This is a genomic window from Rhodothermaceae bacterium (assembly GCA_009838195.1).
GTDB lineage: Bacteria > Bacteroidota > Rhodothermia > Rhodothermales > Bin80 > Bin80.
The window spans coordinates 115,344-214,208 of sequence record VXSC01000047.1; the positions used below are offsets into that span (position 1 = coordinate 115,344).

The following is a 98,865-nucleotide window of genomic DNA, read 5'->3' on the forward strand; positions in this document are numbered from 1 at the left end:
GACCAAGATCACCCTCTTCTATAAACCCGAGAGACCGAAATACATCCCAGAAATTCAGCCCGGATGCTTGCACCGCCACTCGGATTTCTTTGGGCTCCAAAGGTTCAGATGACAGCGTCTTGATTGACGGGCTGTCTAGGATACCACTTGGGTTGGGGACAAGTCCCCACGCCGAATCCTCAGGCAGGTGAAGCCGTCGTGTTTCCGCACTCGCTCTTACGAGACGCGCTGCTTGGCGGGATCCCCAACGATACGCGATATGATTTTCGATATCAGGAGATAGCAATTCCTGAGCCAATTCTGAGACAGGTACGCTCTCCCCAGAATCCAGATCAATCATTCGGGGCTGCATATGTGTCACTTCCCGGGATACGGCTTTCCCGAAGCCCCACAGTGGTGCACCGGCCAACTGCGCAGTACGTTCTCTTTCCAGCACTTGTACTCCCTGGGTGATAAACCAGATACCGTTTTTTACTGGCAGATTTGAATCGAGTACCGCCTGCGTCAGTGCCAGTGCGCTTGCCGTCACCCGCTGTACATCTTCTGCCATTTCACTTGTCGTGGCATCTGCGCCATGGCCATCAAGTGCGAGTAGATGAACCACGCCACAAAGCGGGACATCCTTGGGAATATTCTCCAGTAATGAGCACCACGACTCCCGCAGATCCATGTCCACCGTCCTCGAAATGATCCCCTCTTTGCTATCTCCAGAATCGGCATCCGCCTGTTCCGAATGGGCCAATATCACTGTCTGCTGGTGGTTGGCTAATTCTGTCGCCAATGACTCGGCCACTCCACCGTCATCGGCCGCTAGCATCCAGAAACCGGGAGGTTCTGCCACTTCCGCGGGACCCTGGACTACGATAACTCCCTTGTCCGGTATAGCCGTCTGATCGGATTCATCAAGACCCAGAATCTCAACTTCACCATATCCAGTGTCCGCCAGTGCACGCCGCCATACTGCTGGGCTTGCCAGAGCGTGGTGAGGACGATAGTCGTCGGCAAACCTCCACCACCCATCCAACTGCCCAAATGTCAGGTCCATCCAACCGAAACCGCTCATATTTTCCAGTGCGACCAGTTGCCCTGACGGTGCGAGAAGTTGCAGACAATGTGCCAGAGTTTCCTGCAGATACCGTGTGGCATGCAGTACATTGGAAGCAATCAACAGATCATATCCGTGTGGATCAAATCCCTGATCTATCGGATCTTTTTCAATATCCAGCGCACGATAGGTCATGGCCGCCTCTGCACTTTCGAATCTCGCCTTTGCTTCCGCAAAGAAGCCTGCCGAGATATCCGTGTACATATAGTCAAATCGTCCTTCCGGGAGTTCCGGGAGTATAGCCGCAGTGGCGGATCCCGTACCCGCTCCCACCTCAATAATCCGAAGATGCCTATCAGGAGGAAGCTCCGCTATGAGGGTCTGAATAGTCTCCTTCAGTATTCGGTTTGCCGCACGCGCTACGGGCGCCTTGAGATACAGATCTCCAGGAGTAGGATCTCCACTGCTAAACAAAAGCGTAAGTGGATCGGCCTTGCCGTGAAGGACATCCACCAGAGCACCGCTGCACCTGGAAAAAAGTCCAATCTCGGTGACTCCATGGGGATATTTCCTGGCCATTTCTGTGAGAAAGGCATCTATATCTTTCGACATTGCATCCGGTAGAGGATCTCCCGATGCGATCTTGACGACAAAGCGACCGTCCTTTTCCTGGAGAATTCCGGACTTAGCCAGCATTTCCAGTATCCGGCGAAAGAGGCGTGTGTGCTCCTCGATCACCCCTAATTGTTGCTGCAGATCTTCGGCTACGATCGTATCTCCCTTCTCACGTTCCCACCCGAGAGCATCCATTGTCAAAAGAGCTCTCAAGCGTGAGGAGTGCTCCAAGTCCCTGAGCAGAGTAGTCCGCTCTTTAGGTTCCACCCCTTCCTCTGCCAAATATGTTGAGAGTAGTCCCGATTGACTGGCTACCTCACCAGGGGAAGGCAGAAAATCAGCAGGGAGTACTCGCGGTGTGAGCGGTTTAGAGCGCCAGACGACCTCGTAAAGCAATTCGTCAATGCCTTCTATGGCGGCGAGCATGGCTGCCTGCGTTGCACGCTTGACCATGTATCCACTCAATTCCCCGAGTGGAACACCATCCATATCGTAGATTCGTATTGTGCTGCTGATGACTTCGGGGGATCCCTCCGTTTCCAATGATCCGCCACTGACCTGTACATGGCAGAGGATCTGCTCCGGAATCGGTCCGGCCAGAGACAACCGTTCCCATCCAAAGGGGAGATAAGTGATTTCACCCTCTTCTGCGGGATTGCGGGCAGCCGCCACCACCTGAAAACACCCATCCAACAACAGTGGGTGAATTTCATTTGGGTCTTGGGGGAGAGTAAGCGAGATTTCTCCCAGCGCCTCACCAGTGCGGGCCCAGAGTCGCCGAAGCGTACGGAAAGACGGTCCCAGATCAATTTTCGTTCGTGCCCTGGCTTGATAGTAGGATGCCACATCAATCGGTGACATATCTGCCCTGATATGTTCTGGGTCAATTCTCGCAAACGATTCGAGGGTGCGACCCGCCGCCCTCAGTGGAATATGACCTTGTACATGCAGCGTCCATTCCTCTTCATTTTCCCCCTTGCTGAATATTTGAATCTGACGTGAATCCAGGGATTCGGGAGGATCAATTATGATGTGCACTTTCCTCCCCTTCTCATCATCAGACTCGCTCGCAGAAAAAACGAGTGGACTATGAAATTGCACTCTTTCTATCACCGCAGTTCCATACTCTATTTGGGATGCCACAATTGCCATGGCTCCATAGAGAGCACCGGGGGCAATGACCCGACCGAATACTCGGTGATCACTCATCCAATCTGGATCCGACGCGAACAGCTCGGTTTCGAATGTAATTTCACCGCGAACAGATTCATGCCGAACCCCCAGTAGAGCATGGCCGGCAGCAGCACGGTGATGTTTGGCAGTTTCGATCCAGTATCGGTTCTTCTGGAACGGATAGTTCGGCAGTGGTATGCGATGGCGTGCTTCCGCGGTAAAGAGACCCGGGAAGTCAACGGGGAGCCCCATGCGATATACCTCTGCCACGGTTTGCATGATACCCCATCCAGGACTGTCATCTAGATGCAGGCTGGGGACGGCTTTCGGTGCTGCGACCGATGCCGGCCAAGCAGCCTGACACATATTTGTTAATACCGGCCGCGGACCAATCTCTATAATGGTGTCCACATCATGCTCCGCTACCGCTTTGATTCCTTCGGCGAAGTTCACGGCATGGCGGGCATGTTGTCTCCAATAACTACCATCCAATTTTTTGTCTGCTTCCACGGGCCGGCCGGTCAGGTTGCTCACCAGGGCCAGAGTGGGTGGATGGATGTCAATTTCCTTTAGCGACTCCTCTAGGGCATCCAGAGCCGGCTCGACTAGAGCACTGTGAAAGGCTTTACTCGTATTCAGTCGCACGGCCCGGATTCCTTCCGATGTAAAATATTCTGAGATCTGATCTACATCTTCAGCGGTCCCGCTCACTACTCGGTGCGTACCATTATCCCCCGAGATGCACAGTCCAGGACCTTCAGAAGTTTCATTTACACTTTGAATCGCGGACTCGATTTGGGGAGTCGGAGCAAAGATCGCCACCATGGCCCCCGGTGCAGTAGCGGAGAGTATATCGCCGCGGGCAATGGCGAATCGCATTCCATCTTCCAGACTGAACACTCCTGCTGCCTGTGCGGCAGCAATCTCTCCAACACTGTGACCGATCACAATATGGGGTGTGATTCCCAAGCTAGCCCAGAGTGCTGTCAGTGAACACTCCAGCGCATAGAGCGCAGGTTGCTCCCACGCGGTGTCACTCATGTCGCCTTCAACACGGCCGAACATCACATCCAGTAGAGATACTCCCCGGATTTTTTGGAAAACCTGCTCACACCGATCCAATACAGCTTTCGCCACCGGCTCGCATTCATACAGGGACTGCCCCATACCTGTCCATTGACTTCCCTGTCCGGTGTAAACAAACGCTATCCGCGTGGCAGCGGTAGGTTTTTCGATTGGATCTCTTTTTGACAGTTCACTAAGCTTCTCCCTTAGCATATCCAGATTCTGAAAGAGAACGACTTCTCGCCAGTCAAAGTGGGTTCGTCCAATGCTGGCGGTCCATGCCATGTCCGCGAGCGATCCATCATCCATCTCTGCGGCATATTCGTCAATCCAGCGAAGATATCGTGTCGCCAGATCCCTTAATGCGGGTTCCGATTTGGCGGACAATGGGAGCATGCGCACCGTACGGGAGCACTGTACCTGCTCTGGCACACTCAAATGCTGCAGTGGATCCGGCAGAGTGACACTCACGCTTGTCGGCGGCCCCGCCATCTTATTTTGATCTTCGGCGCGGTGTTCTTCGACGACGACATGAGCGTTCGTCCCAGAGATCCCAAAACAGTTCACACCTACACAGCGCAGCTGACTATCAATGGACGGGAACTCCATCATGGAGGATGTCACCTGCAGGGAATGCCGCTCCCAGTCAAGGCTGGGATTTGGGTTTTCAAAATGCAGGTGCTTCGGGATTGTGCCATGGCGCAACACCAGAGCTGCCTTGATCAATCCGGCAATTCCAGCGGCCGACTCGAGATGCCCCATGTTCGTCTTAACGGAGCCAATAAGCAGCGGATGTTCCGAAGGACGTCCCTCGCCGTAGACAGCTGTCACGGCATCGAGTTCAACGGGATCGCCCACCGCCGTTCCTGTACCGTGTGCTTCTATATACCCTACCGCCGAGGGATGAAGCCCACCTCGAACCAATGCCGTTTCCATTACACTTTCCAGAGCGGGCGTGTGCGGGACCGTCAGACCGACACCGGTTCCACCGTGGTTCACGGCCGAACCGCGAATGACAGCCCAGATGCGATCTCCGTCTCTTTTGGCATCACTCAACCGCTTAAGAATTACTACACCACACCCCTCTCCTCGCACATATCCATTTGCAGACGCATCAAACGTCTTGCATTTTCCGTCCGGAGAAAGCATCATTGCATCGGAGCGAAGCGCAAAGATTTGTCCATTCAGAATTGCCTGGACCCCTCCGACAATGGCCAGATCGGCATAACCATACTGCAAGTCCGATACTGCATCATGCACGGCGACTAAAGATGATGCACACGCAGCATCCACCGCCTTGGAAGGGCCTCTAAGGCCCAGGAAAAATGAGACGCGACCACTGGTGCCGTTCAGATTGGTACCGCTCAGAGAATAGAGGCAAGCGGCTGCTCCAGACGGTTTTTGAGAGCCCACCACGAGCATCCTGTATTCGTCATTGCTGATTCCCGTGTAGACTCCCGTGAGGCTCTTATCCAGAGAAAGTGGGTCAATTCCGGCATCCTCCAGTGCATGCCAGCTGGTTTCCAGTATCATACGATGTTGGGGATCCAACCACTCGGCCTCTACCGGTGAAATGCGGAAGAAAGTTGGATCAAACTGATCAATCTCATCCACATAAGCCCAAAATCGACAAGCATCTCCGGGATTCTGAACCTGAGAAAACAGCTCATCAACTCGCCGGACACCCGAGCCGGGCGATACCTCTTTGACGGCATTCTTGCCGGATACCAATAGATCCCAGAATGCTGGGATATTCGGTGCCTCGGGAAAGCGGCATGCCATACCGACAATTGCAATACCTGTCTGATCCATATCGGTCTTCGGGTTCGAATAGCTCATATTCGAGAATTCAAAAGTTAAATTGACGCACGGAAATTCTGCAATACCCTACCCCTCCAAATATAACGCCCCCAGAGGCAAAATGAAGCACTGGAGGATTAAGATAGAGCCGTGCAAAGGTGTGTGAATATCTTCTTACACAGCGTAGCCCGCATTGCCAGAGTTTCGACCATACATTCGATGATCCGCCTTACCTGCAATTGGATCACAACACGCTTGGGGCAGGCGGCCTTAACCATACCTCGAATCGGGTCTGCCATGTCAACCGTGTAACCGGACCGAGAGCAGGCGCTAGCATAACGGATGCTCTATCGTATACCACCCCTGCCGTTGTTACACGGTAACCGATTTCGCTTCCTCAAAATGTTGAACTGCTCTCTCAAACTTGTCACGGCAACCAGGATTACAAAACCCGACAACATGGCCATCAAATTCGGTGAGTGAATCGGCTTGTACCGGTTCGCCGGACCAAGGACATATCTCGTTAATGCAATCGGCCATATCAAGTGATTCCATTGTGCGTTTCCTTATTCTCGTGTCGCAACTCTGCCCGTGAGCTCCCTGTCCCGAATCTGTCATGTCGTTTTCCCTTGTACCGTTGTGTCCTGTGTTGGTCTATGTGCAGCACAGACGAATTTCCTGATACTCGATCCCATCTGGGATCCTTGCCAATATCTCGCAGATACTTACCACCTCAGCTCATGAGGTTGTGCGCTTTTAGAAACTCAACGACCGCCTCTGCACATTTTTCTGGCTGTTCGAGCTGGAGTAAATGTGTTGACTCAGGCAAAAAATCGTAATCTATTTTTACTACGTAACCCAGATCGAAGGTTGGCAAATAAGAGTAAGGTAATGTGGGATCAGCTCCTAGAACTTTCACCGGGCAACGGATGTGCTCAAAGTCCACGAGTACGGCAAAATTCCCCGAGAACTCCATGATCCGCGCCTCGTATTTGGGAGGACAACACAATTCATATCCCTTGTCATCCTTGGATTCACGCAACGTAGTTTCTGCCAGGAGTTCGTAAACCCCTGGAACAACCCGCTGAAAACTCGGAAGGTAAGGAAGAATCTCCGCCAAGCTGTCCTTGGTGGCGAATTTGTTTGTGCGCATCCGGGTCAACTCGGAAAGGCGATTTGCAGCTGCTTCAAACTCTGCATATCCCCTTCCGCCCTTGCACAATGGAGGATCGTAAAGGACGAGCGCCGAAAATAAATCCGGTTTGCAAAAGGGCTGTAACGCTGCAAGGGCCGAAACCGAATGAAAAATCCCCACACTCGGCTTGGTGCCATAGTGACGATCAATCGCGCTTATGATAGGATCAAAATCCTGCGCAAATGACGGCAGGGTATGGTTTTTAAAATCCCCAACAGGATTCCAGCCGTGATTCCTGAGATCAAATACGATGACATCAAAGTCATCAAGAAACAGCGACCAGAAGGGAAAATAGAGGTCAATCGCGAGACCATTCCCGTGGCTTAAAATCAAGCGCGGACCCTCTGGATTCCCGTGACGCCGAATCACCACTGAGGCACCGTCATGCATAGGTACCTCATTAACTGCGTTAGGCTTGGGCACTACCCAAACCTTGCTGTCGCCCGCACCTTTAGATCCCTGCTCCGACACCATTCCCGAAAAATGATCAAGAAACGTAGACGGAGGAGCGTATGCAGCTTCTATTACACGAGCCGCAAAACTCCTCCGCCAAAAATACAGCAACTACGTGACTGGGTGCGAACAGTGCACTACTCGCGCCTGTACCCAAACCAGCAAAACGAAAAACAGTCGCAGGCACGACCAAGCGATCCCGCGTACGCTCTAATGGTGGAATCTACACCAAACAAGGCGTAGCGGAACGACGCTCAAGGGTACCTACAGGGCGGCATCAATGAAATCAATAGCCGCCTGTAAACTCTTGAGATTTGCTACGTCTTCGGGCGTGATATCCACCCCGAATTCATTAATCACTGCCTTACAAAAGGCAAGTGCATCTACGGAGTTAACCCCAAGGTCCGAAAGCGTGGAATTTAATGCTCCGGGATCACTTATACGAAGCTGCTTCTCTAAAAGAGATCTGAAACGTTGTTCAACTGTAGCCATTTTTAATTCTATTTTGTTTATGGTTCACCCCTGTCACCGTTAACCGGGCAACCGAATATACAAAAAATTCTCTAATTGGAAAGAGTTCAATACACCTACATTTGCTCTCCCATAGATGGAGTGGGGACTGCGCAGAGAACAATTATCTTCTGGATCCGCAAGATCTACAATGAGACGGCTGATGCAAATCCTGTACAGGTAAGCTGTACCCGGGGTGGGACTCGAACCCACACAGCCGCAATGGCCAACGGATTTTGAGTCCGTCGCGTCTACCAATTCCGCCACCCGGGCATCCGTGGCTTCTACTGCCCCTCGCCTACACGGATCCTATTCTGAAGTATAATGGGTATGGAATCGCAGAATCGCGTCGATACCCTCTGCAAACCGGTCAAGCCCAAAATGCTCGTTCGGGGAATGGATCGCATCCGAATCCAACCCAAACCCCATCAGCACGCTGTCTAATCCCAATAGATGCTTGAAATCAGCCACAACCGGGATACTTCCTCCAATACGCGTGAAATAAGGTGCGCGGGCATATACCTCCTCAAGGGCCCGTGATGCAGCGGCCATCGCATCACTTTGCCGATCAATCAATACAGGCTGAGCGCCATGGACCATCCGAAACTCCAACTGGATGGATTCGGGAACTCTCTCCTGTAACCAAGCCTCCATCAACTCAGCAATCTCATTCGGATCCTGATCTGGCACCAACCGCATGGAAATCTTTGCACTGGCCCTTGAAGGAAGGACCGTTTTGGCACCATCTCCGATATAGCCACCCCAGATGCCATTGCAATCAAGGGTTGGACGCGAAGTAGAGGCCTCCAAAACGGAATAATCCGACTCCGTTCGTGATGTATGGACTCCGACTTCCTGGGCCCAGGCCAATGCATCAAATGGCAAAGCTGACATGGCACGACGCTCATCATCGGAAAGTGGCCGTACACGGTCATAAAACCCGTCGATCGTAATCCGGTGGCCTTCATCATGCATCCCTGCAATCAACGCAGCCAGTGCATGAATTGGATTGTGGATCGCCCCTCCGTACGTGCCCGAATGCAGATCGCGATCTGGACCTGTCAACGTAATCTCTACATAGGTCATTCCCCGAAGCCCGTACGTAATGGAGGGAATTCCCGGAGCAAACAAACTTGAATCTGAAATCACCACCACATCTGCCGACAATTCTTCCCTGTGCGATTCGATAAAGCCTGGGAGACTTGCGGAGCCGGATTCTTCTTCCCCTTCAAGAATGAACTTGAGGTTCACCGGAGGTGTACCCGCCGTTTGCATCCAGCACTCCAATGCCTTGAGATGCATAAACATTTGGCCCTTGTCGTCGCAGGCACCGCGCGCATACAAAACTCCTTCCTGAATGACGGGCTCAAAAGGAGGTGAGGTCCAAAGATCTAGCGGATCCGGCGGCTGAACATCGTAATGTCCATACACCAAAACAGTGGGACACGCCGGATCGACCGTAATGCTCCCAACCACAATCGGATGCCCGTTGGTCCGGATCGCCTCAGCATCCTCTACACCCAGACCCTTCAGATGATCTACCAACCAGTCAGCAGTCTGTGTGACCTGATCCGAATAGGCAGGATCCGTACTGATGGAAGGGATGCGAAGCAGGTCAATTAGTTCCGCTACAAAACGATTTTGATTGGCCTGTGAATATGCCAATGCTCTTGTTATCGAACTCATATCAATTAATTATAATTCACTCTCATCACGCCAACGAAGCAGACGCCAAGCCCGGGTTGTGTCTGCACGTGCAAGCAGAAAATTCACGTTACCGTCCCCTCGGAAGACGTCCCCGTTATTCAGGGCAACCGCTAAATTAAAACCTCGCACCGCAACCGCTCTCCTCCCTTCATCATATTCCTGTCTGGTAATAATTTGATTCCACTGTAACTGAACCTCCACGGTGCTTTCGAACAAGCGGCGGGTTGACTCCAGTTCCTGACCGAACCCCCACTCGCGCTCAATCCCCGTGTCAAAATCCGTATAAATGAATACGAAGGAAGAATCAATCAGGGGTTCGTAGAGCGACAGATCCCTCAGTTCATATGCATTGCGGAAGTTGGTGAAGTACCCTTCAATCGTTTTGGGATCACCAAAAAGATCCTCAAACGGATCTCCCTCTCCGATTGCCGGAGCAAACGGATTACAAGCACCAAATAAAAACGACAGCACAATAACTGCCAGAGCAGATATGTATGATTGGTCGGATGCCATGCAACTAGCTGGCGAACTCTGCCTTTAGGTCGCTCCAGGAATCCTCTGTTCCAATACTCTGATCACTCCATCTTGTGAGCATCCATAGTCCATCTGCCTTCTTGGTAATGACCCACACCAGCCTCCCCTGGAGAGTGTCTGCAATCTGCTGACTCCCATGCTTGATGAGCAGCAGATAATGGGCGTCCAGAATGTATTCTGTATCACTGAGCTCGGTCGTAGCGTCCTCCAGACGAAGGAGATTTCCCGAACTTCCCTTTGCAGCCTCTGCAACTGTGACAAAATAGCCATTCTCCTGTGCCTGATCCCAGTGAATCCATTGATCTGGATCGCGTGCATACGCGGCGGCTGTGGGAGTGAACATAAACTCCTCATCCAGCGAGCGGCGGTAATTGGCGGCATTCAACTCCGCAACTGCCGCACGTAAATTATCAACGACAAGGTCGGGAGCGACTGGCTGTAGCCACGTACCCGCTTCGCCAACCGGTGGCTCCGGTGTACGAGCACCAAACACATCACAGGATGCCAGAACCACCAGAGCCATCCATATGCTGCGTGCCATTTTTCTATTCAAGTGGCACAGGGACGGACTCGTATGGGGCCAGAGCCTCCTCAAACGATGCAGCACCTTCAAAAAATGCCACCACTTTGCGGATTACATCATCCACGAGCATGTCCGGACAAGACGCGCCCGAGGTGATCGCAATAGATACCGGCCGATAGGTTGGAAGCCAGTCAACCGTCGTACAGACCTCCATGACCGGATAGTTATAATGATGGATCCGCTTCGCCCCAATCTCGTCAGATCCCCGTATAAAGTAGGTTGGAACAACCGAGCTGCACAACGACACAATCTGGCTGGTATTTGAGGAGTTGTATCCCCCGACAACCAGCGCCAAATCAAGTGGTTGCTCTAGCATAACGCGGGCAGCCTCCTGGTTTTCATGCGTCGCATAACAGAGTGTATCACTGGTATCTACAAAATGTCCTTCTTCCTGATAACGCTCTTCAATGGCGATCCTTAAGATGTCGGTCACTGCCTGCGTCTCCGTCACCAACATTGTCGTCTGATTCACGACGCCAATACGCTCCAGGTCCCGGTCTGGATCAAACCCATCGCTGTAGCAGTCCGCAAATCGCTCATAGAAATACGTGCGATCTTTCTCACCCCGAATCACCTTCCCCAGATCTTCGGCATCGTTCGTATCCCGAATCACAATCACCGGCGCATGCTTGTTCGCATGAGAAAAGGATGCACGCGACTCCTCATGCAACCGCTTGCCGTGAATAATCACGGTATAATCTTTGTCCCCAATCTGAGCACTCCGACGCCAGACTTTTTCTACGAATGGGCAGGTGGTATCGTACGTGCGTACATCAATCCCGAGACTGGTGAGCTCCTCCTTGATCTCCAAAGTGGTTCCAAAGGCGGGAATGACAACAATATCATCTGGTGTCAACGTATCGAAGCTGATTAACTGTTCTCCCATACTTGAGCGCAAAAACTGCATCCCCCGGCGACGAAGATCATTATTCACTTGAGGGTTGTGGATCATCTCCGATAGCATAAAGAGTCGGCGGTCGGGATGGTCCGAGATTGCACGATACGCGATTTCCACGGCATTCTCCACCCCAAAACAAAACCCAAAATTCCGCGCAATCCACACCTTTACCGGCCCAAAGTCCAAGAGCGATGGAGAGAGATCCTTCTTGCGCGGATCTTCAGCCATGCGCGCCGTCTTGATCACCGAGATGACCGGGCTGCGATAAAACTTGGGTATATCAAAACTTCGTGGCATAATTTAACCCAATAATGGGGAGAGTACGCTCCGCCTTCCTTCATGGTTCAACCTACAGCCGCTGGCTAAGCTGCAGACTCATCTCCCGCCTGAAGCTAGGATAACGATTTTCTTCGATTGCCTGACGGGTACTGCGCATCAGCCATGCGTACAGCGCCAGGTTCTGCATCGCAGAAATCTGCAACCCCAGGATCTCATTACACTGAAATAAGTGCCGTACGTATGCCCGTGTAAATGCCTGACTGACATAGGTGTTCAGACCACGGTCCAGGGGAGTGTAATCATTAGCCCATTTACGATTTCGGATATTGATGACCCCCTGCGTTGTAAAGAGCATCCCGTTGCGCCCATTGCGCGTAGGCATGACGCAGTCGAACATATCAACGCCACGACCAATTGCTTCAAGCAGGTTTGCGGGGGTGCCGACCCCCATCAGGTATCTAGGTTTATCTGGTGGCAGAACTTCGCAGCACACACGCACCATTGCGTAGAGGGCCTCAGCTTCTTCCCCGACAGATAACCCTCCGATCGCGTAGCCAGGAAAATCCAACGCTACAAGCTCTTCTGCAGATTCGCGCCGCAAGTCCTCGAACGTGCTTCCCTGAACGATTGCAAAAAGCTGCTGCGGATATCCGTATCGAGACTCGGTATCCTGGAACCGTGTCCGACTCCGTTCAGCCCACGCAGCCGTTCGCCGATTTGCCTTCCGCGCATACGACCGGCTAATGCCCGACGGAGGACACTCATCCAGCACCATCATAATATCGGACCCTAGCGTCCGTTGAAAATCCACGACCGTTTCCGGCGTGAACAGGTGGCTGGATCCATCAATATGACTCTGGAACGTAGCCCCCTCATCCGTGATCTTACAGCGACTGGCCAATGAGTACACCTGGAACCCTCCTGAATCAGTGAGGATCGGCCGGTCCCATGCCATAAACTCATGTAATCCACCGGCTTCGGTGATCCGCTCTGGTCCCGGCCGCAGGTAAAGATGGTAGGTATTTCCAAGAATAATTTGTGCATCCAGATCTTGCTTCAGCTCCCGTGGAGATAAACCTTTCACCGCTCCCAGCGTCCCCACGGGCATGAATACCGGCGTGTGAATCGTGCCACGCTCGGTCACAAGTGTACCCGCACGCGCGTCCTCTGATGTGTGTGAAACTTCAAACTGCATTGACTTCCACGACTTCCGCAAGCCGATTTATTTCAACAAGCAGCCCTGAATGTGCATCTGGGGAAATCCCAATCGCAATGGATTTTCGCTCTCCAAGAATAAGAAGCACGTCCTTTGGAATATGTGCCATGTAGCTCTCTACGCGACAATTCCATTTTCGGTAATACTGCAATGCAGAGACGATCCTGCAATCGGTCAGAGTACTGAGGTCCAGCTCAACGGATCTGCGCCCCTGAGAGACGCTGAGCGATGATTCTGTTAGTGAAGCCCGAACCCTGGGACAGTATCCTAGGAATCCTCCGATGAAGACTAGACCCGCCACTCCCAACTGAATTCCCCAATACCACATGGAAATTCGGGAGCTGTTCTGAATCTCTTCATGCCAGAAACTCCAAGCCATAAACTGCATCACAATCGCCGCAACTACCACACTGGAGATCGTGATCAGATACCAAGCCTCCGCCTGCCTCTCATTCTTTATGCTACGTCGGAAGACATACCCCAAAAGAGAGCGACTCGCACACCACCGTGCTCGGCTGGAATAAACAAGAGGGGATATCACGTCTACTGATCAAGTTGCCGCTGTAACGAATCAAGCGTCGCTGCCCTCCGGTCAAGGCGCGCTTCCAGGGCCAGAAGTTCCTGCCTCCTTGTCTCAAGTGCGGCAAAGCTTTCCGCAATCGCCTGTTCTCGCACCTCAAACGGTGCCTGTTCCATAAACCCCCGCTCTTCAAAATAACGCTTGAAGAGCCAGTTGTGCTTCCCGGCCTCCATGAGTTCTGCAAATCGGAATGCTCCCAGTGACGCCCATTCCGCCATCGCTTCAGCACGTTTTGTCAGCGTGCCAATGCCAATGATGATCTCTTGAAGTGTATCTGCACTGGCCTGAACGGACTCATACAGGTCGGCCTCATTCAAGAGCTGGGCAAATGTGCCACTCCCCGTATCAAGCTTCCCCAAGATAGACTCCACACCCTCGGTTGCCTGTGTAGCAAGCATGACCAGCGCCTCCGCATCATTTCCAAGATTTTCCATGAGTCGCTCGGTTTCCTGTGCGGTGGCGACCATGCTGTTATACAACTCAGGATCGTAGATAAGCTTGCCCAAGGTGCCTTCTCCCGCCCGGATATCATCAACAATAATCTCGAAGGAGGTCGCGGACTGTTCAAACCGTTGTACCGACGCGAGGGCCTTGTCGGTGATTTCGAAGAGGTCGAAGGGGTCAATCCCCACAATCAGATCATTATTCTCCAACGGGGCGGGTTCACTCCCCGAGATGGGGGGATTTACCAGCACCACGATCATACTGCCGAGAAGTCCCTGAGTCTTGATCTGGGCCTGGGTATCCTGATGCAGAATTGAGCGGGCTCTCGTTCGGATTCCCATGGTCACTTCAATCATCCCCTCCGGTCCACTGGGGAGGGTGACGCTTTGAACTGCTCCGATACTCACTCCCTGGAACTGTACGTCTGCTCCCGGGCTGAGACCGGCTACGGAATTAAACTGTGACCGGACCAGAAACCGATCACTGAAGAGTAACGTCTGGCTACCGACAACAAAAAGAATGGCCACCAGAAGCCCTAAACAAATAACTACAACAAGACCGACACGGATTCTGGTGGACATCGCTAGACAGGTTGGCCTGATTGGAAAGCCAATTGGCCCTCAATGTTGCATTGAAGTGCACGACGAGAATGCCCATTGGAGCTGCAAAGCAGCACAGAATTATATCTGCAGCAACTCATGAATCCTGTATCCATCATCCGAAAAATTCACGCAATTGTGGGTGCTGGCTTGCACGCAATTCATCAAGTGTGCCTTCGGCCAGCGTTTTTCCCTGGTAGAGAAACGCAGCATGATCTGCAATGATTTCGGCGCACAAAAGATCATGGGTGATGGCAACAGTGGTAATGCCGCGTTCTGCTTTCAACCGCATGATCAGATTGGATACAGTTCGAACGCTCACAGGATCCAATCCAGTCGTAGGCTCATCACACAACAAGATATCGGGACTTAATATGATCGCACGGGCAAGTGCAATCCGCTTTTTTTGTCCACCTGACAGTTCGGCAGGATACTGCGTGGCTGCATGCGGAAGGTTGACCCACGCGATGGCCTCCTGGATCTGTTCGGTACGCTCCGAGACGGACATCGTACTATGCCGACGCAGTACAAAATCTAGGTTCTCTGCCACCGTCATCGAATCGAACAGTGCTCCTCCCTGGAATAAGTATCCGATCCGGAGCCGCAGTGCGTTGAGACTGGACTGGTCCAATTGATCCACCTGATGTCCCTGAACCCATACTTCTCCCGAATCTGGTTCCATCAACCCAACCATATGCTTTAGCAAGACACTCTTTCCCGTACCGGATCCTCCCATAACTGCGAATGTGCTGCCCCGCCGAATGCAAACCGACACGCCCCGCAAAATTTTGCGTTCTCCAAATGCCTTATGAAGATTCTTGATCTCGATCTCGTATCCGTCCGAAAATTTCGAGATGTTTCCAGATTGATCGACGGTATGCTTCATAGTCAGGTCCCTGGCCTATCAGCCTCCAAAAAGAATCAGTGAAAGACGGACCATCATGACATCCGCTAAAAGAACAAGCAGTGACCCGATTACGACTGCACGCATTGCAGCCTGCCCTACTTCGCGTGTCCCGCCTCGAACATGATATCCCGAATAACAACCAACGATGGAGACTAAAAACCCAAAGACACTAGTTTTCGCGGTTGAGAAAAGCACATCCGACATACGAAGACTCGAAAAAGCCTGATCAATAAACAGGCGATAATCCAGATCGCTTGACAAGAGCGACTCTGCATATCCACCTAAAAGCGCGACAATATCACAGGCAATGGTCAAAAGCGGAAACATCACCACACATGCAAGAACACGGGTAATGACAAGATATTTGAAGGGTTGTAAGGCAGAGACCTCCAACGCGTCAATCTGCTCCGTGACACGCATGGACCCCAGTTCTGCAGCGATTCCCGCCCCCAATCGCCCGGCCAGCACCAACGAGGTAATGACCGGACCAATCTCTTTGACCACCGACAGTGCCAACATACTCGGCAGTACCGCTTCCGCACCGAACCGTGCGAGGGTGCCGCGACTTTGCATGGACAACACAATCCCGATAGAGCAGCCTGTGACCAAAACGAGAACGAGGCTTTTCGATCCGGTCTCATCCATTTGCCGGATCAGCTCCCGTCCCTCAAACGGACGCTGAAACAGCTGCCGGAACACCATCCCGGAAAAGGTTGCAATTGCGCCCACTTCTGCAAGTATTTTCTTCACTTCACGCATCACCAGGTATACTGATACAACAAGCTAAGCCCCATCGCTCCCGCCTCCCCACGCATACGGGCGACAAGCCATGGGTATAGTGCATATTCAATTACCAATTCCCTGTTGGTTTCAACGGAGCTATTGGAGGCGGTCGGTTCCTCTGTGATCGGCCATTTGACAGAAGCAAACAGTTTGCGAGACACATACTTCCCGGCTGTGAGCGTCACTGCGCCTCCCGTTTCCGGGTTGATCTGCACCACATCCAATCCGAGCCCTGCTCCCGCTGCTCCCGCAATCAGACTGGATAACTGCTGAAGCGCGAGATCACTGCCACTCTGAAGTGCTCCCCCTCCACCCAGCTGAAATGCATCCGCCGCCGGTCGCCCCGTTGCCATGTAAGAGATCATATCTGCACGGTCAAGCTGCACCGGCTCGCTCCGCAACTCCAGCGCCAGCGACTCCGGCTCCTGTAAGAGTCCAGATGCATCCAGCAGGATCGTCACCGGCGTATCCTGCCCACTCCGGCTTGGAATATCCAGTGCTGCCTGAAGATCGAAGAATGGGTTGGTGGCAGCGCCTGCAAATGTCACCCGACCTTGCCGGATATCAAAGCGCCGCCCAAACTGTCGCAAATAACTGAGTTCAGGCACAATACTTACGGTTCCATGAAGCTCCTGATCCGCGTATGGCTCTTTACTCAAGGCGACCGACCCACTCAGTAATACAGTCATTTCGGGGTTCTGTAAACTGTGTAATCGCACGGTCCCGGGAATACCAACCGATAAATCCATTGCCAGTGCGTCTACGAGTGAATAGGTCGTGGTATCCCACGCACTCGCCCGGATGTTAAAATACTGCTCCAGCATTTGAAGATCCGTTTCGGTAAAATTAATCATCCCGCCTTCTAGTGTCACTGGCACATCCTGAGGCCGAATGACGGCGCTGGTCATCTCAATATGCCCCGTCAGATCCGGGCTCCGCACCGTTCTTCGCAACGCCACCGAGCCGCTGACATCCGCCACATAAGGAGCGGTATTCACTACCCGGAAGTCCTCCAGATTCATGGCTAAGTCCACCCCTCCCCGATTGGACACTCCCAGCGTCACATGCCCCCTTCCTTCCGCAGTACCGCGACCACTGAAGGCATACAGGTTTTCGACATATATAGTATCCTGTCGCAGCACTGCATCCAACTGAACCTCCGATGGAGAAATCCCGAGTTGTGGCAACCGGACAAACCCCTGCGTTAGATCAAGCTCCCCACGAAGATTGGGCGAACTCAATGAGCCTGTGACCCCAATTTCTGCCGTCAATTTTCCTCTCAGATTGCTGATTTCGTCCTGTGGCAAAAAGGGACTGACCCATGCAAGATTAAACTTGTCTGCCTGTAATGTCAGGGAGGCATCGGGAAAAGAAATTTCATCGTCCTTTTTTAACCTCAGATCAAGTGGCAGAAGGCCTGACACAGAGAGCGTACTCTCATCGACGTGAACAAATCCCGCTTCTATATCCAGTCCACTCTCCTGGTAGTCAATCCGGGCAGCTACGCTCCCAACCTGCTCAGTCTCTGACTCCACCATCAGATTCACCGAGCCTGTCAACTGCGGCGCGGTTGCAGGCCCATGAAAGAATAGGTCTGCATTTGCAATTCCTCCAAGACCTGGTAATCCCAGGATATCGGTAAACGGAGCGAGTTGAACATTATAGAGGTTCAGTCCCAATCGCTGCTCCCCGTCCGGATTCAGGATGCCATCCAGGGTAATCTCCTGGTCCTGACTTCCCAGGACGAAGTAGCGAACTCTGATCCCGTCATCAGCCAAAATTTCTGTCGGCACTCCAAGATGCCACTCCGCTTCATCCAGGTATAGATCTAGTTGGCGAAGCGTTCCCTGCCTGGCGGCTAGATCCGCCTCCCCTTCCAGGCGTAGAGATCGGCGATCATCAACTTCCAACCGTGCCTCATATTGAATCTTGCCCTGCTGCTCTTCAAGCCGCAGCCATGTCCGCCGGGCAGAGACTGTTGGGATGGACAGCCTCTCCAAAACCACTTCCGCTCTGCTGAGCCGAGGCTTCAAATCATCCAAGGTCCCTTCTGCGTAACCCGATGCCTGAAACAGACGCATTGTCCGCCAAGTCAGAGGATCGGTCGTGACCCCGGCCGCCCACCGCAGTGAGTCATCCCGGTAGGCCAACTCTCCCCACAAGGTATCCGTCCCGCCACCGGTAACCGGCTGCGCTCCGGTCCACGCTGAAAGTAACGCTGGATTCGTGATTGCTCCATCGAATCTCAGTGAATCAGACGATTCTCCAAAGAGAGAAATACCCCCCTGTGCACGGAGTTGGCCGGCATTGCTAGACAGATCGAACTCGCTTAACTGCAACACTCCATCGTCTAGAGTCCCTGCCACTCTGAACCGATCCAACTGCACGTCACCAATTCTCGTGCTGTCGGCTTCGACCTGTGCACGATGGACGGTCATGGTTCGGGGGTTTGTCCCTTTCATGTCCACATCAAGGGATCCAGTGAGCTGCATATCTGCGAAACCGAGATCACTCAGAGATAGATTTCGGAGGGATCCCCGGGCTCGAAGTTCGCGGTCCAGCCCAAAACGTACCTGCTCCATTCGCACATATCCCTGATCAAGTGTGGCAGCACCAGAGGCCACAACCGAATCACCATGTGCTTTTATGTGCAGCTGCGCATCCGTAATTTCCAGTGCATTGACAGCCGAGGAGTCCAGGGAGAGAGCAGCATACCCCCCTTCGCCCCACTGTAGACTGTCAACACGCCCCGTGAGCAGGGTGGAGAAGGAATCCAGGCCAGCAAGGGCCCCCACATCAACCTGCTGGAATGCACCTCGTGAAAGATTTACAGTCGGCTGAGTTGCAAATGGATCTACACTTGCCCGCGCCTGAAATCCTCCCGATCCGATCGTGAAACGACTATCAATGATTGCCTCCTGATCCGACATCTCCAGGGAAATCACCCCGTCACTGATCGTTTCATGATTCATTGTGGAAGGCACTACATGCAGCTGCCCGCTGGCATTTTGCAGCCCCCTGCCGGAAAGCTGCAACTGGGCATTGAGCTCTGTCTCAATACCGATCCCCAAATCCCGTAAATCCAGGCCCTCAATCTGTCCACGCTCCAGGACCCATTCGGGGGAACTGGCACCAAAATATGCCGCGCCCCCCAGTATGACACTACCTGATGGGAACGCAATACGCCCACGTACATCGAGATCCTGTCCCCACAGGAGCAGCTCTGCGTGAGCTTGTGTGACGGGAACCTGATTCCATGAAGACGGCTGTACCTCTATCTGGACCGTGATGCTGTCCGGGGGCCAGTTGGTGGTTGACTCCACGGTAAGGCTGATCTGGCTGCTCATATTTTGCCGATTCATCAGGGCACCAACATCCAATGCATCAACCTCAAGCCTTCCCGTGAGCCCGGACTCCTGACGACCCGCTTCCAATGCGATCCGGGTTGAGTCCCCTCGTAGGATTCCTGCAAGCTGGAGGATTTCATCCCCTGAATACAGACGCAACTCCCCGCCAGTTACCCCCAGCGTTCCCAACTGCCCCGGCAGTAATTCCATATATCCCTTCAGGGAATCTTCCCATGCCACCCTAAAATTGCCGCTGAGGGCACTTTTATGCTGTGGATCAAGCACCTGTGTATTGAGATCCCTGAACTGACCGGTAAGCTGTCCCGATCCCGAAGAAGGGCGGACCGTTGCCGCCAATCCCAGTGAGCCTCGAGCAAGCCTCGAATCCAGTTGAACCTGCATGATCCCCTCTTCCATGTCCCCGCTCATGCTCGCCGACTCGATGGGGATGCCTGCAAGAACTCCCGTTCCCAGATTGCCTTCAATTCTGCCGTTGAGCGAATCCCAGGACACCCCATCCACATGACCACGAAGGGATCCGGTCAATTCACCGGCCAGATCTGCAAACAGGTATCTCAGATTAAAATTCTCGAACCCCAACGTATCCAAATGCACCGATGGCGTACCAATCTGTGTACTCCCACGTACCTTCAGCGCAGCCCCATTCTCCGATTCTCCATTCAGTGCCAAATGCAGTGAATCCTCCTCACCTTCAAGCTCTAGTTCCACTACAAGATCCTCCTCTATGTTTGGCAGGAGGATGTCCAATACATCCGCAGAAAGTGGAGCAGCAACGACATCCAGGCTCGTTTGCCGTCCTATAGAACCATGGGCACGGATGATGGAGGTTGGACCGCGCAATAGCAGCGTGTCCAACTGGAACAGCCCCTGATTCAACTGTAATCTGGAGACGGCAGACAATTGCAAGACCGCCCGCTGCCAGGAAAGATCACCACACAGAGTATCGAGCCGGATTACTGCCGGGGATAGACTACCCCGAAGCTGAATTCCGGCAATCTCGAGCATCTGATCTGCAAAATGGAAGCTGCCTCCCTTTATGTGAAGAGACTCAATCCAGAGAAAATCAACCGGTTCAGAATTCCCCTCCTCCTCTGTGTCTGCGATCGGTTTGGATGGACGGCTACCTAAGTGGAATACGGGAGTCGTCAGCTCCATATGACGAAAATAGAGGCGGCCAGTAAGCAGATGCCCCGGTGAAAGTTTAACCTGTGCAGTGTCCACCTGCATCCAGTGACCTCCAACGCTCCCCTCAATGCCTCGCACTTCCAGTGAGTGCATCCAGAATCCATGCATTGACTCGAACGTGAATTCCGTCTCACTGGCATGCAATACCCAGCGCGCCAACAGGCTCAAACACCATGGGGTCTGTGCAAACCCAAGTGTTAGCACAACCCCAAGTATCACAAGCCAGCGATTCTTAAAATGCCTGCCCGATACTGAAGTGGACATTAAAACGGTACCATGTATTCCTGCTGTTATCCTGGGACCCACTGGCGGCTGCCAGCGCATCTTCAGAGGACTGCAGATCAAGCGGATCAGGGTTTAGTTTGACTGCAACATCCAGACGAACAAACCCGATCGGCGTATCATATCGTAACCCTAAACCCGCCCCCACTTTGAACTGGCGGAGTGTAATCCGCCCGGTATCCCTGAATCCGCACTGAACCGGGACGTTGCGTGTTTGGTTGGGATCTTCAAAAAACGGCCCCACACAATTCTCTGCATGCTCGGAAGAAACCGCCCCTGCATCTGCAAACGCTGCTCCATACCACGGCCCGCTCAACCGAAATCGAATCTCCGCACTGGCGACCAAACGAGCCAACCCTCCAATCGGCTCATATACACCACCCTCTAGGGAGGCCTCTCCACTACGGTCTTGTGTGCGGATTGCCTTGGGACCTGCCAGTCCTGTGCTCCATCCTCGCACATCATCCGCCCCGCCAATATAAAATCTCAGAGGATCAAAGCGATCTTCGGTGGGCTGCAAAAACTGTGTGTCAATGACCTGAGGCCCTTCGGAACCGTACAGTGTCCTGGACCTAGTCCCACCCGCCCAGACCCGCCCTGCCTTGAGTCGCCCGCTAAAATTGACATCTCTGGAGAGGGGCCAATAAGCGGCTACCTGTAATTGCATCTTCAGATAATTGACCCCAAATGGGCGGGCACCAAGCCATGATTCAATTCTTCCACCCTGCTCAATAAGGGGCTGAAAGATCACTCCACGAGTGGGACGCAGTAAGTTATCCGTCCAACCCAGCGTCCCACCGAGCCGCAGAACACTCTTGTCATATGCATCTGTTGAGGTATTGTCCGTGAAGTTTTTTGTACGGCTAAGGCTGTAGCGCAAACTCAGTACCCGGGTCTGCTCCAAGCCATAAATGAATGTCGTCGATGCTCCGACCTCGCGCCGATTAAAGCCAAAAACCTCCGATGATGCTTCGGCAAGCGGGTCCCGCTCATACTGAATGAACGGTTCCAAAATTCCCCGTAACTGACTGAATCCAAGGTGGGGCTGCGTCAACACAACCGCCCCGCGTGCGGATCGTCCTGCTAACGCACCAATCCCCGCACTGGCCAGTAGACCGGTCTGAATTTGAGCTGTAAGTGTCAACGTTCTTGCACCATCTAAAAAGTTGCGGTGCGTCCAGCGTCCTTCCCCGGTGACTCCCTGACGCTGGTGATATCCCGTTTCTGCAGATAAATGGCGGGGCCGTGCGCGCTCCAAGTTGATCCGCACCTCTACGGTGCTGTCCTGTACCTGGGGTGGGGTTTCCACCTGTACCACACTGAAAAGCCCTAGCGCAAAAAGTGCCCGCTGCCCCTCAATCAAATCCCGCTGAGAGAATACATCTCCCGGCTCAAAGGGCAGTGATCTCAAAATGACGCGTCGATCAACAGCAGGGGCTCCTTCAACCTCAATTTCGTCAATAAAGCCACGGGACCCGATATCCACCTGGAAACTGATATCTGCAGCATTGACTCTGGAATAAATATGGACGGACGAGGTCAGTGTAGCAAACGCATACCCTCCGTCCCTGAACCAGCTGAGCACTTTGTCCTCTATCTGTACCAGTTCAAAATGGGTAAACACATCCCCGACCTCAAAACTGGTACGATCCCGAAAATCAATCCACGCTTCGCGCAGTTCCGCATCCAGACTCGATGCCAAAAATCTCGACCCTGCATAAAACCCTACATCCTGAATGATCACGGGAGGTCCCTGCGTAATCTCAAAGCGGATTACGGCAGTGTTGGACGCTCGATCCAAGGTGGATTTAGCATAGCCTACATATGTATGAGGGTAGCCGGCCTCCTGGAATGCCTGACGAAGCCGAACCACATCTCTCTGCAACTCAATCGGGTTCAGAGTATAGTCCTCCTGCTTCGTTCTGCCCAGTAATCTCTGCAGCCGATACCGGCGGGGGATCGCACGAATCGCAGTCAATTGACGAAGTTCTGAAACGCTGAACCTTGGCGGATAGCGATCTGCATCCGTATAGCTGAACTCTATGCGCCGCACGGATGTGCTATCATTCACGCCCAAGAGGTCTGACTGTGCCAGGACCGTTGGCGCGGACATGATCCCAAGCAGGGCGAGTCCAAGCAGCCCCTTCATGCAACTCAGGCTGAAGCCTTGCGCTTTTCGTAAATCGGCGGTTTCCCCAATGAGATGGTCTCCTCCGTGATTGAACAGACCCCAACATCCTTTACACTATGGATCTCGAACATAATATCCAACATAGACTGTTCGAGTACGCTGCGCAGTCCCCTTGCACCGGTTCCCATTGCGCGTGCACGCTCCACAATACTGCGTAATGCAGACTCGTCAAAAACCAAATCTACCCCATCAAATGCAAACAGCTTCTGGTACTGCTGGATCACAGCGTTTTGGGGTTCGGTGAGGATCCGCATCATTTCGTCGTCCGAGAGTGGTTTCAGGGCAGCAGTTAGCGGCAAGCGCCCAATGAGCTCAGGGATCAATCCATAATGAACCAGATCTTCCGGCTCCACGAACTGCAATACCGTGGTATCCGAGTCGTCATGAAGTCGCTTAGGATTGGATGCAAACCCAATCTGATTTACATTGAGTCGGCGGGCAACGATTTCTGACAGCCCCTCGAATGCACCGCCGCAGATAAAGAGGATCCCACTCGTGTTGATATTCACCAGACTTTGTTCTGGATGCTTGCGCCCTCCTTTGGGAGGTACACCTGCGACGGTTCCCTCCAGTACCTTCAGTAACGCCTGTTGCACGCCTTCCCCCGATACATCTCGTGTGATGGAGGCGTTATGACTTTTGCGGGCGATTTTGTCAATCTCGTCAATAAATATGATCCCCCGCTCTGCATCCTCGACCTCAAATTCTGCCGCACATAACAGATTCGATAAAATCGTTTCCACATCTTCGCCAACATAGCCAGCTTCTGTCAGGGTTGTGGCATCACTGATCGAAAATGGCACGTCCAGGATCCGAGCAAGGGTACGTGCAAGCAGCGTCTTGCCGGTACCACTTGCTCCCAGAAGAAGGATGTTTGATTTTTCGATCTCGACATCTTTGAAATCAGTCACAAACTGCTCCGAGTCCACCCGTTTGTAGTGATTATACACGGCAACTGCCAGAGATTTTTTGGCATATTCCTGCCCAATCACGTACTTGTCCAGCTCCGCCTTGATCTGTTTCGGCAGTGGCAGGCTCCGGGGGCCCTTTTTCTTACGAGGGGAGGAGCGTTTCACTCTTGGCGTCGGCTTTTCTGTATCATTCAGAATGATCTGGGCATCTGCCACACATTGATCGCAAATAAATACATCCTGACCTGCGACAAGGGAATTCACTTCATCGCTCGTACGGTTGCAGAATGAGCATGTGAGTCGCTCGTTATTTCCTTTATCACTCATCAGTCTGTTCTCCGTTTAGGTTGTCTGGATTGGGGGTTGGCAGGCGTGCATTCACCTGATCCAACCATGTATCCAGCGATATAGAGAGTTCATTACGTATCTCTGGTTGATTAGACGCATGATTTTCCGATTCGGACACATCTGCAGCCAGATCATACAGTTCTTCCCTGTCATCTTCGTAGAATCGGATGAGCTTCCAGTTTCCACGTCGTACCGCGCTTGAGGGACTTCCCCCCTGGTTACCATAGTGTGGATAATGCCAATAGAGATCCCGCTCCGGTGCGCGCCTTTCAATCAGGAGTGGTAACAGGCTGACTCCATCGGTAAAGTCCGGCTCTGGCAACCTTGCGATCTGCAATAATGTCGGCATAAAGTCTGGACTGGTTACCGGCGTATCTTCCACCCGTCCCCCTTTCAGGAGTGCAGGCCAGCGCATGAGCAGTGGCTCCCGGATCCCTCCCTCATACATCCATCCTTTTCCGGCCCTCAGTGGCAGGTTGCTGGTTGGATGTCCTTCCGAGGTGGAGAGTCCTCCATTATCTGAAGTGAAAATTACCACGGTATTGCGCGCAAGATCCAATTCATCTAGTGCAGCAAGTACCATGCCGACAGCTTGATCCATCGCCTCGACCATTGCGGCGTACACCGCATGGTTTTGTGTCAGGCGTACTTGACGATCCCCCTCGGTGCCCCACATGGACGGCAGTGCGGGTTTCGCCTCGTATTTCTCCTGCAGATCTGGCCGTGCCATGAGCGGGGTATGAACCGAATAGAACGATAGAAACGCCATGAACGGCTGATCCTGGTTTTCCCCAATGAACCGGACCGTCTCTGCCGCCAGTCTGGCAGGCAGATGCTCTCCCTCGGGGCCATCCTCCAGTCGCGGATTATCATAGGGTACAAAATAATTTCCTCGCCCGTAGGGTCCGCCCGCCTCCCAGCCGCCACGGTTGACTTCAAATCCATGATCTTCAGGGTAAGAGCCTTCCCCGCCCAGATGCCATTTTCCTGCCCAGAATGTCCTGTATCCTGCAGCCGAGAGTGCTTCTGCAACCGTAACCTCATTATGCGGAAGCTGTGGTTCATACCTGGCGGGCAGCAATGGCTTATTGCGTGTCCAGTGTCTGGAGACTCCATCGGGTTGCGGAGCTCCAAAATAATCTGTCGTTGCCATCCGTGAGGGATACAGCCCGGTCATTATACTCGCACGGGTGGGACTGCAGACCGGAGCCGCCGCGTATCCTTGGGTAAATCGCACCCCCTCATCTGCCAGACGATCAATATTCGGGGTCTCATAAAACGTATCTGGATTGTAGGCACCGACATCCATGTATCCTAGATCGTCTGCCAGAATGAAAACGAAATTTACCGGCTCAGTTACGCGACAGCCGACGAAGATCGCAAGGAATGCAAGGGCTCCAAAGAATCTCATAGTCCCAATAAAGAGTTCAGCAAATCGCGGTTATACTTGTCTTGTAAACGACGCTCCCGATACAGATACCTGGCCATCTCACACACGCGCGTGGTATAATACGCATTGAATCCGCCCCCGGCAACGATCGCAGCCAATGGGATCACCTGCGCCAGTTTTAGTTTGATTAGACGCATCCCAAGCACCCGCGCTGTGCCGCGCAACGTAACCCCGACTGCAGTCTGCTCAATGGCAGTACGCGTATGCCGCTCAGCAAGTGCCTGTGCATGTCTACCTTCTTTTTCTTCCGCCTGCGTAGCCATAGTCAATACATTCAACGCGTACTCGCGTTCTTCCGGCAAACTGATATCGTATCCGCAGCATAATGCAATCTGCCCCGTGGCGCGGAGATTGAGCGCAACCAGAGCTACAATATCCGCCGCCAGCCCAGCTACTCCTGCAAGACCTGCAGCTGCGCCATGGGCCGCCGTTAAGCTCTGGTAGCGCAGATCCAGACCACTGAGTACGTCATCTACTGCTTTCAGATCCAGACCCCCAATATCCGAAAATTCGCGGATATTGTAGCCCTTTGCCTGAAATGCTGCCAGTGTAGCCGATTGTGAGGTAGTATCCTGAGCAATCTCATTGGTGCACGTGACAAGACCAGCCACCACATGTTCTAGCGTCCATTCGACACCTGGAATCCGGAGGGCCTGTTTTGACAGTGCTTTCAGCGGTCGATTGACCCATTGCACTTTCCGGCGCAGCCACGACGGCTCTTCATGCCGCCAGGCATGAATTTCCCGCAGTACACGTTCTTCGTACGGACTGGGTTTCATCGTAGCTTGACCCGATTACAATGCTTATACGGGATTACTACCGATTGTTGTTAATTCTTGATCGGCCAGTATACCCCGAAACGCAGCTGCCCTGCTGGCAGCGGATAATCTGCAACCAACTCATTCCCGGCCATCAACCCTGTTCCACTGGTCACATTCTCATAGAGTACATATACGGTTGCCGCGCGAATGCCTCCCTCCACCACCAGATCAAGGGTATAGGATGCTGGAATGGGGGAGCGTTCCTCGGACGGGATGACCAGTAGTCCGGTGGGAGCGTGTAGGGTGCGGCTCGTCATTGCACTCCATGACCGTCCGCGTAGAGAAACGTCTATTCGCAGATCCCCGGTAAAAAGAACCGCACGAAATCCCAGCTGTCCTGACAATGCCCAGTCCGGAAGGATGCGTTTTGCATTGTCACTGATTCGTCCGGTCTCGGTAAACCCAGCGTTCACGGCAGCATAGACTCCACGATCCGGCTGCGCTGCAAGATCCAGACGGATCCCGGCTCCGAGCGCCGTATACGTATCTTGGACGACCTGTACGGAATCAACAGTGATCTCCTTATAGTCCGGTATATCCTGGGCACCGGACACAAACCCATAGGGCATGAGGGTGAGCCGCCCTATACTTAAACCGATTCCCGTATGAGCCTGCAGTACACGCCCTGCTCCAGTCCCCTTATTGACCAGATAGTCCCCCCATCCGGGCATCACGGCAGGCCCCGCACTATAGCTGACCTCCACATAGGGATCAAGAACAGATATGGATGCGCCCCATTGCAGGCGACCCCGGGGGGACCAGTCTCCCGTTTGATTCCGCAGACCTGCCTGCGCGAGTAAATAGCCGGATTGCAGTTGAAGAGAATCCCCGAGTTGAAATTCAATCAACGAAGCCTGATGCCCCTCCGGCAGGGCACTCCCCGCAGGGATCCGCTGCGTAAATGCATCAACTCGCACACGCAACCGGTTCCGATCGAACTTGAAATCTCTCAGGAGGGATCCCCCAAACCGCCGGGCTGATGCCCCTACACCGGCATAGTGACCGGATTGGGTCGTCAGGTACATTGAGGCCGTTAGGATCTGCGTCTTGAATGTGGCCAGTACATCATTCCGCACAGTTCTCCTTGTCTGTCTTTCACCGATAACCCCGGCGATCAGACGATTATATCGTGTATCCTCTGCGCCCAATACACCGCTGTGAGCACCCAAGCGGCGCTGGTTATGCAGATACAGGAGTTCCAAGGACCATGCGATTTGTTGGTAACGCGTTCTGAGAAGAAGCTGTCGCTGCCGCTGCAAGCGACTTCCGGGATAATCTCCTGCATCCGAAGCACCTCCGTAAGCAAATAATCCTTGCAGGCGACCCGGCTGATCAAACAGGCGACTCCTCTGCTGTGCGTGCAGTGCAGTCACTCTCTGCAATTTATGGCTTCCCGCCTGATAGTGTAGCTGGGTATGCGGTTGGGACGTATCTACCGTTCGGAGTTCTGTTTGGATTCCTGTTATCCCGCCCGGTAAACCGGGACTTACTTCCGCCGATCTGAGGAGCGCTGTGGGGAGTAAATCATAGCGACTACGGCCTGTCAGCAGGTCATCAAAGGGAATCGCCCCGAAATAAAGCTGAACCGACTGTGGGCTGAGTCCGTGAATACTCCAGGCAGCCGGCCACGCAAATGTATTAAAGTCATACACAAAGCTACCTGGAATTTGTGTGAGTGAGGATGTGATGTCGTGATTCACCGTCAATATTGCACGGTTGAGCGAGTCCTCCGCGGCACGAAATGACATAAATGAACGTACGGTGTCCGCCTGAATCTGGGCGTGCACGACTGGTGCACTCAAGCCCACCAGGCAAAGCAGGACCGCACGAAACGAAAGCATCCTACAACCGGAGACGCAAGTATCCTAGATTCTCTTCGTTGAATGGGCGCTCAGTCACCTGGAATAGATTGTAGAAATGGGACGCGTCTCCAACGTTACCAGCAATGAGCATGGTGAGTTGATCTGGCGTGATCGGCAACATACTGCCGCCAAAGCGCATCCCGGTGCGCACAAACGACAGGGGTAATTTGATTTTTGGTTTCGGCTTCATCCCAAGTGCCCGGGTGATCACATCCAACAACTCAATATAGGTCAATCGGTTAGGCCCCACAAGCGGAATGGTCTGTCCGTGTGCCTCGGGGAGGGTCAAAGCCTGGACGGTTGCCTCTGCAACCTCTTCCACGGAAACAGGCTGCAGTTGATAAAGACCATTCCCGAATACCGGCAGAATGGGAAACGGCTTGATCAGAGTTCTCGAGAGCACTGTACAAAACTCCTCCCGCTCCATTCCCGGATCTCCAAAAATCAATCCAGGACGAAGAACACACCAGTGATCGAGGTCCGAGTTTCGCACAGTTTCTTCGGCGGCCCATTTCGTGGTGTGGTACTTCGTGGCTCCATCCTGTGAGGCCCCATTGGCACTCACGAAGACGAGTCTGGGCACGCAAGCTATTCTGGCGGCATTGGCGACATTTTGCGTTGCACGCGTATGAAGTGCTTCAAAGGTTATTTTTTGCGCTGGTACCTCTTCGATGATCCCAACCAGATGAACCACTCCATCCACATCGTCCATGAACTGCCCCAAAGTACCATTGATATCTCCGCGTACGACCTCTACCTGTTCCCCTTCAAACCCTTCTGGAGCGCCACCCCGTCGTACAAGAACACGAACCTGATAGCCCTTTGTCAATAACTCACGTAGTACGTGGCGGCCAACAAAACCAGTCCCACCTGTTAATAGTATGCGCATAGGATTTCAGATTTACCGTTACTACGCCTGCAATTCATGTATGATGCGTCCGCAAAATAATAGGAAGAGCCCATAATGCGTATCATTGCCGGCAGTCTGCGCGGCCGTAAATTGGCCCGACCAAAAGACCTGAAAACGCGCCCGACCACGGATCGGGTACGCGAGGCATTGTATGCTTTGATTGAGGCTAGAATTTCGTTAAGAGATGCCCGACTGCTTGACCTGTTTTCCGGCACGGGTGCTCTCGCACTGGAAGGACTCAGCCGTGGTGCGCACCATGCGATTCTCGTAGAATCGGACCGCAAAGCCGTCAATGCCTCACAGAAAAATGCTGAGCAGCTGAACTTAACCTCGAAATGTCATTTTTTATGTGCGGATGCCGTAATCTACCTGAAACAGTATCGCGGAACTCTATTGGATCTCATCCTTGCCGATCCCCCATATGAACTTGAAGCAATGAATGATCTCCCGGATCTTGCACTTCCTTGTTTGCGCTCTGGAGGACTATTTGTGGTTGAACACGATACACGAACCCGATTTACCGGGCATCCTTCTCTGAACACCAGCCGCGGCTACGGTCGCACGCATGTAAGCATATTCCAGGCGTAATCCTATGAAACTGGCTGTCTATCCCGGCACATTTGATCCCTTCACACTTGGTCATCTGGATATTGCAGAGCGTGCACTTCGTGTATTTGACCGACTTGTGATCACGGTCGCCATCCATGCAGAGAAGTCAACGCTCCTGCCCCCAGAAGTGCGTATTGATCTGATTCAGCGAGCTACCACTCATTTAGATGGCATCCAGGTCATGAGCTTCGACGGCCTGATTGCCAAGCACGCAAAAAATTTGGGGGCCTGTGCACTGGTTAGGGGGCTGCGTACTTCCCGGGACTTTGACTACGAGTCACAGATGGCGCACACAAATCGCAGGATGGTCCCGGAACTTGACACGGTATTTTTCCATACTTCTGCGGCCCATGCTCTGACGAGTTCCTCTCTGGTTCGCGATATCCTGCGATGGAATGGAGATATTCGCCCCTTTGTACCTGCGGTGATTGCAGAGGAACTCATGAAAAAATGACGTTCTCCTCGACTCCAATCTCTGGTAAGGAGCGGCTTTCCAACCCGACTTCTGCTTACAACACCTCCGTCCCTGTAACAATAAATAGATACAAACTGCGAGTCAATTGGCAATATTCATTCAAAGGTGCCTAAGTTGTTGAGTTGTTTGGCAACTATACATACCGTCTCGACCAGAACTCAATTTACAGCGACCACTATAATAGATGAGTCTTCATTCTATTTGTGGAAATTTGACCTTTATCCATCACTGTAGTGGTAAAACCAAAAAGATTAAACCATGAATTATCCCAATAAATCAGTTGCATTTTCGCTCTTGGTCGCCCTGCTGGCTACTGGGTGTAGTACGGAAACTCCTCGCTCCATCACGGCGGTGTCCTGGGGAGGCTCGTATGGACAAGCTGTCAATGAGGCAGTGAACATTCCCTTTGCCGAGGAGATGGGCATCAATGTTGAGGTCGAGGACTACAACGGAGGCCTAGCCCAAATCCGCGCACAGGTGGAAATTGGCAATATTCATTGGGATGTAGTGGATCTGGAATTCGCCGATGCGGTGCGCGGATGCGACGAAGGACTTCTGGAACCAATCGATATCGACATACTGCCGCCCGGCCCTGATGGAACACCGGCTATTGAGGATTTTGCGGCCGAAAGCCTGACCGAGTGTGGTGTAGGCAATCTCTATTGGTCAAGTGTGTATGCTTACAGTGAAGCGACCATTCCTGGTCCCAAGCCCACTACGATGGCTGATTTTTTTGACTTGGAGACCTTCCCCGGTCGTCGGGGAATGAGGCGAGTACCGCAGGTAAATCTTGAATGGGCGTTGATCGCAGACGGTGTACCCCTGGATCAGGTGTACGCCACGTTGGATACCCCCGAGGGAGTTGATCGTGCTTTTGCGAAACTCGAGACGATCAAGGACGAGGTGATCTGGTGGGAAGCAGGTGCCCAGCCGCCACAAATGTTGGCCGACGGGGAAGTGATCATGACCACAGCCTACAACGGCCGCATCTTCAACGCACAGGTGCTTGAAGATCAGCCATTTGTGATTGTATGGGACGGACAGATGCTTGATGTGGGACAGATCGGAATTGTCCGAGGCACTCCACGCCTCGAGGAGGCCCTGGAATATGTTGTCTTCGCAACCAGCGCAGAATCACTGTCGCGGATCGGGAGGCGGATCTCATATTCCCCCGTGCGGAAATCCGGGATGCCACTGGTGACTACTCATGTGGTGGCCGGCATCGAGATGGAACCACACATGCCGGCGAGTCCCACGAATACACAGCGTGCCCTACGTTATGATTCAGCTTGGTGGGTTGACCACCAGGACGAAATGAACGAGCGATTTAGTGCGTGGCTAGTCCGCTGAGACTATTTACGACTGAGGACACCCGTGCACAAGCGAGATCGTAGTTGACCTTCGGCACACCGAGTCCTTACGAATCGGCAATGAAGCCACCATAGATACAATTTACATTGACCGTATCCGGGACATGGCAGTTGACGCTCGGGGGCGCATGCGAAGTTCCGGACGGGGAGCATCAATATTTTGAGTCAAAACACCCCCAGAGAGGCCGATGTACGGATGGCCCAGTACATTGCACATCGTGGCATTCATGTGGACACGATTTTTGAAAATCTTTTCTTTACCGTGAATACTATGGTTCACGATATACACATACTCATCAATAGATTAAACCATGAATTGCCCAATTAAATCAGTTGTTTTTTCGCTCTTGGTCGCCCTGTTGGCGATTGGGTGTAGTACGGATGCTCCTCGCTCCATCACAGTGGTATCTTGGGGAGGCGCGTTTGCACAAGCCCTCACTGAAGGGGCCAATATTCCCTTCGTCGAGGAGACCGGCATCGACATTGAACTCGAAGACTACAATGGAGGTCTCGCCCAAATCCGCGCACAGGTGGAAGTAGGCAATATTCATTGGGATGTAGTAGACATGGAATTTGCCGATGCGGTGCGAGGATGCGACGAGGGACTTCTGGAACCAATCGACATCGACATGTTACCGCCTAGCCCTGACGGAACACCCGCAATTGACGATTTTGCAGCTGAAAGCCTGACTGAATGTGGTGTCGGCAGCATCTATTGGTCAAGTGTGTATGCATACAGTGAAGCGACCATTCCCGGCCCCAAGCCCACTACGATGGCTGATTTTTTCGACTTGGAGACCTTCCCCGGTCGCCGGGGAATGAGGCGAGTACCGCAGATTAATCTTGAATGGGCCTTGATCGCAGACGGGGTACCTCCAGATCAAGTGTATGCCACGCTGGATACCCCCGAGGGAATTGACCGCGCTTTTGCGAAACTCGAAACGATTAAGGACGAGGTGATCTGGTGGGAAGCAGGTGCCCAGCCACCACAAATGCTTGCTGACGGGGAAGTGATCATGACCACAGCTTATAATGGTCGCATCTTCAATGCACAGGTGCTTGAAAACCAGCCATTCGTGATTGTGTGGGATGGACAGATGCTCGATGTGGGACAATTCGGAATTGTCCGAGGTACTCCGCGCCTCAAGGAGGCCATGGAATATCTTGCCTTCGCAACCAGTGCAGAATCATTGTCGCGGATCGGGAGTCGGATCTCATATTCCCCAGCGCGGAAGTCTGGAAGGCCACTGGTGACTACTCATGTGGTGGCTGGTATAGACATGGCACCACACATGCCAGCGAACCCCGCCAACATTCAGAATGCCCTACGTTATGACTCCGCTTGGTGGGTTAACCATCAGGACGAAATGAACGAGCGATTTAGCGCGTGGCTAGTCCGCTAAGGCTGTCTCCGGTTGGGAATACTCGTGTACAGACGAAATCGTAATTGGGCTTCTGTCCGCCGAGGGCATTGCATTTTGGATCCGTTGGCTTGACCATCAATACAGACAGAACCCATGGCCTTGGAAATACCTGGGGTCCGCATGATCGACTTAGGGAGCACCACAACCTTTCGAACCTGTAGTCTGACAGAGATTCGGTTCAAGACCTTTCTTTAGTCTCGGATTAAATTTATATTTTACCCGACCAAATTTAGGCAGAAAATTTCACGGACAAGTTCCCGCCTAAGATCCAGGAATATGTGGTGCGGTACTGATCGTGGCGCATTGCTGATCAAGCAATAGGGATGCAATCTAATAATTCCAACTCATCGACGGGCATTCTCTACGAACCCGACAGTAAACTGTCCGTGTCTGTTTCCCTTGGGCTGGGACTACAACTGATGGTTGTGGGGCTCTCCGTGACAATTTTATTGTCCATGGTTGTCTTTCGGGCCGGTGGAGTGAGTGAAGCGTACCTGATCTGGGGTGTATTCGCTGCCATTGTAGTTACGGGCCTAACGACGGTTATGCAATCCATGCGAATAGGGCGCTTCGGGATGGGGCATATACTTCTGATGGGGACAAGTGGAACGTACATTGCCGTTTGCATTGACGCACTCAATAGCGGGGGAGGCAGCATGCTCGGCATCCTCGTTCTTGTCTCGGGCCTGATTCAACTTGCCATCTCCCAGAAACTCTCGCTATTCCGGAAAATTTTGACCCCGACCGTCTCGGGCACTGTACTTATGCTGATTCCGATTTCGGTCATGTCAGCTGTGTTCAACCTGCTTGAAGATGTCCCGGCGAATCAACACTCAATGGCAGCTCCTCTCGTTGCATTCGTAACGGCTGCTGTGATGTGCGGTGTGTACCTTGTGGCCCGGGGAATACTTCGTTTATGGGCATCCATCCTGGGGGTTGTTGCAGGAACACTCGTTGCTGGTGCGTATGGCCTTTACGACATCTCCCGGATCATGGAAGCTTCATGGGTTGGATTACCGGAGTTGGGATGGCCTGGACTCGATATTCACTTTGGGTCGGCTTTCTGGGTGCTCCTTCCAGGATTCATTCTCGCAGCCACCATCAGTTCTATCCGCACAATGAGCAGTGCGGTTGCCGTACACCGGGTTTCCTGGCGCAGGCCGCGAGCTGTAGATTATCGCTTGGTTCAGGGGGCCGTGGCCACCGATGGAATCAGTAATATGTTTTCGGGCCTTTTGGGAGCGGTCCCCAATACAGCTTACTCGCTGGGCGCCTCCCTATCCCAACTCACGGGAGTTGCATCCCGCCACGTTGGAATCGCCGCAGGTCTTTTATCGTTGGTGTTGGCCTTCCTCCCCAAAGTGATCGCCATGGTTTTGGCAATCCCGGGACCGGTTTTTGGAGCCTACCTGATCGTAATGATGGCGATGCTGTTCATGATTGGGGTTCAGATGATCGTTCAGGATGGGCTAGATTACCAAAAAAGCCTCATCGCTGGTGTCTCGTTCTGGCTTGGCTTAGGGTTCCAGAGTCGCTTAATTTTTCCAGATGTCGCGACTGAATTTGCAGGAGGCCTTCTCAACAATGGGATGACCGCGGGCGGGATTATAGCGATTCTCATGACCTTATTCATGAAGATGGCGGAATCCCGGCCAAAACGCCTCACGGTTGAACTGGACCTTTCAGCCCTTACACTACTCATGACATTCCTTGACGAATTTGCGACCCGGCAAAAATGGGGGCAACAGATGAAGGACCGTCTGAATGCGGTGGGAGAAGAAGTATTCGTCACCCTCCTTGATCAGTACGAGGCGGACAAGCAAACTGGAAAACGCAATCTCCTATTACTTGCACGCAAGGTGAGTGGTGGGGCTGTACTGGAATTCGTTTCTACGACGGGCAAAGGAAAGAATCTCCAAGATCAGGTCGCCCTGCTTAGTGAGCAGGCTGAAGAAGGTTTACTCGAAAAAGAAATCTCTCTGCGCCTGTTGCGCCATTTAGCAGCCTCGGTGCGCCACCAACAGTATCATGGAGCAGATATTATGACCGTTCGTGTGGATCTTCCCAAGCCGACTGCTCAGTATACCGTGTAGTCCAACATGGCTAGTTCCGATTGCCCCACTATGGGATCAATAGATCAATACCCGGCGATCCAAGAGCGGCGAAGCTGATCAATCCCAACCAATGACCATGCCCAATCAGTTTCCTGTGGGAACAGGATGACGGCAATCAAAGTAGACCGCCGCCTTGTTAGGATCAGATTTCGCGCGAAAAATGACACCGGCAGTATCTCTAAGACCAACCTCGAAGATCGGAAGTACGCTAAGCTCACTGCTGTTTTAGTATACCTTCCCTCTCATGACCAAACCTACCCCTGGCTGTACATTCCTTGATTGGTTAGGGTTCGCATTGCTTTGGTTGTTCACCGCTGCAGTCCTTGCTGGCTACGGCTCATTCGGGTTACATCCACAACTCTTGGCCCAGGCCCCCTCGGCTGCAAGTTTTTACGGAACTGCTTTCATCATTTTTTCACGCGGTCATGTGATCTTGGCCTTTCTGGTTCTCGCGGGATTGCTGACTCCTCGCATCGGCCTCAAATGGCTGCCCGCACTGGTAACTGCATGTGCGGTTTCGTTAGGAATGGAGTTAATGGGAACGTACACTGGATTCCCTTTCGGTGGGTACGAATATACAGGACTACTGGGGTATCGCGTCGCAAATCTAGTTCCACTGCTGATCCCCTTTAGCTGGTTCATGATGGCCTTCCCATCGTACGTCCTGGCAAGACGAATGGCCTCAGGAAAAATCATGGTCTGGGTCCTGGGTGCAGTCCTCTTAACCATCTGGGATTTAACGCTTGATCCTGCAATGAGCGACCTAACACCGTATTGGCGGTGGGACCAACCAGGTCCATACTATGGAATGCCCCTAGTAAACTTGTTGGGGTGGTTAGGAACCGGATTTCTGATTATGGTCGGTTTCCATGTGTTAAATGTTGAAAAGTTTGCAGACCGCATCCCGACGCCCATCATGGAGATCTACTATGTCACCGTGATCGTACTCTCACTGGGGATGACTCTCCTCGCAGGCTACTGGCTTGCCGGAATCCTGACCTTAGTCGCATTCGCAGGAATCCGAATTATGCTCTACCGAAGTAATACAAGACCAGGACTGACGAAATCTCCATGACGGCTGTTGAGCTTGTGCGAGATGGAATTCAGAAGGGGAGTATCCTGGCAGAGGAGTTGGGCATGACCGTGTCCCATCCTCGGGGAAAGCTGCTTCGTCCCCTGACTGCCCTTTGTTTCGTACCCCCAGAGCGACAAAAATCACTGACCAAGGAGTTTTGGCTTGGATGCCTCGCGATTCAAATGGTGCACGAAGCATCCCTTCATCACGATGACGTACTTGACGGTGGCCTAGAACGACGCGGTTCCGCAACGCTGCTCGCACGAAAAGGAATAGATGCCTCACTGCTATTAGGTGATCTATACCTGACGAGTGCGTACCGAATGGCTGCAATGACCGGAGTGAAGGAATTCCTGACCGAATTCATTGAGGCGGTTGAAGTCATGGTTCGAGGGGAAAGTATTCAAGACACGCCAAAAGGTACAGAAGACCACCAGGCTAGCTACGAAAGGATTATCCGCATGAAAAGCGGAGCCCTATTTGGAATTGCTGCTGCATTGCCCAGCTGGACCAATGATGCCAACTTCACACCGACAGAGTTACGTGAAATCGGGATTGAACTGGGAGCATTTTATCAGATGGTGGATGACTTCCTGGACTACTGCCCCGCAAGCGATACCGGCAAGCCCAAGCTTCAAGATTTTAATAACACGATCTGGACGTTTGTTTTAGGCCCCCGTGGAAACGAATGGTTTGATCAATCTCCCGAGGAAGCTCTAGAAGCATTTTTTAGCACCACCAATGGACAACCGTCCATGGCCGAAGAAGCTCTGAGACAAATTCAAGAACGCGGCTCTGCACTTCTGAAGCAAATTCGTGATTTAGGAGCACAGCCTCCCCTGACAGAAATTCTGTCTGAATGGATTAATAAATGCAGCGATGCTTTTGGAGATGGCAACCATGTAAGCCTGGAAGTACTCAAAAAAAACCCCGTTCCCTCTCCGCTGACACAAGTCGTCACCACAGCCCAAATTGCGATCCGCGCCCAACAGCTTGGAGATGTTTCGGATTGGCAACAATTCTTCGCCCGCAATAGCCGGAGTTTCTCCTTCGCTTCACGCTTCTTCCCCCCGCAAGAACGGTCCATGATCACCGAAATTTATGTTTTTTGTCGTTTTACGGACAACCTGGTGGATAAAGATGGCGATGTGAAAATCCAAGCCTATGAGACCTTGGAACTATGGGATCAGATCACTCACTCCGCTTACCATGGATGTATAACCGGGATCTCTGTAGCTGATGTCGTTATGTCGAAAATGTCCCAAATGCACATCCCCTATACGTTGATCTCCGAACTTATTCAAGGAATGCGCATGGATATTGAGCCGCAGACCTACCATTCAATGGCGGACTTGCGCGGATACACTTATCGGGTTGCTTCTGTTGTTGGTGACTGGATTACGCAAGCATTTGGGGTACGAGATCCCTGGGTGCTGGAGCGCGCCCACGACTTAGGACACGCGATGCAACTCACCAACATTATACGTGATGTAGGTGAAGATCTTGCCATGGGACGAATTTATCTCCCTGCCGATCTTATGACATCACATAACATTACTCCAGAGTTACTCCTGAATCTCAAAGTGCAAACTGGACAGAGTAACCGAATGCCCGGTGATTATGTCAAGCTCCTTGAGGAGATTATGGCAGAGGCTGACTCCGCTTATGATAGGGCGTATGAAGGTATACCCTTTCTTCCACACCGCCTGCGTCGTCCGATTGCAATCGCTGCACGGGTATATCGTGGAATCCATGATGAAGTGCGGGCCAACGGGTACAATAATCTCACTCGTCGAGCATTCACTTCGTTCCGGAGAAAGACCGTGCTGGCACGCAAGGGACTCAAACAACTCAGGCAAGTCTCTGAAACCCAAAATTAGTGATCCACAAACCCAACGTGCAAACTCAATCAAACACTCCCTCCCACGCGAAACGTCGTGCCGTGGTGATTGGAAGCGGTTTTGGAGGACTCGCGGCTGCCGTTCGATTACAAGCAGCAGGCATTGCAACCACCTTAATCGAGCAGCGTGCTCAAGTAGGAGGAAGGGCTGGCCAAATTATTGATTCCGGCTATACATTTGACACAGGGCCCAGCCTCATCACAGCACCGCCACTGCTGGAGGAAGTCTTTCAAGCCGCAGGACGAAGTCTGGAAGACTATGTGACTCTTGTACCTCTTGACCCGTTCTACCGGGTCTGGTTTCATGATGGGACCTTCTTAGATTACAGATCCGATCTCGCGCAAATGAAGGCCTCTATGGCCCGGTTTGATCCACATGATGCGGACCGGCTGGAAGATTTTTTCTCTAAACTTGAACCCATCTATGATTCTGTGATCACAGAAGGCCTGGGAGCACGCCCCTTTGACTCACTCGGCATGATGGCGGCATTTGCCCCACGTGTAATTCGTCTGGGTGCATGGCAACCCGTAGCGAGATTTGTCGGACAACATTTCCGAAACTGGCGACACCACTTCCTCTACTCGTTTCATCCACTTTTTCTTGGAGGCAGCCCATTTCGTGCTCCATCCATCTTTCTCATGATCCCCTATCTCGAAAAAGAAGGTGGCGTGTGGTATGCAAAAGGGGGGATGTACAGCCTTGTCAATGGATTCGCACAATTATTTCAAGATATTGGCGGTCAGGTCCGTCTCCAAACCGCTGTGCAGCGTATCGATGTCTCTGAAGGAAAAGGGACACGTCCCAAAGTCACGGGGATCCAGATACTTGACAAACAGAAAAATACCGAATTGTCACTCCCCACAGACATTGTAGTCAGCAATGCTGATGTGGAGCACACATACAGCAAGCTGCTGGATCATGTTACGTGTAGACGCTGGACAAACTCCCGACTGAAAAAAATTCATCAGTCAATGAGTAGCTTTTTGCTCTACCTCGGAGTGCGGCGAAAATATCCTCAACTGTCTCATCACACCATCATCCTTGGACCGCGCTACAAAGGCTTGGTGCAAGATATTTTCGACCGAAAAATCCTGTCCGATGATTTCAGTATGTACCTGCATGTACCAAGCCGAACTGAACCGGCCATGGCACCTCCAGAAGGTGAGAGCATCTATATCCTTGTCCCCGTGCCAAATCTCGCTTCGGGTTTAGACTGGGATCATACCACTGACCTGATGACTGATCGCGTAATTAGCGCCCTCGAGAAATGGGGCCTGGAGGATCTGCGAACTTCGATTGAAGTCCAGCACGTCTTTACCCCGAACGATTTTGAATCTCAGTATAATTCTGCTCTGGGAAATGCCTTCGGCATTGAGCCAAGAATCACACAAACTGCCTGGTTTCGACCCCACAACCGAAGTGAGGATGTGGAGGGCTTATATCTGGTAGGTGCGGGAACTCACCCGGGGGCAGGAGTACCGGGAGTTATTCTATCAGCTAGCGCAACAATGCACGCCATCCGAGAAGATTATGGTTTTTGATCTCTTTGAAGAATATGTGGATGTCTAATAAAACACCGGGCGCTATATTGCCTAACCGCTATACTCGTTCGTTAGGCCTAATCGGGAGATTACGAGGGTGGTTCGCAGTGAATCGAGGGTGTAGCTACCCTTGGGATTCCTGGGTCATGGAGGCCGTGGCGGGAAAGATTAAGATCGGGCAAGGCGGAACCGCGGTCTACAGACCTCGTTACCGAAATGGTTGGACTGGTAGCAAACAATGAGACATGTCATTGCATGCTTGATTCTCGGAGTGGCCCTGGCCTCGGGAGGATGCGCGCAGGTCGCACCGCCTCCAAAATACGAGACGCGAGGAGCGTGGATCGCGACCGTGATCAATTTGGACTGGCCTGCGCGGGGCGCATCCAGTCAAAGCCAGATAAACGCGCTGCGGACCATGTTGGTCAAGCTCAAGGCTGCGGGCATTAACATGGTGATGTTTCAGGTCCGGTCTGAAGCAGATGCGATGTACGATTCGCCGTACGAGCCGTGGTCATACTGGCTGACAGGGTCACAAGGGAGAGCACCGGATCCATTCTATGATCCATTGGAGCTAGCCATTGAAGAAGCACATGCTTTGGGCATGGAGTTGCATGCGTGGTTCAATCCGTACCGGGCCAACCGGGGCTCGAACTACACGACGCACGCCAGCCATGTGACAAATACGCACCCGGAGTGGATGATTCACGCGGGGCGGTATACCTTGCTCGATCCCGGCAGACAGGCGGTTCGGGACTACAACGTGTCCATCATCATGGACGTAGCCCGGCGCTATGATGTGGATGGGGTGCATATCGACGACTATTTCTACCCGTACCCGCCGGATAATATTTCGCGGACGAACGCTGACTCGGTGACATTCCGGGAGGAGAGTCGCGGCTTCACCAACATCGGCGACTGGCGGCGCGACAACGTCAACCTGTATATCCAGCAGGTAGCTGACAGTCTGCGGGCCTACGATCCCACTATCAAATGGGGCGTGAGTCCCTTTGGGATTTGGAGGAACGGAACGCCGTCGGGCATAGTCGGGCTTGACGCGTACAGCACCATCTATGCCGACGCGACCGCCTGGATTGACGATGCGTCGATCGATTACCTGGTCCCCCAGCTGTATTGGCGGTTCGGTGGCGGGCAAGATTATGCCAGACTGGCCGAATGGTGGATCAGCCAGATTGGCGACCTCCATCTGTATACTGGACACGGCCTGTATCGGGCTGACCGCAGCACATTCAGTGGCAGTGGACGGTTCAGTGCGGAGGAGGTGCCGAATCAGATTAACTTCAATCGAGACCACTGGGGGGCAATTTGGGGGAGCGTGTTTTTTCGTGCCGAAAACATCACTCGCTACTCCTCTGGGAATTTCGTAGAGCAGGTTCAGAACGACCAGTTCCGTTACCCGGCACTCACGCCGCCGATGCCGTGGAAGGATCAGACCATGCCGGAAGCTCCGACTCACCTGGACGTGTCTTGGGACGGCGATCAGGCTACATTGACTTGGGTAGCTGATCCGGATACGCCGCGCTTTGCAGTGTACCGTGTGCTAAGCGCTACGACGCCTGATCCGAGCGTGGTGGCGCGGGATGCACGCAATCTTCTGGGCGTGACCGGCAGAATGACATTCGTAGACCGGCCTGGCATTGCCCAGGATGATTGGTGGTATTTCGTGCGGGGCGTCAGCAAGAATTCGATTGAGAGTGCTCCCAGCCCTCTGATCAGCTTACAGGGCCGGGCCACCAGTGTCGAATCCCAGCCCATACCAGAAGGACCGGCGTTGTCCATCTATCCGACACCGTTTGCGGACCAAACCCGAATTGCTTTCACTCTGAACGAGGCCGCTACAGTCACCGTGCATATTATCGATGCCTTGGGCCGTAGCGTACAAAAACTGATACGGGACCGGTCGCTGGCCCCGGGTTCACACGAGGCAATCTGGACTGCTGGGGAACGGTTGGCTGACGGGGTGTATTTCGTGGTGCTAGACGTGGATGGGCGGCGGATTTCTTCGCCCGTATTACTCGCACACTAACCGGTCTGGATCAGGCCATTGGGCTGTGTAGTCGTTTCCCCATGGACCTGGTACGTCAGTTACTAACAAAATGTGGCCAGGCGCCACCGTACCTGTGCAGCCCCTACAAAGGTGTACGTTAAATATAGCTGCATGGGCGCGCCCGAGTATGCCCATTCCAGACAAGTAAGCAAAGCCGATCGGTCATAGCCCCGAATGGTACATAGCCCTCCAATACATTGCCACCAAAACTTTTGTAGTTCGTGGCTCAAAACCAATCGCTACTAGTTTGACACGGAAAATTCTTGTAGCCCAATGTCTGGATCATTTAATCCTCGTGTCGCGTCCATGCAACCCTCCGCTACGCTCGCCATGGCCGGGCGTGCAAAAAAACTCAAACGTGCGGGGGCCGATGTGATTGCCCTGAGTGCTGGAGAGCCCGATTTCAATACCCCGGAGCCGATTGCCGAAGCAGGTATCCAGGCAATTCGAGATGGCTTTACACGGTATACCCAAAATCCGGGGATGCCGGAGCTGCGAGAAGCCATCTGTGCAAAATTCGCACGTGAAAACAACCTGGAATACACACCAGACCAGATTCTCTGTTCTAATGGAGCAAAACAGTCGGTCGCTCTAGCTGTATCCGTGCTTGCCGCGGAAACAGACGAGGTCTTGATTCCTGCACCCTACTGGGTCAGCTACCCTGAAATGACCCGCTTTGCCGGTGCAAGCCCCGTCATTGCCCATACGACCGCAGAGACGCAATACCGCCTGACTCCGCAAGCCTTGGCAGATGCCATCACTGAGCGTACGCGTGTGCTGATCCTCTGCTCTCCCTCGAATCCTACGGGCTCAGTATATACCCTTGAGGAATTGAGTGCCCTCGCAGAAGTGCTGCACAAACATGAGAAGATTGTTGTTGTCTCAGATGAGATCTATGAGCATGTAATTTATGATGCGGTTCACATTCCAATCGCCAGCCTCCCTGGAATGCTAGAGCGCACGATCACGGTAAATGGTTTTTCCAAGTGCTTTGCCATGACCGGTTGGAGACTGGGTTATATGGCAGGGCCAGTAGAGATCGTGAAGCAGGCTGCCAAGCTGCAGGGGCAATTTACCTCTGCACCGAGCAGTATCTCCCAGCGGGCCGGAATCGCTGCACTCAATATGGATCAAGGACCCATTCGGGCGATGGTGCAGGCATTTCGCGAGCGTCGGGATTATTTGTTGGAACGATTACGTGCACTGCCCGGGGTGAACGTTCCCAAACCCGAAGGAGCATTCTACCTGTTCCCACAGGTCAGTGATTACTACGGCACAGTTGCTCCATCTGGCCGTGTCATCTATTCCAGTGACGACCTCTGCTTTTATCTACTTGAGGAGCATCTCGTGGCACTAGTTCCCGGTGCCGCCTTCGGGGATCCTGACGGGATCCGAATTTCCTATGCCTCCTCCATGGAAGATTTGCAAAAAGCATCCGATCGGATCGAAACAGGCCTAAAAGAACTGACCCGAAATTGAACACTATCGTGATACGCAGCATAAAACGCGGATAATTCCCTCATCCTCACTGCACTGCCGGCATCTCAATTGTTGACCCGTAACCGCTACCTGCTGCATGCCGGGCTATTTGTCGTAACGCTTCTCTCCACCGCCCTTACCGGCGCAGTGGTATTCATTGGTCGGAGCGTAGCCTGGGAAGCAGGAGATGCTGTGCTGAATATTGGCGGAATCCCATTTACTACGGCATTTCTGGCCGACGCATTTACGTTTGGTGGAGCACTGATCGCTTTTTTGACCATCCATGAATTTGGTCATTATATTGCCGGTCGGCTCCACCGTGTTAAAACCTCGCTCCCCTATTTTATCCCATCTCCCCTGATCGGGATTGGCACGCTTGGGGCTGTCATCAGTATCCGCGAACCGATCCCGAACCTGACAAAACTCTTTGATATTGGTGCTGCGGGGCCGATTGCCGGGTTTGTGATGGTCTTGATCCTTCTGGTCTGGGCAATGGCAACCTTGCCCTCCCCTGAGTATATGTTTGGCGTTGGAGGGCATGAACCGCTACTCGACTATATTCGAGCGACTGGAAAATTTCCAGAGACTCCAATTTCTGACGCTCCTTCAGGGGGGCGACTGACTCTGGGAGCAACCCCGCTGTACTGGGCACTTACACAGGTATTCCCAAATGTGCCTCCACTGTACGAAATGTACCACTATCCCCTCTTGTTTGCGGCTTGGCTGGGACTTTTTTTTACAGCACTTAACCTGATGCCCGTCGGCCAATTGGACGGAGGCCATATCGTCTATGCACTCTTCGGACCGAAATGGCATGCCCGAATCTCCCGTACATTCATTTTCATGATGCTCTCGTCCATGGCTGTGGGAGCTGCATTGGTGCTTCCCGGCATGCTCATTACCATGACTGGAAGTGAGCAGATCGGAAAAATCTTACTCTGGTTCATTCTCGGCGCATTTTTGGCGCTCTGTACACGTCGAGTATTCGGGGAACGGTGGTGGCTGATGACACTGACGATTCTCGTGCTTGCCTCCTTTGCATCGGCGGTGCCGGATGCGTTGAACTGGTTTGGGTACTTTGGCTGGTTCCCGTGGTGCCTGCTGTTGATCTTTGTGGTGAAGGTAGACCATCCGCCTGTTCCACTGTCCCATCCCCTCACAAACCGACGGCGGCTGATCGGCTATTTCACTCTGGCCATCTTTATTCTGTGTTTCAGTATCAAACCTCTTTACAGTGTATAAGCGTTACCTTGACACGCTCACATCAACTTATTTTTCTCCTGTTCATCGCCTACGTGGCTGCATGTGACTCTGTACCAGATTCACTCCTGGAGACTTCTGAGCGACTTCCACAGATCACAGGATTTTCGATCACACCCCAACGTGTTGATTTCGCCTTCCTGGATCAATCCACTATTGAGGGAGATAGCGTGCACATCTCGCTTGACATGATGGTTGAAGTCGTGTCGCCAGGAAGCCCGGTAGCGCAGGTTTCTTATGCAATCCTATCTACAGACACGACCGGGGTCCCGCTCCGCACCGGCAGCCTGTCTTCGAAAGGAGATGGCATTCATACTGGTCGCGCAAATATAACCTTGAGCGCACTGGATGTAGAGAGTTACCCTGTCCTTGTCTATGCTATCGATGCGAATAATCGCCTCGGTGGTGAAGCCAGAACCGCGTTAGAATATGTACGCACCTTTGAGCCTAGCTTTCCCCCGGTCATCGAAGAGCTGATCATTCCTGAACGAATTCAGCGGCCAGCTGCTGGTGAGCCTGCCCAAAGCCTGATCTTCATTGCAGAAGTCTCCGATCCAGACGGACTTAATAATGTGAGAACCGTGGAGTTTTGGAATGAGTCTGATCCTGGTACCCGATACCCGCTATGCGACGACGGGAATCTGAGCCCCTGTGGGTCAAGTATTGAAAGTGGGGATGCGGAGGCCGGAGATGGCCTATATACACGTACCGTTTTTATTCTGAGTTCAAATAGTCTTGGTTTTAACACTTTCATATTTGAAGCAATTGATCGCGCTGGGCTGCGTAGTCAACAGGTCAGTCATACAGTGGAGATCTACGAATGATATCTCGTGCACTTCTCGGGATTCTGGTGACCCTTGTTGCTCCGCTACAAGCGCAAGACTTGGTACTTTCCCCTGGAATTCTCTCTAACAATATTACGAACCTTGCCGCGGCAGGTCCCTCAATCTGGGTAGGACCCTATCTGAATGTATCGCATGACGGAGGAGAAACGTGGCAGGCTGTCAATGCCGAACCATTTCAAGATTTTTCAAACTCCGTCTATTCACTGGCGATCAGTGGCCAATCTATCTGGGCAGGTGTGGGGAATCAATACACACGAAGAGATGGTGAGGGGCGATTGCAGAGAATCAACGAAATCACTGGAATCCTGCATTCTCCCGATGGCGGAGATACATGGAATTACTGGCTTCCTGCACCACCGGTAGACGATGATCCGGTGACTACCGGACTACTTGATAACCCGGACGATTCACAGATCACCTACGGAACCGTTACGCTCACCACCTTGCCCATTACCGTTCCGGCACAGGTCGCGCCATGGGATTTAGATTTTGATCCTGGCACCGAGACTCTCTGGATCGCGGGACAACTCTCGGGACTTCGTCGCAGTCCCGATTTGGGACGAACCTGGGAGCGTGTTGTACTCCCTCCAGATACGACCTCCTACCTTGGACCGGAATTAGGATATGATTTCCCGTTCACGGTGCAACCGGTAGGAATTGCGGTTAGTATGTTTCATGGCCTCAACTTTCAGGCCTATGCTGTACTGGTTGACGAAACCGGTACGATCTGGGCAGGAACTGCCGGCGGTCTCAACCGCTCAGAAGACGGAGGCACGAGTTGGTACCACTACACGACAGACGACGGTATGCTCGGAAACTGGATTATTTCCATTGAAGAGCAGCCCCGCGGAACACAGCCTCCGGCGATCTGGATGACGAACTGGCCGGGGCGGGGAAGAGGCCAGGGCCACGGAATAGCTGTTACCCGTGACCAGGGTGCCACTTTCCAAACCGCTCTGCACGGCGAAGAGTGCTCCGACTTTGCGTTTGATGGCCCACGAGTCTACGTTGCCTGTGAACGAGGATTATACCAGTCCCGGGATGATGGAATCACGTTTTTCTTCAATAATGAATTCATTGACCGTGAAGATCCGGTACGGAGTATGCGCCCTGGTGCGCGAGTATATGCCGTTGAAGTAACGGACGATGCGGTTTGGGTTTCGTCACAGGACGGACTGTTTAAGAGTACGGATCAAGGAAATTCCTGGAGAATTTTTCGAACAGAAGTCCCACTCGACCCAACCAGTCTTCCAGCAATCATTCCAGAAGGTCGGGTGCCAAAGGTATCAACCTACGCTTATCCAAACCCGTTTTCACCGTCTACGGATCGCTTGGTCCGCCTGCGCTATGATTTGGATCAATCGCAGACGGTGACTATCCGGATCTTTGATTTCAGTATGACCCTTGTCCGAGAGATCTCCTCTGCAACCGGTTCTGCCGGAGCAAATGAAGTGGCCTGGGACGGTACAGATGATCAAGGGGTACGACTGGCGAATGGCCCCTATTTCTATGCCATTCAGGCACAGCAGGGTACGTTCTGGGGCAAAATCTTGATCGCCGAGTAGAGATGAGACACTCCTTGTACTTGTGTCTTCTACTGCTTTTGCCCGGCGTAGCCATGGCCCAGACTGCTGGACAGATTGGTCGCATGGGATTTGGGGGTCGGGGAATTGCCGTCGGGAATGCCCTGGCTGGAGACGCATCTGGTTTCGCCAGCCCATTTTATAACCCCGCACTTGCCCCCTATATCAAGAATCAGAGCCTTGGTCTCAGTGCAGCACTGATGACCCAGGATCGCCAACTGCAGTTCGTGGAACTCCAGACCCCTCTCAGGCCATTAGCGGGTATTGCTGCTGGACTCATCCATACGGGGGTCCAGGATATTGACCAACGCAACTCAAGTGGCTATCATATCAGTATGGTCTCAACAAATGAGTTTGCCTTTTTTGCTGCCTTCGGAGTGCGTGTGGGCAGCAAAGCATCAATCGGTGTGGGGTTACAACTATTTCGGAACGACTTACATAGTGACCTGCCAGCTGTCCAAACTTTTGGCCTCGATATTGGCATAGGGGTTCATGTTCTTCCTTCTTTACACATCGGTTTGGTCTTGGACGACCTCCTCGCAAAGTACAGTTGGGATACAATCAATCAGGATGGGGCTGGAGTGACTGATAAATTCCCGACGCGCCTGCGCGTCGGAGCATCCTGGGTCCTTCTGGAAGAGCGGCTGCAACTTCTTGCCGAGTACGAATCAAGCTTTTCTGTACGACAAATCCGGGAATCCAGTGTTATCTTCACGGGCAGGGCGCCAAGGGAAACCTTCGAGACGCGTGAGCTTACCCTTCATCAAAGCCATTTTCGCGTGGGTGCAGAATATACTCTGGTCCCCCAGTTCGTCATTCGCGCCGGGATGGGACGAATGGAAGAATTCTCAAGTGGTGGCCCACGCCCCAGTGCAGGATTTATGGTTGAGCAGCCCCTAGGGCTCCTGGTTACACAGGTTGCGTATACCGCTGTACTAGAGCCGTATGCCCTAGGCACAATGCATCTTATTACCCTGCGATTTTTTCTGTGAGCATGCGCATACTTGTAGTCCTAGGACTGACCTTACTGGCTGCTCCCGCTATGGGACAGGGGACTGGTCTGAGTTTTCTGCGGATCGGGGTCAATGCACATGCAGGTTCAATGGGCGATGCACAAGTATCAAATGTTCGTAATGCCTTCGCAACCTACTGGAATCCAGCTGGATTAGCAGGAGGGAGCAATTCCGCGGCTGGATCTCATCGCCTATGGATCGGGGACGTCAGGGTCTATGATGTTGCCGCCCAGCTTCCAATCGGCCCCAACAGTGCGTGGGGCTTGGCATTGACTGCTACAGATAGTGGTGATCTGGAGGCACGAACTCAACCAGGAGAACCAGATGGCCTCTTCGGTGCCCAGTTTATTAGTGCTGGAGTGAGCTATGCACGCGTCCTAAGTGGACTACGAGTAGGGATGACCGCCAAATATCTCCGTGAGCGGATATTTGATACGAGTGCGTCAGGGTATGCAGTAGATTTTGGGGTTCAGGCAGATGTTCTTGATGGACGCCTGAATTTCGGGGCAGGACTCCGTAATCTCGGCCGTATGAGCCCCCTGGAAACGAAACGGACCCCCCTCCCGCGTCTAGTACAAGGAGGCATTGCCCTGTCACCACTGCAAATCATCACCGCATTTGACGAGGCCCGCCTTCTGGACCTGATGATAAGTATTGAAGCTTCTCACCTATTCGATGATCGCCTAACACGATTACACCTTGGATGCGGAGTCACAATCATGGAGTTGGTTGACCTGCGTGGTGGCTATATCTCCAACGATGAACTGCGGAGCTACACTTTTGGGATTGGATTGTTCTTTGACAGCATTGACGCGGATTATGCGTACATTCCCTTTGAGGACGGATTTGATGGCCCTGGACATATGCTGAGCCTTTTGTACTACTGGTAAACAATGATCCGTTTGAACCCAGATGCCTTTAACTCCCGTACTACAGATTTCTTCATAAACATTTGAGATATCATGGGAATCTTTAGTTGGGCACTTTTTGGGCTTCTAGCCGGAGCACTAGCGAGATGGATCTATCCCGGAGAGCAGGGCTATGGGATATTCAAAACCATGTTCATCGGGATTATAGGCGGCCTTCTTGGTGGCTGGGCTGGCAGCATATTTTTTGATGTCGGTGCACTTGGCTTTGACTGGCGAAGCCTGCTCGTTGCCGTTCTTGGTGCAATGTTTGTAATCTGGGTTTGGGAGCGGATTCGCAAATAGAGCATTCAACAAGAAAATACACGGAAGCGTAAGTGACAAGTCCAAGTGTAAACTTCTCAAATTTCAAGCCCCAGAGAATTGTATACTTCCTATTGGGATTAATTGCGGCGTTTGTTGTCGGCGTTACACTGCTTGAGCTCCGCAGTGTCCTTGTGCCTTTTTCTGTGGCACTGCTTTTATCGTTCATATTTCAGCCCATTGTACTCTATCTCAAGGCACGCCGGATCCCCATGGTAATTGCCTTGGTCGTCGTTTTTGTGGTGCTTGCCGCAGCTGCGACGATCGTTGGATATATCGTGTATTCAAGTGCGCAGTCATTGGCAACTGCTGCGGATCGCTATCTGCCACGCATTCAAACGGTCATTGCAGATATTGAAGCACTCCTTCAGAGTGCTGCGGCAGTGATGGGATTAGAAGAAGGTCGGCTTGACCTGAGTCAGGTCATTGACCCATCTATCGTTTCTACATTACTTCAAAGCGGAATCGGTGAGGCGTTTACTTTTGCAGGAAATACATTTCTAGTCCTCCTGTTTATGCTGTTTATTCTGGCAGGAAGTGGCGAACTGGTGGTAAAAGTTCGGCGTGCATATCCCGAAAGTATTGCGGCTCGAATTGCCTCTGTGACTGACAATATCAGCCAACAGGTTCGCCAGTACCTCGTCGCAAAGACGTTGGTCAGCGTAGGTACAGGTCTGCTCATCTTTCTTGTCCTCTGGCTCTTGGGAGTTGACTATGCCATCTTCTGGGGATTTTTGGCATTCATCTTGAACTACATCCCCAACATCGGATCGTTCGTTGCCGTGATCCTTCCGTTCTGCTTCGCATTGCTGCAGTTTGATACGTTAACGATCCCGATCATAGCTGCGCTTTTGATGTGGCTCATTCAGATGGTCATGGGCAATGTTGTTGATCCAAGGCTCATGGCATTCAGCCTGAACCTCAGCCCCCTTCTGGTGATTGTATCTCTCATATTCTGGGGATGGCTCTGGGGCATAGCGGGTATGATTCTTGCCGTGCCATTGACAGCAACCATAAAAATCTTCTTCGAGAATATTGACAGCCTACGGCCCATTGCAGTTTTAATGGGCTCGGTGAATGGAGCCTCGGACTCTCCAGAAGAACCGTAGGGCTTGGAAGTATCTACTTGCCTTCACCTCTCATCCTAACTCTGACTACCTTTATCCACGTGTAGGTCAGAGTACTCTACGAACTGATCCCCGATGCTACAATTCACCTAGGGGAAGCAGGTCCTCGTCACCAATATTCACCCTTATATCGTGTCCGCAGGCGGAGCCTTCCAGATAGATCGGTGGAGCGGAGTCGTCTTCAGACAGCGAGTCAGCAGCAAACTCAAAGGCTGCGTCAATGGGACAATCCCCATTCCTGTCTCCGACTGCCCAGTCGAGCGCTCCCCTCAGGGAGCCATCAAGGGTTAGGGCTTCAAATAAACCAAATATCTCAAATTGTATGGTGTACTCAAGGTCGGGATCACCCACTACGACAAAGTCGGTTCCATTCGGGGCCCTAATCCCGCAGGACATCGGGACAGCACGAAGGACAGTGTTCGACCCGAAGCTGGGTGGAACTTCATTCTCGAAGTTAACAATCTTGCCGGCCATCTGAACTTCGCCTCCGTTTTCGCACGGCGTCGTCCATTCCAGCGACAATTCGAGTTCCAAGTCATCAAAACCAATCTCGACATCCTCAAGCGCGGTATCGTCGGCCATAACCTCGAGCATGCCGAGGACCAAGTTCTCGGATTCGCTCTCAGTCAGCGGCGGGCCACCGTTATCGGCTGAGGAGTCACACCCTACCAACAGGGCAAGTAGAGCGCTGCACAGCAGCGCGGAGCGGATCAAATAGGTTATGGCTTTTCTGCGTCGATTTTGATTGAGGTGTATCAAAAAGTACGGATTAATTCCATTATCAATATTGCACTGACGATGGCGCTCGAATCGACTGCCATAGTCAACTGGAGCTATGCGACACGTTGCTCATCTGTGGGAGTACCTGACAATTCCGGCACGGGCGCGGAAAATACCGATTATAGGCGATGCATACCGCTTGGCGGCGCTGATCTATTCCACTGGAAATTACGTGTGTGAACTGGATCAATCGGATTCCCAGCCAGCAACTTCACTCTTGAGTTGCTCTTGTGCAAGCTTGATCTCCCGCTCCACCTCTGTTGTTGCCGTTCCACCAAGGCTATTCCGCGCATTCACAACTGCATCTAACTCCAGATATTCCAACACATCGTCCCCAATCAATGGGCTCACCTTCCGCATCTTTTCAATCGGTAATGATTCCAGCGGGATTCCTTCCTCCAGGCAGATTGCAACTAAACGCCCCACCACGTTGTGTGCCTGTCGAAATGGCATCCCCTTACGTGCCAAATAATCTGCCAGATCTGTGGCATTGCTGAACGCAGAACCCGCAGCAACTCTCATACGCTCTGCGTGCACTTGAATTCCAGAAAGCATCGCGGAGTAAATCTTGAGGGACGCCTGGAGAGTATCTGCCGCATCAAAAACTCCCTCCTTATCCTCCTGCATGTCCTTGTTATACGTCAGAGGCAACCCCTTCATCGTCATAAGCAACGCCATGAGGCTACCACACACCCGGCCAGTCTTCCCTCGAATAAGTTCACACATGTCAGGATTCTTTTTCTGGGGCATGATACTGCTGCCCGTAGTGTGACTATCCGGCAACGTGATAAAGCCAAACTCCTGACTAGACCACAGAATGAGTTCTTCGCTCAATCTTGACAGGTGTACCATGACAATACTACTGAACGAGAGAAAATCCAGCACAAAATCCCGATCACTGACTGCATCCATAGAATTCAAGGCAAGTCCTTTGAATCCCAACTGCTCCGCGGTTGTACCTCGATCAATATCGAAACTTGTCCCCGCCAAGGCTCCAGCACCGAGGGGCGAATCATTCATCCGCTCCAATGTCTGAGAAAGGCGCTCCGAGTCCCGGCTGAACATTGCATAGTAGGCCATCAGATGATGCGCGAAAAGAACTGGTTGTGCGACCTGTAGGTGCGTATAGCCCGGCATGATCACATCCAGATGCGCTTCAGAAAGATGTACGAGTGTTGACCGAAATGCATGCAACTCTGCCCCAATCTGCTTACCCGCCGTTCGCAACCATAAACGTAAATCCGTAGCGACCTGGTCATTGCGGCTTCGTGCAGTATGTAATTTTCCGCCCACAGAACCAATTCGCCTAGTCAATTCGTGCTCAATGTTCATGTGGACATCTTCAAGCGCAGGGTCCCAGGTAAATTTCTCTGCAAGAATATCTCCCCGAATCTCTTCCAGTCCTGTACAAATCACTTTGCACTCCTCTTCGGAAAGAATCCCCTGAGACATCAGCATTGATGCGTGTGCGATGGAACCTTCTATATCTTCTATTGCCATTCGCTTGTCGACATCTATTGATGCACCGAAAACCTGGACCAGTCTATCTGTTTCTTCTACAAAGCGACCGCCCCACATGCGCTTTGGATCACCCGTGCTACGTTGCTTTTCCATTAGAGGACTGCATTTCCTGTTATCCGCAAATAAAATAGGATTCCCTACCGTAAATTGTCATGTCTAACTACTTACACGGCAGTGCGTCCCCTTTGCTTCTTACTCGTATCGCTGGTTCCCACTACGCTCGTGAGTGCCCAGTACTCGATGCCCGATTCAGAGCAGTCGTCTATACCCGTCGTGGCGGCAGCGTATACGGATGTAGCTCCCGTACTGGACGGCACCATCATTGGTGATCCTGCTTATGCGCAAGCAACACCCATCACCGAATTCTGGCAAACAACCCCACAAGAAGGACAGCCCTCAAGCGAGCGAACCGAGGTCCATTTAGTCTACACGGACCGCGCACTGTATGTGGGTGTGATCTGCTATGATCGTGAACCAGAGGAGATCATTGTCTCTGATACCCGCCGTGATGCTCCGCTTGATGAAACAGACAGCTTTCAGATGATCCTTGATACGTACCTGGATGGACAGAATGGCTTTGTCTTTGGTACGAACCCTGCTGGCATTGAATATGATGCGCAGGTGACCAACGAAGGTCAGGGAGGTTTCGGCGCACGGCAACAGGCGGGTAGTGGTGGAGGCTTCAATATCAACTGGGATGGATCTTGGGACGTGCAAACCCGCACTACCGAAGACGGATGGAGCGCAGAATTCGAGATCCCGTTCCGAACTATTCGCTTCCCTGCAACACGCGAACAGACATGGGGAGTAAATTTTCAGCGGAATATCCGCCGACACAATGAACGCTCTTTCTGGACCCGCATGCCCAGGCAATTTCAGCTTAGCAGAGTTTCCAGGGCTGGACATGTCTCCGGGCTGATCGTGCCTCAACCTCGTAACCTTCAGGTCGTCCCCTATACGCTTGGGAACGTCACTCGAACGTTTGAATCTGGAAATCCTCTAGTTGACCCGGATGTTGAGGTTGGTGTGGATCTCAAGTACAGCCTGACGCCAAGCCTGACGCTTGATGCCAGCTACAATACAGATTTTGCACAGGTTGAGGTCGATGAACAGCAAGTAAACCTGGATCGGTTCAATCTCTTCTTTCCAGAGAAGCGTCCTTTCTTTCTCGAGAATGCAGGGCTTTTCTCAGTGGGAGTCTCCGAGTTCAGTGGACAGGAAGTCGAACTCTTTTTCAGTCGACGCATCGGTATTGGACCGGCTGGAGAACCGATTCCCATACTCGGAGGAACCCGACTCTCGGGACAGGCTGCGGGCGTCAACGTGGGCCTGCTGACCATGCAGACCCGCGAGGTTGAAGGAACTGCCGCCGGGACAAACTTCTCGGTAGCACGCATCCGAAAAGATCTGTCAAACCGCTCGGCAGTCGGGATCATGGCAACCAGTCGACTTCATCTTGATGCCGGCGAATCCGTGCCTGTGGAAGAAAACAATCAGGCTTTGGCTGTAGACGGGCGATGGGGAATTGGTCAGTATACAACACTCTCCGGCTTCGCTGCACGAACGTTTTCACCACACTTGAGCGGAGCTGAGCATGCATTCAATATGAATGTATCCTATCTCTCCAATGTATGGCGCATCAATACGACCTTTACACAGGTTGCGGAGAACTTCAATCCAGCGATTGGATTCCTTAGAAGAAACAGCGAATACCGTAAACTTACCGGCTTGGTTCTTTATGCCTGGCGACCGGAAAACTTGCTTGGACTCTTGGAGTTGCGACCTCATGTGAGTTACCAGGGATACTGGGACTTCAAGGGATTCCAGGAAGGCGGACGCTGGCATATCGATAATCACTTTGAATGGAAGGGCGGATTTGAAGTCCATACCGGGATCAATCTCACCCGCGAAGGGGTTCAGGAGGAGTTCGAAATTTCAGGCAAGGTTCGTGTCCCCGCTGGCACCTATGACCACAGAGAGGCACAGCTCGTACTGATCACCAATCAAGGACGTAAAGTGAGTATCAGCAGCCGTGCGCTCTTGGGGGGCTTCTTTGGTGGAACGCGGAGAAACGTGTCAACTACCTTCCGACTCCGTGCCAATGAGGCATTGACCACTGAACTCAACTGGTCGTATAACGATGTTCACTTGCCAAATGGGGATTTTGTGATCAACTTAATCCGAACTCGACTTTCCTATTCATTTACACCCCGACTGTATATTCAGGGACTATTTCAGTACAGTGACAGCGCAGGGGATCTGTGGTCTGCCAATCTGAGACTTGGATGGCTACAGTCTGCAAATACGGGATTATTCATTGTCTTTAACGATGTGAGTGAATCCAGCCAGCCATTCCATAACAGCCTGGGGCGTACAGTCACCGTCAAATACAGCCGACTATTCAATGTACTCCGATAAAATGCTACTCTTCGCCTTATGCCTTATCCCCTTACTTGGGGTCGTGCTTTCTGTAAAAGCGCAAGCACAGGAGCGTGCGTCTCTTCATCAATCTCTGGATCTGCACGCTATGTCTGTTGAGTCAGATGTGATTGAATGGCGCCGGGATATACATGCGAATCCTGAGCTGAGTAACCGGGAGTTTCGGACCGCTGCACTCGTCGCTGATCACCTGCGTTCACTTGGCATGGAGGTCCAAACAGAAATTGCTCATACAGGAGTGGTCGGATTCCTGCAGGGAGGCAAGCCCGGACCGATTGTTGCCCTCCGTGCTGACATGGATGCACTGCCAGTCACTGAAATGGTAGATCTCCCTTTTGCGTCAAAAGTTCGAACTACGTACAATGGGATGGACGTTGGTGTGATGCATGCGTGTGGTCACGATACTCATACAGCCATTTTGATGGGGGTAGCCAGCGTTATGGCCGCCATGAAAGATGAATTACCGGGATCCATAAAATTCATTTTTCAGCCCGCAGAGGAGGGGGCACCCGCGGGCGAGGAAGGTGGAGCAGAGCTTATGCTTCGTGAAGGTGCCTTCGAAGATCCCACTCCGGAGGTGATTTTTGGATTGCATGTCTGGCCGGAACGGGTGGGACAAATCAGCTATTTGCCGGGTCCATTCATGGCCAGTGCAGATGAATTGCACATCACGATCAAAGGACGTCAAACTCACGGTGCGGTGCCGTGGGGGGGTGTTGATCCGATCGTTGTTGGCAGCCAGGTTGTGCTGGGATTGCAAACAATCGCCAGCCGACAACTTGACGTAACTGCAACGCCTTCCATTATTACAGTGGGCACCTTCCATGGTGGAGTACGCAGCAATATTATCCCGGATGAGGTGAAGCTCACGGGGACGATTCGTACATTTTTACCCGAAGTGCGTGAGGAAATCGAGGAACGGATCCGCCATACAGTTGAGCACATTGCCACGAGCGCCGGTGCAACCGCTGAGGTCCAAATTAACTATGGATACCCCGTTACGGTAAATGACCCAGACTTAACCCTGCAAATGATTCCCTCTCTGGAACGTGTCTCGGATTCTGTCAGTCAAGCCGCGAAAATTACGGGGGCAGAAGATTTTTCCTATTTCGCGAACGAAGTCCCAGGATTATTCATTTTCCTTGGCATCGCCCCTCCAGAGGCGGACCTTGAAACCGTCCCGAGAAATCACTCTCCCTATTTTTTCGTGGATGAATCAGCGCTAATAACTGGTGTACGGGCACTCTCAAGTCTGGCCGTTGATTATATGGTTGATCAGGGGAGTGAATAGCTAGGCGGGAAACTGCCTATTGAAATTGGCCGCCTTATCTGAGAAAAAGGAAGCCTATCTCTACCGCAATTCCTGCTGAATAGGATCGTCTGATTGTCCTTTACAAGCGACTTCCAAAAGGCTCTCCGGCCTGATTCCAGTAAGCCTCTAAACCACACCGCGCGGTTACGTTACAGGGGGTAACTGCTCAGCAACAGGGAGCTCCTCAGAGGGGGCTGGTTCCGGTTCACAGCAATGCAGTCCACTCAAGAATTTTTTCTGAAAAAGCAGAATGCCAATTACACCCCCTACGATCCCGATATCTGCCACATTGAAGATTGGGAAAAATGATAAATAGCTTCCGCCAATCAACGGAATCGATGAAGATACCTGCCCATGCCATATATCAAAATGAATGAAATCAACGACTCGCCCTTGAAAAAAAGGACCGTAGTCGAATATCATTCCGTAAAATAGGCGGTCAATAATATTCCCAATGGCTCCTCCTAGAATGCATGCTAAACTCGCTGTGTAGGGCAGATAGCCATCCCGAACGCGAAGCATGTAGACTACGATCAGGGTTGCTGCTATAATCGAAAACGCAGTGATCAGACCCGCGGGGCCGAAATTAATCCCGAACGCCATTCCAGGATTTTCGGTGTAGGTGAACTTGAGCCAGTCTCCCACAAGATCAATCGCACCAAAATGGCCTGGATCCATGTTGGTGCGCACGATCACTTTCGTCGTTTGATCAAGGATCAACACCCCAGCTACAATCCAAAACAGCCGCATGTGCGAACCTACCGCTTTTGCTTGAGCTTGGCCTCTATCGAAATCTCTGTATGAGGTACCGCCTCCAGCCGCTCCCGGGAAATGGGATTGCCTGTCACCTTGCAAACCCCATAGGTCCGGTTATCAATGCGTTCGAGGGCACGGTCTAAATAACCAATATATTTTTTCTGGCGAGCCAGCATCAGGTACAGCTTCTCCCGCTCCATCGCATCCGTCCCCGCATCAGCCATGTGAAAGCTGTACGCGGAGTCACTCTCTGATCGCTCGCGCGAGTCTTTGATCTGAGCCTGCATCTTCGTTATATCGTCGAGTGCACGCTTGCGCTTATCAAGAATCAACGAGCGGAAATGAGCCAGTAGTTCATCGTCAAATGGTGTCTTCGCAGGACCATTTACCGGAAGCCCAGAGGATACTTGGGCTGATTTTTGAGCTGCCATGATTTCACAATTATTCTGTCTTCATATGCTGAGGCTACTCTGAACGACTCACGCCAAGCGTGAGCGACTCCTCACCAATATCAAATCGTTCAATACGCTCTCCCTTTGGAGAATTGGCGAAGTTGAACGTGATGGCCAACGTTTCGTTTCTGACACGGTCAACATAGTGTTCAATGGCCGTGCGCAAAACTTCTGTTGCCTTGTAATCGACATGAATTCGATCCGTCACTGCAAATCCCGCTGACTTCCGCAGATTCTGAAGTCGGTTAATACTTTCCCGAGCGAGCCCCTCATGAAGTAACTCTTCCGTAATTACGGTATCCAAAGCAACCGTATATCCATCCTCTTGACCTACCAGCCACCCTTCAACCCCCTCGGTTGTAATCTCAACATCCCCTGGCTGCAATTCTAGTTCAAACCCCTCCCCCGTAAGCACAACCCGCTCACCTGCACCATAGGCCTCCAGTTGAGCTGGCTCCAAAGCCAAAATTGCCTCCTTGACCTTGGGCATATTACGCCCAGCTCTACGACCTAATTGACGGAAATTCGGACGGGCACTTCGCCGAACAATGGCATGTGAAGCATCAATGTATTCAATCGTTCGTGCATTTACCTCATCCAGAATGATGGGGGCGACCAGGGAAATCGTTTCCTCCCGACACTTTTCGTCTACCACTACCAGTATCCGGCCCACGGGCTGGCGAATATTCAAACTGGCCTTGTTGCGCAGCCCGAGAACAAGAGAGGAAATCACCTGTGCACTCTTCATCCGCGCCTCCAGTGCAGCATCCACCAGCGCCTGGTCTTTTTGGGGAAAGTATGTCAAATGAACCGACTCAGCTGCATCCCGGGTATCGACCATAAGATGCTGATATAACCACTCGCTGTAATAGGGCGCAATCGGTGCCATGAGACACGCCGTTGTTTCAAGGCACGTATGTACCGTTTCGTAGGCTGCCCATTTATCATCATCAGATTCGGAGGCCTGAGTCGCTTTTGCACTCCAAAAACGCCGACGAGATCTGCGGATATACCAATTTGAAAGATCTGTGACAAAACTTTCAACCGCACGAGCCGCCTTGGTCGGATGGTATCTTGCCAGTGCTGCATCTACCAGTTCCGCGGTGGAGTGCAACCGGCTGAGAATCCACCGATCCAGTTCTGGTCGCTCGATCACAGATGGGGCTTCTTCTTCACCCGTATAGCCATCTATGTTGGCATATGTGGCAAAGAAGCTATAACTATTCATTAACGTACCGAAGAATTTGCGCTCCACCTCCTTCACACCATTGACGTTAAACTTTAGATCTTCCCACGGAGGGGTGTTACTCATCATGTACCATCTCACCCGGTCCGCTCCGTGTTCTTTGATTAGATCAAACGGGTCCAAGGTATTCCCCTTGGTCTTAGACATCTTTTCTCCTTTCGCATCAAGGAGAAGTCCACCGACCACACAATTGCGAAACGAGACCTCATCCATCACCAGGGCCGCAATCGCGTGAAGCGTATAAAACCAGCCACGTGTCTGATCCACGCCTTCGGCGATGAAGTCTGCAGGAAAACTCCGCTGAAAGGCCTCCTGATTCTCAAATGGATAATGCCATTGTGCAAATGGCATGGCTCCTGAATCAAACCAGACATCAATGGTTTCCGGTACTCGCCGCATCGTCCCTCCATCCGGGGCAGGCCATGTTAGCTCATCTACAAAGGGGCGATGTAAATCGATGTCTTCATCTTTATCCGGCAGCTGCTCCCCGCAGCGTTCACGTAGTTCCTGAATAGAGCCAATCACCTCGATGACATCAGGGTCCTGATCAGATACCCAGACTGGAAGAGGAGTCCCCCAAAAACGCCGGCGACTGAGCGCCCAGTCCACATTATTGGACAGCCATTCTCCAAAGCGACCGGACCCAATGGATACCGGCTGCCACGCAATCTGATTATTAAGCTCTACGAGTCGATCGCGAATCGCCGTTGTGCGAATGAACCAGCTTTCCACCGGGTAACTCATGAGTGGCGTTCCTTTTCGCCAGTCATGAGGATAATTATGCACATAGCTGTCATCACGATGCAAAAGACCCCGTCCACGCAGATCTCGAATAATGGGCCGGTCAGCATCCTTGAACCAGAGCCCACCCACATGGGGTATATCTGGAGCAAAATAGCCCCGAGGATTAATTGGATTCAGGACAGGAAATCCTTCCGTTTGTCCCACCTCATAGTCATCTGCTCCGAATGCAGGAGCAATATGCACGATCCCCGTACCATCTTCGGTGGACACAAAATCAGCAGTTACTACCCGCCAGGCATTATGGCCCTGGTCCTTGAAAAAACTGAAAAGTGGCTCGTAATGCTCGCCCTCAAGCTCACTTCCGCGCATCGTACGGGTCACTTCATACTCCTCCTGGAGCATCTCTAATCGGGCCCGGGCAAGAATCAGATTGGACTCAGGCAGAGAGGAACAGCGGACAGATACGTACTCAATCTCTGGACCTACCGCCAACGCTGCATTGGAAATCAGCGTCCAGGGGGTCGTAGTCCAGGCCAAAAAATACGTGTCTGGCCGATCCAGTGATCGGAACCGGACAGTTACACTTGGATCCTGAACTTCTTTGTAGCCTAGGCTCACCTCATGGGAACTCAGGATGGTGCCGGATCCCGGGCTGTACCAGTGAATCTTATGGCCCTTATAAAGCAGACCCTTGTCATAAATCTGCTTGATCAACCACCATTCGGTTTCGATGTATTTCGTCTCGAAGGTCACGTAAGGATGATCAAGATCAACCCAGTACCCCATCTGACGTGTCAGTTCATCCCATTCTCCTTTATAGGCCAGAACGCTCTCACGGCACTGCTGATTAAATTTTGCCATGCCGTAGCGCAAAATATCTTCGTGACCATCAAGCCCGAGGCTTTTTTCAACCTCAATCTCAACGGGAAGCCCATGAGTATCCCACCCTGCTTTTCGCTCAACACGACATCCCTTCATGGTATGGTAGCGGCAGAACACATCTTTAATCGTGCGGGCCATCACATGGTGGACACCTGGATGCCCGTTTGCGGTTGGGGGACCCTCATAAAACGTATAGGTCGGTGCTCCCGCGCGTAGCTCAACGCTTTTCTGAAAGATGCCTTCAGACTCCCACCACTGGCGGATCTCCCGTTCAATTACATGAGCATCAACGCGCTGAATTTCTTCAAAGCCCTTCATCCCCTCTCCCATTGATTACCCTTGAGCAAGTTTTTCTACAACGCCGGACATAATCGCAGCCAGCTTTGGCTCTGCGATACCTGCTGCTTCAATGACATCCTCTAATGTCAGGGGCTGGAGTGTATCAGGAAAGCATTCATCGGTGATCACACTCACCGCCATCACGCGTAAATTCATGTGCCTGGCAACGGTAACCTCCGGGGTTGTCGACATCCCAACCACATCTGCACCAATCGCCCGCAAGAATTTGTACTCCGCCTTGGTTTCCAGGCAAGGCCCCAGCACAGAGACATACACCCCTTCATGAAGCTGGATTGAATGGGCTTTGGCAGCCTGCATTGCATACCGGCGGAGCTCAACGTCATAGGGCTCGCTCATATCAGGGAATCGCGGCCCCCAGGCATCCACGTTCGGGCCGACCAGTGGATTGACCCCTTGTAGATTAATATGATCTGAAAGCACCATCACATCTCCACGGCGATAATCGGGATTCATACAGCCACATGCATTCGAAACCAATAGACTCCCGATGCCAAGTTTTGCCATGACACGAACCGGAAACGTCACTTGGCGAGCACTGTATCCCTCGTATACATGTACACGCCCTTTCATGCACGCCACCGGAGCCCCCCGGAGCGTTCCCAGAACAATTTCTCCCCCATGGGACTCCACTGTTGAGACAGGACAATGCGGAATTGACTCATAGGGAATCCGATGCTCAACATCAATCTCCTGTGTCAACTGCCCCAATCCTGTGCCCAGGATCAACCCAACCTGGGGCTGAAATTGGGTGTGTTCACGGATTGAAGCTACCGCTTCTTCCACCTGTGCGACCTGTGTTCCGGGGTCGGGAATATTTTCCTCCATCTGATTAAGTCTTAATGATTGGTTTTCGTGGTCCAAACAGGGCGGAACCGACACGTATATGCGTGGCCCCTTCCTCAATCGCTATTTCATAATCTCCACTCATCCCCATGGATAATCCTGCACCTGTTAAATGTGAATATTTGGAACGTATACTTCGCAGCAGACGAAATTCCTCACGTACCTTTCGTAGATCTGGCGAGGCCAGCGTCATGAGCCCTATCGGCTGGAGTGACCCGTACCCGCCCAACCGCGTTGCAAGTTCAACGACTTGGGCAGTGTCCAGTCCAAATTTGGACGCTTCTCCAGATACATTCACCTGTATAAAACAGGGGAGTATGCGACCCGCCTCTTCGGCATGACGGTTTAATGCCCCGGCCAAGCGGATGCTGTCCAGGGCATGAAATTCTTTGGCATAAGCGACGACCTGGCGTGCCTTGTTGCGTTGCAGGTGTCCGATCATATGCCAGTTCTGAGCGGGAAAGAGGGGAGCTTTTGCAACCAATTCCTGTGCTTTGTTTTCCCCAAAATCTGTGAGTCCGGCCTGTGATGCCTCGGCAACCACCTCAGGAGGCCAAGTCTTCGTTACCGCGATGAGGGTAATCTCCTCTTCTCTGCGCCCTGCACGGCGACAGGCACCCGCAATTTTCTCCCGCACCTGATTTATTCGATCACTGATACGATTCGACATTCTAACGAATAGGACTACCCTTCTGCACGAAGTACGGCAAGTACCGATCGATCATAAATACTCCGATTGCTCAGAAAACCGATGATCAGGGTTAATCCGATCACTGCAGCAATCACCGTAAGAATGGACTGGCCTGTCACCGCCAACGGAAGTTGGAATACTGCCATTGACAGAATCCAACCCGCAATTAAAGATAAAATCAAACCCGTTGAACAGGACAAGAGTCCTAGGACCGAATACTCCGCCATTGCAATGATAAGAAGTTGCTTCTTGCTGGCTCCTAAAGTTTTCAGCAAACCGCTTTCTTCAATTCGCTGCAATCGGCCAATCAAAAGAGATCCGACCAAGACCAGAACTCCTGCGATGAAGCAGAAATACGCCATAAACTGGATCGCAAAGCGGATACGATCCATGACTTCACGGATGATTCGGATGATTGCCTCCAGACTGAGTACCGTGACGTTTGGGTAACTCGCGACCACCAGTGACTGCAAGGAATCTGGGGTGGTGTCCCCCTCCCTACGACTTGTAATCACATGCGTTTGTGGAGCCTCTTCCAATACATTGTTGGGGAACACAACATAAAAATTTGACCGCATCTGTTCCCAGTCAACCGTTCGGAAGCTGGTCACCACCGTAGGAACCAACCTCCCCTGCACATCAAAAACAAGCGTATCTCCCATATCCAGACCCAGCTCTGTCCGCGCAAAATTATCCTCTACCGAAATGGGGACGAAGGCGGAATCGGGTTGATAGATTCCAGTGAAGGTACCGCTGGTAAGCGATTCGGCATCCGTGAGCTCTGCCCGATATGTGGACCTGTACTCACGTGTCAGTGGCCATGTGACTCCTCGAGTAGAATCCTTGACAAGCTCTTCTACCGTCTGCCCCCCAATCGCATGTAGTCGCATATTCACGATCGGAGAACTGTCAATGATTGGCCAACTCTGCTCTTCGATCAGGCGTGTCACTCCGTCCAATTGGTCATTCTGGATATCAAAGAGAATCATGTCCGGTCGACCGTTGCCACCCACCGTGTCCATTTGTCTAATTATGGTACTCTCACTGATCAGCAGTACCATGACAATAAATGTGCCCAGTCCAAGGGCTAACATTACCAAGAGCGTCTGATTCCCGGGGCGATGCAAGTTCGCAAATCCTTGACGAAGTGGATAAAACGGAATTCGGTTCGTCAGCTTACGGGCGATCAGCATGAGGAGCTTTGACATGAGTATTAAAGCTCCAAAAGCAATGATGATTGCCACCGCATAGTAGACACTGGCAGTCCAGCTTCCTGACTGGGCTGCTGCGATCACAATCAGACCACCAACGATGATGATGTATGCTAGAAAACGGAAACGGGCCGGTGTCAGAGGCTCAATACTTGAGCGAAGTGCCCGCAAAGGGGACACCCCATGTACATCCATAAGAGGCAGGATTGCGAATATTAATGTTACAAACAACCCGACTCCATATCCCATCGCCATACTTGACCATGATATACGAAATGCAATTTCGAATGGCAGAAATGCACTGATGGCATAAGGGACGAATAATTGTGCCAACGCTCCCCCAAAACATCCAAACACACCAGCGATGCATCCCAGGGTAAATGCCTGAAAAAAGTAAATCGAAAAAACACTCCCACTCCCTGCCCCCATGCATTGCAGTACGGCAATGTTATCTAGGCAACGACGAACATGTGCACGGATGGCTCCCCCAACCCCCAATCCCCCCAACACGAGTGCACCAAAGCCCGCCAGACCAAGAAATTGATTGAAAAATTCCAATACCTCTTCCCAGTTATCCCGCTGCTCCGCCACCGTATCAATATTTGCGTTGAACCTATCCCCATCACTATACAATGAATCACGAATGGCTTCTGGATCTTCACCGGGAGCAAGCTTCACGTAGACCTCATAATTGGCCATGGCTCCAAATCCTAGGAGCATAGGATCCAATGTGTTGATGGGGACATACACCGAAGGCATGATGAGCATGCTGACTTCCGTTTCGCTGGGTGCACGCACGAGTGAGCCCGAGATTTCGTATCTGTGTCGACCAATCTGAACGGTATCCCCCTCGTGAACCCCCAGAGTCTGCATCAAGCCTTGATCCACCAGGGCTCCCGCCTTTTCTTTGAACCCGGTCTCGGCCTCTGCGGGGTTGGACTTCAGTGACCCATATAGTGGATACGCATCTTCCACTCCGTAGACGCTGACCAGACGAGACCGGTGCTGCACTGGAAAGTAGGCAACCGACAACGTAGTGACTCGTCGAGCTTTGGCAACCCCAATCGTATCAATAGCAGCCTGCGTGGAATCATCAAATGGGCGGTTGCTGGAGAACCGCATATCGGCCCCCAAGAGCTCGCGTGCATGCTGGTCAACGCTATACTGAAGGCTTTCTGACGTCGAAGACAATGCGACTAGCAGAGCAACCCCGACGATCATTGAAAAGAGAAAAATCAGCAACCGACGCCGGCTTCCCTGACTTTCCCACCACGCCATACGAAAAACCCAGGCACTTCTCATGCCACTGCACGCACTTCCTCTGCGGCTTGATAATCCCGGGCAACCCGGCCGGCTTGAAGTTCCAGAATACGATGGCATGACCGGGCAAAATTCAGGTCGTGCGTCACCACAACCAATGCCGTACCCGCGGTGCGGTTCAGGTCAAGGAGTAATTCTTCGATTCTGTTGCCCGTAGCCGTATCTAGGTTGCCCGTAGGCTCATCGGCAAAAAGAATGGCTGGGCGATTAATGAATGCTCTGGCAAGGCCAACCCGCTGCTGCTCTCCCCCACTCATCTGAACGGGATAGTGATGTGCACGCCCTTTGAGGCCAACCTCCGTGAGCAGCTCCAGTGCACGCTTACGAGCACTTCCTTTCCCACTGAGTTCCAGTGGGACCATCACATTCTGTAGCGCCGTCAGCGTGGGAATGAGTTTGAACGTCTGAAAGACGAATCCGACAAAATTGCGTCGAATTTCTGCCCGTTCTCCTTCGGAACAGTGCCCAAGGTCGTTACCCGCTAGCTTTACGACTCCTGAGGTCGGTGAATCCAGCCCTGCACATAACCCCAAAAGGGTCGTCTTTCCACTGCCGGAGGGCCCCACGACCGCACAAACCTCACCAGCACCGAGGGAAAACGTAATATTATCCAGAACGGTCAGTAAGCGGGACCCACTTTGATATGTTTTCGTAAGCTCTTTAACCTCAAGCATTCAATTTTAGAGTGTTGACCCGTTTTGCCCAAATTAGCATCGTCCTATACACGGTTATGTGCTTGTGTGTTCTATTACCTGTACGGCCAGCGGTTGCGCAAAACTCTGAGGGTACCCCCATCCGCGTACTTTTTTTGGGCAACAGTCTGACGGCTGGTTATGGGCTTTCCCCAGATGAGGCCTACCCTGCTCTCCTGCAGACACGTATTGATTCATTAAAATGGTCCGTAACCATCATCAATGCCGGTGTGAGTGGAGATACGTCTGCCGGAGGACTGACACGCCTCGCCTGGCAACTGGAAAACCCTCCCGACGTCCTGGTTGTTGCTCTAGGGGCAAATGATGGTCTGCGGGGGCTCCCGCCAACAATGACAAAAAGCAACTTAACACAGATCATTCGTCAAGCCAGAGAAGCCAATTCCAACGTGAGTATTCTGATTGCTGGAATGCAGGTCCCTCCCAACTTGGGTCCAATCTTTCAGGAGGAATTCAGAGATATTTACCCTTCTATAGCTGAGGAAATGGATACCGAACTGATCCCCTTTCTTCTGGAAGGAGTCGGCGGTGTCACCGAGCTGAACCAAGCCGATGGGATTCACCCCAATGCCGCTGGTCAGCGAAGATTGGCTGACACGGTCTGGGAAGCTCTGGCGCCTATACTTCAGGAACGCATTTCTCCTTAATCGGCACATCCATGGCGGGCTGCTGCCAGCCATAATGCTCCATTGGCGACCAGATTACGATAAAATTGAGATCCCAAATAAAAAACGGACCTCAAATGGCTCATGGATCTACGCGCCAACCCAGTTCCTGGGAGACATCTACACCCATACGAAATTCTTCTGGAAGACGGACCAATTTAATGGATGCTTCAGATCCGACGGTTCCGTCTGGCAAATAAATTTTTCCCTCCGCCTTGGCGAAGCGATCGCGCATGACCTCCCGCTTCGCAACAATATGTAGCGGCACTTCCACTGGGACCGGCTTTCGATACTTTACATCTAGCCGGACCGACATCATGAACGCATGGAAATCTTCGATCAACGATACGCGTCCAATGATCTCATCCAGAATCGCAGCCTGCACCCCTCCATGAACAATCCCCGGATATCCCTCAAAGGATCGGGGAACGGTGTAATGTGACTCCACCTCATCCTCTCCATTGTCATAGAAAGACATGTAGAGGCCGTGTGGATTGTTGCGACCACACACAAAACAATTATTACTGTTCGGCTGCTTGTTCACTCTCAAACGGCCTTGACCTCATTAATTAACTCTGTCACCGAATCCTTTGCATCCCCAAAAAGCATTCGGGTATTCGGCTCAAAGAAGAGCAGGTTGGGGACTCCAGAATACCCCGGTCGCATACTTCGCTTCAAAAATACGACGCTCTCGGCCTGATCAACATTCAGGATTGGCATCCCATAGATCGGACTTGACTTGTCATGACGAGCAGCAGGGTTCACGACATCATTGGCCCCAATCACAAGCGCTACATCGGTCGACTCAAATTCATGATTAATCTCATCCATCTCAAAGAGCGAGTCATAGGGCACATTGGCTTCCGCTAAGAGCACATTCATATGACCCGGCATTCGCCCGGCCACAGGATGAACAGCATATTTGACTTCCACGCCTTGTGCCTGCAGTACATCCGCCAATTCCCGTACCTGATGCTGAGCTTGTGCAACCGCTAATCCGTAACCGGGCACAATAATGACTTTCCGCGCATAACTGAGCATGATCGCTGTGTCATCCGGTGTCGTAGATGTAATGGTGCGCCCATCCGCCAATTTTCCCGCTCCTTCCTCATCAGAGTCGCCCCCAAAACCTCCAACCATGACTTGCCAGAATTTCCGGTTCATGGCAACACACATAGTATTGGTTAACATGATCCCCGAAGCCCCAACCAGCGCACCGCTGATGATCAGAACGGTGTTTGACAATACGAACCCAGTAGCTGCCGCAGCCAATCCAGAGAGCGCATTCAAAAATGCCACAATGACAGGCATATCCGCACCGCCAATGGGTAGGACAATCAGAATTCCGAAGATCAGGGATAAAGCGGCAAGAATCAAAAAACATAGAAGGATTTCTCCACCAAAAAATGTCCACACGATGGAGGCGATCATCAAAGCCAGAAAGGCCACCAGAACCACGTACCGGCCCGGAAACTCAATCGGGTTCCCCGTCATCTTGCCGCTGAGCTTCAAGAAAGCGATGACACTCCCGGAAAATGTAACCATCCCCACCAGTACACTCAAATACGGAAATACACCAGAGTCGATTTCTGCCGTCCCATCGTGCTCGAGGACCATAGGGATTATTTCTGCCGATGCCACAAGTGCCGACGCCAATCCACCAAACCCGTTAAACGCCGCCACCAATTCTGGCATTGCGGTCATTTGGACGCGCATTGCCAACACTGCACCAATAAATCCTCCAATCAACAGTCCGACTATCATCTCGACTGGTGTGAGAATTTCCTGGGAAAATAGCGTGACGATCACCGCAATTAGCATTCCCAGTGCCGCAACCCGGTTTCCTCTACGTGCCGTGACAGGAGACTGCAATCTTTTCAGCCCCACAATAAACAGGATCGCGGAGAAGAGATAGAGCCCATTAACGAGTCCTGAAGGCATTAGTCAGTAGGCTTCTTCTTGAACATCTGCAGCATCCGACCCGTCACCATGAAGCCGCCTACAACATTGATGGTCGCACAAATCAGGGCAGCAAAACCAATCCATTTTGCCCACACCCCTCCAACCATCCCTGCTGACACCAATGCACCAACGATAGTGATTCCGCTGATGGCATTGGAACCGGACATCAGGGGAGTATGCAAGGTCTGAGGGACCTTACTCAACACCTCTCGACCAATAAACATGGCCAATACAAAGAGCGAGTATGGAGCCATGGGCTTATGATTTGGTCATGCTGAGAACGCGCTCATGCACAATGTGTCCATTGTGGCAAACACAGGCGGCTTTGAAGATTTCATCTTCAAAATTCGGTTGAAAGACCCCATCCTGAACGAATTCATCGATCATTGCTGATACTGTACGCGCGTATAGAAAACTGGCATCTGCGGGCACAGTGGATGGGAGATTCGTATGGCCGATAATTTGAACACCATGATGAACCACTACTTCATCCGCCACCGTCAGGGTGCAATTTCCTCCGCTGGCCGCTGCCAGATCAACGATAATGCTACCGGGCGCCATGGCCTCGACTGCTTTCTGGCTCACTAAGGTCGGTGCAGTGCGTCCCGGAATCAAAGCAGTTGTGATTACTACATCTGACTTCGCCAGATGCGGGACTAGCAGCTCCACCTGCTGCTTCGCCTTGGCATCCATCAATGCCTTGGCATACCCGCCTTCATCCTGCATATCTTCAATTTCGAGGTCTAATTCAACAAACTGTGCCCCGAGGCTTTTGACTTCTTCCCGGGCCGCTTCGCGAATATCGTATCCCCATACGCGGGCCCCAAGCCTGCGGGCGGTTGCAATAGCCTGCAACCCGGCTACGCCAGCTCCCAGAATCGTTACATTTGCAGGGCGAACCGTTCCCGCCGCCGTCGTTAGCAAAGGAAAGAATCTAGAGAGATGATTGGCGGCGATCAGTGCCGCCTTGTAGCCCGCCAAAGAAGCCATTGCGCTGATTGCATCCATCCTCTGTGCCCGCGAGATCCTGGGAACAAGTTCCATCGCCAACGCGGTTACCCCCCGATCAGCTAACTGAGCCATCCGCTCGGGCGTATCAAGCGGCTGGAGGAATCCGATTACAACTGCCCCTGTCTTCAGCCGGCCCATTTCATCCTCGGAAGGCGGCCCTACCAATACAATGATATCCGACTTCCATGCTTCCTGCCCGGATACAATTCGCCCCCCTGCTTCACGAAATGCATCATCGGTGATCTGAGCCCCTTCACCGGCCTTGGACTCTACCAGAATCTCCAAACCCTTCTTGGACAGAGAGGACAAAACTTTGGGCACCAACGCCACTCGCCGTTCTGCCGGTGCTGAGGCGCGAACTATTCCTAGGGTCATGAATCGTATAATCCAAGGAGAATATACAACGATCAGTTAGAATTCCTAGAGATCCGTATCCCTGGACTCGGCCTATCCGTTTTTCTTCTCAAAATCCCCCATAAAGTCGACCAGCACTTCAACGGATTCCAATGGACATGCATTGTAAATAGAGGCACGGATTCCACCGACTGACCGATGTCCTTTGAGTGCGACCAATCCATGCCCTGCAGCCTGTTGGATAAAAACCGGCTCCAGTTCTTCTTTTGCCATTCGGAAAGTTACATTCATGCGGGAGCGAGACTCTTTCTCCGCAGTTCCCCGGTAAAATCCACTGGAGTCTATTGCATCGTACAAAAGTGCGGCTTTCTTTTGGTTCACCGCTTGGATCCCCGGAATCCCTCCCTGATCCTCCAACCAGCCCAGGACCTTTTCGACCATATAAACCGCATAAACCGGAGGTGTATTGAAGCATTTAGCAGCATGCGTACCGTAATTCAACATCGTTGGCAACCCTGCATTGCGAGTTTCCAGAAAACTGTCTCGAACCAACACAACCGTAACTCCGGCCGGACCGATATTTTTCTGTGCCCCTGCATAAATCAGCCCATAGCGATCCAACTCAAGTGGATAACTCAAAAAATCACTGGATGCATCGCAAACAAGTGGGCAGCTTACATCCGGCGTATCATGAAACTGAGTTCCGTAGACGGTATTGTTGGATGTATAATGCAGGTAGGAATCTCGGGAATCCAACTCCCATGATGTCGGATCTGGAATATAGTTAAAGGCTGACTCTGCGCTGGAAGCAGCAATCCGACCATGACCAATCTTGCATGCTTCTACATGCGCCTTCTTTGCCCAGGTCCCCGTAAGAAGGTATGCAGCCTGTCCATCTGGGGGTAAAAAATTTAGCGGCACTTGATGAAACTGCATTGACGCACCTCCTCCAAGAAATAGCACATGCCAATCATCCGTCAACCCCAGAAGATTCCCTATCCGCTCACGGGCAGAGGTCTCAATCTCAATGTATGCTGGGGATCGATGAGAGATTTCCATCACGGATGCTCCCGTATTCCTAAATACAGGCAGCTCTTCACGAGCGGCCTCAATAACCGAGAGAGGAAGCGTACCTGGTCCTGCCGAAAAATTGTGCAAACGCCTAGATTGGGTTAAGGTCATCCGTTCAAAGTTTAATTTCTGAAACAGCTAATACGTCTTGAATATTTTTGAGCAAGCTTGAGAGTTCTTCAGGAGGTTTACCAACGACGCGGATTCGTGCAACAGCGGCATTCATGGAACCAGCAAACACCTGATTTTCCATCTCTTGTACGTTCAGGTTGCACTTACGTATCCTATCCAGCACGCGGGCAAGCACACCAACCTTGTCCAGATGCCGAACCGTTATCAAATGTGTTGCCGCAGATTGAACTGCGATATTGACGCAATTTGGGACAACGCCAGTGTTCGCATACGTATCAATTACGCGTGCAGCCTCATCCCCGGTAGCTTCCTGCGCCTGGGCTGTTGATGCTCCGATGTGATGGGTCAGGTACACGGAAGGATGTTTGTGCAACTGTGTCGTTAGCGGACCCTCCTTGTAGGATGGTTCATCTGCAAACACATCCAGGGCAGCGCGAATTCCGTGCTCATCCAATGCTGTAAGCAAGGCGTTTTCATCCACTACACTACCCCGTGTAGTATTTATAAAAAGCGCCCCTGGCTTCATTGCAGCGAAAAACTCCCTGTTCGCCAGATGAAACGTTGACGGCGTTGCCGCTACATGCAGCGAAACAATGTCCGACTGAGCGGCAACCTGGATCGGGCTATCAACATAGTCCACTCCAAATGCTGCAGCGGATTCAGCGGTAAGTGAGCGACTCCATGCAACCACTTCAAGGCCGAGCCCCTGTGCCATGTGGGCAACAAGCTGGCCAATTTTTCCCATGCCGACGAGCCCGAGCACTCTACCTTTGAGTCCCCGCGCCTTGGCATACCTGCCCTTCTGCCATTTCCCTGCTCGGGCATCCGAGACATTGTCTGGAATCCAACGATCCAGCGAAACGATTAGGCCAATTGTCAACTCAGCAACTGCACTGGCATTTTTGCCAGGACAATTCGCAACGAAAACTCCGAACTCCGAAGCAGCTTCCAAATCAATGGAGTCATATCCGGCGCCGGCCCGCACGATCAGTTCAAGGGACGATGCGTGTTGAATCATACTGCGCGTCACCTTGGTGGATCGTACCACCAGTGACTCTATCCCGTGGGTGACCATTGCTTCCTGCAACTGATCTGCTGAACAAATTTCAACCACCACGGTGTGTCCGGCCTGCCTGAGGGCCTCAATACTTTTTTCGGGCAATTTGTCGGCAATCAGTACACGCATTATCCTGCAAAATGATGAATCAAAAGTCCACTCCGAAGCTTCGGCTCAAACCAGGTTGATTTTGGCGGCATGAGCTCGTGCGCATCCGAGACGGCCAGCAGCTGGTCCATACTGGTTGCGAACATTGAGAAGGCAACAGCGCTATGTTCGCTTTCCTCCACCCGTTTCACAAGCTCATCCGTGCCGCGGATTCCACCCACGAATGTAATGTTTGGATCTGTGCGCTGATCTGTAATCCCTAAAAAAGGCTCCAGGACAAATTCTCCCAAGCGAGCAACATCCAATTGATCTGCCACGCCGCTGCGCCTTGTTGGGGGTAGCGTAACCGTATGCCACGCCCCGTCCGCATACAGAGACACCTCCCCTCGAACCGATGGTGTAGCTTTCGCGGTAGACTTTTGAATCGCACCGATCCCGTCAATCTCCTGAATCAATTTTGCCGCATTCTGTACACGAATGACACGGTTGTACGGCAGAATCTGTGTACTGCCTGCCGGGAAGCATACAGCAGGGAAAAAATCGCTGCCAGACGCTCCCTCCTGATCCCATGCCTTCCAGGCCGCCTCACACCGATGATGTCCATCCGCGATATAGATTGGATCAACTCCTTCAAACGCCTCCACTAAACGCTCCGGATCTGCAAATCTCCACACCGTATGCTGGATCCCATCCTTCGCCGTAAAATCAAATAACGGCTCTGTTTTTGTGCACGCATCCATTAAGTCCATTACTGGTGCATGCTCCTTGAATACCAGATTTACCGGCTCCGCGTGGGCAGCCTGTGTGACGATATGACGGGTTCGATCAGCAACCTTTGGAGGCCGAATATTTTCGTGCTTGAGGATAGCTCCCCGCTTGTATTCTTCAACGGATACAAGCCCATAGATGCCAACCTGTTCGTGTTCATCCATTCGGATGCGGTAAGCATAGAGTGAAGGTTCTGTTTCCTGGTGGCTGTATTCGCCTGAGGCAAAGTGACGCAAATTTTTGGCTCCCTGCAAATAGACAGCCGTATCATATTCATCAATACTTGGATCCAGGTCAATTTCTGGACGGATGATATGAAGGAAGCTTTTTGGGTTCCCTCTCGCCAGTTCACGGGCCTCCGCTACACTGATGACATCATAAGGGACACAAGCGACACTTTCTGCTGCATCAGAAGTGGGCCGAAGGGCGGCGAATGCCTTGATTATTGCCATTGGATAAAGATCAGGTTACATTGAGTATGTGAAGAAATGAATCAATCCTCGAATCCCGCCTTCAACAAAGAATGTGCACGGCTGTGCCCATTTGGACGGGAACCTTTTTGAATGTAGAATTATACAAGGTGTTCTTTCGCGGGGTGGAGCAGTGGTAGCTCATCGGGCTCAGATCTCACCTTCGCTCGGTTGTAGAATACGCAGTTCTCTACCGGTTGTACGGCGATGGTGTTTGTGGGCTGCGTGCGAAAGGAAACTGGCACGTGAATTCTTGTCAAATTCGGGGAAGCCTGTTGCGTGGTAATCCCGAGCCAAGCCCGTTTAGGGAAGGTGTAGAGACTTAATGGCAAGCCCCTAACGGTTCGGCCGAGGGTGAAGAGAAAGTCCAGACCACAAACGGTCCAACTGGATCGGCGATGAAAATCGTAGAGGGTAAGCATAACCCGAAGGTCGCGGGTTCGAATCCCGCCCCCGCTACAAGCAAGACCGACCTTTCGCACTGCGAGAGGTCGGTTTTTCTTTTTCCCGTCAGGCCTAATTTGGGGCGACTGTATTTTTAGATGGCACCAAACATCTTCAACCTGTTGCTAGGCCAAACCGAAGCTTTCATGTGCTGGTGGTTAACGCAAGAGATTCTCGCCTGCTGTGGAACAGACATCCTACAGCACAAACGAAATGCTCCCGCCCACTTAAAAAGAAAGCGCCCCGATACCATTGGGTACCGGGGCGCTTTCTATGGGTTCTGAGTAGCTCGGCTACTCGAACCTACTATTTCACGAGTGTCATGATCCCCGTCTTTTCATACCGACTTTGCGATCCTATCGCAATCATCCGATACAGATAGGTCCCCGATGCTAGGTGAGCGGCATTCAATTCTATGGTGAGGTTCGCACCCGCCTCAAACTGCTGCACGGGTAACTCCGTCACCTTGCGTCCCAACACATCTATAACCTGCAGCGTTACCTTCGCCCTCTCAGGAAGATCAAATAGAATCCGCGTTGACGGATTGAACGGATTCGGGTAGTTCCCCTGGAGCACGAACTCCGAAGGGATTTCGCGAATCTCGTCCTCAACGGCCGTTGACGTACCAGGAAAGAATGAACCAGCCACAATGAGATCTGGATCGCCGGCGAATATTCCTGCCACTCTGATCACATTCGCATAAGTCGTTCTGAGCGATCCTTCCTCATCATCATTGGGATTGTCTGGATCATTCCAGTAATAATCCTCGAAACCACCACCGGCCTGGGCTGTTTTGATGATTCTCTGCACGAAAGTCGAATCTCCTCTAAGATCGGGGTTGCCGAGAACTTGGCGACCTTCCCGATAGGGATCCGTAGCGTGGAATATCACATTACCTTTTTCCGTAATCATATAGAGGTAAACCGTGCCATCTATGAAGTGCCCACCATCTTCGACTTTTATTCGGAGTTGACATCCCAACTGAATCGCAGCAATTAGCCCCTGCTGTTCATAAAAATTCCGCACCCATTCTGTAGCACCGTCCACAAACATTTTGAGAGTTTCGCGGCTCATCACTTCGGCAGCAGAAATCTCAGGGTACTCTAGGTCCTCACGGGGTGTGCACAGACTTTCTAAATTCTGGGAATATCCGCCTACAACCACCAACTCGTAGTTCAATGTGGGTGGTTTGTATCTCATCGCGAAACTCGTCATCCTCGTACAGTCCGAACGATTCATCGGATCATCGTACTTACAATACTCCACCTTTATTGCTTCCTCCTTCGTTGCCTTCAGCATCTCCTTGATCACCTCCGTCCCCTCCCCATCTGTTTCGTTTAGAACGAAGGTATTGTTTAACTGGGGAGACTTGCCATGAAACGTAATGAGTCCGTTGGGGCTGAGGCCCTCGCCTGCTGCAAGCAGAATCAGATAGATCTCGCCTGAATTGTAATCAGAACCTTCTCTGTACAAATCAGCCAAGGTTTCAAGCCCTGCGTCAAGATCTTCGATCTTCTCATACTCCGAGGTGGCCCAGGTGACAAAAGCTTTTAGCGAATCTTCATTCACTATTCCATCCTCACCCACGACTGCGCTGGCTGTCACCTTCGGCACCTGCGCCTGAAGTGAGATTGAGCTAGATAGTTGGACCCATGCTCCCAAAACGATTATTGAGGCCACGGTAACCTTGAATTTCCTACCGATTAACGACATTATTATTTACTCCTCATTTAGATGGATGATGAACAAGTCGACCGTAGCTAATATACGGTAAAATGGAGTAAAAACCTACTCTGGGGAGAGGTGGCCGGGGCAATTTCGTCCTGAGCAACTCCAGACCACACCCCTTAATAACGGACCATTCGAGGTGAGGCTCATGCAATATCTTCGCCTTCAGTAAGCGGCGAACTCTATGTTGGTGAAATCGCTCAGTTGGATTCCCTTTTAACCCAGTATCGGCTTCCCCCTCCGGTAAGGGCAACACGACTTCCCCTTATGCGAACGAAAACTTTGAGAGTACTACGATTCTACAAAAGCTGCGATGCTTCCCCTGAAAGATAGTAAAGGGCAAGCTTGAGTATTTACATAGCCAGGAGGCGACACATGTTCCAAAAGCAACACTGGAAGCAACAGCGCCCCTTGCTGTGCAATGAGGGGGATTTGGAGAGGGGAACCCGAATTTACCGCTTATGCACTGAAAACACCTTCATCATAGCGAACACGACCACAGTATATACATATACGCCAATCTATTCTGATTCCTCTATTTTGTCATCATCTGCAATATTTCCAGAGATTCAGGGAATACTCTCGTGACCTGATCTATGTCCTCAATTCTTCATCAACCCCTCCGTATCCTAGTGACAGGAGGTGCCGGCTTTATCGGTGCAAATTTTCTGCACCGGATTGTCCCGCAGCTCTCCGATACCGTAATCGTAAATCTCGACAAGTTGACCTACGCTGGCAACCTGCAGAGCTTGCAGGCAATTGAGAAGGCACCCAACTACAAATTTGTCCATGGGGACATCTGTGACCTGGATTTAGTGCAAAAATTGTTTGCCGAGTATCAATTCACAACCGTAATTCACTTTGCAGCTGAGAGCCATGTGGATCGGTCCATCCAGTCCCCCATAGATTTTGCACGGTCGAACGTCATCGGAACCGCCTCCATTTTACAAGCCGCCAAAGATTCCTGGATGCATGCCTCATCAGACATGCAGGAATTTCGATTTGTACATGTCTCCACAGATGAAGTGTTCGGAGCCTTGGGTCCTTCTGGTAAATTCTCGCCCGATACTCCCTATGCACCTCGTTCTCCCTATGCGGCTTCGAAAGCGTCTGCAGATCACTTCGTTCGTGCATATGCGGAGACTTATGGTCTTCCAGCGGTGATTTCGAATTGCTCCAACAATTACGGACCCTATCAATTTCCAGAAAAGCTGATTCCGTTGGCGATTGTTCGAGCCCTGGATATGGATCCCATCCCGGTGTATTCAAAAGGAGAAAATGTACGGGACTGGCTTCATGTCAATGATCATTGTGAAGCATTGATGTGCATGCTTCAGCATGGTTTAGCGGGAGAAACCTATTTGGTTGGTGGATCGGGAGAATGTTCAAACCTGGAATTGCTACGATTACTGCTAACTATTGTGGATGAAGAACTAGGACGTACCCCTGAAAGCAGTTGGAAACTCATCAAATTTGTTAAGGACCGGCCAGGGCACGACTTCCGTTACGCAATTGATGCGAGTAAACTTGTAACCGAGCTGGGGTGGGCCCCAAACCATACGCTCGAAGAAGGACTGCGTGCAACCGTTCGATGGTACTTGTCCAACCAGCCATGGCTACAGTCTGTTATGGACGAGAGCTACCGTACGTATCTAAAAACCCAGTATGAGGCAGTATGAAGCTACTGCTGTTTGATATTGACGGAACTCTAATCAAACCCATTCAGTCCAGCCGTGTACATATCGAATACGTACTTGGGGAGCTTTGCGGTCGATCCATTTCAACACAGGGAGTGTCATTTTCTGGACGCACAGACCCACAGATCTTTGAGGAAACTCTACACTTGGCTGGGTTCAGCCCAGAAGAAACGGAGGACCTCATACCGATTGCATTAAAACACTATACCGCCCACGCAACCTATGTTTCCGATGAGGTTGAATCCTCGGATGGTGTCGTAGAGCTTCTCGAATACCTGAAACCAAACAAATCTGTCCAACTGGCTCTCCTGACTGGGAATGTTCGTGTGACTGCATATCGAAAACTGGCTGCAGCCCGGCTGGATGACTTGTTCCCGTTCGGTGCATTTGGGTGCGACCATGCCGACCGGAACAAACTCCCTGCAATCGCCGCTTCACGTGCACTGAAGCACTGCGGAAGAACGTTTGTGAAAGATGACATTGTCATTATCGGCGACTCAGTACATGATATAACTTGTGGCCAGGGGATTGGAGCATTGAGCGTCGCCGTTGCAACTGGATATACAAGCTACCAGGACCTCAAATCAGCAGAACCCGATGTGCTGCTACAGGATTTGACGAATATTGATGACTTCTGTCATCAAGCGGGAATCAAGTCGGACGCTTGTTGAAGAACGCCTTTGGCCACTTTCACCTAGCTAGTCAACTCCAATAATCAATTGACCGGGTAACCCACAAAAAGCTATCCGGCCACTTGAACTTTCATGTCTTTCAGGAGCGCATCACATGCCTGACTCACAATCTGGTATACCTCCTCAAAGATGCCCGTATAGTACGGATCTGGCACCTCATCGTGCATAGATATTGGATCAAACGTTCGCAACAGTTTCACTTTATCGGCATAGCGGCCTTGCTCATCCAATGCCAATACATCTCTCAAATTGCTCCGGTCCATTACAAGGATGAGCTCACACTCTTCAAGATCCTGTTTTGTAATTTTTCGCCCTCGAATGTGTCTGAGCGTAAATCCATGCTTTTCTGCAACCTGACATACCCGTCGGTCAGGGAGTTCACCAAGATGCCAACCGCTTGTCCCCGAAGAGGCTACCTCAATCTCACCTTCCAGGTTGTGCTTTTTCAGTAAATATTGAAAATAGCCGTGCGCGAGTGGGCTTCTGCAATGATTACCTAGACATACAAACATGATACGTCTGGGCTTCTGGTAGGGAACCTTCATGCGCGTGCCTCTTTTTGGGTCGTTATGAGTTTGTGGAGAGTCTGCTTTAACTTTCTAAATCAGTCCGTGATCGAAGCTGATTACAAGAGACCGCCGGGTTCTCTATGGTCACAATAAATCTATGCAGCAGGTAGCAAAATGGGCAGTGGACAAGATGTGGTAATTTCTGTAGGAGAATATCTTTCCCGCTTACGCAAACACGTTCAGGATCATGGGCGTTACTGTGTTGAGGGAGAGCTTTCTGAGCATGCAGCCCGAAGAGGTCATTGGTACTTTACGATCGCAGATGAATCGAGCTCCCTCAAATGCGTGATGTGGCAAAGCCGGACACGGCTCGTAGACTTTACTCCCGAACCCGGACAGCTGTTGCGGGTCTATGGTGCACCTACTGTTTATCCCAAATACTGTAGGCTACAATTTGATGTCCTCAAAATCGAACGTCGCCACACTACGGGTGAGCTTCAACAACGCTTCCTGGAACTCAAGCAAAAACTTGCCCAGGAGGGCCTTTTTGATGAAAGCACAAAATTACCACTACCCCAAATCCCCCAACGTATCGGGATCGCAACGTCTGCGGAAGGGGCTGCCCTGCAGGATATGCTTCGTATTCTACGAGACCGATTCCCTATTTGTGAAGTGATCCTGGCCCCCGTTCGTGTTCAGGGCCCAGAGGCTGCACCTGAAATCGCAGCGGCAATCGATGATTTCTGCAGGCTTGACCAGAACAAACGTCCCGACCTCCTCATTATCGGGCGCGGTGGAGGCTCTCTTGAGGATCTGTGGGCCTTCAATGAAGAAGTGGTTGCACATGCAATCCACAACTCAATAATCCCGGTTATCAGTGCAGTAGGCCATGAAACTGATACAACCATTGCAGACCTTGTCGCAGATCTACGTGCCGCTACGCCCACCCATGCAGCACAAACCGCCGTGCCAGAACAGGCAGCGTTAATCCGAGAAATCCAGGAATATGAACGACAGATGTACCAGACCTTGGAAACTCGGACTGGCTCAATGCGAAGACGAATAGCACAAATTACCGAATCCTACACGTTCAATATGCCGATCAATCATGTCCGTGATGCACAGCAGACGCTTGCCAAACAAACAGATCTGCTGTATGAGGCATGTAATGCCCGTCTCTTGGCTCACAGGCATCGGGTTGAATTGCTCACGGAGCAGATTGCTGGACTAAACCCCCGTCGCGTTCTCATGCGCGGATATGCCCGTGTAGAACGGGATAGGGAAGTTGTGCGTTCTAGCCGGGAGCTGAATAAAGATGATCACCTGTCCATTCACTTTGCTGATGGGCATCGAGAGGCCATTGTCTGTGATTAGTTCTATCTTTAATCTGTATATTTTTTGATCCTTAAGGACTTGATTCCATTAGCAATAATAATTCTACCATAGCGGCCACCCTTGATCTTTCTCCCGGATCCCGTCTTGACATCAAAAATGTCTCTCCGACGCTGGCAGAAATTAACGGTTCTTCCTTTTCCTCTTTCGAAAAAGTTGCCCTCTGCTCGTTGCACACTACGGCAGGGTTCCTAGAACAATCCCTCGCCACCAAGCTTGGGAATAAACCGGAGGGGGTTGATCATCTGGTTCGCTCCGCCCATCGACTCTTTCCAGAAGGTGCACCTTATTGGCATGACCGTATGGAACTTCGCAATGAGTTGACCGCCGAACAACGAAAGTTTGAACCTCTGAACGCAGACTCGCATCTAGCTTTCATCTGCCTGGGGCTGTGCAGTTGTGCCCTCTACGAGTTTGATCCAGATGACCCAATCTATTTTATTGATCTTGACGGGGAATTTCAGGGAACGTTTCGGTCCCGAAAAACTCTCGCCGTGGGATACAACGAGACCCGCTGTGTGCACGAGGATGTTCTTTCGATACGAATGCCCCGTAAAGATCAGCATGCTTTGGACCTCAGCCAACATCTGAATGATCTTCAGGCACTTGTAAACAAGCACAATATTCATCGCGGTCTAGTTACCTTTGAATTGGACTCGAATGAAAAAAATGCCGGGATTACGGTCAATGAATACGAAACGCTACTGGTTGAACGAGATATTACGGACGTACTCAAGAACCCCCTGCGGTATATGCTTGACCACGCCTCCGAGTTAGTGCGGCATCCCTTTACTCTTCCCGGCAAAGCCAAGAAAGTGCTCACCTATGAGCTGCACCTCGCAATTCGGGATGGCCTTCGATTAGCCAGCCGTAGTGTTTCTGCTGTTGAATACATGGTCGAGCGCCTGGGTATGCGCTTACCCTTGCTAGAGTCTGTGATCGACCGGCTTGCGACCCCTCTCGAAACCCGCTGGATGAATTTGGGAACTACTGCCCGCTTCCTTATCAATGCAGGGAATGAAGAGCCGCATGGCCGGATCACAACGGGCACTTACCAGAGTCCAATCCTGATCCAGTGGAGAAGGCCTGACTCAGATATGCGTAATCTGCGTGTCCGCCTGTTGCAGTTTGTCTAGATTTTAGATCAGAGACCGTGACTGCCCCCCGTCAACATTCAGGCAGGCACCAGTAATCAGGCTTGCCCTGTCTGAGAGCAAAAATGCAGCAACATCGGCAATTTCTTCGGCCGTTCCAAACCGGCCAATTGGAAGATTCTCCGCAATAAAGGTTTTCATGCCTTCCGGATCACTCTTGACCCGCTTATCCCAGGATCCTCCCGGAAATCGTATTGAACCGGGGGCCAATGTATTGACTCGGATCCCATCGGAAGCCAACTCAAGTGCCATAATTTTTGCAGCACTCATCAGTGCTGACTTCGTCGTGTTATAGATGGAGAGTCCGGGGCCACCTGCTTCGCGACCAAATATGGATCCCACAAACAGAATTGCTCCGCCGCCACTATTTCGCATGTGAGGGATCGCTGCCCGACTGGCACGCAAATGCATCTTCAAATTCAATGTCAATATATCCTCCCAGTCCTGATCTGATAAATCGGCGAATTTCCCGCGACGATTCCCTCCAGCATTATTGACGAGAAGTTGAACGGTCCCATACTCGCTGACTGCCGCCTCAATCAATTCTTGCGGCTGCCCCGGAACTGTTAAATCCGTCGCCTTTGCCAGAACAGGTACATCATATAACTGGATGATCTCTTCCCGCGCTGAGGACAATACATCTTCCCCACGCGCGCAGATTACCAGCCGACATCCCTCTGCCGCGAGTTGCATCGCAATCGCTTTCCCTAAACCTCGACTTGCCCCCGTGACCACCGCAACCTTTCCCTTAAGTCCTAAATCCATCCTTATATTTAATTTGAGTGTATAACAATCTTGTGAACCTACTGCACGAGTCACTGGCATCATTCACCGATCTCTATGAAGAACGAACTCCCTGAAACCAACGACTCCCTTGATACGCTTATGAAGCGTCTTGAGTCTATTGCGAAAGCATTATCGGAGGGTTCCGGTACACTAGAATCCTCCCTTAAACAGTACGAGGAAGGGATTGAGCTTGCAAAGGAATGCTTGACACGACTCGATGCGGCTGAACAGCGTGTGACTGAGTTGCGCGAGGAGCTGGAGTCTGATCCAAATCACCCTGCCCCACTTACCGGCAAATCTTTCCCTATTGACTGATGCACTCGTCTCGTGAAACGATTCTACCTGACCGCTCAGATCAGGCCCGACTCTGGGTCATCCCCCTTGAGGGAACACAACCAGACCTGCAGAATCTCCTCGCCCAAGTCCAACTTTTTCTTGAAGAATGGACCTCGCACAACCGCGCTATCGAAAGTTCAGCGACACTGTATTCAAATCGGTTTTTGCTGATTGCCGGCGAAATTGCGGGTGGCACAATTAGTGGGTGTGGAATTGATGCCCTGATGAATGCCGTGGAAGAAATTTCTGAAAATCATCATTGCCGCATACTTTCCTCGATGTTCATCTACTACAGATCAGAGCACGGAAGGGTTGATTTTGCCTCCCGGAGTCAGTTCCGAAAAATGATGGCCCAAGACCTAGTCTCTCTAGAAACGAGTGTCTTTAATCCTGGAATTCACACCTTGAATGCACTGCGTGCGGGAGAATTTGAGCTCCCCCTCTGCAGTTCCGTCTATGCGCGGATTTTTCGGATTCCTGCCACTGCGTAACCCCCAGCTTCATGGCACCCGTATTAGATAGTCCGGGGAATTCGCATGAACAGTTGCCAAAGCGAGCCGAGGTTGTATACGCTGTCCTCTTCCTGGTTTTCTGGATGGTGGTTGGTACACTGGGCTATGCGTTCTTGGAAAACTGGAGCCTTTTGGATGGGCTCTACATGGCGTTCATTACGTTGACAACCATTGGGTACACCGAAGTTCATGATCTATCACATACGGGGCGAATCTTTACCATTGTTTTTGGACTCGTTGGAATAGGCGCGGCTGGTGTTGTATCATACAGGTCGGCAAGACTGCTCATTGCTGGAACTGTCATTCGGAAGCGGCGCCGAATGTATAAAATTAGACACATGAACGATCATTATATCATCTGTGGATACGGGCGTGTTGGACGGGATCTCACCAACGCTCTATTGCGAGCCAAGAAAACTCTTGTCGTGCTAGATAAAGACGAAAGTATCACCGAACACTTGAATGAAAACGGGATCTATGCCGTCGCTGGCGATGCAGCTCATGATAGCGCATTACTGGCGGCAGGAATCGAAAATGCAAAAGGTCTCATCACACTTCTTCCTGATGATGCCCAAAATGTATATGTGACCCTCGTTGCGCGCGAAAAGAATCCAGAGCTATTTATCCTGGCACGGGCATCTAATGCCGTGAATCGACAACGAATCCTACAGGCCGGAGCTTCGCAGGTCATCTCACCGGTGCAGGTTGGAGCCGAGCGAATGGCTCAGGTTATTCTACGCCCTCATGTTGACCAGTTTATGTCTCAGGTTCTACAGGCAGAGGACTTGGGACTGGGCATGGAACAGGTGGTCGTACAGGCAGGCTCAAAGCTTGCCGGAAAGACGCTCAGGCAGGTGGATTTTCGACAATCATGGGAAACGATTGTCATTGCAATTATCAAAAAGTCTGACCAGAAAATGCATTTCTACCCAAAGCCCGATGATCTGATTGAGCAAGAAGATATTCTAATCGTGCTGGGAAGCATCGGAATGATTGAACGGCTTGCAAACGAAGGTTGTAAACCCCAGGGCCAACTTTCACGTAAGAAAGGATAACGTTTATTTCAGCGACTCACATGCGCTTGCTTTGCTTACTTTGGATCTCGTTCTTGGCTCCTCTGGCATACGCCCAAGGTGGGGGCTACATTGATCAGGATGCCGTTGCAGACCTACTTGACCTGCGTTTTGAAAGCCTTGATCATGTTCCAGAAGTTTTTTACAAGTATCACGTCATGGAAAATGAGCGTGGTAACAGCGCCCTCGCTCGAAACGCATTCTATCGGATCATTGGCGATGGAGACACCCGACTAGGGAGCCACCGGTCCATGGTTGTCGAAATGATTAACCGCCGACTGATGCAAACCTACTCTGTTGGCGATACCATCATCTATCCCACAGAGTTCGAGTTGGACTTCAGGGCTTATTCCCCATTCCCACGCTATTACCCCGGGGGAAGAGAGTTCGATAAACTCTTCATCATGGACAAGACAATCCAGGCTTTTGCTGCGTATGAATATGGGCAATTGATGCGTTGGGGGATCATGAATACCGGCGATCCCCATGAAACCCCGACCCCTTACGGTCGCTACAATTTCAATTGGCGTGAAGAATATCGTGTATCGTCGGAAAGCCCCGAAGACGAGCCCTGGGAGATGTATTGGGTGATGAATTTTCATCAGTCCAAGGGCATGCATGTCCATCAATATGAAATGCCTACGGGTGGCCCACTAAGCCACGGGTGTGTCCGCCTGGTTGATGCCGATGCCAGATGGGTTTATCACTGGGGAGACACGTGGCAAACGACAAGCAAATCAGATGGGATCGCATCCGTGGGAGCGAAAATTCTGAAACAGGGAACCACGGTACTGGTCATTGGACAAGAGCCAGAAGGTAAGCCACAACTGTTTGACTTTGGCCGCCGCTATCCGGTCCTGAAGCGTGTCCAGCTGCCTGCACACCCGTACGACGTGCCACCTGGAACCCCGCAACAGGTTATGTTTGACAAAATTCGTAAATCCTAGCGCTTCCAAAAGCTACTGGATTGCACGAAACATTCTGTTGCCGCGGATCTGACCGATCAGGAATGGGCTCCCCTGGCTATTCCATGAGAAATAGACCGCGACCGCACGACCCACAACATGATCCATGGGGACGAATCCCCAGAAGCGGCTGTCCTCCGAATTGTCCCGGTTATCTCCCATGACGAAATAGTAATCTTGACTGAACGTGTAGGTATCCCGCACTTGGCCGTTAATGAGAATACGGTCTCCGTCCATGGACGCGGACTGCCCCTCATAATCGGTGATCACCGTTTGGTAGGCTGACCAATTTTCAGCGGTCAGATTCACCGTCATATCCTTTCCCGGAATAACCATTGGCGCAAAATTATCCGTGGAATTGTTTGCGTCCGCGGGATAGAGAGAAATACCCTGATTGGGACGCGCCCCCCGAATCACCGGGCGAACCTCCGTTACATAATCCCAATCAGCAACCGCTTCTGCTGCCGCATCCGTAGCCTGAATACGCTCTATTGTTGGATTCATCGTGGGGAATGCTTCCGAAATTCCTAATTCCCTCAACCGAGCACTGGGAAGCCGGACACGGGGATCCTCCTTGTAGACAAACCAGAGGTGCTGCATGGTATCTTTGAAAGGTTCTCTCGTCTCCTTAAAGAACAGGGTATCACTGTTTACATGCACGATCTTGTCAACGATTGAAAGTGTATCCCCCGGCATGCCAATGATCCGTTTTATGTAGTACGTCTTTCTGTCAATCGGCTTTCCCTCGTCGACCGGCCAGTTGAAGACAACGGTGTCAAAGCGCTTTGGAGAGGTGAACCCAGGGAACCTAGTCCAAGGAAGTTCAAGTCCACGCAGATAGATCGGCGTAAAGGGAATCCCCAGCGTTATGGGTGATCTCATACCGTAGTGAATCTTGGACACGACGATATAATCTCCAACCAATAGACTTTTTTCCATGGAAGGGGTGGGAATCCGGAACAGATCAAAGAAAACCGCCCTCAGAATGACCATAAAGATGATCGCGAATACGATGGCATCCAGCCACTCACGGATCGGTCCCTTTTTCTTCTTTTCCGCGGGCGCGCCGCGACGTTGAGCCCGCTCTGCTGCGCGTTGTTTCCGCCGCTGCTTCTTCTCAGATGATTCTGACATAAGCTATTTTTCTTTGATCATTGACCCTGCAATAAACGTTGATCCGGCCTCCCAGGTTTAAGGTCCGGCTCGGGAATTTCACGAGTAAAATACTCTGTACCGTTGAATCCCGTTAAATACCACTTCTCCACAAGTCGGTGATAATAGTAATCTACGTAGGGTATCGGTTCGCTTCGGCGTATCGCCGCACCCAGAAGCGAACGCCGCATACGATAGAGAAGCGAACGAAACCGATGATCTGTGGCCACAATGACTCCACGATCAAAGGGGCCCCCCACATCCATGACGATCATTGGAATTGAATCATTGACGACAAACCAATACTCAAACTGGCTGTAATCGTCCCTGGGGAAACGATCCTCCTGTTTTATTTCCACAACCGTTTGTGTTGGTGAGCCAAAATACGCCTCCAAATGAGCTCGTATTTCGGGGGTATCCACTGTATCCATCGGCGTAAAGAAATTGTTGCCCAGATAGGACCACTGCACATCTTCGAATTGCGCCAGCCCATGCGGTTGATCTGCCAGGGAAAGAACCTCCCACGTGTGAATTTCGCCTCTAAATACGGGCGGTGGCACTTTCTCCCGCAGTCCCATCGTTTCTGCAATCCAATCCAAAAGGGAATCACTGGCTACCTGGGATCGGGACAGACCAAGGGGGAGGACATACTCTCCATTCGACTCAATGTATGCCCGATAAAGCATCTGCGATCTTGCCTCAGCATAAACGAGACCCAACTGATCCCACGTAATCCGCCTACTTTGCGCATAGGCATGTGATACGTAGGCAAAGAGGATCAGTACGACGAAGATGCTGCGCCTCATTGCATCAATTTTCCATTGAGAGTACAGCCAGAAATGCTTCTTGCGGCACCTCAACACTGCCAACCTGCTTCATACGTTTTTTCCCTTCTTTCTGCTTTTCCAAAAGCTTGCGCTTTCTTGTTATATCGCCTCCGTAGCACTTGGCTGTTACGTCCTTGCGGACCGCTTTGACCGTTGTCCGTGCAATGATGCGGCTTCCAATGGCTGCCTGAATTGCAACCTCGAACATTTGACGCGGGATGAGATCCTTTAGTTTAGCGGTGAGCTTCCGGCCCATCTCGTAGGCTTTGCTCCGGTGAACAATTGCACTGAGTGCATCCACAGGATCCCCATTAATCAATACGTCAAGCTTTACCAGATCGCTGCGTTGATAGCCGGAAAATTCATAATCAAAAGATGCATATCCCCGGGAAATGCTCTTTAGCTTGTCATAGAAATCGAAGACAATTTCCGCTAAAGGCAATTGGTATTCCAGCGTAGCCCGCTCGGTCCCGAGATAGGTCTGATTGACAAACTCACCTCTTCGATCGGTGCAAAGATTCATAATATTTCCGATGTACTCTGTCGGGCAGATGATCTCCGCTTTTACAAACGGTTCTTTGATATAATCTAGTCTGCCTGCCGATGGCACCTTGTTGGGATTTTCAATGATTTCAATCTTTCCATCACTGGTTGCGATCTCATACTTCACATTTGGAAGGGTTGTAATAATATCCAGATTGAATTCCCTGTCCAGTCGTTCCTGTACAATTTCCATATGGAGCAGTCCCAAGAATCCGACTCGGAACCCGAATCCCAGTGCTGCCGAAGTCTCAGGTTCGTACTCAATGGCAGAGTCATTGAGTTGCAAGCGTTCCAGGGATGCACGAAGGTCTTCAAAATCTTCCGTGCTCGTGGGATACACACCCGAGAACACCATTGGCTTTACCTCCCTGAACCCCGCAATTGCATTGTCTGCAGGCTGGCGCGCATGGGTGATCGTATCCCCTACGCGTGTATGTCTGACATCCTTGATGGACCCAATTACGTATCCGACATCTCCAGCTCTCAATTCGTCAGTTGGCTGCATCCCTAGTCTGAGCACACCAATTTCTTCAGCAAGATATTCCTGATCGGTCGCCATAAATCTGATCGGCTCCCGTTTGCGGAGCATGCCCTGGAAGATGCGTACATAAGCGACTGCGCCACGATACTGATTGAAGATTGAATCAAAAATCAATGCCTGCAGCGGGCCATCTGATTCGCCTTCTGGAGCAGGAACGCGCTGAATCACGGTCTCCAAAAGCTCCGAAACTCCCTCGCCCGTCTTTGCACTGATACAGAGTATATCTTCCGCTGGCTCGCCGATCAGACTCTCAATTGACATTGCAACCACATCGGGCCGGGCCCCCGGCAAGTCCACTTTGTTGAGGACGGGAATGATTTCCAGATCATTATCCAGTGCTAGATATAGATTGCTGATGGTCTGCGCTTCAATCCCTTGTGCTGCATCCACGACCAAAATTGCACCTTCACAGGCTTTCAATGCACGGGATACCTCATAGGTAAAATCAACATGACCTGGCGTATCAATCAAGTTCAGGGTGTATTCCCGTCCGTCTCGGGCCTGGTACGTCATCTGGATCGCATGGCTTTTGATGGTAATGCCACGCTCGCGCTCCAAGTCCATGGAGTCCAGTACCTGGTCCTGCATGTCGCGCTTTTCAACCGTACCGGTAATCTCGAGCAACCGGTCGGCAAGCGTACTTTTGCCGTGATCAATATGCGCGATAATGCAAAAGTTGCGGATACAACTCTTATGTGAGGTCATCCAACTGATTCGCAACCCAGGGTCGCCACGTTGAGGATCAAGTAATTTGTGGCGTCAATGCTTGAAGCTTGTGCAATGATTCAGGCCTATGCAGGGTTACCCTGCCTTCTTTGTGAGTGCCCTGGAGAGGACTCGAACCTCCACGCCCGTATGGGCACAGCATCCTGAATGCTGCGCGTCTACCAGTTCCGCCACCAGGGCTAATGGGCGTGATACCATTTTGCAGGTCAAAGTTTCCCCCTGAGTCTTTGTGGATGGAACATGATATACCATAGGGTGGTTAGCGGGGCGTTTCCTCGGTAGCTCAATGGTAGAGCATGCGGCTGTTAACCGCAGGGTTGTAGGTTCGAGTCCTACCCGGGGAGCTTCCTTCTTGCCTACCCCGTTCGTTTTACCGGCGAAACATCCCTTGTCTTGACGGCATCTTTTTTGGTAGAACCGTATCAGAATGCTGCGATCCAATTCCCGTGCAGGCCTACTGGAAACGACGATCCCCATAAACTGCGAATTAGACATATCGGCTGATTGCCGAGCAGTAAATAGTGCAAGGTCACTTCTCTGACTCAGACTGGTCACACATGACTATGACAATTCGCTTTGCGGCATCGCTCGGATTGCACCAATGGACACGCCCCCATCAACCAGATAAGTCTGTCCTGTGATATAACGACTGGATTCAGACGCAAGAAAAACCACCATCCCGTCCAAATCATTTGGATGTCCCGGGCGTGCCATTGGGATCCGTTCTTTCAGCATCGAAAGCCATGTCTCATCCTCATAGAGCATCCTGCTCTGCTCCGTCTTGAACCAGCCCGGAGCTAGGCAATTAACCGTGATCCCATATTCGGCCCAGTCATGCGCCAAAGACATGGTCAGTTGCTTGACTCCGCCCCGACTCGCACAGTAAGGCCCCATTCCTGCATAGCCTGCGACACATGTAACGGAACCGATATTAATCACACGACCCGAATTCTGTGACTTCATGATCTGCGCGGCAGCCTGTGCCACGAAAAAAGCTCCTCGCAAGTTCGTGTTTACCACCATATCCCAATCTTCCTCCGTAACTTCCAAGGCCCTGCGACGGACATTACAACCGGCATTGTTTACGAGGATATCCAGCCGACCAAAATGTCTCTCAATTGCACCAGTTGCCGATCGAATACTGGACGTATCCAGCACATCCAGCTCAACTGGAAGAACTCGGCGCCCAATCGACAAGATCTCCTGCTGCGTTTCTGCAAGACGGTCTTTATTGCGACTAGTGATCGCGATATCTGCCCCAGCCCTCGCTAGTGCTCTCGCCATGTACTGCCCTAATCCACGGCTCGCACCCGTAACCAGAGCAACCTGCCCAGAAAGATCAAAAAGGTTTTGTGACATCAAGAAACAATCTATTTCGTGCTTCACCTGAAACGACCATGAACTGGCTTTGGTCATTGGCCAACGTACCAGTTATATTACCACAAAACAAGCTCCAGACTATCTTGCAGGTTATGTACTACAGCGAACGTGTTAGTCAACTGGAACGTGGAGGTCAGTGAGTGAAAGGAAAAATTTTCGACACGTTCTCCCTCTTGGGGCCATCTCCCGCAACAGCCAATTCCCAACCCGAGCAATCTCCACCTATACGGTTGATGGTACGATATTGCAAAACAACCCAACCTCCGACTTTATTTCCAACATGTGGGAGATCGTCTGCCATACCCGCCAACTCATGACTCTTTTGCCGGGTGACGTAGTTTCTACCGACACGTCTGCAGGTATCGGCCTCGGGCTTATACCACAAAGATTCCTGCAACTAGGCGATGTCATTGATTCCGGCATTGACGGTCTCGGGAAAATGCACCCGGTTGCACCTTCACTACATCCATAGCCCTGATGATTCCATTACTAATTCTTTTACTTGGCATTGTCATTGTCGTAGGCATGATCGTAGGCCTTCGAATCAATGCTTTTGTTGCGCTGATTACTGCAGCGATTGTAATCAGCATTCTTTCTCCGGGAGAGTGGTCCATCAAGATTGCACGCGTAGCCACCTCCTTTGGTGCGACTGCAGGCAGCATTGGAATTGTCATTGCTATGGCAGCTGTCATCGGTGTAACTATGATGAGCAGCGGTGCCGCTGACCGTGTAGTACAGGCATTTATCCGCTTTCTGGGGCAGGAACGTGGGAGCCCTGCATTGGCAGCCAGCGGCTTTGTGCTGTCCATACCTGTATTTTTTGACACTGTCTTCTATCTGCTGATCCCCCTCGCCCGCTCAATGTTTTCGCAGACCGGGCGAAATTACCTGAAATACGTGATCGCAATCGCCGCAGGCGCAGCTGCTACGCACGCCCTTGTCCCCCCTACACCAGGCCCCCTGGTCATTGCCGAAAACCTGAGCATTGACCTAGGGACTATGATTTTGGTTGGTGCATGCGTGGCCCTGCCAGCTACCATCCTGGGGTTATTCTATGCAGGTTGGCTCGATCGAAGGATGCCCGTTCCCATGCGTGATGTACCAGGAGTCGAGATAACCACACCTCAGCTGAGCCAGCTCCCGAATCTAGGGCTTTCGGTGTTACCAATCGCTCTTCCGATTCTCTTGATTGCCGGAAAGACGGTCTTTCTCCCTCTTCTGGGCAGTGATACAGTGCTCGCCCGATGGATTCTCGTACTTGGCGATGCAAACATGGCCCTGTTGTTAGCCGCCATTGCATCCACCGCACTCTACATCCATATGCGCCGACCTTCACGCATGGAACTCAGCACGGTGATTGAACAGTCATTGATGAGCGGGGGCTTGATTATTCTCATTACCTCTGCAGGTGGAACGTTCGGTGCCATGCTCAAAGAAGCGCAGATTGGCCCTGCAATCAGTGGGCTGTTTGCCGGAAGCTCTGGTACATCAGGAATAGGTATGCTGCTCCTTGGTTTTGGGATTGCCAGCCTGCTTAAGTTTGCCCAGGGATCATCAACGGTCGCAATGATCACGGCCTCTGCCATGTTGGCTGCGATCATCACGCCCGAAAGCTTGAATTTTAATGTCGTCTACCTAGGTACAGCGATCGGTGCAGGTTCACTGGTTGGGGCCTGGATGAACGACAGTGGGTTCTGGATCTACTCCAAAATGAGTGGCCTCACTGAGGTTGAAACCCTCAAGTCCTGGTCCGTATTACTGGTCATTCTTGGAGTCACTGCAGGTATAACTTCCCTGGTCTTGTCAATCTTTCTACCACTCACATAAAATAGAAGCATATGAATCGTTTCAGTAAACAGGTCACCCAAAATCCCCTTCAGGGCGGCGCACGTGCCATGCTGCACGCGATTGGCCTGTCCGAGGAAGATCTGAATAAAGCGCAAGTAGGGATTGTGAGCATGGGTTGGGAAGGAAACCCTTGTAACATGCACCTGAATGGCCTGGCCAATCAAATCAAGACCAGTGTTCAAACACAGGATTTGATCGGATTGATCTACCACACAATTGGAGTCAGTGACGGAATTTCTATGGGCTCTTCAGGCATGCGCTTTTCATTGCCCTCCAGAGACATTATTGCTGAATCAGTTGAGACCGTCGCATCAGCCCAGTGGTATGACGCTGTGATTGCAGTGGCAGGCTGCGATAAAAATATGCCTGGCTCCATCATGGGTTTAGCCAGGCTGAATCGCCCAGGCCTGATGGTGTACGGTGGTACTATCAAACCGGGATGCTGGAAAGACAAACCGATTGATATTGTATCTGCCTTTGAAGCAGCCGGTCAACGTGCGACCGGCACAATCAGTGACCAGGATTTTCGGGAGATTGCCCGTCACGCCTGCCCCGGAGCGGGAGCGTGTGGAGGAATGTACACGGCAAATACGATGGCATCCGCCATTGAAGCATTAGGGATGACGCTTCCATTTGACTCATCCTATCCCGCTGTCAGCCGAGAAAAACAGGAAGAAACCACTCAGGTCGGGGCCGCCATTTACCAACTTCTCGAAAAAGATCTCAAGCCCAAAGATATCCTTACCCGAGAAGCATTTGAGAACGCTCTGCGAATTGTGATCGTCCTGGGAGGATCCACAAATGCTGCATTGCATCTGATTGCGATGGCTAAAGCGGCAGAAGTCCCTCTGACACTGGATGACTTTCAGTCTATGAGTGATCGTACACCACTGTTGGCCGACCTCAAGCCCAGCGGGCGATTTGTTATGGAAGATCTCTATAACGTAGGCGGTGTACCCGCCGTCATGAAAATGCTTCTTGAAAACGATCTTCTGCATGGTGACTGCATGACCGTTACAGGACACAGCATTGAAGAAAACTTATCGGAGATCCCAGACCTGAAAACCGGACAAGAGGTGATCCATCCGCTGGATAACCCCATTAAGAGTACTGGGCATCTGCAAATTCTTTACGGTAATCTGGCCACCGGTGGCGCGGTCGCCAAAATTACTGGCAAAGAAGGGGAGCGCTTTGAGGGAACAGCACGTGTCTTTGACACCGAAGAAGAAGCGATGGATGCCATCCTTGGGGGAAAAGTCAGTGCCGGAGATGTACTGGTCATCCGATACTGCGGCCCCAAAGGTGGTCCTGGAATGCCGGAAATGCTCCGACCGACCGGTGCAATCATGGGAGCTGGCCTTGGAACGGACGTGGCACTCATTACCGATGGGCGCTTCTCTGGAGGCACACATGGGTTTGTCGTAGGACATATTACCCCAGAGGCGCAGATTGGTGGTGCACTTGCTCTTGTAAATGACGGAGATCCTATCACGATTGATGCTGCCAATCACACACTAACTCTTGGAGTCAGTGACACTGAACTTGAGAAGCGCCGTAGCAGCTGGACTGCGCCTCCTCTCAAAGCAAAGGCTGGCGTACTGTTAAGGTATGCCCACACGGTTTCCTCTGCCAGCGATGGCTGCGTCACGGATGCTTTTCCCGTAGACTGACACACGAACCTTCCAATGTCCTCCAGATGGGCAACCTCGATCTGAATATGCATCAGATAAATGGGAAAATGCATTTACCATGCGAGAGGCTTCACGGCCAACTCTGGCACATTTATGTCAGCCCCAAGGCATTCACTGGATGTGGATAAACTGGCCAGTCTGTGTTGTTGTACTTTCTGACGAAACTACTCGCACCCGATACAAATACATCCCCGACGGCAGGCCGTCTGCACTTACGTGAACCCCACGTTCCCAACCTGCCTCAAGTGTTTGGGTGGGAGTTCTCCGCACTCGCCGTCCTGTCACGTCTAACACATCCACAGATACCTCGGACTTCGTGGGCAAGTCAAACACGATTCGGGTAAAGCCTACAAAGGGATTCGGGTAATTACCTCGCAGAGAAAATGACGTAGGAAGAGATTCAGTCTGCACGTTCGTTGGGGAATAGACCAGAACGCTGAACTGCAATGAATCGGAGGACCCATTTACATCAGTGGCAACGTAATTGTATTGTATGTTGTCGGTGACTACCGTCGGTGTTCCGCTGATCGTATGTGTGGACTCCAAAAAAGAAAGACCTGGCGGAAGCTCGGGAGTGATTGTATAGGCCACAGGCGGCGCCCCTCCCGTTGCAGTCGGTAACCGGAGGGAATCAATTGGATTTGCACGCGGAAAGGCTTGATCCGCAATGGTGGAGTGGAAACGGACTTTCCGTGCAACCGAGATCTCAAAATTCATGCTGATAGATTTCGAATCAGCATCTGTGACTGTGTACGTGTAGACGGTAGTATCCGTTGGGACGGTCGGAGTGCCAGCAAGAGTCCTCGTGCTGGAATCAAAGACCAAGCCAGTTGGTGGGAGCGGATCCAGCGCATACGTCAGGGGAGCCTGACCTCCCGTTCCATCTGGGAACTGGACTGGCACGAGGGATACACCTTCAGTCAGGACCAAATCACTGATGCGACCACGGAAGGCCAATGCTTCGATATAAACCGAGAGATGGAACTGTAATGAATCAGAGGACCCATTCACATCAGTGGCAACGTAATTGTACTGTATGTTATCGGTGACTACTGTCGGTGTCCCGCTGATCGTATGTGTGGACTCCGTAAAAGAAAGACCCGGTGGAAGCTCTGGAGTGATTGTATAAACCACAGGTAGTGCCCCTCCCATGGCAGTCGGTAATCTGAGGGGATCAATGGGATGTGCCCGCGGAAAGGCTTGATCTGCAATGGTAGAGTGAAAACGGACTGCCTCTGCAACCGACATCTCAAAACTCAAGCTGAGAGATTTGGAATTGGCATCCGTGACTGTGTACGTGTAAGTGATAGTGTCCGTTGAGACGGTCGGAATGCCAGTAAGAGTCCGCGTGCCGGAATCAAAGACTAGACCAGTCGGCAAGGGCGGATCTATCGCGTACGTCAGGGGAACCAGACCTCCCGATGCCTCCGGAAGCTGTACTGGTGTGAGCGGCACACCTTCGGTCAGGGTCATATCACTAACAGGGTTACTGAAGGCGAGGGTTTCAATATCGCCAAGGGGAACCGTCCATATCCCGCGTCCATGTGTTCCCAAGATGACCTCGTTATCCCGAACCTTCATTCTCCATATAGCTACAGGTGGTAGCCCATCATCCACATAGTACCACTGTTGACCACGATTCGTAGATCGGAAGAGACCGATTTCGGTTCCCGCCCAAAGCGTATTGGGTGCATGGGGCATCACGATTAAATCGTACACGGCAACATCAGGAAAGCCGTTACTGCTTTCTCCAGAGCTTCCAAACCCGGACAGATCCGTCCAGGAATTGCCATAATCCCGGGTTTCCAGGATCTTGGGTCGGCCATGTTGTGAGAAGAGTGCGTAGGCCGTGGCTGGCTCAGTTGGATGAGTAGCGATGCCCGATGAATAACCTCCCTCAAAACCCGGCGTATTCGGAAATGAAACATCACTAAACGACCTGCCGCGATCTTGAGACAAATGATAGGAGGTTTCCTGACGGATAAAACCACAACCAGCCCAAATTACCGAAGGGTCTGCCTTGGAAACCCTTACCGTACTACTTCGGCCAGATCTTCCACAATTCCAAAGCTGATTTATAGGAGTACGAGTCCAGCTGTCTCCGAAATTCCGCGAAAAATAGACTCCGTCCTGCTTGGATGTGTAGACATCATCCGGCGCCATGTCACTGTTGGATAGAGTTGTGAAGAATTGGCCTCGCTCCACATCATAGCGCATGTCTGGTAAGTAACGCCAAGAATTACCACCATCTATACTTTTAGAAATCAAGGAGTATTGAATGGTTCCCAGCAAAAGATCTGGATTGATGGAGTGCCAAAGTGTTTCAAATCCGTCGCCGCTGAGCCGATGTTCCCATTGACTATTCGCCTCTGGCTCAGACATCGACTGCTGAGTACCATTGTCCTGTGTCCCTCCTATGTAGACGTGTGATCCTGGCCTCTTTGCGATGCCGTAGAACTGGGAAGTATTGTAACCCGATCCATTTTTATCCAACTCCTCAAAAAAGCGCCCATTATCTCTGGAAACCGCTACGCCGCCATCATTGGCGTTATAGACCCAAAACCTCTCATTTACGGAATCAACCACAACTGGCATTATGACATGATGGTCCACATGGGTCGAATAGTCTATGTCAATCTCGGAGTCGGTAGTTCGTGTGGGCATGTTGGAGCTGGTTATCCTATCCGAGATCAGAATACGATGCAGGCGAAAGCCGCCCACGAACACCGTGTTCGGCTGAAACGGGTGGACGGCAAGTGAATTGTGCCAATGCCCTCTACCCTCAGTCCAGTCTATCGCTTCGTCGTCTACAGTAAGAACCCAACTGATTCCGCCGTCAAGACTTTTGTAGAGATCTATGGTCCCAGAATCATAGGATGCTGCATAGGCAATATTCGGATCAGAGGGCGAATAGGCTAATTCGGTCTTCATTGAAGGGGGCACGGAGAAGGATGGATCCGTCGGCTGCCATGTAAGTCCCGCATCGAGGGAATAGAAAGTAGATCCAGTGTAGTAGCCTCTTGCGGCAATCTGTATATTGAAATTGCCCGGTTGTGCTTGCAAAGCCATAACGGGTAGTCCAGAACGAAGGTCGCCGCAACAGACTTTTTTCCAGGTTATGCCACCATCAGACGTACGAAATACACCAGATGTGGTGGCAGCCATGACTACATTGTAGTTCATTGGATCAACCAGTAAGCGGTACACAGAGCGGAATTCACCATTCCCTTGCGTTGACCTGAGATGCTCCCATGTTGCGCCTCGGTCACTGGACCGAAAGATTCCCATTCCGGTCACCGGCTCACGCCAAAGTCGTGCACCGGTGCCAAAGTAGATTATATCGTGATTACTCTCCGCCATCGCCAAACTGGTGACAGCCAAAGAGGGTAAATGATCGGTTTGGGGCTGCCATGAACGACCGCCGTCCGTGGTTTTCCATAAACCGCCAGATACAGAACCTGCCCAAATAGTTTCACGATTTGGGTCATCCGGGTCTACGATGAGTGCACGTGTACGACCTCCGACATTTCCAGGGCCACGTTCAATCCAATTGAGTGATTCAGTTGTCTTAGCGGCCATTAGTGCTTTATTAAATTCCGTCATTCGATACCCAACCGGGTACTCATTGGTACCATTTACAGTAGTCCGGATTAGGCGGTGATATTCGGCATATTCATCTGGGTAGCCCTCCTCAGCAGAGATTTGTGCCGCTTCGGGAAATGAGGTTCCATCGGAATTCCCCCCTACTACACCAGGACGATTCAATAAAGGACCGTAGAGAACGATGATTACTATGAGTAGCACAATTCCCGCAATCACGGAACTGGTCAGTAGGGAGAATCTCATTGAACTATCACGACATAGGTTAGAACCTGATGTTCTCAACCGATTGGAACGTGGATTTAAGTTGATGTTTTTCATTAGACCCCGTATGTGAAGAATTTCTAACGGGACAAGTTTGAATATTGAATTTAGGCGAATTCATTATCCGTGTATATGCCGTTCAGGAGGAGAAACGGAGAAAGATGCATACCGAATCCGCGTTTTCTTGGATCAAGTGGTGGAGATGGGTGGAATTGGGAGTGACTGTCCAACTCAGGATTTTGATAAGAGGGATTGCAGTCAATTAGGATGCTGTATTGCATTGAGAGGTTCAGCGGACGACTATGAAACGTCCTGTATGTGTGTCTTGAACACCCTCAGTCGAGACAATTTGCACCCTGTAAACATACATTCCCGATGGCAGATCGGCTCCGTTAAAGTCAACACCTTGGCTCCAGCCCGCCGGAATTGTCTGGGCGGGAATTCGTCGCATGAGTCTTCCGGCTACATCCAGTACTTCCACGGATATTTTGGCTTTGGAGGGTAGATCAAACATGATCCGGGTGGAGCGCTTGAAGGGATTGGGGTAATTACTTTTCAAAGCGAACGTAGTGGGTAGAGTCTCAGTTTGTATACTCACAGGAGAATAGATCATCAAGCTGAACTGCAATGTATCGGCAGACCCGTTCACATCGATGGCAAAGTACGTGTATTGTGTATTATCGGTGACGAAAAAAGGAGTCCCAGTGATGGTAAGTGTGGAATCAGCAAAAGAGAGGTCAGATGGAAGCTTGGGATGGAGATTATAGATCACTGGCGCGGTCCCTCCCGTTGCAGCGGGCAATATGATTGGAGAAATGGGAGTCGCGCGGGGAAACGAGTAATCTGTTACGGTGGACTGGAATTGGACCGCGCCTGCAACTGAGATTTCAAAGTCCAGATAGATGGGCCTGGAATCGGTATCCAAAGCTGTATATGTGTAGGTAGTCCTATCCATAGGAGTGGTCGGGGTACCGGAAAGGATCCGCGTGGTCGCATCAAAGCTTAAGCCTGCTGGCGGAGACGGATCCAGAGTGTACGTCATCGGAGGCTGTCCTCCGATTGCTTCTGGAAGCTGGATTGGAGTGAAGGGGACTCCGACAGTCAAGAATTGGGTGGCAACTTCAGATTCAAAACCTGCAACCGAGATTTCAAACTCCAGATGGATGGTCCTGGAGTAAGTATCCACAGCTGTATATGTGTAGGGAGTGATCTCCATAGGAGTGGTCGGGGTACCGGAAAGGATCCGCGTGGTCGCATCAAAGCTTAAGCCTGCTGGCGGAGACGGATCCAGAGTGTACGTCATCGGAGGCTGTCCT

General features: G+C 51.7%; 76 protein-coding genes, 3 tRNA genes and 1 pseudogene (2 of these 80 running past the window's edge). 32 read left to right on the top strand and 48 right to left on the bottom strand.

What is annotated here, in order from left to right:
- The 21 genes from F4Y64_10905 to F4Y64_11005 all read right to left on the bottom strand — a co-directional run.
- A protein-coding gene (locus F4Y64_10905) for an SDR family NAD(P)-dependent oxidoreductase (protein MXX98108.1) crosses the window boundary here: on the bottom strand, nt 1-5,737 show its 5' portion. The gene continues 4,499 nt to the left of window position 1, outside the view; the window shows 5,737 of its 10,236 coding nt (coding positions 1-5,737); it begins with the start codon at nt 5,735-5,737; its stop codon lies beyond the left edge, outside the window.
- Nucleotides 5,738-6,070: 333 nt separating this feature from the next.
- A complete protein-coding gene (locus F4Y64_10910) occupies nt 6,071-6,253 on the bottom strand; it encodes a glutathione S-transferase (GenBank protein ID MXX98109.1) in 183 nt (60 codons plus the stop codon).
- Between the two features lie 178 nt (nt 6,254-6,431).
- Nucleotides 6,432-7,457, bottom strand: coding sequence for an alpha/beta hydrolase (locus F4Y64_10915; GenBank protein ID MXX98110.1), 1,026 nt, complete (start codon nt 7,455-7,457; stop codon nt 6,432-6,434).
- A 153-nt stretch (nt 7,458-7,610) separates the two neighbouring features.
- Nucleotides 7,611-7,838 carry an acyl carrier protein gene (locus F4Y64_10920; protein MXX98111.1) on the bottom strand — a complete coding sequence of 76 codons (228 nt, stop codon included), beginning with the start codon at nt 7,836-7,838 and terminating at the stop codon, nt 7,611-7,613.
- A gap of 206 nt (nt 7,839-8,044) precedes the next feature.
- A tRNA-Leu gene (locus tag F4Y64_10925) sits at nt 8,045-8,129 on the bottom strand.
- Between the two features lie 36 nt (nt 8,130-8,165).
- Nucleotides 8,166-9,542, bottom strand: a complete 1,377-nt coding sequence (locus F4Y64_10930) for a dipeptidase (GenBank protein ID MXX98112.1) — start codon at nt 9,540-9,542, stop codon at nt 8,166-8,168.
- Between the two features lie 9 nt (nt 9,543-9,551).
- Nucleotides 9,552-10,055 carry a hypothetical protein gene (locus F4Y64_10935; protein MXX98113.1) on the bottom strand — a complete coding sequence of 168 codons (504 nt, stop codon included), beginning with the start codon at nt 10,053-10,055 and terminating at the stop codon, nt 9,552-9,554.
- A gap of 25 nt (nt 10,056-10,080) precedes the next feature.
- Nucleotides 10,081-10,638 (bottom strand): hypothetical protein, encoded by a 558-nt coding sequence (locus F4Y64_10940; GenBank protein ID MXX98114.1) that lies wholly within the window; start codon nt 10,636-10,638, stop codon nt 10,081-10,083.
- A 4-nt stretch (nt 10,639-10,642) separates the two neighbouring features.
- The gene (locus F4Y64_10945; GenBank protein MXX98115.1) at nt 10,643-11,875 is read right to left on the bottom strand and encodes a 4-hydroxy-3-methylbut-2-enyl diphosphate reductase; all 1,233 of its coding nucleotides are present in this window, start codon (nt 11,873-11,875) and stop codon (nt 10,643-10,645) included.
- Nucleotides 11,876-11,927: 52 nt separating this feature from the next.
- Nucleotides 11,928-13,052 (bottom strand): tRNA guanosine(34) transglycosylase Tgt, encoded by a 1,125-nt coding sequence (gene tgt / locus F4Y64_10950; protein ID MXX98116.1) that lies wholly within the window; start codon nt 13,050-13,052, stop codon nt 11,928-11,930.
- Nucleotides 13,042-13,614, bottom strand: a complete 573-nt coding sequence (locus F4Y64_10955) for a hypothetical protein (protein ID MXX98117.1) — start codon at nt 13,612-13,614, stop codon at nt 13,042-13,044. Before F4Y64_10955 ends, tgt begins: the two co-directional genes overlap by 11 nt.
- A 2-nt stretch (nt 13,615-13,616) precedes the next feature.
- The gene (locus tag F4Y64_10960; protein MXX98118.1) at nt 13,617-14,678 is read right to left on the bottom strand and encodes an MCE family protein; all 1,062 of its coding nucleotides are present in this window, start codon (nt 14,676-14,678) and stop codon (nt 13,617-13,619) included.
- 133 nt (nt 14,679-14,811) lie between these two features.
- Complete coding sequence (locus F4Y64_10965; GenBank protein ID MXX98119.1) at nt 14,812-15,582, bottom strand: ABC transporter ATP-binding protein; 771 nt, start codon at nt 15,580-15,582, stop codon at nt 14,812-14,814.
- An 18-nt stretch (nt 15,583-15,600) separates the two neighbouring features.
- Nucleotides 15,601-16,362 (bottom strand): ABC transporter permease, encoded by a 762-nt coding sequence (locus F4Y64_10970; GenBank protein ID MXX98120.1) that lies wholly within the window; start codon nt 16,360-16,362, stop codon nt 15,601-15,603.
- Nucleotides 16,362-21,263 carry a hypothetical protein gene (locus F4Y64_10975; protein MXX98121.1) on the bottom strand — a complete coding sequence of 1,634 codons (4,902 nt, stop codon included), beginning with the start codon at nt 21,261-21,263 and terminating at the stop codon, nt 16,362-16,364. Before F4Y64_10975 ends, F4Y64_10970 begins: the two co-directional genes overlap by 1 nt.
- On the bottom strand, nt 21,172-23,370 hold the full coding sequence (locus F4Y64_10980) for a BamA/TamA family outer membrane protein (GenBank protein ID MXX98122.1): 2,199 nt from the start codon (nt 23,368-23,370) through the stop codon (nt 21,172-21,174). The genes F4Y64_10975 and F4Y64_10980 overlap by 92 nt, the downstream gene beginning before the upstream one ends.
- A gap of 5 nt (nt 23,371-23,375) precedes the next feature.
- Nucleotides 23,376-24,650, bottom strand: coding sequence for an ATP-dependent Clp protease ATP-binding subunit ClpX (gene clpX / locus F4Y64_10985; GenBank protein ID MXX98123.1), 1,275 nt, complete (start codon nt 24,648-24,650; stop codon nt 23,376-23,378).
- Complete coding sequence (locus F4Y64_10990) at nt 24,643-26,082, bottom strand: sulfatase (GenBank protein MXX98124.1); 1,440 nt, start codon at nt 26,080-26,082, stop codon at nt 24,643-24,645. The genes clpX and F4Y64_10990 overlap by 8 nt, the downstream gene beginning before the upstream one ends.
- Nucleotides 26,079-26,900, bottom strand: coding sequence for a hypothetical protein (locus F4Y64_10995; protein MXX98125.1), 822 nt, complete (start codon nt 26,898-26,900; stop codon nt 26,079-26,081). The genes F4Y64_10990 and F4Y64_10995 overlap by 4 nt, the downstream gene beginning before the upstream one ends.
- Nucleotides 26,901-26,950: 50 nt before the next feature.
- Nucleotides 26,951-28,783, bottom strand: a complete 1,833-nt coding sequence (locus tag F4Y64_11000; protein MXX98126.1) for a hypothetical protein — start codon at nt 28,781-28,783, stop codon at nt 26,951-26,953.
- Between the two features lies 1 nt (nt 28,784).
- A complete protein-coding gene (locus F4Y64_11005; GenBank protein MXX98127.1) occupies nt 28,785-29,693 on the bottom strand; it encodes an NAD(P)H-binding protein in 909 nt (302 codons plus the stop codon).
- Between the two features lie 75 nt (nt 29,694-29,768).
- Here F4Y64_11005 and rsmD point away from each other — a divergent pair, with 75 nt between their 5' ends.
- From rsmD to F4Y64_11090, 17 genes are all read left to right on the top strand, one after another.
- Nucleotides 29,769-30,302 (top strand): 16S rRNA (guanine(966)-N(2))-methyltransferase RsmD, encoded by a 534-nt coding sequence (gene rsmD / locus F4Y64_11010; protein MXX98128.1) that lies wholly within the window; start codon nt 29,769-29,771, stop codon nt 30,300-30,302.
- A 4-nt stretch (nt 30,303-30,306) separates the two neighbouring features.
- Entirely contained in the window at nt 30,307-30,777 is a 471-nt protein-coding gene (coaD, locus tag F4Y64_11015) for a pantetheine-phosphate adenylyltransferase (protein MXX98129.1), read from the top strand.
- Nucleotides 30,778-31,056: 279 nt separating this feature from the next.
- The gene (locus F4Y64_11020; protein MXX98130.1) at nt 31,057-32,148 is read left to right on the top strand and encodes an ABC transporter substrate-binding protein; all 1,092 of its coding nucleotides are present in this window, start codon (nt 31,057-31,059) and stop codon (nt 32,146-32,148) included.
- A gap of 331 nt (nt 32,149-32,479) precedes the next feature.
- Complete coding sequence (locus F4Y64_11025; protein MXX98131.1) at nt 32,480-33,571, top strand: ABC transporter substrate-binding protein; 1,092 nt, start codon at nt 32,480-32,482, stop codon at nt 33,569-33,571.
- Between the two features lie 344 nt (nt 33,572-33,915).
- Nucleotides 33,916-35,685 (top strand): hypothetical protein, encoded by a 1,770-nt coding sequence (locus F4Y64_11030; GenBank protein ID MXX98132.1) that lies wholly within the window; start codon nt 33,916-33,918, stop codon nt 35,683-35,685.
- 265 nt (nt 35,686-35,950) lie between these two features.
- Entirely contained in the window at nt 35,951-36,781 is an 831-nt protein-coding gene (locus tag F4Y64_11035; GenBank protein ID MXX98133.1) for a carotenoid biosynthesis protein, read from the top strand.
- Entirely contained in the window at nt 36,778-38,661 is a 1,884-nt protein-coding gene (locus F4Y64_11040) for a hypothetical protein (protein MXX98134.1), read from the top strand. The genes F4Y64_11035 and F4Y64_11040 overlap by 4 nt, the downstream gene beginning before the upstream one ends.
- A complete protein-coding gene (gene crtI, locus F4Y64_11045; protein ID MXX98135.1) occupies nt 38,661-40,223 on the top strand; it encodes a phytoene desaturase in 1,563 nt (520 codons plus the stop codon). The genes F4Y64_11040 and crtI overlap by 1 nt, the downstream gene beginning before the upstream one ends.
- A gap of 238 nt (nt 40,224-40,461) precedes the next feature.
- Nucleotides 40,462-42,267 (top strand): family 10 glycosylhydrolase, encoded by a 1,806-nt coding sequence (locus F4Y64_11050; GenBank protein MXX98136.1) that lies wholly within the window; start codon nt 40,462-40,464, stop codon nt 42,265-42,267.
- Nucleotides 42,268-42,561: 294 nt separating this feature from the next.
- Nucleotides 42,562-43,767 carry a pyridoxal phosphate-dependent aminotransferase gene (locus tag F4Y64_11055; protein MXX98137.1) on the top strand — a complete coding sequence of 402 codons (1,206 nt, stop codon included), beginning with the start codon at nt 42,562-42,564 and terminating at the stop codon, nt 43,765-43,767.
- Nucleotides 43,768-43,809: 42 nt separating this feature from the next.
- Nucleotides 43,810-45,009 carry a site-2 protease family protein gene (locus F4Y64_11060; GenBank protein ID MXX98138.1) on the top strand — a complete coding sequence of 400 codons (1,200 nt, stop codon included), beginning with the start codon at nt 43,810-43,812 and terminating at the stop codon, nt 45,007-45,009.
- A gap of 8 nt (nt 45,010-45,017) precedes the next feature.
- Complete coding sequence (locus F4Y64_11065) at nt 45,018-45,851, top strand: hypothetical protein (GenBank protein ID MXX98139.1); 834 nt, start codon at nt 45,018-45,020, stop codon at nt 45,849-45,851.
- Nucleotides 45,848-47,437: a hypothetical protein gene (locus F4Y64_11070; protein ID MXX98140.1), complete on the top strand. Its 1,590-nt coding sequence runs from the start codon at nt 45,848-45,850 to the stop codon at nt 47,435-47,437. Before F4Y64_11065 ends, F4Y64_11070 begins: the two co-directional genes overlap by 4 nt.
- A 2-nt stretch (nt 47,438-47,439) precedes the next feature.
- Nucleotides 47,440-48,447, top strand: a complete 1,008-nt coding sequence (locus tag F4Y64_11075) for a hypothetical protein (GenBank protein MXX98141.1) — start codon at nt 47,440-47,442, stop codon at nt 48,445-48,447.
- Between the two features lie 2 nt (nt 48,448-48,449).
- A complete protein-coding gene (locus tag F4Y64_11080) occupies nt 48,450-49,358 on the top strand; it encodes a PorV/PorQ family protein (GenBank protein MXX98142.1) in 909 nt (302 codons plus the stop codon).
- A gap of 72 nt (nt 49,359-49,430) precedes the next feature.
- The gene (locus F4Y64_11085; protein ID MXX98143.1) at nt 49,431-49,679 is read left to right on the top strand and encodes a GlsB/YeaQ/YmgE family stress response membrane protein; all 249 of its coding nucleotides are present in this window, start codon (nt 49,431-49,433) and stop codon (nt 49,677-49,679) included.
- A 32-nt stretch (nt 49,680-49,711) separates the two neighbouring features.
- Nucleotides 49,712-50,806 carry an AI-2E family transporter gene (locus F4Y64_11090; GenBank protein ID MXX98144.1) on the top strand — a complete coding sequence of 365 codons (1,095 nt, stop codon included), beginning with the start codon at nt 49,712-49,714 and terminating at the stop codon, nt 50,804-50,806.
- Between the two features lie 96 nt (nt 50,807-50,902).
- On the opposite strand, the gene F4Y64_11095 is transcribed toward F4Y64_11090, so the two are convergent.
- Nucleotides 50,903-51,583 (bottom strand): hypothetical protein, encoded by a 681-nt coding sequence (locus tag F4Y64_11095; protein ID MXX98145.1) that lies wholly within the window; start codon nt 51,581-51,583, stop codon nt 50,903-50,905.
- A 207-nt stretch (nt 51,584-51,790) separates the two neighbouring features.
- Nucleotides 51,791-53,218 (bottom strand): argininosuccinate lyase, encoded by a 1,428-nt coding sequence (gene argH / locus F4Y64_11100; protein ID MXX98146.1) that lies wholly within the window; start codon nt 53,216-53,218, stop codon nt 51,791-51,793.
- Nucleotides 53,219-53,299: 81 nt separating this feature from the next.
- On the opposite strand from argH, the gene F4Y64_11105 reads away from it, so the two are divergent.
- Both F4Y64_11105 and F4Y64_11110 read left to right on the top strand, forming a co-directional pair.
- Nucleotides 53,300-55,543: a carbohydrate binding family 9 domain-containing protein gene (locus F4Y64_11105; protein MXX98147.1), complete on the top strand. Its 2,244-nt coding sequence runs from the start codon at nt 53,300-53,302 to the stop codon at nt 55,541-55,543.
- Nucleotides 55,530-56,855 carry an amidohydrolase gene (locus tag F4Y64_11110; protein ID MXX98148.1) on the top strand — a complete coding sequence of 442 codons (1,326 nt, stop codon included), beginning with the start codon at nt 55,530-55,532 and terminating at the stop codon, nt 56,853-56,855. The genes F4Y64_11105 and F4Y64_11110 overlap by 14 nt, the downstream gene beginning before the upstream one ends.
- A 165-nt stretch (nt 56,856-57,020) precedes the next feature.
- Here the strand turns inward: F4Y64_11110 and F4Y64_11115 are convergent, their stop codons facing one another.
- Genes F4Y64_11115 through F4Y64_11145 form a run of 7 tightly spaced genes read right to left on the bottom strand, consistent with a single transcriptional unit; the run spans nt 57,021 to nt 66,055 of the window.
- Nucleotides 57,021-57,626: a peptidase A8 gene (locus F4Y64_11115; protein MXX98149.1), complete on the bottom strand. Its 606-nt coding sequence runs from the start codon at nt 57,624-57,626 to the stop codon at nt 57,021-57,023.
- A gap of 8 nt (nt 57,627-57,634) precedes the next feature.
- Nucleotides 57,635-58,063, bottom strand: coding sequence for a molecular chaperone DnaK (locus F4Y64_11120; protein MXX98150.1), 429 nt, complete (start codon nt 58,061-58,063; stop codon nt 57,635-57,637).
- 34 nt (nt 58,064-58,097) lie between these two features.
- Entirely contained in the window at nt 58,098-61,274 is a 3,177-nt protein-coding gene (locus F4Y64_11125; GenBank protein MXX98151.1) for an isoleucine--tRNA ligase, read from the bottom strand.
- Between the two features lie 15 nt (nt 61,275-61,289).
- Nucleotides 61,290-62,141 (bottom strand): purine-nucleoside phosphorylase, encoded by an 852-nt coding sequence (locus F4Y64_11130; GenBank protein MXX98152.1) that lies wholly within the window; start codon nt 62,139-62,141, stop codon nt 61,290-61,292.
- A 4-nt stretch (nt 62,142-62,145) separates the two neighbouring features.
- A complete protein-coding gene (locus F4Y64_11135; GenBank protein MXX98153.1) occupies nt 62,146-62,829 on the bottom strand; it encodes a YggS family pyridoxal phosphate-dependent enzyme in 684 nt (227 codons plus the stop codon).
- Between the two features lie 14 nt (nt 62,830-62,843).
- On the bottom strand, nt 62,844-65,441 hold the full coding sequence (locus F4Y64_11140; protein MXX98154.1) for an FtsX-like permease family protein: 2,598 nt from the start codon (nt 65,439-65,441) through the stop codon (nt 62,844-62,846).
- On the bottom strand, nt 65,360-66,055 hold the full coding sequence (locus F4Y64_11145) for an ABC transporter ATP-binding protein (GenBank protein MXX98155.1): 696 nt from the start codon (nt 66,053-66,055) through the stop codon (nt 65,360-65,362). The genes F4Y64_11140 and F4Y64_11145 overlap by 82 nt, the downstream gene beginning before the upstream one ends.
- Before the next feature lie 56 nt (nt 66,056-66,111).
- Here F4Y64_11145 and F4Y64_11150 point away from each other — a divergent pair, with 56 nt between their 5' ends.
- Nucleotides 66,112-66,738, top strand: a complete 627-nt coding sequence (locus tag F4Y64_11150) for an arylesterase (GenBank protein MXX98156.1) — start codon at nt 66,112-66,114, stop codon at nt 66,736-66,738.
- Between the two features lie 100 nt (nt 66,739-66,838).
- Here the strand turns inward: F4Y64_11150 and F4Y64_11155 are convergent, their stop codons facing one another.
- The 8 genes from F4Y64_11155 to F4Y64_11190 all read right to left on the bottom strand — a co-directional run bounded on the left by F4Y64_11155 (nt 66,839) and on the right by F4Y64_11190 (nt 75,846).
- Nucleotides 66,839-67,234, bottom strand: coding sequence for a PaaI family thioesterase (locus F4Y64_11155; protein ID MXX98157.1), 396 nt, complete (start codon nt 67,232-67,234; stop codon nt 66,839-66,841).
- Nucleotides 67,235-67,302: 68 nt separating this feature from the next.
- A complete protein-coding gene (locus tag F4Y64_11160; protein MXX98158.1) occupies nt 67,303-68,697 on the bottom strand; it encodes an NAD(P)(+) transhydrogenase (Re/Si-specific) subunit beta in 1,395 nt (464 codons plus the stop codon).
- Nucleotides 68,697-68,972 carry an NAD(P) transhydrogenase subunit alpha gene (locus F4Y64_11165; GenBank protein ID MXX98159.1) on the bottom strand — a complete coding sequence of 92 codons (276 nt, stop codon included), beginning with the start codon at nt 68,970-68,972 and terminating at the stop codon, nt 68,697-68,699. Before F4Y64_11165 ends, F4Y64_11160 begins: the two co-directional genes overlap by 1 nt.
- Before the next feature lie 4 nt (nt 68,973-68,976).
- Nucleotides 68,977-70,104: a Re/Si-specific NAD(P)(+) transhydrogenase subunit alpha gene (locus tag F4Y64_11170; GenBank protein ID MXX98160.1), complete on the bottom strand. Its 1,128-nt coding sequence runs from the start codon at nt 70,102-70,104 to the stop codon at nt 68,977-68,979.
- 72 nt (nt 70,105-70,176) lie between these two features.
- Nucleotides 70,177-71,265 carry a 3-phosphoserine/phosphohydroxythreonine transaminase gene (gene serC, locus F4Y64_11175; GenBank protein ID MXX98161.1) on the bottom strand — a complete coding sequence of 363 codons (1,089 nt, stop codon included), beginning with the start codon at nt 71,263-71,265 and terminating at the stop codon, nt 70,177-70,179.
- A gap of 4 nt (nt 71,266-71,269) precedes the next feature.
- Nucleotides 71,270-72,472 carry a hydroxyacid dehydrogenase gene (locus F4Y64_11180; GenBank protein ID MXX98162.1) on the bottom strand — a complete coding sequence of 401 codons (1,203 nt, stop codon included), beginning with the start codon at nt 72,470-72,472 and terminating at the stop codon, nt 71,270-71,272.
- Complete coding sequence (locus F4Y64_11185) at nt 72,472-73,671, bottom strand: DUF1015 domain-containing protein (protein MXX98163.1); 1,200 nt, start codon at nt 73,669-73,671, stop codon at nt 72,472-72,474. The genes F4Y64_11180 and F4Y64_11185 overlap by 1 nt, the downstream gene beginning before the upstream one ends.
- 768 nt (nt 73,672-74,439) lie before the next feature.
- On the bottom strand, nt 74,440-75,846 hold the full coding sequence (locus F4Y64_11190) for a T9SS type A sorting domain-containing protein (GenBank protein MXX98164.1): 1,407 nt from the start codon (nt 75,844-75,846) through the stop codon (nt 74,440-74,442).
- A 611-nt stretch (nt 75,847-76,457) separates the two neighbouring features.
- Between F4Y64_11190 and rfbB the strand changes: the two genes are divergently transcribed.
- Complete coding sequence (gene rfbB, locus F4Y64_11195; GenBank protein MXX98165.1) at nt 76,458-77,540, top strand: dTDP-glucose 4,6-dehydratase; 1,083 nt, start codon at nt 76,458-76,460, stop codon at nt 77,538-77,540.
- Nucleotides 77,537-78,229 carry an HAD hydrolase-like protein gene (locus F4Y64_11200; protein MXX98166.1) on the top strand — a complete coding sequence of 231 codons (693 nt, stop codon included), beginning with the start codon at nt 77,537-77,539 and terminating at the stop codon, nt 78,227-78,229. Before rfbB ends, F4Y64_11200 begins: the two co-directional genes overlap by 4 nt.
- A gap of 71 nt (nt 78,230-78,300) precedes the next feature.
- Here the strand turns inward: F4Y64_11200 and F4Y64_11205 are convergent, their stop codons facing one another.
- The gene (locus tag F4Y64_11205; protein MXX98167.1) at nt 78,301-78,795 is read right to left on the bottom strand and encodes a low molecular weight phosphotyrosine protein phosphatase; all 495 of its coding nucleotides are present in this window, start codon (nt 78,793-78,795) and stop codon (nt 78,301-78,303) included.
- Between the two features lie 138 nt (nt 78,796-78,933).
- Between F4Y64_11205 and xseA the strand changes: the two genes are divergently transcribed.
- Nucleotides 78,934-80,133, top strand: a complete 1,200-nt coding sequence (gene xseA / locus F4Y64_11210) for an exodeoxyribonuclease VII large subunit (GenBank protein MXX98168.1) — start codon at nt 78,934-78,936, stop codon at nt 80,131-80,133.
- Nucleotides 80,134-80,321: 188 nt separating this feature from the next.
- Nucleotides 80,322-81,287, top strand: coding sequence for a hypothetical protein (locus F4Y64_11215; GenBank protein ID MXX98169.1), 966 nt, complete (start codon nt 80,322-80,324; stop codon nt 81,285-81,287).
- A 3-nt stretch (nt 81,288-81,290) separates the two neighbouring features.
- Here the strand turns inward: F4Y64_11215 and F4Y64_11220 are convergent, their stop codons facing one another.
- Complete coding sequence (locus F4Y64_11220; GenBank protein MXX98170.1) at nt 81,291-82,070, bottom strand: SDR family oxidoreductase; 780 nt, start codon at nt 82,068-82,070, stop codon at nt 81,291-81,293.
- Nucleotides 82,071-82,190: 120 nt separating this feature from the next.
- Between F4Y64_11220 and xseB the strand changes: the two genes are divergently transcribed.
- The 4 genes from xseB to F4Y64_11240 are packed head-to-tail and all read left to right on the top strand — an operon-like array spanning nt 82,191 to nt 84,959.
- Nucleotides 82,191-82,406 carry an exodeoxyribonuclease VII small subunit gene (gene xseB / locus F4Y64_11225; GenBank protein MXX98171.1) on the top strand — a complete coding sequence of 72 codons (216 nt, stop codon included), beginning with the start codon at nt 82,191-82,193 and terminating at the stop codon, nt 82,404-82,406.
- Complete coding sequence (locus tag F4Y64_11230) at nt 82,406-82,918, top strand: hypothetical protein (protein MXX98172.1); 513 nt, start codon at nt 82,406-82,408, stop codon at nt 82,916-82,918. Before xseB ends, F4Y64_11230 begins: the two co-directional genes overlap by 1 nt.
- 11 nt (nt 82,919-82,929) lie before the next feature.
- Nucleotides 82,930-83,994 (top strand): potassium channel protein, encoded by a 1,065-nt coding sequence (locus F4Y64_11235; protein MXX98173.1) that lies wholly within the window; start codon nt 82,930-82,932, stop codon nt 83,992-83,994.
- Nucleotides 83,995-84,014: 20 nt separating this feature from the next.
- Complete coding sequence (locus tag F4Y64_11240) at nt 84,015-84,959, top strand: L,D-transpeptidase (GenBank protein ID MXX98174.1); 945 nt, start codon at nt 84,015-84,017, stop codon at nt 84,957-84,959.
- A 12-nt stretch (nt 84,960-84,971) separates the two neighbouring features.
- Here F4Y64_11240 and lepB read toward each other — a convergent pair whose 3' ends face one another.
- The 4 genes from lepB to F4Y64_11260 all read right to left on the bottom strand — a co-directional run bounded on the left by lepB (nt 84,972) and on the right by F4Y64_11260 (nt 88,946).
- Nucleotides 84,972-86,111 (bottom strand): signal peptidase I, encoded by a 1,140-nt coding sequence (lepB, locus tag F4Y64_11245; GenBank protein ID MXX98175.1) that lies wholly within the window; start codon nt 86,109-86,111, stop codon nt 84,972-84,974.
- A 17-nt stretch (nt 86,112-86,128) separates the two neighbouring features.
- Nucleotides 86,129-86,935 (bottom strand): hypothetical protein, encoded by an 807-nt coding sequence (locus F4Y64_11250; GenBank protein MXX98176.1) that lies wholly within the window; start codon nt 86,933-86,935, stop codon nt 86,129-86,131.
- A gap of 4 nt (nt 86,936-86,939) precedes the next feature.
- Nucleotides 86,940-88,745 carry an elongation factor 4 gene (gene lepA / locus F4Y64_11255; GenBank protein ID MXX98177.1) on the bottom strand — a complete coding sequence of 602 codons (1,806 nt, stop codon included), beginning with the start codon at nt 88,743-88,745 and terminating at the stop codon, nt 86,940-86,942.
- Nucleotides 88,746-88,862: 117 nt separating this feature from the next.
- Nucleotides 88,863-88,946 (bottom strand) — tRNA-Leu (locus F4Y64_11260).
- A gap of 92 nt (nt 88,947-89,038) precedes the next feature.
- Between F4Y64_11260 and F4Y64_11265 the strand changes: the two genes are divergently transcribed.
- Nucleotides 89,039-89,110, top strand: a tRNA-Asn gene (locus F4Y64_11265).
- 217 nt (nt 89,111-89,327) lie between these two features.
- Here the strand turns inward: F4Y64_11265 and F4Y64_11270 are convergent.
- Complete coding sequence (locus F4Y64_11270; GenBank protein MXX98178.1) at nt 89,328-90,125, bottom strand: glucose 1-dehydrogenase; 798 nt, start codon at nt 90,123-90,125, stop codon at nt 89,328-89,330.
- Nucleotides 90,126-90,282: 157 nt separating this feature from the next.
- On the opposite strand from F4Y64_11270, the gene F4Y64_11275 reads away from it, so the two are divergent.
- Genes F4Y64_11275 through ilvD form a run of 3 tightly spaced genes read left to right on the top strand, consistent with a single transcriptional unit; the run spans nt 90,283 to nt 93,664 of the window.
- Nucleotides 90,283-90,618, top strand: a complete 336-nt coding sequence (locus F4Y64_11275; GenBank protein MXX98179.1) for a fumarylacetoacetate hydrolase family protein — start codon at nt 90,283-90,285, stop codon at nt 90,616-90,618.
- A gap of 5 nt (nt 90,619-90,623) precedes the next feature.
- Entirely contained in the window at nt 90,624-91,973 is a 1,350-nt protein-coding gene (locus F4Y64_11280; protein ID MXX98180.1) for a gluconate permease, read from the top strand.
- A gap of 11 nt (nt 91,974-91,984) precedes the next feature.
- Complete coding sequence (gene ilvD, locus F4Y64_11285) at nt 91,985-93,664, top strand: dihydroxy-acid dehydratase (GenBank protein MXX98181.1); 1,680 nt, start codon at nt 91,985-91,987, stop codon at nt 93,662-93,664.
- A gap of 132 nt (nt 93,665-93,796) precedes the next feature.
- Here the strand turns inward: ilvD and F4Y64_11290 are convergent, their stop codons facing one another.
- From F4Y64_11290 to F4Y64_11300, 3 genes and pseudogenes are all read right to left on the bottom strand, one after another.
- Nucleotides 93,797-97,606, bottom strand: coding sequence for a T9SS type A sorting domain-containing protein (locus F4Y64_11290; GenBank protein ID MXX98182.1), 3,810 nt, complete (start codon nt 97,604-97,606; stop codon nt 93,797-93,799).
- A gap of 232 nt (nt 97,607-97,838) precedes the next feature.
- On the bottom strand, nt 97,839-98,852 hold the full coding sequence (locus F4Y64_11295) for a T9SS type A sorting domain-containing protein (GenBank protein MXX98183.1): 1,014 nt from the start codon (nt 98,850-98,852) through the stop codon (nt 97,839-97,841).
- Nucleotides 98,849-98,865 (bottom strand): annotated as a pseudogene (locus tag F4Y64_11300) (hypothetical protein); it runs 565 nt beyond the window's last position. The gene F4Y64_11295 and the pseudogene F4Y64_11300 overlap by 4 nt, the downstream one beginning before the upstream one ends.

Coding starts and splice junctions, on each gene's coding strand:
- F4Y64_10910 (MXX98109.1), bottom strand. CDS start 6,253: ATGGAATCACTTGATATGGCCGATTGCATTAACGAGATATGTCCTTGG.
- F4Y64_10920 (MXX98111.1), bottom strand. CDS start 7,838: ATGGCTACAGTTGAACAACGTTTCAGATCTCTTTTAGAGAAGCAGCTT.
- F4Y64_10930 (MXX98112.1), bottom strand. CDS start 9,542: ATGAGTTCGATAACAAGAGCATTGGCATATTCACAGGCCAATCAAAAT.
- F4Y64_10940 (MXX98114.1), bottom strand. CDS start 10,638: ATGGCACGCAGCATATGGATGGCTCTGGTGGTTCTGGCATCCTGTGAT.
- F4Y64_10945 (MXX98115.1), bottom strand. CDS start 11,875: ATGCCACGAAGTTTTGATATACCCAAGTTTTATCGCAGCCCGGTCATC.
- tgt (MXX98116.1), bottom strand. CDS start 13,052: ATGCAGTTTGAAGTTTCACACACATCAGAGGACGCGCGTGCGGGTACA.
- F4Y64_10960 (MXX98118.1), bottom strand. CDS start 14,678: ATGTCCACCAGAATCCGTGTCGGTCTTGTTGTAGTTATTTGTTTAGGG.
- F4Y64_10965 (MXX98119.1), bottom strand. CDS start 15,582: ATGAAGCATACCGTCGATCAATCTGGAAACATCTCGAAATTTTCGGAC.
- F4Y64_10970 (MXX98120.1), bottom strand. CDS start 16,362: ATGCGTGAAGTGAAGAAAATACTTGCAGAAGTGGGCGCAATTGCAACC.
- F4Y64_10975 (MXX98121.1), bottom strand. CDS start 21,263: ATGCGCTGGCAGCCGCCAGTGGGTCCCAGGATAACAGCAGGAATACAT.
- F4Y64_10980 (MXX98122.1), bottom strand. CDS start 23,370: ATGAAGGGGCTGCTTGGACTCGCCCTGCTTGGGATCATGTCCGCGCCA.
- clpX (MXX98123.1), bottom strand. CDS start 24,650: ATGAGTGATAAAGGAAATAACGAGCGACTCACATGCTCATTCTGCAAC.
- F4Y64_10990 (MXX98124.1), bottom strand. CDS start 26,082: ATGAGATTCTTTGGAGCCCTTGCATTCCTTGCGATCTTCGTCGGCTGT.
- F4Y64_10995 (MXX98125.1), bottom strand. CDS start 26,900: ATGAAACCCAGTCCGTACGAAGAACGTGTACTGCGGGAAATTCATGCC.
- F4Y64_11000 (MXX98126.1), bottom strand. CDS start 28,783: ATGCTTTCGTTTCGTGCGGTCCTGCTTTGCCTGGTGGGCTTGAGTGCA.
- F4Y64_11005 (MXX98127.1), bottom strand. CDS start 29,693: ATGCGCATACTATTAACAGGTGGGACTGGTTTTGTTGGCCGCCACGTA.
- rsmD (MXX98128.1), top strand. CDS start 29,769: ATGCGTATCATTGCCGGCAGTCTGCGCGGCCGTAAATTGGCCCGACCA.
- coaD (MXX98129.1), top strand. CDS start 30,307: ATGAAACTGGCTGTCTATCCCGGCACATTTGATCCCTTCACACTTGGT.
- F4Y64_11020 (MXX98130.1), top strand. CDS start 31,057: ATGAATTATCCCAATAAATCAGTTGCATTTTCGCTCTTGGTCGCCCTG.
- F4Y64_11025 (MXX98131.1), top strand. CDS start 32,480: ATGAATTGCCCAATTAAATCAGTTGTTTTTTCGCTCTTGGTCGCCCTG.
- F4Y64_11030 (MXX98132.1), top strand. CDS start 33,916: ATGCAATCTAATAATTCCAACTCATCGACGGGCATTCTCTACGAACCC.
- F4Y64_11035 (MXX98133.1), top strand. CDS start 35,951: ATGACCAAACCTACCCCTGGCTGTACATTCCTTGATTGGTTAGGGTTC.
- F4Y64_11040 (MXX98134.1), top strand. CDS start 36,778: ATGACGGCTGTTGAGCTTGTGCGAGATGGAATTCAGAAGGGGAGTATC.
- F4Y64_11050 (MXX98136.1), top strand. CDS start 40,462: ATGAGACATGTCATTGCATGCTTGATTCTCGGAGTGGCCCTGGCCTCG.
- F4Y64_11055 (MXX98137.1), top strand. CDS start 42,562: ATGTCTGGATCATTTAATCCTCGTGTCGCGTCCATGCAACCCTCCGCT.
- F4Y64_11070 (MXX98140.1), top strand. CDS start 45,848: ATGATATCTCGTGCACTTCTCGGGATTCTGGTGACCCTTGTTGCTCCG.
- F4Y64_11075 (MXX98141.1), top strand. CDS start 47,440: ATGAGACACTCCTTGTACTTGTGTCTTCTACTGCTTTTGCCCGGCGTA.
- F4Y64_11080 (MXX98142.1), top strand. CDS start 48,450: ATGCGCATACTTGTAGTCCTAGGACTGACCTTACTGGCTGCTCCCGCT.
- F4Y64_11085 (MXX98143.1), top strand. CDS start 49,431: ATGGGAATCTTTAGTTGGGCACTTTTTGGGCTTCTAGCCGGAGCACTA.
- argH (MXX98146.1), bottom strand. CDS start 53,218: ATGGAAAAGCAACGTAGCACGGGTGATCCAAAGCGCATGTGGGGCGGT.
- F4Y64_11110 (MXX98148.1), top strand. CDS start 55,530: ATGTACTCCGATAAAATGCTACTCTTCGCCTTATGCCTTATCCCCTTA.
- F4Y64_11115 (MXX98149.1), bottom strand. CDS start 57,626: ATGCGGCTGTTTTGGATTGTAGCTGGGGTGTTGATCCTTGATCAAACG.
- F4Y64_11120 (MXX98150.1), bottom strand. CDS start 58,063: ATGGCAGCTCAAAAATCAGCCCAAGTATCCTCTGGGCTTCCGGTAAAT.
- F4Y64_11125 (MXX98151.1), bottom strand. CDS start 61,274: ATGAAGGGCTTTGAAGAAATTCAGCGCGTTGATGCTCATGTAATTGAA.
- F4Y64_11130 (MXX98152.1), bottom strand. CDS start 62,141: ATGGAGGAAAATATTCCCGACCCCGGAACACAGGTCGCACAGGTGGAA.
- F4Y64_11135 (MXX98153.1), bottom strand. CDS start 62,829: ATGTCGAATCGTATCAGTGATCGAATAAATCAGGTGCGGGAGAAAATT.
- F4Y64_11140 (MXX98154.1), bottom strand. CDS start 65,441: ATGCCATCGTATTCTGGAACTTCAAGCCGGCCGGGTTGCCCGGGATTA.
- F4Y64_11145 (MXX98155.1), bottom strand. CDS start 66,055: ATGCTTGAGGTTAAAGAGCTTACGAAAACATATCAAAGTGGGTCCCGC.
- F4Y64_11150 (MXX98156.1), top strand. CDS start 66,112: ATGTGCTTGTGTGTTCTATTACCTGTACGGCCAGCGGTTGCGCAAAAC.
- F4Y64_11155 (MXX98157.1), bottom strand. CDS start 67,234: ATGTCTTTCTATGACAATGGAGAGGATGAGGTGGAGTCACATTACACC.
- F4Y64_11160 (MXX98158.1), bottom strand. CDS start 68,697: ATGCCTTCAGGACTCGTTAATGGGCTCTATCTCTTCTCCGCGATCCTG.
- F4Y64_11165 (MXX98159.1), bottom strand. CDS start 68,972: ATGGCTCCATACTCGCTCTTTGTATTGGCCATGTTTATTGGTCGAGAG.
- F4Y64_11170 (MXX98160.1), bottom strand. CDS start 70,104: ATGACCCTAGGAATAGTTCGCGCCTCAGCACCGGCAGAACGGCGAGTG.
- serC (MXX98161.1), bottom strand. CDS start 71,265: ATGACCTTAACCCAATCTAGGCGTTTGCACAATTTTTCGGCAGGACCA.
- F4Y64_11180 (MXX98162.1), bottom strand. CDS start 72,472: ATGCGTGTACTGATTGCCGACAAATTGCCCGAAAAAAGTATTGAGGCC.
- F4Y64_11185 (MXX98163.1), bottom strand. CDS start 73,671: ATGGCAATAATCAAGGCATTCGCCGCCCTTCGGCCCACTTCTGATGCA.
- F4Y64_11190 (MXX98164.1), bottom strand. CDS start 75,846: ATGTCGTTAATCGGTAGGAAATTCAAGGTTACCGTGGCCTCAATAATC.
- rfbB (MXX98165.1), top strand. CDS start 76,458: ATGTCCTCAATTCTTCATCAACCCCTCCGTATCCTAGTGACAGGAGGT.
- F4Y64_11200 (MXX98166.1), top strand. CDS start 77,537: ATGAAGCTACTGCTGTTTGATATTGACGGAACTCTAATCAAACCCATT.
- F4Y64_11205 (MXX98167.1), bottom strand. CDS start 78,795: ATGAAGGTTCCCTACCAGAAGCCCAGACGTATCATGTTTGTATGTCTA.
- xseA (MXX98168.1), top strand. CDS start 78,934: ATGGGCAGTGGACAAGATGTGGTAATTTCTGTAGGAGAATATCTTTCC.
- F4Y64_11220 (MXX98170.1), bottom strand. CDS start 82,070: ATGGATTTAGGACTTAAGGGAAAGGTTGCGGTGGTCACGGGGGCAAGT.
- xseB (MXX98171.1), top strand. CDS start 82,191: ATGAAGCGTCTTGAGTCTATTGCGAAAGCATTATCGGAGGGTTCCGGT.
- F4Y64_11230 (MXX98172.1), top strand. CDS start 82,406: ATGCACTCGTCTCGTGAAACGATTCTACCTGACCGCTCAGATCAGGCC.
- F4Y64_11235 (MXX98173.1), top strand. CDS start 82,930: ATGGCACCCGTATTAGATAGTCCGGGGAATTCGCATGAACAGTTGCCA.
- F4Y64_11240 (MXX98174.1), top strand. CDS start 84,015: ATGCGCTTGCTTTGCTTACTTTGGATCTCGTTCTTGGCTCCTCTGGCA.
- lepB (MXX98175.1), bottom strand. CDS start 86,111: ATGTCAGAATCATCTGAGAAGAAGCAGCGGCGGAAACAACGCGCAGCA.
- F4Y64_11250 (MXX98176.1), bottom strand. CDS start 86,935: ATGAGGCGCAGCATCTTCGTCGTACTGATCCTCTTTGCCTACGTATCA.
- lepA (MXX98177.1), bottom strand. CDS start 88,745: ATGACCTCACATAAGAGTTGTATCCGCAACTTTTGCATTATCGCGCAT.
- F4Y64_11270 (MXX98178.1), bottom strand. CDS start 90,125: ATGTCACAAAACCTTTTTGATCTTTCTGGGCAGGTTGCTCTGGTTACG.
- F4Y64_11280 (MXX98180.1), top strand. CDS start 90,624: ATGATTCCATTACTAATTCTTTTACTTGGCATTGTCATTGTCGTAGGC.
- ilvD (MXX98181.1), top strand. CDS start 91,985: ATGAATCGTTTCAGTAAACAGGTCACCCAAAATCCCCTTCAGGGCGGC.
- F4Y64_11290 (MXX98182.1), bottom strand. CDS start 97,606: ATGAAAAACATCAACTTAAATCCACGTTCCAATCGGTTGAGAACATCA.
- F4Y64_11295 (MXX98183.1), bottom strand. CDS start 98,852: ATGACGTACACTCTGGATCCGTCTCCGCCAGCAGGCTTAAGCTTTGAT.